Genomic DNA, 110,436 nt, shown 5'->3' on the forward strand with positions numbered 1-110,436 from the left:
AGTTGCAGATGGCGGATGCTCCTCTCAATGCAAGTCTAGAACAGGTGAATTATGGTCAGTTTCAGTATCGTAACTATAAACTGGAATAATTTTGATGGCCTGAAGGAAACCTATCGGAGCCTGGCCAGCCAGACTCACCGGAACTTTCGCTGGATCGTAATTGACGGTGCGTCAAAAGATGGCAGTGGTGAGTGGTTAAGAAGCCTGGATGACAGTCAGGCAGAAATAACGATAGAGCCGGACAAAGGCATCTACGATGCAATGGAAAAAGGGCGCCAAAGAGCCGTTGAGACCCCCGGCTATACCCTGTTTCTAAACAGTGGCGATTCCTTTGCTGATCCGAATGTACTTGAGCGGATCAATGAAGAATTAACGAATGCCACCGTCGCACCAAAATTCATTTACGGCGATTTTTATCGCAAAGAAGCTAGCGGCGAGTTGAAGCTTACCGCCGCTCGGCCCATTGAGCGCGCACCGCTCGGTTTGCCGGCTAGCCATCAAACGATGTACTTCGAGAACGAGCGGCTGCAGCGGTTCAAGTTCCGGTTGGATTACAAGTTGTCGGCCGATTACTGCTTGCTGCTCGAGTTTCTCCAAGGGCTGGACCTGCAGGCTGAAGTTCTTCAGTTGCCTTTCCCGCTGTGCATTTTCGATACAACCGGTGTTTCACATAAACGACGCTTCGAGGCGATTCGTGAAGACATGGATATCAGGCAGCGCTTTCTGAATTTTTCCAAACCTAATGCGTTAGCGCTCTATGCGCTGCATTACGTGCATACGCACTCCAAGCAATTGCGCGCCTCGTTGGGGCGCTGAGCAACAGGTAACCGACCTAAGAAAATGGACTGTCAAAAGAACAGGGTGCAGGAGAGAGTTCGATGAATTACCGAAGCCTGAATGATCTGTCGCGGCTGAGTACAGAATGTGCCGGCAAAATTCCCAACGATGTCGATCTGGTTGTCGGCATACCAAGAAGTGGGATGTTGGTCGCCAGCATCATTGCGCTGAAACAGAATCTTCCGTTGACGGATCTCTACTCATTCCTGCGCAACGACGACCTGAAGAAGGGCAGTACCCGCACCTACAAGCATGCTGAACTGGTCAAACCAAGGGAGGCGAAAAAGATTCTGCTGGTCGACGACAGTATTTCATCGGCTAAGTCCATGCGTGCCGCGGAAGAACAGGTTCGTGCGAGCTATGACGGCCATGTGGTGACCATGGCGGTATTTGCCGAGAAACATAATCGGCACCATGTCGACTTTCACCTCGAGCTCGTCGAACAGCCTCGGGTCTTCGAATGGAACGTCATGCACCATCCTTACCTGGCGCAAGCGTGCCTGGATATCGACGGTGTGCTCTGTATCGACCCGACCAACGAAGAGAACGATGACGGCCCGAACTATCGGGAATTTCTCAGCTGCACGCGCCCTTTATTCATTCCCTCGGTCAAGGTCGCGCACTTGGTGACCAGTCGGCTGGAGAAGTATCGCGCCGAAACGGAAGAATGGCTGGAACGCAACGGCGTGCAGTACGGAACGCTGCACATGCTGGATCTGCCCACCGCCGAAGAACGCCGGCGCTTGAACATCCATCACAAGTTCAAGGCGGAGGTGTATGCCAAGCAACCGCTGACACGATTGTTCGTCGAAAGCGAAGTTAGGCAGGCCGTCGAGATCATGAAGCTCAGCCGCAAGCCGGTCTACTGCATCGAGACCAATGAGATGTATGTGCCTGGGCAGGTCTACAACCTCAAGGCCAATACGCTGCGGAAAACTCACAGTCTCAAAGCGAAACTGATTGGGAAGGCCAAGTCGATATTGAGCAGGTGGGCGCCCGTAGCGCCATCATCGAAGAGTTGAAGGCGAGGTTGGTTGTGTATCCAAGGTTTGCAACCAACCTGCCGTCCGCATGAATACAGTCAGTGGTTAGGTCCGATGCGAGTGCATTCGCCCTGGCCGACGTATTTGCTGAGTACATCCCACTGAGGGCGGTCTCGGCCGTCCTTGGTGGGCTCGACGGATAGTTTGTATTTGCCCCAGGAAGAGCCCGCCGCCCAGTAGGTAATCGGGATGCAGTGCTCCTGCAGATAAGCCAACAAGTTATCCATGGCTTCGAGGTAGCGAGGTTCATCGGCGGGAATGCCGAACTCGCCAATATGGCCTTGTTTGTCGTGCTCGATCAGCCAGTCGATAAAGGGTTTGACGCGCTTGACGCCTAGCATGGTGTCGAAGTTTTTCTCCAGCGGCTCCTTGTAATGTCCGCTGCCATGTTTATCGATGTACAGGTGAGCTGAAAATATCAACTTGTCGGAGGGGTCATTCAGTTGCAACAACGGATCATTGAATTTCGGCCAGCGATAACTGCTGGACCAGAAGTTGCCCTCGATAAGCAGGGGCCGCTTCTGGTCATGTTTTCTGATGGCGTCGATACCGGCCTGAGCGGCAGCCGGCCAGTATTCATCGGCGCCATGTGGCTCGTTCATGATGTCGTAGGCATAAAGGCCTTTTTCATCTTTCCAACGCTTGGCCACACGTTCGAGCAGATCGGCATATGCCGATATCGGCACGGCCTCAGTGCCGATTATCTGCTTGCGATAACGGGCATAGTTATGAATATCGAGGATGACGCGCATGTCGTATTGAGCGGCCTGTTGCAGAGTCTGGTCGATCAGTTCCGCATAGTCCTCGTCAAGTTCGGCATTCAATGCTGGTTGCAGGCGCTCCCACATAATGGGGAAGCGGATGGTCTCGATACCCTTGGCTTTCCACTGGGCAAGGTAGCCGGGCGCAGGGAAGAAATAATTTGTTTTATATTTTCCGGGGATGACATTACCGGAAAATGCGGCTCCGCCAATATTCAATCCAACCAGATCGATATTTTCTGCGTAGCTAGCGGCACTCGAGAGGGCAAGCGTGAGTCCGAGGAGTATTCCTTTTGACCGGTCCGAAGCGCTGCGTGTCCTTAACATCTCACTACCTCATTCTGCTCTTTGGGACGATACCGCGGCTGCGGCTGCTTCGTTTGTCCGGTGACGGCAGGCATTGTTCATTTTTGACAGGCGAATCTTTCCGCCTGGCGGCGCACGACCACCAAGATTGCTGTCGGACGCCAACAACTTTTTTCACGGGTTACAAACAGAGAATCTATTTATGAAAAATCCCCTCACCAAAAGGATGGATCCTTTGATAGGGAAGCTGAAACTACTGGAAGAAGCCGATACAGGTCCTTTCATCTCTGAACTGAAAAAGCGTGACTCACCGACGATTCTTGGCTTTCTCAATCAGCACGGCTACAACATTGCGCAGCGTCAGCCGGCGGTGTTGGATAGCTTTCTGCAGGTCAACTACCTCCTGCGCGACGGGATAGGCATCAAGATGGCCTGCTCATTCAATGGGCGGGATCCCAAGGCCAACCTCAATGGGTCAGACTTCATTCCTGAGCTGATCGAGGATCTGGTAGGCGAGTCCAAAGACCGCTACGAGCTGTTTGCCATGGGCACCCGTGAACCCTGGCTCAGCGAGGGTGCGCGCAACCTGTTCGGAAACAGGCATTTCCATGCCATCGATGGCTTCAAGGCGCCCGAGGATTATCTGGCGTTCTACCAGAAGCAACACGTGCCTGGTCGCTATCCAATCATCGTGCTGGCCATGGGTATGCCCAAGCAGGAGCGCGTTGCGCTGCACCTGCAGAAGGCCATGGATACCCGTGCGCTGCTGATTTGCGGCGGCGCCATTCTGGACTTTTCGGCGCAACGTTTCCCCCGTGCACCCATTGTCTTTCGTCGCCTGGGGCTGGAGTGGGCATTCCGCATGCTCATCGAGCCGCGCCGGCTGTTCAAGCGTTATGCCATCGGTATTCCCGTCTTCTTCTATTACCTGTCGCGTAACGCACTCTCCAGTGCTCGCCGTGTAGGTGACTGGAACGCGCTAAAGCGCGAGCCCTGAGCCATCTCCGCTGTCTGTCGCATGGCCATGGAGGGTCACGGCAGAAAGGCGGTGATGACTATCGTGGAATCACGCGTAACGACATCAGCAGGCTGAACAGGTAATGCGCCGAGAGCGTGATGGCGTAAACCAGCAAAACCGAAGTAATCGGCAGCTCAAGCAGGTAACCGCTGGCGAAGCAGGCGAGGGTGAGCACAGCCCGTTGTATGTTCAATGCCAACAGCAGCCGCTGCCCCTGGAAGACCGAAAGCAGATGCGAAGCGGGCGCATGCATGAATTGGAACAACAGATAAATCGCCAATAACGACGCCATTTCGCCCGCCATCGTCCATTCAGTGCCAAACGCCAACGCAAATATTCGCTCACCGAAGAGCAGCAGTAGTAGCGTCGGCGCGAGCGCGAGGGCGAGCAACCGCTTGATCACCGAATAGGTCAGCGTACGAATTTCCGTGGGGCGCTTACGCCCAATAGTGGCGATTTCAGCGTAATAGGCCTTGCTGGTCGAATGCCCGAGCAGATTCATCGGTAAAGCCAGCGTCATCATGGCCAGCCCGAGTTGGCCCGTCGTCCGCGGGTCGTAGAGCGCGGCGGTTAGCAGCAAAGGCGCCTGGCTGGAGAATATCTGCAGCAACTGTGAAGGCAGGCGGTAGATAGGAAAGCTTCGGTAATGCCGCATTAGCCGCCAGGCCCGTAACAATGTGACGTGGCGCCAGTAGCGCTTCACATCAGCATCGAACAACCGCATCAGCCTGATTGTTCCCGTGCCAGCCCCCAACACCTGGCCAGCCAGTAGCCCGACCGGCTTTAGTCCCAGCAATCCCAGCGCCACCTTGGCAATCGAACCCACAACGCTCTGCTGCAGCTGGGTGCGTGCGATGGCCGGATAGGCGCGTCGGCGTACGGCCCAGATCAACAGCACCTCATAGATACCCGCGCTCGTCAATGCGACCCCTAGCATCCAGCGATACGGCATCAGCGCTTCCATTGAGACCAGGGTCAGCAAAGCGGGGCCGGCGAGCCACAACAGGACGCTCACCGTTACTGTTGCCACGGTTACGAAGATCGCGGACAGAACCATCAGCGTCATCGCAGTGCCGTCCCTGCTAGGCAGCGGAACCGCGAGCTCGTAGCGCAGCGTCATCATGGGGGTAAGAATCAGCAGCAGCGCGGTAAAGACCGACAGGACAGCGAAATGCTCGGGGCTGTAGATGCGAGTGAGGAGCGGGATAGATGCGAGGCCAACAATCCGGGCCAAGCCGTTGCCGACGGCCAGCGTCGCCATGCCCTTGAACACCTTGGCGGAGGCGTTTCCGGCCAGTTGTTGTCGGGCTGCGAGCAGTTTGCCCATAAGGAGGCTATTCACTCGAACTCCCTTCCCGGTGGGCGAGCCGCCTGTGCGACACGCGTGGTTCCCAGCGGAGCACCATTCTTAGAGTGGGTTATGCCGCACGATGCTTGAAGTACATCTGGCAATAAGAAGCTGCTCCCCTGAAAAAGTTTCTGCGGCGGGTAGGCAGTTTTGTCGCATGGACGGTATCGACGCCTTCTGATCAGCGCCGAAGGTCTTTTCGCATAGGGAGCTGACAGATGCGGTCGGAGCATCTGCAGGCACGCCACGACCTGGTTGCTCTTGCGATGGAATCGGCGCTAGCCAATGCCTGGTTCGGATGTCTTAAGCGGCTGCCCGATGCCCTCGTCATAAACCAACTCACCGTGGTTGAGTCTTGCTGGCGAGGTATAGGGGTGGCGTGTCAGGCGTTGTTCGTCCTGGATATGCAGCACTTCGACGCCGCGCAACTTCAGAACATCCGACACCATGGAGCGGTGGCATCGCCACCAGAGCACTTCGGCACACATGATCGCGGTGGGTTTCTCGGCTGCCAAGCGCAAGAGCTGTTGTATCCCGCAGGCGAACTCGTCGGTGTGCAGGTGTTCGGCGTAGCCACGAAAGGAGCTATTGCGCCATGCGCTCGCGCTCGCGCTCGGTCCCGGCGTGGCCCGCCGCCGGCCCCCAAGCGCTTCGATCCACTCATAGGCGATCCCATGCTCGGCGAGCGAGGCTTCGAGGGTTGCCGACATGAATTGCGGTAACCGCCTTGAGCCCGGAAAACGCCGCACATCGGCGATGGCCTGGATGCCGTAGTGCTCCAGTAAGGCGATGAAGGTCTCGGTTGTTCGGGTGGAATGGCCGACGGTCCAGATCTGCTGGGGCTGAACCGGGCTCATTTAATCCGGCTCAGCGCGCCGCCCTTGTGCATTGCAACGTGATCGGTCTTGTCGCTTTCGATCTCGTATTGAGGTTCTTCAGGGCTGGCGTGTCGCGTGTGGCCTTTGTAGTCGGTGTCTCGGGTATGCACTTTGACGATGCGCCCCGTGACGTGCCCGGCTTCAGAATTCCAGCGTACGTGGTCACCCTTTTCGAATCGTTCTTGCGACATAGATCGTTTCTCCATCTTCGATTTCGCCATAGCCACGCCTTCTTTCATGAGTGGAAGCGATGCTTCCTCCTCTATCAGCGACCGGAAATCAGGTTTCCTTACGTCTACCGTTTGTCGGGTTAATTAATAGGCCTGTGCTTAGCGACCGCTCTAGGGATTCAAAAAAATGACGCTGTAGCTGGTGTAACCGCAACGGGCTAAAGCGGATTAAACCCTATTTGCAGTGATGGCACTAAGCCACGTAATAATAGCGGATTAATGGCCGGTCAAAATTGTGACGTAGGATTGGCGATCTAAACCCGTCAAATAAATTTTGAATCGTTTTGGAAACCTATTATAAAGACGCCACGCAACGGATTGCCGGGTTTCACTACTGGTGATCCGGTGTCGTTGCAACGCGGTTCGTCCGGTTGCGCAAGTGATGCATCTGCCCCAAGCGCCTGTACGACTTAATTACAACTCCCGCTACTTTTTTAAAGGCTCCGGCCTTTAGAAGTATTAAGTTTCGGAGAGACTAAATGTCTACCAATGTATTTATGGGCGCCCCTAAGGCACTCGTTCGTTCTATCGCGCTCGCTGCAGTATTCAGTGCTGTTACCTTTACAGGCGAAGTGGCTGCTGCCGTCACAGCAAGTACCTCTTCCTCGACCGCTTTCACGTCTTCGATCAACAAGTTCACCAGTAACGATTTCCTTAACGGCGTATGGCGTCGCACCGCCGCGTTGTCCGTGCCGGCCACTTCGGCTTCGATCGCTGCATTCAAGCCGGGCGTTCAGATCAAGTTCGCTGACGGCCAGGTACGCAAGATTTCCAAGGTCTTCAAGGTTGGAAGCAATCTAAGCATCTACGTACATGGTGGTCTGTTGGATGGCGGAAAAGTCGGCGCCCCGCGCACCGTAAGCACCGTGGTTGCGACTGCAGCCCCTAGCGCGCCAGCTGCCCCGGCTCCGGTTGTAACCGCCCCCAGTGCACCTAGCAGCACTTACACCGCTTCGATGAACAGCTTCACCAACTCCGATTGGGAGAGCGGCATCTATCGCAAGTCCGCCGGCTTCTCGATCCCGGACACCGGTGCAAACAAGGCCGCGTTCGCAGTCGGTTCATCGGTCAAGTTGGCCGATGGCCAGGTGCGTACGGTCGCTGCGGTCTATGACGTAGGCGCGCATCTCTCTGTCATGCTTAAAGGCACTGCGCTGTCCGCCAGCGCTGTCGGCTATCCCAAGACCATCAGTGTTGTATCCAGCAGCACCGGCACGGCTACCCCGCCAGCGGCCGTTGCGCCTGCTCCAGCGCCAACCCCTGCTCCAGCGCCAACCCCTGCACCAGCCCCGACTCCAGCGCCTGCTCCGGCTCCGGTGGTCAGCGATGGCAGCGGTATCGATCTGGTTGGTGTGAACTTCGGTTCGGGCGTGTTCGATCCGGGCACTGTTCCGGGTATCTACAATAAGGGCTATACCTACGCGGACGAGTCCTACTACAAGCGTCACGCCGGGCTCGGCTTCAAGCTGGTTCGCCTGGGCTTCCTCTGGGAGCGTATCCAGCCCAAGCTGGGTACCGAACTGGACGCAGCCGAACTGGGCCGCATCAAGCAGTCGCTTGATTATGCGCAAAAGCACGGCATCAAGATCATCTTGGATATGCACAACTACTATCGCTACTACGGCAAGGTAATTAACTCGCCGGAAGTGCCGCGCGCCCAGTTCGCCGAGACCTGGCGCAAGATTGCGGTAGCGCTGTCCAAGCACCCTGCGCTGTATGGCTACGGGCTGATGAACGAGCCTTACAACACTGGCAACAACATGTGGCCGCAAACTGCACAGGCTGCTGGTCAGGCGATCCGCAAGATCGACCCGAGCACCTGGATCATGGTCGCTGGCGACCGTTACTCCAGCGCTTTCCATTGGCAGAAATACAACACCTCGCTGATCAATGATCCGTGGATGCGCGATCCGAAGAACAACCTGGTATACGAAGCGCACCAGTACCTGGACTTCGATTACTCCGGTACCTACACCAAGCGCGCTGAAACCTTCGCACCGATGCTGGGTGTTGAGCGGGTGAAGCCTTGGGTCGAGTGGCTGAAGAAAAACAAGCTGCGTGGTTACATCGGCGAGCATGGCATTCCGGACTTCTCTCCATCTGCTGTAGTCGCTACCGACAACCTGCTGGCTTACCTTGCTGAGAACTGCATCCCGAGCACCTACTGGGCTGCCGGTCCGCGCTGGGGAGAGAACATCATGTCTCTGGATGTTCGAAGCGGTAAGCATCGTCCACAGCTGGCTCCGCTGCAAAAGCATGCCGCTGCCAAGAAGACATGCTCCACCATCGGTCCGCTGTAACAGCGACTGATTTAAAGAACGGGCCTTCGGGCCCGTTTTTATTGTCTGGGGGATTCTTGTCTGCGAATAACAGTGCAGCTCGTCGGCTGCGGTTCCGCTCTGAAACTATCGCGAGATGAGTTTGGCAATCAGCGATACATACAACGAATGCACATGTTGCCGTTTCGCTTGCTATTTGCCGCTTCGCTTTAACGCAGTATTCATGCGGCATAGCGCGAAATGGTTGGCGAAGTGCCACTTGGCGAAGTGGCCGAAGTTCATTTCGTGTTTAGTTTTCATGAGCTTGTGAAGGGCACTTCTCATGGTCCCGAAAGAATGGAACTCAAAAATCTACCCCCGGTCACCATATATGTGCGCACCGAAAATACACAGTTCGCGGCTCACCGCTCCTACTGTGTCCCTACGGACCGTGGTCTTCCGGCCAAGCCATATAAAAGGTGAATCAAATGACTACACCCGACGAAGAAATTACTGGTTACGGTGGCCAACCTAAGACCGGCCCCAATTCCACAACCAGCTCCACTGGCTCTAACGCCACCAGCTCGACGAGTTCGAGCACGGGGTCGAGTGGAAGCCATACCTCAAATCAAAGCTCCAATACAGGCTCCAGCACAGCCGGACATGCCACTGAAGATGCCAAGGCGAAAGCTCGTCAAGCGGCCGATCAGGTAAAAACTCAGGGCAAATCTCAGTTGGAAGGCTATCGGGAAACCGCAGCTGATGAAATTGAGAAAGTCGCCCAAAGTGCTAAAGCTGCTGCTCAAGAGCTAGAAGGGCAAGACCGCTTTGGGCTGTCCAACTACGTCTCTGACATGGCGCAAAGCATGGTGCAGTTCTCCGATAGTCTGCGTGGCAAGAGCGTGGACGAGCTGTTCCAAGACGTGAATCGTCTTGCACGAAATAACCCCGCTCTGTTCCTCACCGGGAGTGTAGCTTTGGGCTTCGGCCTTACCCGTTTTGCCCGCGCTTCGAGCAAGCGTGCATCGCAAGAAGATTATGGCCATCAGAGCAGCCATGCGGTCGGTGGCTCCAGCAGCCATCACAGTTCCGACCAAGATGAGCTAAACGATCGTCTCAGCACAGGTGAGCCGGGCTCTATCGGTAGTGTTAGCAATGCAGGCGTTTCGTCTGCAACCAGCACTTCCAGGCCGACCACCGGAACCTCTGTAGGTACCGGCTCAGCTACCGGCGTTGGAACAGGCCTTGGCACAGGCTCCACTGGGACGGGCGCCCGTACTGGCGCCAATACCAGCAACGGGTTGGGTGTTGGCTCGAACGCTGGCTCCAGCAGCACGGGTTCCACTACCAGCCGCGACGGCAAGGGTACCGACGGAGGACTTTTCCCATGAGTGAAGCACGTAAGACAACGAACACGACCTCCACAGCCAATACGACCGCAGAGCCTGGCCACCGCGCCGAAAGCGACACTTCTGTAGGTGGACTGCTTCGTCAGCTAACGCACGAAGTGCCGTCCTTGATCACCAAGGAGCTGGCGCTGGCGAAGGCTGAAATGACCGAGTCGATCCGCGCGACCAAAGCGGGTGCTGGCAGCGTCGCTACCGGCGGTGCAGTGCTTCTCGGCGGATTCATCGTTCTACTGATGTCGGCCGTATACGGGCTGAGCAACGTGGTGGAGCCTTGGCTCGCCGCGCTGATCGTCGGCGCTGTCGTAGTGGTTATCGGGTTGATCATGGTGTCGTCCGGCAAGAAGAAGTTTCAGGCTTCTTCGTTCAAGCCGGAGCGCACCATTCATTCGGTCAATAAGGATAAAGAAGCTGTGAAGGGGCACACATCATGAGCACACGTAATCAGATTGATGCCGAAGCGCAAAAGGATCCGAACGAGCTAGAGCGAGAGATCGATCAGACCCGTACCGAGATCGGCAACATTGTTCATGCGCTTGAGAACAAGCTGTCTCCCGGTGAGTTGATCGATACCGCACTGGGCTACGTCAAAGGTGGCGGTGGCGAGTTCTTCAGTAACCTTAGCAATACGGTAAAGGCCAATCCGGTGCCGACCGTGCTCACCTCGATCGGCCTGATCTGGATGATGGCTGGGCAGAATCGCCAGCCTCACTCCAACGTCACCACAGCGGGTTACAACACTGGTTCGAATGGCCCGTCGATGGGTGACAAGCTGTCCGCCAAAACCGCTGGCATCAAGCAGCAAGGTGCCAGCATGAAAGAAAAGGCCAGCCATATGGGTCAGAGCGTTTCCGAGTCGTTGGGCAGTGCGCGCACTCGAGCAAGCGACTCCAGTCGTCAGGCATCTGCGCGGCTTCGCGGTGGTGCAGACCGGGCGCGTGGCGGATTCAACCAGCTGTTGCAGGAGCAGCCCTTGGCTCTTGGTGCGATCGGTATCGCTTTGGGCGCTTTGATTGCTGCATCGGTCCCACCATCCCGTCGTGAAGACGAAATGCTCGGTGAGGCCAGCGATCGCATGACCGATCAGCTTCGCCACAAAGCGGAAGAGGGCTATCAAAAAGCTTCCGCCAAAGGTGAAGAAGTGGCGAATCGCGTCAAGCAGGACGTCAGCAACAGCAGCGATAGCAACCGCTCGAACTCCGGCTCGACTGGTACTGCCGGTACGACGTCAGCCGGTATATAACGCAGCGCCACGCTGAGTCGACTTAGGTCGGTGATAGCGTTTGTTTCGCCGGTGCGGGCTTGAGTCCGCACCGGCGAAATTCGATAATGCGCCGCCCGGCGCCGGTGTAGCTCAGTAGGTAGAGCAGCGCATTCGTAATGCGAAGGTCTGGGGTTCGACTCCTCTCACCGGCACCAATGAAATCAAAGGGTTAGCTTCGGCTAGCCCTTTTTCGTTTGGGATGGTGTCTCACAAGTGTCCCGTTCTTGTCTCAGCAATGCGAACGGCGAATGGGTGAGGGCGGTCGCGAAGTGATCCGGCGCCAGGTGCGAGTAACGCATCGTCATCTTGATATCGCCGTGCCCCAGGATTCGTTGCAGCGTGAGGATGTTGCCGCCCTGCATCATGTAGTGACTGGCGAAGGTGTGCCGCAGGATGTGGGTCAGCTGGCCGGGGGTATGCAGACCGGTGCGTTCGTAGGCTTTGCGGAACGCCGATCGACAGGAGCTGAACAGCCGGCCCGATCCAGGGTAGCCACGCTCCAGCATTAGCTTCACCAAGTCATCAGGCACCGGGATCGAGCGGACGCGACCATTCTTCGTCCGAGAGAATCGTACCTGTCCATTGGCGAGCTGATTGCGGGTGATCGATTCAGCCTCGTCCCAGCGGGCGCCGGTAGCCAAGCAGAGTTTCGCGACGGGCAGGGTATGGCTGTTGGTCGAGCGGGCGCATTCATTCAGCACCAGTCGGCATTCGTCCAGGGTGAGAAAGGTCAGCTCGGTTTCGTCGATACGCAGTTGCCGCAGATTGGCGAGCGGATTGGCTTCATGCCAGACGCCCAGACGGATCAATTCGTTGAAGACGGCTTTCAGATACCGATGCTCGTGGTTCACCGTTGCCGGGGTGCAGCTCTTGAGCCGTTCGGCCCGATAGCGACTGAACTCCAGGGCGGTCAGCGATGAGGCAATCGGATTACCCAGGGCTTCGACAATCGCCAGGGTTCGCCCGTAGCGTCGCTGGTCCTTGAGCTGTACCCCGTGCAGCTCGTACCAGACTTGCACCAGATCGGCTAAGCGCTCACCGGGATCACGGCCACGACGGCTATAGTCTCGACGCAGGTCTGCCACCCAACGTTCGGCTTCGCTTCTGGTGCGAAAGGCGCGTTTACGCTTGCGGATGCCGGCGGTTCTATCCAGCCAGAAATCTACGTCCCAGCCGTTCGGTCCCTTGGTGATCAAACGGCACGCCCCCAGCGAACATGGCGTTCCTCAAGCAATGCCCTGATGTGCTTGTATAGATCCCGCTCGCTCATCTCCTTGGCGGCGTAGTGATCGCGGATGACCGGCCAGCAATCCCATTGCTGTAGGGTCTCGAATGCCTTCTTAGCGCCCACCCGCTCCCTTGCCAGCAGGCTTACGAAGTTTCCCAGGAACAGCTCCACGTTCTTGCCCGAGAAGCCTCGAGAGGTCTTGTAGTAGCGTTTGTACTCGGTGTCATCGATCAGCGAATCCACCGCCACATCAACCCGCACGTCATCGCGCATCAGTGTCCAGATCGGCTCGTAGTAACCCGGGCGGGCGATCAACTTGAACTGGCGCAGACCGTAGCGCCACAGACCGTCAAGGTGAGCGGAGAAGGTATCGAAGGAATCCGTCTCGATGGCTTTGCCGGTCTTCACGTCAATCGAGCCGCTGGCGAACTGCTGGATGACCGAATGGTGATAACGCAGCTCGACCCGCCACACATCCTGGGATGGATCGTAGTTGTCCGGGTCGCCAGCATCGAACGAATCACGACGCCGCCAGACGCTTTCCCAGAAGTCAAGCTTGTCGGTCGCGCGGGCCTGCTCGGTCTTGTTGTAGATGCACAGCTGCACACCACCGGCAGAACCGAACATTGAGGTTTCACCCCGCCCGTAGACGCTCGACTTGGTGGCCCACTCAATCTGGTTGATGCCCGAGATGTCGCGGTGCGTCCTGGCCCGGCAATGGAGGCGGGCGACCAGATCTACCGGAGGTGTCCAGCCTTGCAGATCCAGGGCAAGGTGGACGGCACACTGATTGCGTTTCCGATGAGTCATCACGGCGGCAGCGTAGTAGTCCATCCGCTCTTGCAGCCGTTCCGGTGACAGCGCGTCGATGGCGTGCGGCGACACTTCGATTTTCAGATGAGGCCGATGTGCTCCAGCTTGGCGTTGAAGTTCTTGATTAGCAGGATGAAGCCCAGGTCAGCGTTCTGCAGCTTGTACTGATATCCCGAGTCCCGGCCCACACGCCCGGCATGCCAAATCTGCCCGGCAAACTCGACCATTGCGCCCGGTTTCTCGAACAGCGCCATGATCTCCGGTCGGATCAATCCGCGGTACAGCTGGCGAACCGTATCGACGCCGCAGCCGAGCAGGCGAACGCCTAAGAGGTCTTTGAAGCCCGTATAGCCAATGTCCAGAAAAAGCCGGCCTTTGCTGCTTTCTTCTCCGGTGGTGCGATCAACGCGGATGAAATCTTTAACTTGCATCAGTTCTACCTTTATTGAGCGTTTGCCACTGAATCCACAACTGGTTATCTGACGTGTTACAGGGACGTCAGCGCGGCGGCGCGCGCTGGCTGCGCACGCTCACGCGCTTCGTGCCTCCGCGCGTGTGAGAGTGCTCGGCCAGCGCGCACCAAGGTTTCTCAATCCAGTTGGTTGGGTCAGAGAAATAATCGATCGGATCACTAGGGCAGGCGCGCTCATAGGGAGGGGCGAGCAGAGCGGGTTTGCCGTTGGGCGGCAGCGCGGCGACCCAGGCGCTCCAGGGAATGAGGCCGATCAGTAGTAGAAACAACAGATGGGGGCGCTCGGTCAGCTGCGCGGCGAAGGTATGAGGGAGGCGGGCGAAAGCAAAGCACACCAAGGGCGCTGCCCTTGTCATCCCGCTCTTGCCGCCGAGGGCTCGGGAGTGTGGGGTGGAGAAGCTACCCCACACTCCGAGCGATAGGCTGTTCATGATCGTGCAGGGTCAAGGGTGCGCTGCGCCCGTGCTTCCGTTCGACGGAACGGTGAAGCTGTTCCGACGAGCCGGGAGCGCGGCCCTTGACCTTGCAGAGTTGGGGAGGGCGATACGGCCCAGTACGTTGCCGGAACCATGCCGGTCGCGGTGCCGCATCACCCTGATCGTGCGAATGTCCGAGAAGAACACTTCGTTGGGGTGGCGCTCCTGCGCGTTGAGATCGAAGGTCAGGAAATACGCTTGGTCGTGAACGCCTTCCATCGGCAGCGCGACACCTACGATATGCAGGCAGTACCAGTAGGATTCCGGCTCATCGTCCCAGTGCAGCTCAACGAGAACGGTCTGGCCGATGTACTCCTGGGCAGTGGCGGCATCCACGACGGCGTGCTGGCTAGTCATGGCTGTAATCCCCTGCAGCGAAACTCTCCTTTCCACTCAGCAGGTCGGACCGCAGCTTGCCCACGTTCACCATGCGGAAGTCGGCAAAGGTGACGCTGGGTAGCGTGCCGTTCTCTACCCATTCAACGACTTCCTCCACCGGAATGCCGCTGGCCGAGGCGAAGGTCACGATGCTGCACAGGTTGCTGATGGCCGCGCCCAGGGGCACAACGTTGCTGCCGGTTTGGTCTGCGTTCGACTTACTCATCGGTGTAGTCCCCCTGGGCGAAGATGGTTTTGCCCTTTGCCAGATCGGCGCGGAGCTGTGCGAGGTTGACGAGGCGAGGGCGGCCCATCTTGATGCTGGGCACCGTGCCGCTCTGCATCCAGGCAATCACGGTGTCGACGGAAACACCGTTCATGGCAGCGAAGGTTTCCTTGCTGCAGGTGAGCGCGTTACGGCAGTCGAGATAGATCACTCGCTTGCCGTCCAGATCGAAGCTCACGTCGAAAGGTGGTTGTTCTAGATGCTGTGTACTCATCGCCTATCCCTGCCTTTGAAATGCTCATAAACTGTGATTAACGGGTGTTCTGGCAGACAAATATGTTGTCTGTCGAGGCTACTGTACAGACAACTATTTTGACAGACAAACTGTTTGTCTATTGAATATTAGAATTTTTCGGAATGAGAGAAGAGCGCATCAGGGCCTTAGTGAAATACCTCAGCCCAGCAGTCGTTGCTAAAAAGACAGGCCTTGACCGACGGCGCTGGGGAACTGTTGCGCACAACTTGAAGGTGAAGGTGCGCATCGAGGACATGGACGCATTGCTTGATGCGTTCCCCGAGTACGAGCTTTGGGTGTGGAAAGGGGAGGTCGATCCTGCGAAGGGGCAGGTCAGCCCAGCCTACGCCGAAGCGGACCTAAAGTTGGCGGAACAAAACGCGGGCAGCAAATAACAGCGTAACCAGCCCAGCAGTTTTTTCAGTCAAGGCGTAAATTTTTTATTCTTAAAGGGGCATGGGAATGGATGCCGATGTAATGGATCTCAAAAAAGCACTCTTCGATTATAACGATTGTTCAGCGTATAAGCCTGGCGTCAAGATTTCTGAAGATACCACAATAGTGCATGTGGCCTCGCAGGGTTCTAATTACGTAATCTATTATACCGAGGAGGACTTCTCTGTTCAGTGGACTTCTAACGGGGTTGCGGCTGATAAAATCGAGCGGTTAAGAGAAATCGACTCGGTCATGGCATTGGCACAAGAAAAGTTTCTTGGGGTGCATCATCCGGCAGTAGATGCGCACTATTCCATCGCGATTTCGAGTGTGCTTTCAGGGCAGGGCGAAGAAGGTATTCATAAGGCAGTTGAGGAGCTGAAGGAGCGCATAGCATCTACGCCGAAGACAAAGCGAGTCATAGCTTTGAGTCGGAAATTGCAGGTTTGGATAAATGGATCTTCCAATCTTGACTACAATTGTAACGCGATAACTAAAGAGGAGCGTCGTGCGTTACATGGCTTTAGAAAGTCGTTTGCTCATGCTCAGAGTGTCTTGTTGGGTGAGCTGGATGCGGATGCTAAAGAGAAGGCTTCATTGAAGATTGGTATCGCATTTACCGAAGCGTTTTCATGCGCAGAAGAAAGCGAGATTGATAATATATATGCTGACGTTCGGCATCAGATTAAAGAGATTGCGGAAAATATACTTAAGTCTAATTATTTGTGGTTGGCGACCTTTTTAACTTGCTTTTTTGTTTTGTTGTCCTTCGTGGCGTATTACTTTTACCTTTTGCCGGATAGTCTTCGACCTGCGTTGATTCCTGTTGCGGGCGGTTTTGTAGGTACATACTTATCTGTTCTTGCTAGATCTAATGAGCTTGTAATTAGTGATCTTAATTCAGATAAATTAGTTTTGCTACAGGGTATGCTTAGAGTGCTAATGGGAGGTATATTTGGACTGCTGGCATACGCGCTTGCTATGTCTGGACTGGCGTTTAGTCTTTTCAAAGAGGGCACATATTCTCTTCTGTTGTTAGGAGCTATATCCGGGTTTAGCGAAAGACTCGTTCCAGATCTGATTGATACCCTTTCTAGAGGTAGCGATAATCCTAGATAACAAAAAAGGGACAGATTTATTTTTCTGTTGGAGACGTGTCACGGGTAACTGCTCTGGAAATCTGCAACGGTAAATCCATTCAGTCGCTTGTTTTCTACCAATATGACGGGCACGCCATTGCCGCCCATCGCATCATAGGCTCTGCGGGCGTTCTGGTTTTTCTCTATATCGTGTTCAACAAAGCTGATGCCGTTGCGCTGGAGATACTGGCGGGCCTGCTTGCAGTGCCGCACCAGGCTGCTAAGTACATGATGACGCGTCGCGATGCTGTGCCCCTGGGCTGGCGGGAAGGATTCGTAGCTGACGCTTTCGTAGGAGTTGATCTTGAGCGAGAGTTGCTCGGCTTGGTCCTTATCCTTTGGCTTGTCGCCGGGCTTCCATGCAGGGGAGGGCGTGCTGGCCGACCCAGGAGCGCCACTGTTTAGGCGGAAGGGGTGCCCTTTCAGCCTCAAACACGATGCAACGGATACTAGCCAATGACCCTCATGTACGGAAGCCCCGTATTTACAGGCACACGGCTGGAGGCTGCTTACAAGCGGCTGACGGCGCTGCCATAAACCTTGCTGCGCTCTCGCTTGCCTACCGCGATCACCGTTACGACGAGTCGGCTATCGATCACTTCATAGACCAGCCGGTAGCCGATGGAGCGGAGCTTGATCTTGTAGCAGTTGGGCATGTCCCGAAGCTTGTCGGCCTCGACTCGAGGATTTTCGAGCCTTTCTTTCAGCTTCTTGGCGAACTGCAGCTGGATAGTGTTGCCCAGCTTGCCCCACTCCTTGAGCGCTTGAGTATTGAACTCCAGGGCGTACTTAGTCGGCTTCGCCGGCTTGCGCGATGAGGTCATCGATATCTACTCGTACAGTAGGTTCACCAGCGCGAGCGCGTACGATTTCAGCGAGCCGCAGGTCGTCAATCAGCTCCAGCATGGCTTCATAGCGTGCGGGCGGCACGGCATAGAAGGCTGGTTCGTTTCGATTGAGGATCACGACCGTTTCGCCGCCACCTTCGCGAATGGTGCCCATTGGGTCCTTTTTTAGTTCTGTCACCGACGCCGCAACGTCAGCCAGTACCGTGTAAGTCATCGCCATATCCACCTGTTCTCTGCTATCCGCGCTTCTAGGGTGCCTGAGTTCATATCTGTGGGCCGAACCGTCACGCTTCATTGAGCGAATATGGGTTCTCTACTGTGGGCCGAGCTATCTTGATTTAGGTCTTCGTAAGGTCATTTGTGCGAACGGGGTAAGCGCACATAGCGTAGCACTCTGAAAAGCACTCTGTAAGATGTTTTTTGATGTGCTTCGCGTTCTGGTCGGTGCACTGGTCGGGGTGTCCCAAAACAGACCGGAATCTACAGAGAGCGGCGCAGGGCGACGACGAAGGCAAGCCGGAGGCCCCTTTTTTACTGGCTTCCAGCTTTTGCGATGACAGGTGCCGATCTTTCGTAATGCGAAGGTCGGGGGTTCGACTCCTCTCACCGGCACCAATGAAATCAAAGGCTCGCAGCGATGCGGGCCTTTTCATTTTCCGGCGGTTAGGCAGCGTCGCCATGCATCGTAGCGACGTTTGAGCCGCCAGAAAGAGTGCCTGATAGCGAACTGCTTTCTCGCAAAAGAATAAGACATCTAGCCTGGAAGCCGGATAATAGCGATCAAATGTATCGTTCTGGTAATCCCGCATGGAAATCAAGGTTAATTTTCTCGACAACCTCAGGCTCGAAGCCAAGTTTGATGATTTCACGGTGGTCGCCGATCAACCGATTCGTTACAAGGGCGATGGTTCGGCACCGGGGCCTTTCGACTATTTCCTGGCTTCGTCGGCGCTATGTGCCGCGTACTTCGTAAAGTTGTATTGCCAGACGCGCAGTATCCCTACCGAAAACATTCGCCTATCGCAGAACAACATTGTCGATCCGGAGAATCGCTACAACCAGATATTCAAAATTCAGGTCGAGTTGCCTGCGGATATTTCCGATAAGGACCGCCAGGGCATCTTGCGTTCAATCGATCGCTGCACCGTCAAGAAGGTGGTGCAAACCGGGCCGGAGTTCGTCATTGAAGAGGTCGAGAACCTGGACGCCGATGCGCAGGCCTTGCTGCTGCCCGGCACAGAATCAGAGGCGCGCACCTATATAGCGGGTAAGGATCTGCCTTTGGAGCAGACGATCGCCAATATGTCCGGACTCCTGGCCGATCTTGGCATGAAGATCGAAATCGCCTCGTGGCGCAATATCGTGCCGAACGTCTGGTCGCTGCATATCCGCGATGCGCATTCGCCGATGTGTTTTACCAACGGGAAAGGCGCCACTAAGGAAAGTGCTTTAGCGTCGGCGCTAGGCGAATTTATCGAGCGGATCAACTGTAATTTCTTCTACAACGATCAGTTCTGGGGAGAAGATATTGCCAATGCTGCGTTCGTCCATTATCCGAACGAGCGTTGGTTCAAGCCTGGCCGTAAGGATGCGTTGCCGGCGGAAATACTCGATGAGTACTGCCTGGAAATATATAACCCCGACGGAGATTTGCGCGGCTCGCATTTGTACGACACCAACTCTGGCAATGTAAAGCGAGGCATCTGCGCCTTGCCTTATATCCGGCAATCGGACGGGGAGGAGGTGTATTTCCCATCCAACCTGATCGAAAATCTGTTTCTCAGCAATGGCATGAGCGCCGGCAATACGCTGGCCGAAGCTCAGGTGCAATGCCTGTCAGAAATTTTCGAGCGAGCCGTTAAACGGGAAATCCTTGAAGGAGAAATTGCGCTGCCGGATGTTCCCCAGAACGTGTTGGCAAAATTCCCCAGCATCGTAGCGGGCATCAAGGGGTTGGAAGAGCAAGGCTTCCCGGTGCTGGTCAAAGATGCCTCGCTGGGCGGGCAGTTCCCGGTGATGTGCGTCACCTTGATGAACCCTCGCACCGGTGGTGTATTTGCCTCGTTCGGCGCTCATCCGAGCTTCGAAGTTGCGCTGGAGCGCAGCCTCACGGAGTTGCTGCAAGGACGCAGTTTCGAAGGGCTCAACGATTTGCCTCAGCCAACCTTCGAAAGCAACGCGGTGACCGAGCCGAACAACTTCGTGGAACATTTCATCGATTCGAGCGGTGTGGTGTCGTGGCGCTTCTTCAGCTCCAAAGCAGACTTCGATTTCGTTGAATGGGATTTCACGGCCGATGGCGACGACGCCAATGCCCAGGAGGCCGCAACCTTGTTCGGCATCCTCGAAGAGATGGGGAAGGAAGCCTATATGGCGATCTACGAGGATCTGGGCGCAACGGCTTGCCGCATCCTTGTGCCCGGCTATTCCGAGATCTACCCGGTGGAGGATCTGATCTGGGATAACACCAACAAAGCGCTACTGTTCCGTGCGGATATCCTGAATCTGCACAGCCTGGGCGATGCCGGTTTGCAAGCACTTGTCGAGCGGCTGGAAGAAAGCGAACTGGATGACTACACCGACATCACGACATTGATCGGGATTGAGTTCGACGACAATACCGCCTGGGGTCAGCTGACCATTCTTGAGTTGAAGCTGTTGATCTATCTCGCCCTGCAGCGATTCGAAGAAGCCAAAGAGCTGGTTGAGGCCTTTCTGCAGTTCAACGACAACACCGTCGAGCGCGGCTTGTTCTACCAGGCGTTAAATGTAGTGTTGGAGGTGGAGCTGGACGAGGAGCTGCAACTTGATGATTACGAGGTCAACTTCCGCCGGATGTTTGGCGATGCTCGGATGGATGCGGTGATCGGGTCTTTGGACGGTAGCGTGCGCTTCTTCGGCTTGACGCCTACCAGCACCAAACTCGAAGGGCTTGATCGCCACCAGCGGCTCATTGACAGCTACCAGAAGCTCCACACGGCTCGAGCCAATGCGATGACTTCGGTTCGCTAGATTGTCGGCCGAGCGAAGGCTGATGGACAAAAATGCCCGCATAGTTGCGGGCTCTTTCGTGGTGCAGCGCGGCTGCTGATTCAGTTCGCGGCTACGGCTTCCGGCTTGTGCTGTTCGTTGCGGGTTTTTTCACCGCGCGCAGGGGCCGCGTCGTAGAGCTCGACCATATGGTCGAGGTTAGCCCGCACGCGGCCTTTCATGGCTTCGACCACCGCGCGCAGCTCGGCCCGCTGGCTGTCGCCGAATACGTTGATCAGGTTGGTGCCGATCTGGCTGATCTGCGGGACCTCTGCAAAGCCGCACGACTGCTTGGGAACCCAGGTTTCAAGAAAGCTCGAGAGCTTGATTACGCGCTGCGGGAGCAATGCTATTTGCGGAACGGCGTAGGCAAGCGCGGTAATCGCGCCGTGCAGGCTGGTACCGCAATAGAGCTTGCTGGTGGCGATGCAGCGAATGATGTCTTCGATGTTGCCACTGTCTACCCGGTAGGCGCGCTCGTCACCGAGCAGGCTGTGCAGCTTGTCGAGCGGTTCGTCATCCGAGTGCCCAGGCGCCTTGCCGATGGTGAGCAGCGCGATCTTCAGCCCGGTATTGACGTTGAGTTCGGTCAGTTGCTGAGCGATCGCCTCGATGCGGCGCTTGGCGTGGTGATCGGAGATATGGAAGACGATATGGCCGGGCTCGGCGGGATCGACCTGCTGCGGGAAGATATCGGATATCAGGATTGCGCTATCCGGCACCAGGTTGTGTTCGACTCCGAGCTTGTCCAGCTCAGCCGAAGTTTCCCGGTCACGTACCGACACATAGGTGCAGTCTTTGAGGTTGCGCTTGATGGCATCATGGATCAGCGGCTTCTTGCGGCTGATCTCGTTTCCACCGACGCTGTTGTACATCACCTTGTAGCCGGGCAGGTCGCGTTCGCCAAGGACGAGCGGGATGTCCGACGGAATCGAAGTGAACATTCGACTCAGGCGGATGAACGCCTTATGGCCGATCAGATAGGGGCTCGCCTTGATCGGGTAATAGATCGCCTGCGGTGCGAGGTAGCCGATGATGCTTTCCCACTGCGCCGTAAGGCACTCGCCGCCGGCCACGATGAGCATCGTTTTGGGCTGCTGACGGGTGGCATCCAGCGCTTTTTTCAACGGAACGGTGGGAAGCGCCCCGTACCGTGAAAGATTGGACTTCTTGGTCGCGGCGACTATCACGGAAAAGCGACCATCCGCTTCCAGGTAACGCTTGAGGACGATTGCAAAGAGCAGATCGCCATAGTTGTGCCGGTCATAGGCTCCGTAAGCGATTACGTTTACCCGGTCAGTCATGGCGTCGGACTCCTTTCGATGTTCTTGAACTGCACGTAGAGCAGGGTGTTTTTGATCGCCAGCGCTACGGCTGTGGCAAAGCAGGCGCCGTTGACGCCGTAGCGCGGAATGAGGATCAGGTTTAGCGCGACGTTGATCACGCAGGCCGCGATGTTGTTGTGCAAGTAACGACGGTGATTGCCAGTCATGGTCATGAAGATGCCCAGCGGGCCTGCGGCCAGGACAAAGAAATACCCGATGGCAAGGACCAGCAATGGATAGACGCCTTGCTCGCGGTACTCGGGGCCGAACACGGCAAGGATGTACTCGCGTAGCAGGCCGATGGCGAGCAGGATCATCAGCGCCAGCGCAAGCATGAAGCGCGAATACTTGCGGACAATAGCGAACGCACCAGCGCGGTCGTTCTGCGCCCAGCGTTTGGAGATGTCCGGGGCGATGGTGCCGTTGATGATGAACAGCAGCGTGGTCGAGAGCGCTGCGATCTTGGCGGCGATGTAATAGATGCTGACTTCGCTGGCCGAGCGCAGCACGCCGAGCAATAGCGTGTCGGACAGCTCGATGATGCTGTTCATCACCGCAATCAGCATCAGCGGTACACAGAGGATGAGCATCTCTCGCCAGCCCAGCACCGCTTCCGATCCTGAGCGGGGCAGGCTGCGGCGGGCGCGCCAGACTGAACCGAGGATCGCCAGTGCGAAGCTGAGCACAAAGCAGCCTACAACGGTTGTCAGATCGCTACCCGTGATAGCCACCAGCAGAAGCGTTAGCGCAGGCTGGAAGGCCGTTTGCCAGAACAGGCCTTCGCTGGTCTTGTGCTTGGCCTTCAAGGTTTCGCTGGCGATGCTCAGCAGCGACAGGCCGAGCGCGGTAACAGCGAAAAGAACCACCGCATGCGCGAAATAGGCTTGTGTGGTCTCGGAGAAATACACCACTGCCAGGCCGATCAGGAACGCGGGAATGTTCATCAGCGCGGCAAGCATCAGCGCACGGTCGAAGTAGCTTCGCTGTTGGCCTTCGTGCAGGGAAGAGATGTTCTTCAGGCAGGCGATGTCGAGGCCCAGCCGCGCCAGCAATGACAGGAATATGCCGAGGGCTACGCAAAAGAACACGGTCCCGGCAAGCTCTGGCACCAACAGGCGCGCCAATAGGACGTTCAGGCCGAGCGTAGCACCCGCGCCGCTGCCTTTGGTAACGATGAGCCTGGCGTATTTGACGAGGTCGGCTTTCATTCCTGGCTGGGGTGCGTCCGTGGCGTAGGCCGATTTCATTTACTGCTCCTGCTGTCACGAATTGCGACAAGCCATGTTGGCGTCCGGGTTGCTCTGCCGCTCAACGCGAATCCACTCAAGAGCGGTTCGCAGAACGACGATGATGCAGGCGTTCCCAGTCAGCGACCGCTAAATTGGCAACTCCATCAAGAGCGCTGTCGAGGCGGAAAGTTCCTCCATCGTCCTTACTGCCTGGCTTAATTCCTGGTTGTCGGGAGAGGGGCGGCAGGCGCTGGCGTTCTTTGGCGAACTCTTACAAAGCAGGGCCGTCCCATTTTTGACGGCTTTAGCTTTTTACGACGTGCGATAAGGGGAATGCGATGCTGGATTTGCGTGGTGTAGGTGGCTTCGAGCTGCTGAAACGCACCTTCAAGGAGTTCAGCAATGACGACATGACTACCTATGCGTCGGCCTTGGCCTACCGGGCCATCTTCTCGTTGTTTCCCTTTCTGCTGTTTCTGATTTCGCTGCTTGGTCTGCTAGATCTGCAAGAATTTTTCACCTGGCTCCGTGAGCAGGTTTCGCTGGTGTTGCCACCCGACGCCCTGAGCCTGGTCAATCCTGTCATTGACGAGATGCAGGAGAAAAAAGGTGGCTTCCTTTCCTTCGGTATTCTCGTGGCGTTGTGGTCGGCCTCGATCGGGGTGCGCTCGTTGATGAACGCGATGAACAGGGCCTACGACGTCGAAGAAGGGCGGCCAACCTGGAAGCTGATCCTCCTCTCGGTGGTATACACCATCGGCCTGGCGCTGATTCTGCTGGCTACCGCCGCACTGATGATTGTCGGCCCACAAGTCATCGAGTGGTTGGCCGATCAGGTTGGCCTGAAGGAGATCGTGGTCACCCTCTGGACTTGGCTGCGCTGGCCGGTCGTGGTGGCGCTGATGATGCTGGTGCTGGCAGTGATCTATTACGTCACGCCCGATGTCGAACAGGAGTTCCGCTTCATCACCCCAGGCTCGGTGCTTGCTGTGATCGTCTGGATTGCCGCCTCCATCGCCTTCGGCTTGTATGTACAGAACTTCGGTAACTACGACGCGACTTACGGAAGCATCGGGGCGGTCATCGTTCTTCTGCTGTACTTCTATATTTCGGCGGCAGTCCTGCTCTTCGGTGCCGAGATGAATGCCGTAATCGAACACGCCTCGGCAGAGGGTAAGGCTGAGGGCGACAAGCGAGTCAACGGCTAGCGCGCCGAAGTAACGCGGATGCGTCTGCGAACAACCGCTTAGGTCGGTGGTCCATTGATTTCATTGCAGAATCTTTCGGGCAAATGGCCCGGTTGTGGCCTCAACAACAGGCGGCTGATCACAGCTAGCTGGCCGGGCTCCGAAGGCTCTGCATCGAGACCTAACGGAGACGCTCCACTTTGCACATCGCCGACATGACCATGTTCTACGCACCCGCCAGTGGCGGGGTGCGTACTTATCTCGAGGCTAAACACCGCCGGCTGCAGCTCTATGCGGGCGTTCGCCATAGCATCCTGGTCCCAGGTGAGAGCTATAGCCACAACGCAGGCATCTATCAGATACCAGCGCCCGCACTCCCTTTCGGCAAAGGCTACCGATTTCCAGTAAGACGCGCGCCCTGGCGTAATCAGCTGCGTTCGCTGCGTCCCGACGTGATCGAGGTTGGGGATCCTTATATGACTGCCTGGGCGGCGCTGGATGCTGGCCGCAGGCTCGACGTGCCGGTAATCGGCTTTTATCACTCAGACCTTCCACTGTTGGTGAGCAACCGTATCGGTGGATGGTTGGGCACCAACATGAACGGCTATGTGTCGAGGCTTTACAGCAGCTTCGACCGGGTGCTGGCGCCAAGCCGAGTGATGGCGGAAAAGCTGGTTTCACTGGGCGTCGACAACGTCTATGTGCAGCCGTTGGGCGTTGATCTGGATACCTTTCGGCCAAGCCTGCGTGACCCGCAAGTTCGCCGGGAGCTGGGTCTCGCCGACGATGCACGACTGATGATTTTTGCCGGCCGAGGATCGCGCGAAAAGAACCTGGACGTACTGTTGGAAACCGCGCGGCGGTTGGGGGAGCCCTATCATCTGCTGCTGGTAGGGTCGGGCATGCCTCATCGGGTGCCATCCAACGTGTCGGTGATTGACCGGTTTTGCCCTGCCGCGGAGGTGGCGCGCTACATGGCCAGCAGCGACGTCCTGCTGCACGCCGGTAATCAGGAGACGTTCGGCCTGGTAGCGCTCGAAGCCATGGCCAGTGGGATACCCGTTATCGCGGCACGCGCCGGCGCATTGCCTGAACTGGTGCCGTTCCATACAGGTCGGCTATGCCGCCCGTTGGACGCCGCTGCGATGGCGCAGACCGTACGAGAGTTGTTCGAGGACGATCCGCGATTGCTCGGCATGCAAGCCCGTCAGCATGTCGAGGCGCACCATGCATGGGATGCGGTGGTCGCCGGCTTGTTGGCGCACTATCACGCGGTATTGGGCACGGCGGAATTGCCGGTCGCCGTGCATGGCTGAGCGCAGCCTGATGCTGGTGCTGCATGACGTGGCGCCAGAGACATGGCCGGACTACCGGCCTTTTGTCGAAGCGGTCGACGCACTGGGCCAAGTACCGATCTCATGGCTTGTGGTGCCGGATTTCCATCGACGCAACCGGCTCGAGGATCACGCCGATTTTCGACGTTTGCTGGATGGGCGGCTCGCTCGTGGCGATGAGTTGATCCTGCACGGTTGCTACCACGCAGATGAAGCGCCTTCGCCACGCACGCCACGTGACTGGTTCATGCGCCGCGTCTTTACCCACGAAGGCGAGTTCTACCCGCTGAGCCGCGAAGAGTCAGCCAGACGTCTACGGCGTGGTGTCGCGCTGTTCGAACGCAATCAGTGGCCGCTGCACGGTTTCGTGGCGCCTGCCTGGCTTTTGGGGCCAGGAGCTCGAGAAGCGTTGGCAGCGACTGGGCTGACTTATACCAGCGACCCGGGCCACATTTACTTACTGCCCGACTACCAAGCCATAGACGCGCCCGGCCTGGTCTGGAGTGCTCGAAGTGCATGGCGCCGCGGTATGTCACGGCTGCTCAGCGAGCGAATGCTCCAGCGGTACCAGCGGTCGCCGGTGTTGCGGCTCGGGTTGCACCCGGTGGACATGCGCCATGAGTTCTCGCGTCAGTACTGGCTGGATCTATTGACTCGGCTGTTGGCGGACGGGCGCGAACCGGTGACGAAGATAGATTGGCTTGATCGCCACGTATTGGCCTCGAGCGCCGCGGCATGAGTCGGCGTTGGTGGTTGCTGGCTGGCGCCTTGCTGATGGCCGCCCTGGTACCAATCCTGCTGGGCGGCAGCGACTTGCTCGAGCGATTACGGAGCTTTCCCCTGGGGTTGCTGCTGACGATGCTGGGCATGATCGTCGTCGGTTGGTATCTGAATGCGCTACGGCTGCGATTGCTTATAGGCCCCCGCCGGCTGGGGCAGCACCGTGCGGTGAGCATCGTGATCGCCACGGAATTCGCCATCTGTGCCACGCCCGGCGGTGCGGGTGGCCCTCTGACGATGATGGCGCTGCTGCTGCGCCATGGTGTGCCGCCTGCCAAGGGCACCGCAACCTATGCGGTCGAGCAGCTTACCGACCTGCTGTTTTTCGCCTGTGCGCTGGTGGGTGTGCTCATCTATGCGGTCACCCATTCGTTAAACACCTATATCGCCAGCCTGCTTGGCTTCAGTGCGGCACTGCTGATCGGCCTGATGGTGCTACTTGCCTTGCTTGGCCGCTTTCACCGCCAGGTATTTCTGATCAACGGCTGGCTGATCGGTCGCCTGGGTGTGAAGGGCACGCGCCAGCGTAGCTGGGCCAGAAAAGTGCTGAGTTTTCGCAACGCCTTGCTTGATTGTTTCAGGTTGCCGCGGACGGTCCTGCTGGGAGTGTTCGTCCTGACCACGCTGCATTGGATGCTGCGCTATAGCGTGCTGTACCTGACCTTGCTGGGCCTGGGCAAACCGCTTGCCTGGGCTTGGACCTTTATCCTGCAGATGCTGGCCTTGACGGCCGGTCAGCTGAGCCTGTTACCGGGCGGTGCGGGCAGTGCCGAACTGGCCTCCGCGGCCTTGCTTGCGCCGTTGGTGGGGAAATCCACGGCCGCGGCGGCCATCCTGATCTGGCGCTTCGTGACCTACTACTTCTATTTGATCGCTGGCGCGCCGCTGTTTCTGCATCTCGCCGGTCGGCCATTGTTCGATCGCCTGGCCAAAGCGCGCAATGTTTGAACGGCTTTGATGAACCGTTCCTCGGAGAAACGAAACTATTGCCGAAGCGGTTCTGTCAACTGAACGTACCCAAGCAGAGAGGAATGTGCCATGAGCAGTACTGGAGACAAAATGAAAGGCAACCTCAACGAAGCCGCGGGCAAGGCCAAACAGGGTCTGGGCGAGGCTACTGATAACGAGCGCATGAAAGGCGAAGGCCAGCGTCAGGAAGTCAAAGGCGACGCTCAGCAAGTCAAGGGCGAAGCCAAAGACACTGTGAAGAAGGGCGTTGATCGCGCCTGACTGCTGCGACATGAAAAAAGCCCGCATCACGCGGGCTTTTTTCGTTTCTGGCGCTTAGCGCTCCAGGTACTGCAGCTTGTCCTTTACGCCGTCCCACTCTTCAGCATCGGGCAGCGAGTCCTTTTTCTCTGTGATGTTCGGCCAGACTTCCGCCAGGTCGGCGTTCAGCTGGATGTACTCCTGCTGATCATCTGGCACTTCATCTTCGGAGAAGATCGCCTGGGCAGGGCACTCCGGCTCGCAGAGCGCGCAGTCAATGCACTCGTCCGGATGAATGACCAGGAAGTTCGGGCCTTCGTAGAAGCAGTCCACCGGACAGACTTCCACACAGTCGGTGTATTTGCACTTGATGCAGTTGTCGGTGACGACGAAGGTCATTTCTAGCTATCTCCTCGGGCGTGTCAGGTGGCGTTGCAATGACGCCCCCGTTCGGCAGGACTATGACGGCATCAGGCAAATGCCGCCTATATCCAAAAAATGCGCGCGATTCTAGCAGCTTTTTTGCAGCCGTCAGACACGCGCTTTCAGGTTGTATAGCAGGTCCAGCGCCTGGCGCGGGCTCATATCATCGGGATTGATCCGACTCAATTCTTCGACTACCGGGTGTGGCAGGCTTGCAAACAGGTCGCTCTGCTGAGGTGGCGCAGGCTGGCCGGGGGTTATCTTGGGCGTTTCGTGGGGCAGGCTGGTGGTTTCCAGCCGCGACAGATGGTCGCGTGCGCGCTGGATCACTTCGCCAGGCACACCGGCTAACTGTGCCACGGCCAAGCCATAACTCTGGCTCGCCGGTCCCGGCAAGACATGGTGAAGGAAGACGATGCGTTCGTTGTGCTCGGTGGCCGACAGGTGCACGTTGGCCACCACCGGCTGGCTTTCCGGCAGCACGGTGAGTTCGAAGTAGTGCGTCGCGAAAAGGGTATAGGCGCGCAGCTTGGCCAGGTGTTCGGCCGCTGCCCAGGCCAGTGACAAGCCATCGAAGGTACTGGTGCCGCGCCCGACTTCGTCCATCAGCACCAGGCTGCGGTCGCTGGCGTTATGCAGGATGTTGGCCGTCTCGCTCATTTCGACCATGAAGGTCGAGCGGCCGCCGGCCAGATCATCTGACGAGCCGATGCGGGTAAAGATGCGATCGACCAGAGACAGTTCGCAGGCTTTGGCTGGCACGAAACTGCCGATTTGCGCCAGCAGTACGATCAGCGCCGTTTGGCGCATGTAAGTTGACTTACCGCCCATGTTCGGGCCGGTGATCACCAGCATGCGGGTTTCGTCATCAAGGTTGAGGTCGTTGGCGACGAAGGGCGTCTGCAACACCTGTTCAACCACAGGATGACGGCCCTGTTCGATCTGCAGGCAGGGATGCTCGACGAAACGCGGACGGTTGAGGTCGAGCGTCAGGGCGCGTTCGGCCAGGTTGCTGAGCACGTCGAGTTCGGCCAGTGCCGCGGCGCTATCCTGCAGGGGTGCAAGATGACCGATGAGCAACTCCAGCAGTTCTTCATAGAGCAGCTTTTCGCGCGCCAGTGCTCGGCTCTTGGCAGACAGCGCCTTGTCTTCGAACTCTTTGAGCTCCGGCGTGATGAAACGCTCGGCGCCCTTTAGCGTTTGCCTGCGGATGTAGTCGGCCGGCGCAGATTCCGCCTGTTTGCTGGGCAGCTCGATGAAATAGCCATGCACCCGGTTGTAGCCGACCTTGAGGTTGGCCAGCCCGGTGCGGGCTTTCTCACGAGTTTCCAGATCCATTAGGTACTGGCCGGCGTTCTCCGACAGCGATTGCAGTTCGTCCAGTTCAGCGTCATAGCCAGTCTTCAACACGCCGCCTTCGCGGATCACTGCCGGCGGGTTATCGATGATGGCCTTTGCCAACAACGCAGCGAGCTCGGGGTAGGTCCGGATGGTGGTCGCCAGCTCGGTCAGATGAGGGGCGACCAGTTCCGTCATGCCCTCCTGAAGCTGCGGCAGAGCTGCGAGCGCGTCACGCAGGCGCGCAAGATCGCGCGGCCGAGCGTTGCGCAAGCCGATTCGCGCGAGGATGCGCTCGAGATCACCGATCTCTTTCAGCTGTGGCTGGATCTGTTCGAAGCGATAATGCTCGAGCAGGCAGGTGATTGAGTCCTGGCGGGCCTCGAGCGTGCTTCGATCACGCAACGGGCGATTGAGCCAGCGGCTGAGCAGGCGGCTACCCATGGCGGTCTGGCAGCGATCGACTACTGATTGCAAGGTATTCTCGCGCCCACCGCCGAGATTAATGTCCAGTTCCAGATTGCGCCGGGTCGCGCCGTCAAGGATGACCGTCTCGTCGAGACGCTCGTGTCGAAGGCTGCGCAGATGATGCAAAGCGGTACGCTGGGTTTCCTTGGCATAGGTCAGGAGGCAGCCGGCGGCGCCGATAGCGAGCGTCAACCGCTCGCACCCAAAGCCTTTCAGATCCTGAGTCCCAAACTGTTGGCAGAGGCCTTTGAAGCCACTGTCGCGGTCGAAATCCCAAGGCGCTCGCCGGCGTACGCCGCGGCGCTTCTCGACTGGCAACTGGGTAGGCCAGTCGTCCGGGATCATCAGTTCAGCTGGGTTCAGGCGTTCTACCTCAGCCAGTAGCGTTTCCCAGCCGCCAAACTCCTGCACGCTGAATCGGCCGCTGGTGATGTCCAGCACTGACAGGCCGAACAGCTTCTCGTCGCCCACCACCGCTGCCAGGAGATTATCTCGGTGCTCGTCGAGCAGAGCTTCATCACTCACCGTGCCGGGGGTGATGATTCGCACCACCTGTCGCTCCACCGGGCCCTTGCTGGTCGCAGGGTCGCCGATCTGTTCGCAGATCACTACAGACTCGCCAAGCTTCACCAGGCGGCTGAGATAGCCCTCGGCGGAGTGAAACGGGATGCCCGCCATGGGTATCGCGTTACCACCGGACTGACCGCGCGCGGTCAGGGTGATGTCCAGCAGCTTGGCGGCTTTCTTGGCGTCGTCGTAGAACAGCTCGTAAAAGTCGCCCATGCGGTAGAACATCAGCTGGTCAGGATGCTCGCGTTTGAGCTTCCAGTACTGCTGCATCATGGGCGTGTGATGGGACAGGTCTTGTGACATATAGCTCGACTTGGTGCGATGTGCAGGTAACAGAGCAGACACGGCTGGGTCCCGTTTAGGTAACGGCCGTTGCTGGCCCTGTGCGCAGGATGAAATAAACCGGGAAGGTTATCATGGCCCGTACCAGGTGCGATGGGGCAACCTGCCGAGCTGATACCTGAGATGCCACGCATCGGTTTGAATGTTTGGGATTGCTATGTCTGCATTAGAACAGGCGTCGAATGCATCGACGAATTTGCTCCTCGTTACGCTGGTCAACGTAATTGTCGTCGCGGTGGTCGTGGCGGTTCACTACGAGTTTCTGTCGCGGCTGTCTGCAAGCAGGCCGAGCCCACATTTCCATCATCGCGTAGGAATCGTGTTTGGCGTGTTCGGTGCGTTGACGGCACATGCGGTAGAGGTCTGGGTGTTTGCCGTTGCCTACTATCTCATGCATCACTCGCCCGGCTGGGGAACGCTGGCTGGTGAGTTCAGCGGCAGCCTGCTGGACTGTGCCTATTTCTCTTTCACGACATTTACGACCGTTGGCTTTGGCGACATCCATCCCGTCGGCGCCATTCGATTCCTGACGGGCATCGAGGCACTGACGGGATTGGTATTGATCACATGGACCGCCTCGTTTCTGTTTCTCGAAATGCAGCGCCACTGGACTGTCCGGTGAGTGCTTACAGCAGAGGGCGTTTGGCATCGCGTGGCTGACCGTCAGAACGTGCGCTGCTAAGGTAGCCTTTGATATCGGCATCAGGAGCTTTCATGTTCACTTTGACCGAACTCGCGGCCCAGCTGGGCCATGCGCTCCAGCAAAAGTCGGCGCAAGTGACCACAGCCGAGTCCTGCACCGGTGGAGGTATTGCCGAGGCCATTACCCGCGTTGCCGGCAGCTCGGCCTGGTTCGAGGCTGGCTTCGTCACCTATTCCAACCGTCAGAAAACCTCTCAGCTGCGCGTGCCGGAACATCTATTTTCCGAAGTGGGTGCAGTGAGCCGTGAAGTCGTCGAAGCGATGACCCGCGGGGCCCAGGCTGCCAGCGGGGCGCGCTACGCTGTGGCTGTCAGCGGCGTAGCGGGGCCGGGCGGCGGTTCGCCAGAAAAGCCGGTCGGTACGGTGTGGCTGGCCTGGGCCTGCGACGATGAACGGTACTCAAGGCGTTTTCTGTTCGACGGCGACCGGCAGGCCGTTCGTGAACAGAGTGTGAAGGCGGCGCTCGTCGGATTGATCCGCCTGGCGACTGGAGAAAATCCGATTGAGGGCTAGGCGCTCGTTTTTGCCTATGCTCTAATACTGTCTACTTATACAGTTGTTGTGGCCTCTGGCCCTCTTGATCAAGTGAGGATTGTAATGGACGAGAACAAGAAGCGCGCCTTGGCTGCTGCCTTGGGCCAGATCGAAAAGCAGTTCGGTAAAGGCGCGGTCATGCGGATGGGCGACCATGATCGCCAGGCTATTCCCTCTATTTCCACCGGTTCGCTGGGCCTGGACATCGCGCTTGGCATTGGCGGATTGCCTAGAGGGCGAATCGTTGAAATCTACGGCCCGGAATCTTCGGGTAAGACCACTCTGACCCTGTCCGTTATCGCGGAAGCACAAATGATGGGCGCCACTTGCGCCTTCGTCGACGCCGAACACGCGCTGGATCCCGATTACGCTGGCAAGCTCGGCGTCAATGTCGACGACCTGCTGGTTTCCCAGCCGGATACCGGTGAGCAAGCTCTGGAAATCACCGACATGCTGGTGCGCTCCAATGCGGTCGACGTAATCATCGTCGACTCCGTGGCCGCGCTGGTGCCCAAGGCCGAAATCGAAGGCGAGATGGGCGATACCCATGTCGGCCTGCAAGCACGTCTGATGTCTCAGGCGCTGCGCAAGATCACCGGTAACATCAAGAACGCCAATTGCCTGGTTATCTTCATCAACCAGATCCGCATGAAGATCGGCGTGATGTTCGGCAGCCCGGAAACCACCACCGGCGGTAACGCGCTGAAGTTCTACGCTTCGGTTCGTCTCGACATCCGTCGTACTGGCGCGGTGAAAGAAGGGGACGAAGTGGTTGGTAGCGAAACGCGGGTCAAGGTGGTCAAGAACAAGGTGGCGCCACCGTTCCGTCAGGCTGAGTTCCAGATCCTTTATGGCAAGGGCATCTACCGCAATGGCGAGGTCATTGACCTTGGCGTGCAGCAGGGTCTGGTCGAGAAGTCCGGCGCCTGGTATGCCTACAAGGGCAACAAGATCGGTCAAGGCAAGGCTAATGCGGCCAAGTTCCTTGAAGAGAACGTGGAGATCGGTCGCGAGATCGAACAGCAGATTCGCGACAAGTTGCTAGTGGTTGCGCCTGATACCAAGGCCAATCCGGTCGGCGAAAATCTGGTCGAAGCCGACGCCTAATCGGTATGCCGGTCGTGCTCGACAGCCCCGCCGCTGTGCGGCGGGCAGCCATGGATCTACTGGCCCGGCGTGAGCATGGGCGCATCGAGCTGAGTCGCAAATTGCGCTTACGCGGTGCGCCAGCTGAACTCATCGAGCCTGCGCTGGAAAGGTTGGCCGATGAGGGATTGCTTAGCGAAGCTCGTTATCTGGAGAGTTTCGTGCGCATGCGAGCCAACGCCGGGTACGGTCCATTGCGCATACGTGAAGAGCTGACCCAGCGAGGGCTGGCTCGAGAGGATATCGAGCAGGCATTACGCGACAGTGGCTTCGATTGGAATGCGCAACTGCATGAAGTGTGGTTGCGAAAGTTCGGTGAGTTGCCGGGCGATCAGCGGGAAAGGGCTCGTCAGGGCCGGTTTCTCAGCTACCGTGGCTATCCGCTGGACTTGATCGGGCGCCTCCTGCGAGGCGCTTCGCTCGACTGATCCGGACTCACATAGCGTTTCTCCCTTACTACGGCCTCGTCCGTTTGCAAATCTTGTTTTCGCACCGCTTCAATCTTCGGCACCCAATGGCGACGCCCAGTGTTCCCTCGCATTGATGAAGTCGGTCAGTTCCCGTAGCCGGCCGTGATCCCGGCCGTTGAAAACAAAGCTCAGCCTGGGTAAAGGCTGCAGTTCCGGCTCGTCCAGCTCCATTTCACAGCACGCTTGCTGCTCGAAGCGACCTTTGAGACAGAGGTCGGCGAAATGTTCATTCATGTAGGTCACCGCGGCATCGCTCAGCACATGATTCATGCGCATGACGAAGCGATCCTGCAACCATCGGCTCGAGTGGAAGTTGCTGTAGAAGTGATCAATTTCTTCGGCAGCGTCTTCGGCATTGTCCACGAGGCGCATTAAACGCATGTCGGTCGGCAGAATGTAACGATTGCCCTCAAGCTGGCGACGCATAAAGTCCAGCGCATCTTTCCAGAACGTGCCGCCGGGTTCATCCAGCAGGACGATTGGCACCAGCGGGCTCTTACCCGTCTGGACCAGAGTAAGCACTTCCAGGGTCTCGTCCAGCGTGCCGAAACCACCGGGACACAGTACCAACGCATCCGCCTCCTTGATAAAGAACAGCTTGCGCACGAAGAAGAAGTGAAAGGACAGCAGGTGGTCGGTGCCATCTACCGTCGGGTTGGCATGCTGCTCAAACGGCAGCGTGATGTTAAGGCCGAGGCTGTTATCCATGCCTGCGCCTTCATGGGCAGCCGCCATAATGCCGCCACCGGCCCCGGTAATAACCATCAACTCGTAGCGTGCAAGCGTCGCGCCGAGCTCCCGGGCAAGTGCGTACAGCGGGTGCTCGACGGGGGTGCGTGCAGAGCCGAAAACAGTCACCTTGCGGCGACGCTTGAACTGGTCGAGGCGGCTGAACGCATGCTCCATTTCGCGCATGGTCTGAAGCAGAATCTTTGCATCCCAACGGCTTCGATCGGCTTGTGCCATGCGCATGACGGTGACCAGCATTTCCCGATACAGCAGCAGGTTCTGGCTGCTGGATGGGACTACCAAGGCAACCAGTTCATCGATTTTCTTCGACAGTTCGGCGCCACTGGTTTTGAAATGCCGCGACAGGTAATCGTCCGATTCGAAAGGCATACGAGGTCTCCTTGAGAAAGCTTCGGCGCTGCTCAGCCGCCATGCAGGGGCGGCGCCTCCCATGTGCGCATGCGTGCAAAAGACCGCCAAAATTTGGCCTGGGTGACGCCTGACATCCGGCTTACTGGGGCCAATCGTTCTATGCCTAACAATAGCCCAGCGCGAAGGCGCTAATGCTGGTCCCTACGCTCAGTGAGCAAAAGACCATCATCATACGTGCAGCTTTTAGGTGAGCCGCAGGGTTGGGCTGCGGCTGTGCCGGTCATCAGAGGGCGATGCGGTCGCCTGGTTCCGGAATGTTGGCTTGCCAGTCGAGACGATCACGCAGTGCCTCCTGCAAGGCATGCATCTTGTCTAGCTCCCCATGCACGAGATAGAGCTCCGGACGCGTCTTGAATTGGCTCGCCCATTCAATCAGCTGTGATTGTCCGGCATGCGCTGAAAAACCGCCCAAGGTATGAACCTGAGCTTTCACCGCTATGCGCTGGTGCATCAGCTTGACGGTCTTGGCTCCATCGACGATGGCGCGACCGAGTGTGCCGCTCGCTTGGAAGCCTGGAATGATCAAGTGGCATTCTTCACGCCAGAGGTTGTGCTTGAAGTGATGAAGAATGCGCCCGCCATTACACATGCCGCTGCCCGCGATAATGATCGCGCCACTTTTGAAACGGTTGATGGCCATTGACTCTTCGGCTGTCGGCGTCGCCCTGAATATCGGCAGCCATGTTTCGATACGCTGCCGGCTGTCGTCGCCAGGTATGCCGGGCTGTATCTCCAGTTGCTCTTGGAACAGTGAGTAAATCGCGTTCGCGCCGATGGCCATTGGGCTGTCCAGAAAGACCACTTGCTGAGGTACACGGCCTTGGTGGTAGAGGAGGCCGAGGTAATAGATCAAGTCTTGCGTGCGGCCGACCGCGAAAGACGGCATGAGTACGTTTCCACCGTCGCGGTGGGCCTGCTGAAGGATCTCGGCCAGCTCCTCGATGGTGGCCTGGTGATCACGGTGGTCGCGATCACCATAGGTAGATTCCATCAGCAGTACGTCGGCTTCGCTCAATGGCGTCGGTGCGTGCATCAGTGGTGAACAGGCATTGCCCAGATCGCCAGAAAAGACCAGTCGGCGGGTGGAGCCGAAATCTTCAACGTCGACCTGAACGATGGCTGACCCAAGGATGTGCCCCGCATCGAAGAAGTTCACAGAAACCCCCGGTGCTGCTTCGAACGCTTCGCCATAGGCATGAGGCTGACGTTGCGTCAGCATGCGTTCGGTGTCGACCCGGGTGTAGAGGGGCTTGATGGCTGGCTTGCCCAAACGCGCCCGCCACCGGTTTTCCCACTCGGCGTCCTTTTCCTGAATGTTCGCAGAGTCGAGCAGCATCAGCTCGACCAGCTTGCCGGTCGCTTCGGTGACATGGATTGGCCCTTTGAATCCTGCTGCCACTAGCTTCGGTAGCAAGCCGCTATGATCGATGTGCGCGTGCGACAGCACCACGGCATCCAGGGTTTGAGGATCGAAGCTGAAACCCGCTCGGTTGCCTGCTTCCTCTTCGCGCCGCCCTTGGCGCATGCCGCAGTCGAGAAGCACGCGAACGCCTCCATGAGTTTCGATCAGGTAGCAGGATCCGGTGACCTGTTGGATGGCGCCGAGAAAGCTGAGCAAAGCCATGAGAAGCTCCTGTCTGTACGGTTGCGCCAAGCATGCCCGCTATACCGGCGGCTCATCTTGATGCATATCAGAGAGAGCGCCCCGGACGCTGACTAGACTATCGCCAACGCCCATTAACGGAGTGCTCCATGAATCAGCTACTGCCCAGTCTTGTCGAGCTGGATCATCATGCGGAGATCCAGCCAGAGTTCGGTTCCTGGCGAACCGGGTATGGACCTTTCGAGCATGCCTTGGAAACGCAGGCTGCGGTGTTTCGTCTGGCTCATCAACTGGTACAGGCGAAGATGCAGCCGGATCTGGCAAGTGTCTATCGGTTATTGCAGGCCATCGACCGAATCGGCTCGGCAGGACTCTGGCTGGTCGTGCACATGACCTATGCGCGTCGCGTTCGGCTCGACGGTGCGCCACTCTGCGCCGAGGACTTCAAGGCTGCGCCAGAAGGGCATACCGGCGGCTCGCTGAACATGGTGCCTGCCTACGCCGGTTATCTTGGACTGAACGCTCTGACAGGCCGTACGCGTGCATGGTTGATGGGGCAGGGCCATTGCGTCGCAGCGATCGATGCGCTGAATCTGCTCACCGACAATATGCATCCCGAGCAAAAGGAAGCTTATGGCGATGGCGAAGCAGGCCTCAACCGACTGCTCGAGGATTTCTATGGCTACCATCAGGCGGCGGATGGCAGCCCGTCGGCGCCTTTGGGCAGCCATGTCAACGCGCACACCGGCGGCGGTATTGCTGAAGGCGGGTACCTTGGTTTCGCCGAGCTGCAATATGCCCATATGCCACTGCCTGGCGAGACGCTTGTCGCCTTCCTTTCTGATGGTGCGGCAGAGGAGCAGCGCGGCAGCGACTGGATGCCACGTTGGTGGCGTGCTGAGGATTGTGGCGTGGCGCTGCCGATTATGATCGCCAACGGTCGGCGAATCGAACAGCGGACCCAGCTTGGTACCCACGAGGGGCTTGAAGGGTTCCGCCAGCACCTGAGCCGTTGTGGCTTCGACCCGATTCCCTTCGATGGTCGTGACCCGGCAGCCTTCGTCTGCGCATTATGGGAGATGGAGCAGCGCCTGGCCCGGCGGGTCGAGGAAAAGGCTCGCGGCCTGCTGCGCTATCCGCTGCCGATCCCCTACGGAATTGCCGAGACGATCAAAGGGTTCGGCTTTTATGGCGCCGGCAGCAATGCGGCGCATAACCTGCCGCTGCCGGGTAACCCGCACGTCGATGACGCCTCGCGCGAGTTGTTCAATACGCATGCCGCCCCGCTTTTCGTGCCTTGGGATGAGCTTGAGCACGCTCGCCATCTGGTTGCACAGTCCCGTCACGCGCGCCCCGCCGAGCGCGACAGTGTTCTGGCCATGAGGCGTCCCGCTGCGCCGACCATGCCCTCCCTCAGATACCACGATCACGCTTGTTCACCGATGGCAGCGGTAGATGATTTTTTTGTCGAGCTCACCCGCGCCAATCCGTCGTTGCGCCCTCGTGTAGGTAACCCCGATGAACTCGCCAGCAATCGTCTGGGTGGGGTACTCAAAGCGTTGAAACACCGTGTGGTCGATCCTGAAGGGGAGTTCGAGGCGGTGGACGGCAAGATCATCACGGCACTGAACGAAGAGGCCGTGGTTTCCGCCTGTCTCGCCAACCAGGGTGGGCTGAACCTGGTTGCCAGTTATGAGGCCTTCTGCGTGAAGATGCTCGGTGCGGTACGCCAAGGCCTGATTTTCGCCCGGCAGCAGAAGGAAGTGGGACGGCCCGCTGGTTGGCTTGGCTGGCCGATCATCGCCACATCGCATACCTGGGAAAACGGCAAGAATCAGCAGTCGCACCAGGACACCACGTTCTGCGAGGCCTTGCTGGGCGAGATGAGCGATATGGCGAGGGTTCTGTTTCCTGCGGACCACAACAGTGCCTTGGCGCTGCTGCCTTCCATTTTTCAGGCCCGCGGTGCGCTGGCTTGCTTGGTCATGCCTAAGCGTGAGCGGCCTGCCATTTTCAATCAGGCCCAGGCCGAGCAGCTTGCGCGTGATGGCGCGATCATCGTCGACGAGCAGAAGGGCACTAATCCCCTCCTTCTGATTGCGAACGGCAGCTACCAGTTGACCGAAATGCAGCGGGCCACCGAGAGGCTCAAAGAGGCGGGTGTCAGCTATCGTCTGGTTTATCTTCAGGAGCCGGGGCGCTTCCGCGCGCCGCGTGATCGTTGGGAAATCGAGGCGCTCGCAGCGGACGGGGTGACCGAGCGTCTGTTTCCTGAACAGATCGAGATGCGGGTATTGCTGACCCACATGCGCCCTGAGGTAGCGCGTGGTCATCTCTGGCCAATCCTGCCGGACGTGCGGCGCAATTCAGTGCTGGGCTATCGCAATCGTGGCGGCACCCTGGACGAGGGTGGCATGCAGTTCGCCAACCGGGCGTCCTGGGCAAATGTGCTGGCCGCCTGCGCACGGTTGCTCGACGTACCGCGAACTGCGTTGCTTAAGCCTGATGAGGCCGCTGCGGTGGCTGGCAAAGGCGATCCGCGCGTGCTGCGTTAGGCAGGCCCCGGCCGTGGGCAGCACTGGTGCTGCCCACGGCGCGCGGGTTGCCTTAGCAATCGCTGGAGCGATAGCGCTCGGTGGTGATCGGCTTCTTGCTCTGGTATTCCTTGAACTCAAAGCGCAAGACCGCGCCCTGACTCATCAGCTGACGCAGGCCCTCGTTGTTGCACACACTGGCTGCCAGCTGGGTGCGGACCTGCTTGGGGTTGTCTTGCATCTGAGCGGCATGGCGTGGCTGAACGCTCAGATGGTTGACCAGTTCATTTCCTTCTACGCTGTATCCCTCGTCGAGCAGGTCGGAGTTGATCGCGCGCGGCGTGCCTACACTGCTTTCGCGGGCGACTTTTTCAAGTAACTGGCCGAGTGCTGGGTCCTGTGCATATGCGGCATGGGCGAAGGGCAGGGCGAGGCAGAGCGTTAATAGTGGGGTCAGACGGCGCATGGTGATCTCCTGATGACTGCTGTCGTTCGACCGGTGCCCGCCCCCACGGTTCAGATCTGCCATGGTTTCGGGGCGGGCTGGTAAACTGCCGCTCCGCCCTGATTGATCGAATCCCATGTCTCATGCCGTAGTCCGTCTTCGCGACGCGCGCTTAGCGCGTAGCGCCAAGCCGTTCATCGCTCGTGGCTCACGTACGCCCCGGTGTGCTCGCTGCCGTTTGGCGGCTAGTCATTGTTTGTGCGACTGGCTGCCAGCCGTAACGACCAACAGCGCGGTGTGCCTGATCATGCACGATATCGAGCCGCTAAAGCCGAGCAATACCGGCTGGCTGATTGCAGATATCGTAGCCGATACCTATGCCTTCACGTGGCAGCGGACCACTGTGGAGCCTGGCTTGCTGGAACTGCTCGCCGATTCCCGGTATCAGCCGGTGGTGGTCTTTCCGGGTGAATATGCGGTACCTGATCGGGTGGTCTCGGAGGTGAAGGCCGCGCCAGGAAAGCGTCCGCTGTTCATTCTGCTTGATGCAACCTGGACCGAGGCGCGCAAGATGTTTCGCAAAAGCCCTTACCTGAATCATCTGCCGGTGCTGAGCCTGCAAGCCGAGGTGCTGTCACGCTACCGCCTGCGCCGTTCGACGCGCAGTGAACATCTATGCACCGCAGAAGTTGCTGCGTTGTGCCTTGGCTTAGCTGGAGATGAGCAGGGCGCGGCGGCTCTGGATACTTGGCTCGATGCATTCACCGACCATTATCTGGGGGCCAAGCACCACCGTACGCCAGACCCCGATGATGAAACCCATAAAGCGTTGGCCGCCATGGGCCAGCGCTGAACAGGACAAGGCACTCAGTGCCGCGCCACCTGTGGAATCTCGCTAGCCGCCACCACCGGTAGGTCCTTGCGCGGCCAGAGTTGTGCGGCGAGCATGCCGACAAACATCAACGCACAGCCGAAATAGCCTCGCGGGCTGAGGCTTTCATCAAGCAGCAAGGCGCCAGCAAGCGCGGCGAACACTGCTTCGAGCGACAGGATGATGGCTGCGTGCGAGGCAATTGCGTGTTTCTGTGCCACGACTTGCAAGGTATAGCCCACGCCGACTGCAAACATTCCGCCGTAGATCAGCGCGGGTGCGGCGAGCCAGATGCTGTCCAGGCTGGCTTGCTCGAAGATTGCCGCCAAAACAAGGCTGACGACCGCACAGGTCACGAACTGCAGAAAGGCCAGGCGGATGGCATCGTGGCGACCGACGAAAAAGCTCACCAGCAATACATGAACGCCCCAGACGAAGGCGCCGGCCAGCTGTATCCAGTCGCCGGAAGCGATCTGGAAGTTCTCGTCGATGCTGAGCAAAGCCATGCCAACCACCGCGAGCACCGCGCCCAGCCAGGTCCCGGTACCGGTTTTCTGGCCAATCAACAGCCCTAGCAGAGGCACGACGATAACGTACAGCCCGGTAATGAAACCGGAATTGGTCACGCTCGTGAAAAGCAGGCCAACCTGTTGCAGGTTGATGCCTATAGTCAGCGCGAGTCCCATGCTGAGGCCACCCAGCAGCAAACCACGCTGCAAAAACGGTTCGTGGCGAGCGGCGCCTCGACCCTGCTGCAATAACAAGGGAAGCAACACGATTGCGCCCAATGCGAAGCGCAACCCAGTGAACAGGAACGGCCCGATGTTATCCATGCCGACCCGCTGTGCGACAAATCCGCTCCCCCAGATCATGGCCGTGATGAGCATTAGAAAGTCGGCGCGAAGGGCTTGTTTGCGCATGTTTGGACTCGTGCGGGAAAATCGCAAACTTTGCATTAAACCGATGCGCTTGGCCACTGCTTCGCCGTCCAGCGTGGCGGGTAGCTGATTAAATGCGGAACGATGATCGAATTTCCCGTGGTGGCGCGATATCATCACCGCGGTCACCCTCGAGCATATTGCGGGTTCTTGCCGTCCTGATTGTCAGCAACCGGCTCAGGTTGGTGTAGCGCCAATAAAAACTATAGGTCCGCCATGGCTGCTTACGAAATCCTTATCGCCGATGATCACCCCCTGTTTCGCAGTGCGCTGCAGCAAGCGCTAACGCTTGGCCTGGGCGATGACGTTCGGCTTTCCGAGGCGGCTAGCATTGCCGAACTCGAAGCCCAACTGACCCGCACCTCGGACTGGGATCTGGTCTTGCTGGATTTAAACATGCCGGGCGCTTATGGATTTTCCGGGCTCGTGCTGCTGCGAGGTCAGTATCCGCAGCTGCCCGTGGTAATGATCTCCGCGCAGGAAGACGCTGCGGTTGTCGCTCGTTCGCGCGAGTTTGGTGCCAGTGGTTTCATCCCCAAGTCCAGTTCACTCGAGACCATCCAGCAGGCTGTGCGGGTCGTGCTTGACGGTGATGTCTGGTGGCCTAGCAACATTGATGATGTGGCGCATGTCAGCGCCGAAGCCAAGGCTGCCAGCGAAGGGCTCGCGAGCCTCACGCCGCAGCAGTTTCGCGTGTTGACGATGGTGTGCGACGGTTTGTTAAACAAACAGATCGCCTATGAGCTCAGCGTTTCCGAAGCGACCATCAAGGCGCACGTGACCGCAATCTTCCGCAAGCTGGGCGTTCGCACGCGGACCCAGGCAGCTCTGCTCCTGCAGCAGATGGGTTCAATTCCCAGCAGCTGACATCCGTTTCGGCCTTCCGATGCCTCGCTAATCTCGGTTCTCCACTTTACGCAATCGCCGGCAGTACGATCTCGTCACTTCGGCGGACGCCGGCCGTCAGTGCGCGGCATTGCTCGATGAATTCGCGCATCGCGGCGGTCTGGTATTTCAACGAGTGCCAAATGAAATAGAACTGCCGGGCAAGATCCAGTTCGGGTGTTTCCAGGGCGACCAGACTGCCGCGGCGGAATGCATCGCGTAGCGCCAGCCTGGAAATGCAGCCAATCCCGAGCCCAGATTCAACGGCTCGTTTGATCGCCTCGGTATGCTCCAGCTCAAGCCGAATGTTCAGCTTGGCGGGATGATGGCGCATGGCATGGTCGAATGTCAGGCGCGTACCGGAGCCCTGTTCGCGGAGAATCCAGGCTTCCCGCGAGAGCTGTTCCAGACTTACCGCAGTGTGCTCAGCCAGCGCGTGCTGGGGTGCACAAAACACCACCAGTTCATCCTCGACCCAGGGCAGTACCTCGATCTCCGGGTGCTGACAGTCGCCTTCGATCAGACCTAAATCAAGTTCATGTTGCGCAACCTGTTGGACAATATGAGCGGTGTTCTGAACGTGCAGCTTCACGCGGCACTCAGGGTGACGTTGCATGAAACTGCCGATCAGCAAGGTGGCGAGGTAGTTGCCGATCGTCAGGGTGGCGCCCACGCTGAGCGAGCCGAAGCCGGTCTTGCCAGCCAGTAGATCCTCGATGGCTTTAGCCTGATCGAGCAAGCCTACTGCCTGCGGTAAGAGCTGGTGGCCCAATGCATTCAGCCACAATCGTTTACCTGCACGGTCGAACAGCTGGCACCCCGACTGGCGTTCCAGTTCAGCCAACGAAGTGCTGGTCGCAGACTGTGATAGGGCGAGGCTTTCGGCCGCACGCGAGACACTTTCGTGCCGCGCGAATGCAACGAATACTTGAAGCTGACGGAGCGTGAAATGCATATCTATATAACCGATAACATATATCGTTAATATTCGTTTAGCGGATATTAGTCGGGCCAGTAAACTAGTGGCAAATATTGACGCGCCATCGCGCGCTAGAAGGGGAGCACTACATGAGCAACCTGAACGTTGAGCGAGTCCTCAGTGTGCATCACTGGAACGACACGCTGTTCAGTTTCAAAACCACCCGCAATCCGGGTCTGCGCTTTGAAAACGGCCAGTTCGTGATGATTGGTCTCGAAGTGGAAGGGCGACCCCTGATGCGCGCTTACAGCATTGCCAGCCCCAACTATGAAGAACATCTCGAGTTCTTCAGCATCAAGGTTCCAGATGGTCCGCTGACGTCTCGACTGCAGCACCTTAAGGAAGGTGACTCACTGATGGTCAGTCGCAAGCCGACCGGAACGCTGGTATTGGACGACCTGTTGCCTGCCAAGCATCTCTACTTGTTGAGCACCGGGACTGGTCTGGCGCCCTTTATGAGCGTGATCCAGGATCCGGAAACCTATGAGCGCTTCGAGAAGGTCATCCTGGTGCACGGCGTTCGTTACGTTAATGAAGTCGCCTATCGTGAATTCATCACCGAGCATTTGCCACAAAACGAGTTCTTCGGCGAAGCACTGAAAGAAAAGCTGATCTACTACCCCACCGTCACTCGCGAGCCGTTCGAAAATCAGGGCCGCCTGACTGACCTGATGCGCAGCGGCAAGTTGTTTGCGGATATTGGGCTACCTCCGATCAACCCTGAAGATGACCGCGCGATGATCTGTGGCAGCCCGAGCATGTTGGCTGAAACCAGCGAAGTGCTGGACAGCTTCGGCCTGAAGGCGTCGCCGCGTATGGGTGACCCGGGCCACTACCTGATCGAGCGAGCATTCGTCGAGAAGTGATCGGTCGTTAAGATGCAACGGACCGGCTACGCATTGCGTCAGCCGGTTTTTTTCTGCGTGTTCAGAGGTAGGTGGCACAGCACTTCTTGAACTTCTGACCGCTGCCGCACGGGCAGGGGTCGTTGCGGCCGGCCTTCAGCGGTGTGGTGGAGTCGATGAAATACCAGCATCCGTCGTGCTGAACAAAAGCCGAACGCTCATGTTGAGCATGTTCGCCTGCCCCGTCGTGCCAGCGGGCTGTAAAGCTGACCAGCGCATGTTCCGGCTGGCCGCCGAACACCTGACTTTCCTCGACCTCGAGACCCAGCCAAGTGCTGTTGGCGCTCCACTCCTTCATCGCCTGCAGGTCCAAGGCTTGCTGTTGCGCCGGCAGAGTGGTTGACCGAAGGTAATCGATGGCTCCGACAACATAGGCGCTGTATCGCGAACGCATCAATCGTTCTGCGCTAGGTGCCGACAGACCTTGATGATACCGACCGCAACATTTGCCGTAAGGATCGCCGCTGCCACAGGGACAATTCGCAGCTGCCCGTTGATCATCAGTCATCGTCGGTTACCACCAATATTTGCCGAACATTTGCGGATTGGCCCAGAACTTCGCGTTGAGCCAATCTGGAACCTGCTTGTAATCAAGCAGGTCGTAGGTGAAGAGGGTCACCGTTTGGCCGCCTCGTTCGAAACGTGCGCTGACTTGTAGTGCCAGGGAGAAGAAGTCAGTTGCCTGCCAGTCGCACGCGTTCAGATCGACCAAAACCGCCATGCGGTTGGTATTAAGATTGCGAATGCCACCGAGCAACTGCAGGCCGTCGCGCTTTGAAAGATGTTCCAGGCAGTCGGCGACCAATGCCAGATCGTAGCGGTGGGCGGCGAGGTCTGCAGGAAGTGGGCCGGTTGATGCGCGGTCAATTTGGCTATCGTCGTGACTGCGGCTGAATGCTTCGATGGCGGGCAATTCGCTACGGCCGACATAAAGCAATCGCGCCGGGCGGTGTTGCTCCAACAAGGCGGCCAGAGCTTGCTGTGGCGTCTGCGATGAGCGGGATGCTGTCAAACCGGGATTCCTCGTTATCAGGCGTGGCGGAACGCAAAAATTGCAGTCCGCTCAGTCTGCCAAAGTATAAAGACTAGCGCGCAGGCGCCTGCCGTCCTAGTCTCGATATAACTGGAGCTGCTTATGCTAATGCGCATAACGCTCTGGCCGATCCCACATTAGGAGGCTTTAACGATGAGTAGCTTACGGACAGCGGTACCCGTGATTGTGATGACCACCTTTCTGGCCGGCTGCGCAGGGGTGCAGAAGCAGGATTGGCCCAGTTGTGCGGCGGTTGGCGGCGTAACCGGTGCTGCGCTGGGTGCGATAGAAAGCAGTACCTATACAGGCTATGGCGCCTTGATTGGCGGCGGCATGGCTGCAGCCTACTGCTGGGCCAATGGAACCGAGCAGGAGACGGTCGCCGTTGTAGAGACAGTTGAACCTGCCCCAGTGACAGAGCCGGAACCGGAGCCAGTGCTGGAAGCCGTACGGGTTGAGCTGGACGTAAAATTCGACTTCGACAAAGCAACTATCCGTCAGGACGCCTACGATGACATCGAAGTGCTTGCTGACTTCATGAAGCAGTACGACCAGACCTCGACGACGGTCGAGGGCCACACTGATGCCATCGGTACTGACGCTTATAACCAGCGTCTGTCCATGCAGCGTGCCGAGTCCGTTCGCGATGCACTGGTCAATCGCTACGGTGTTGAAGCCAACCGTCTTGAAGCGGTGGGCTATGGTGAGTCGCGCCCGGTTGCTGATAACTCGACTGAGCTGGGCCGTGCCATTAACCGTCGCGTTGAGGCTTCGGTCGAAGCGCGTCCGTAACGCTGGCACTGCAAAAAACCGGGTTGTATACCCGGTTTTTTGTTCTTACCAATTGGCGGACTCAGAACAATGGTCGCGCGCTCGCCAGCGCCACCACAGCCAGGCCCAACAGTAGGTTGATACCGACCAGCTTGCGGATTCTGCCCAATGCAGCGCCACCTTCCGGCCAGTTCTGCTCGGCGATAGCGCGCTTGAGTTCAGGCAGCTGCAGCAGTTGTATGCGCAGAAACAGCGCAAGCATCACCAAGAACACTCCAGTCATGATGTGGACGTAGCGGGGGGCAGCCTCTAGCCCGTCAAAGCGCATGTGCCACATGCCGATACCACTGATCGGCAGAACCACTACCGAAACCCACACCCACCGAAAGAAGCGGCGAAATACTTCAGCCCACAGCTTCAGCCGTTCCGGCGCCTGCAGTTCGGAAACAGCAGCAGGGCGAAGCACCATCCAGGCGAAAAACATGCCCCCGACCCATATCACTGCAGCCAGTACGTGAAGTGAATAGGGCGCAGCAAATGCAGTCATGGGAATTCTCCGGTGGCGGTTGAGGAAACGCGCGTTATCATAGCCACCCTTCCGAAGTACTGAAAATATATACAGCCTCCGCGCCCATGCTTAGCACCGAACTCAAGTCCCAGATCCAGGGCGCCTATACCCAGTTCCTTGACGCCAAAGGCCTCAAGCCCCGCTACGGTCAGCGGCTGATGATTGCCGAGGTGGCGAAAGTCCTGGGCGCAATCAAAGCCGACGACGATGGGCGGCGAGATGGGGAGCCGGCAATCGTTGCGGTCGAGGCCGGCACCGGCACGGGCAAGACGGTCGCTTACAGCCTGGCTGCGATTCCGACGGCCAAAGCGGCAGGCAAGCGTCTGGTAATCGCGACGGCTACGGTCGCCTTGCAAGAACAGATCGTGCACAAAGATTTGCCGGACCTGATGCGCAACAGCGGCTTGAGCTTTTCCTTTGCTTTGGCCAAGGGGCGCGGTCGATATCTTTGCCTGTCCAAACTAGACGCGCTACTGCAGGAAGGCCAGGCACAGAGCGCTACCGCTCAGTTGTTCGAAGAAGAAGGCTTTCGCATTGATGTCGATGAGCGCAGCGAGAAGCTGTTCGGCAGCATGATCGAGAAGCTCGCGGGCAATCGTTGGGATGGTGATCGCGACAGCTGGCCGGAAGAGCTGGCAGACCCCGACTGGGCGCGTCTAACCACGGATCACAGCCAATGCACCGGACGCCACTGTCCCAACTTCCAGCAGTGTGCGTTCTACAAAGCGCGCGAAGGCATGACCAAGGTCGACGTCATTGTCACCAATCACGACATGGTGCTTGCCGACCTGGCGTTGGGCGGCGGGGCGGTGCTGCCGGATCCGCGCGACACGCTCTATGTCTTTGATGAAGGCCATCATCTGCCAGACAAGGCGATCGGGCATTTCGCTCACTTCACCCGCCTGCGTTCCACTGCCGAGTGGCTTGCTCAGGTCGAAAAAAACCTGACCAAGCTGCTCGCCCAGCATCCGTTGCCGGGCGATCTCGGCCGACTGATCGAAGCCGTGCCGGAGATCGCCCGGGATTTGCGCAGCCAGCAGCAGTTCATGTTCAGTGCCTGTGAACAGCTGGCTGACTTTCGACCCGGCGAGGACATGGAGGGGCGTGAGAGGCCACGACACCGTTTTGTCGGCGGTGTGGTGCCGGAGCATCTGATCGAGCTGGGTATCGAGCTGAAAAAGGGTTTCGCCAAGCTCAACGATCTGTTCACACGTCTTACCGAATTGCTCAAGGAGGCGATGGATGGCGAAGCGGGTGTCGGCATCGCCAGCCATCAGGCCGAAGAGTGGTACCCGCTATTCGGCAGTCTGCTAACTCGCGCACAGGGCAACTGGGAGCTATGGACGGCCTTCACCGTCGACGATCCGGAGGACAGTCCGCCGATGGCGCGCTGGCTGACTCTGGCCGAAGGCGGCGCGCTGTTCGATATCGAGGTCAACGCCAGCCCGATCCTCGCGGCTGAAACGTTGCGCCGCAATCTGTGGAACGTCTGCTACGGCGCGCTGGTGACCTCCGCGACGCTCACCGCATTGAACAGTTTCGATCGCTATCGCATGCGTGCCGGGCTGCCACGCTGTGCCGTCACTGCGGTGGTGCCGAGCCCGTTTCATCATGCAGACGCCGGCGTGCTGAGGGTGCCCGATCTCAAAGCTGACCCGCGTGATGCAGCTGCGCATACAGCAGCCATTGTGCGGGATCTGCCGGAGCTGGTGGAGGCTTCGCGCGGCACGCTGGTGCTTTTCTCCTCACGCAAACAGATGCAGGACGTATTCGACGGGCTGGAGCGTGACTGGCGCAGACGGGTGCTCATTCAGGGCAATCTGTCCAAGCAGGAGACACTCAACAAGCACAAGGCGCGCGTGGATGATGGGGAGAAGAGCGTACTGTTCGGGCTCGCCAGTTTCGCTGAGGGTGTCGATCTCCCAGGGGCTTATTGCGAGCATGTGGTCATCGCCAAGATCCCATTCGCGGTACCTGATGACCCGGTCGAAGCGGCGCTGGCCGAGTGGATCGAAGCACGAGGCGGTAATCCATTCATGGAAATCGCCGTTCCTGATGCCTCGTTGCGTCTCGTCCAGGCCTGCGGCAGGTTGCTGCGTACCGAAGAGGACCGCGGCACCATCACACTGCTGGATCGACGGGTCGTCACGCAGCGCTACGGGAAAGCCATTCTTAACGCGCTGCCGCCGTTCCGGCGAGAGATCGGCTGACCGCCTCGGCGGCCATCATGAGCCGTCATTCAACGGGCTGATAGGACAATCATTCTCGACGGGGCTGTTTCTTTGAGGCGATGTGGCTGAAACAATACTCGCCAGTCATACCAACCCAGAGGGGCGCAAGCGTGCAGATCCAGGGATATTTCGACCTCCGTTTCGAGGCGGTCAGAGACGCGTTCAGCCAGCTGTTCGAGCAGACCCAGCAGCGTGGCGCCGCAGTCTGCGTGAAGGTCGGTGGCGAAACGGTGGTCGACCTCTGGGCCGGTGTTGCGGACAATGCTGGTGAGCAGGCCTGGCAGAGCGACACCCTGGTCAATCTGTTTTCCTGCACCAAGACATTCGCTGCGGTGGCTGCGTTACAGCTAGTAGGGGAGGGCAAGCTGCAGTTGGATGGGCCGGTCGCCAGTGTTTGGCCGGAATTCGCCGCCAATGGCAAACAGGACATTACCCTACGGCAGCTGCTCAGCCATCAGGCAGGGCTGCCGGCTATTCGCCAGCCATTACCGCCCGAGGCGTTGTACGACTGGGAGGCGATGACTGCAGCACTCGTGGCCGAAACGCCCTGGTGGACGCCTGGTGACGGGCACGGGTATGCCGCGATTACCTATGGTTGGCTGGTTGGCGAATTGATCCGTCGCGGCGACGGGCGTGAGCCGGGCGAAGCCATAGTCGCGCGCACTGCTCGTCCTCTAGACCTGGATTTTCATATCGGCCTGGCCGATAGCGAGTTCGACCGGGTCGGCTATCTGACCCGGCAGAAAAACAATCTTGGCGATGCGGCAGCCCAACGGGTAATCAAAGCCTTGATGAGTGACCCACAATCACTCACGGCTCGAGCCTTTACCAACCCTCCGTCGATTATGAACAGTGCAAACAAGCCGGAGTGGCGCCGAATGGCTCAGCCGGCCGCCAACGGGCATGGCAATGCACGGTCATTGGCGGGCTTCTATGATGGCCTGTTGCGAGGGGAGTTGCTCGATTACCAGCTGTTGGACGAGATGACCCGCGAGAACTGCGTTGGAGAGGATCGCACGCTGCTCACCCGTACTCGTTTTGCGCTGGGCTGCTGGCTGGACCAACCGGACGTTGAGAACGCCACCTTCGGCATGGGGCCGGGGGCTTTTGGTCACCCAGGCGCTGGCGGTTGTATCGGTTTTGCCGATCCCCAGCGTGATGTAGCTTTTGGCTATGTCACCAATACGCTAGGTCCCTATGTTCTGATGGACCCTCGAGCGCAGACGCTCGCTCGTGTAGTTAAGGCATGCGTAGGTTGAACCACTCGTCTGGTTGGCCGGTCGAGACTTTGCAGAACAAGGACCTGCGTCCACAATTTGAGACAAATCCTTGCTTAAGCTGCGTGTTGAACGCGCGCGGTTTGTTTTCGCAACTCACTTTCACGGAAATTGGCTCATGAACCTGCTGAAAAGCACCTCCCTGATACTCTGTATGGTCATCGCCGGCTGCAGCTCCAACGATGAAAAGCCGGTCGAGGTGGTTGCTGCGCCGAGTCCCGTGATTGATGCGGCCTGGTTGGATGGATACGAGCCGCGGCTTCGCGATGCGTTGAAAGACAGTCACTTCGAACTTGAGCGCCGCGAAGGCGTGTTGGTGGTTACGGCCCCAGTCGATGGCTCCTTCAATCCCGACCGCCCAGGCATGCTGTTGCCGGTGACGCTTGGTCCCCTCAGTCGAGTGGCGAAACTGGTGGAAGGCGACGAGAAGACTGCTGTGGTCGTGCTTGGCCATGCTGACAGCACCGGGCCAATCGATGCCAACCGTGACATCAGCCGCCAGCGTGCGGGTGCCGTCGCGGCAATTTTTCGGCTCAGTGGTTTGAAGCACGACCGGCTGCGTATTCGCGGGCTCGGTTCGGACATGCCGCGGGCTTCCAATGAGAAGGAAGAAGGACGCGCCTTGAACCGGCGTGTCGAAATGGTCTTGGCTCCGCAGCCCACCTTGCTCGCGCTGATTGCCAAGTACAGCGACGCGCCAGGCAAACCGACTCAGGTTGCTGCGGCGGAAGTCAGCAAAACCAAATAAAGGGGGGGCGCCTGACAGGCCAGGTGTTCGGCCCACTTTTGCGTTGAATCAAGCGGGGCGAAGCACAGAGCCGGTAAGCTTTGGCTTCAACTGTTTTCCAGGAAACACAGCGATGACCCAATCCTTGGCCGATATGCGCCGCGATTACACGCGTGACGGACTCAGTGAAGCGAACGCGCCGGAAGAGCCCTTCGGGCTATTTCGTCAGTGGTTCCAGGAGGCGGTGGAGACCGAGCAGCTTCCCGTGGAGCCAAATGCTATGACCTTGGCTACGGTAGACGCCGAGGGTCGCCCGCATTGCCGAGTGCTCCTGCTCAAAGCGCTGGACGATCGCGGCTTCACCTTTTTCAGCAACTACGACAGCGCAAAGGCCGAGCAGCTGGAAGCATGCCCCTTCGCTGCGATGACCTTCTTCTGGCCAAGCCTGGAGCGTCAGGTACGTATCGAGGGGCGGGTGGAGAAAGTCAGTGCTGCCGAGTCGGACGCCTATTATCAGGTGCGACCGCTGGGCAGCCGCCTCGGTGCTTGGGCTTCACCGCAGAGCCACGTGATCCGCGATCGCGCCGAACTGGAACGGCTCCTTGCCGAGACAGAGCAGCGCTTTCTGGACAAGGCCCCGCATTGCCCCCCTCATTGGGGCGGCTACCGTTTGCTGCCGGAACGGATGGAGTTCTGGCAGGGGCGTTCCAGCCGGCTGCATGACCGGCTGAATTATCGACGCCTCGCCAGCAACTGGCAGCGGGAACGTCTGGCGCCCTGACTCGCCGACACAGTTTTGATGAGAGGCCGGCTCCGGCCTCTTTTTTTGTCAGGTCTCGTTGTAGCGCGCCAACTCGCTTTCCAGCCAGGCTTGTAAGTCCTTCCGTTTGACCCGCGCATCTTTCGCCGCTGAAAGGCGTTGCAACAGCCACGCTCGCTTCTGCGGATCGTCTCCTGCCAACGACAACGCGAGGTCCCGGTCCGCCCAACGCCTGAAGCGGATGAACAGCCAGGCATGGAAAACCAGCCCGGCCAGCGTGACGATGGTGATGATGAAGTAGTCCATGGGTAGTCTCTGGCAACAGCTTGAGCGAGCGCTCTACATGCGGGGCGGGATCGCCTCGGGTAAAGTACGGTCCTAGTTGAATGAATGCTGAGTCAGATCGAGGCGGTTGCCAAGTGCTTCATCGCCGCATACGACTGACCATGCGGTCGGGACCAATCTCGTTTCCCAGGAGAGTACCAATGCGCAACTCCATTTTTGTTGCTTCGTTCACGGCCGTGGCGCTTGCCGTCGGCGGTTGTACTTCCAACCTTACCGGGGATAGCTATTCCCGCGACGAGGCGCGAACTGTCCAAACGGTACGTTATGGCACGATCGAGTCATTGCGCCCGGTCAAGCTCGAAGGCACCAAAACCCCGATCGGTACCGGTGCGGGCGCAGTCGTCGGTGGTATTGCCGGAAGCGGGGTGGGCGGAGGCCGGGGCAGTGCCGTTGCGGCAGTAATCGGTGCGCTGGCGGGCGGTATGCTCGGTTCGGCAGCGGAAGAGGGCATCACCCGTGCGCAAGGCGTTGAAATCACGGTACGTGAGGATGACGGCAACATGCGCGCCTATGTGCAGGAAGTCGAGCCTAACCAGGTTTTTCGCGTCGGTCAGCGTGTACGCATCATGACGGTTAATGGCACTAGCCGTATCGCACCCTGATTGCGCTGGGTTCGGCAGGGCCTATCAACAGGTTGTTGCGACGCCAGTGAGACTCGATGAGCGGGAGCGCGTGGGTTGTTTGCGCATTGCCTAGGAGACAGGGCGCAGGCTGAAGGCCGGCTGGTACGGTGTTCAGGCTGCGCCTTTTGTTTTTCGAAATACTTGAATCCATGACGTTGCTGCGATCGGTATGGATAATCGGCGCTCACCGCCATGCCCCTTCGGGGCGAGAATGGGTCGACCAAGGGATATAACTGCCGTGCGCATGCACGGCTCAAGGGGTTTTACTCATGGCGCTTGCGCTGATCATCGCTTTGCCATTCCTGGGAATCTGCCTGCCGTTGCTGTTTGAACGGTTCGGCCGATCCGCCTGTGCGTTCGGTGCCGGCCTGGCCCCGTTGCTGGCGTTGGCATTGCTGCTGTCCAAGCGCGCTGATGTATTTGGCGGCGAGACGGAAGTGCAGACATTGACCTGGCTTCCCAGTCTGGGGTTGAACCTCAGCTTGAGGCTAGACGGTTTAGGGTTTCTCTTCGCGCTGCTGATTCTGGGGATCGGCCTGCTCGTTATCCTGTATGCGCGCTATTACCTGTCGAAAAGCGAGCCGATGGGTCGCTTTTTCAGCTTCTTTCTCCTGTTCATGGGCGCCATGCTCGGTGTGGTGCTGGCCGAAAACCTTCTTCTGATGCTGATGTTTTGGGAGTTGACCAGCCTTTCGTCGTTCCTGTTGATAGGCTTCTGGAATCACCGTTCCGATGCTCGCCAAGGTGCCCGGATGGCACTCGCGGTGACCGGTGGCGGCGGGCTGGCTCTGCTGGCGGGTATTTTGCTGATCGGGCATATCGTCGGCAGTTACGAGCTAAGTACCGTTCTAGCGTCAGGTGATCTGATCCGCGCCAGTGCTTTGTACCCGTTGACCCTGATTCTGATTCTGCTTGGCGTGTTTACCAAGTCGGCGCAGTTTCCGTTTCACTTCTGGTTGCCACAGGCGATGGCGGCGCCCACCCCGGTATCGGCTTTTCTGCACTCTGCGACGATGGTCAAGGCCGGTGTGTTCCTGCTGGCGCGGCTGTATCCAGCGCTGTCGGACTCGGAATGGTGGTTCTATCTGGTCAGCCTGACAGGCTTGGCGACCTTGCTGATCGGCGCGGTAATGGCGCTGTTCCAGCATGATCTGAAGGGGTTGCTGGCCTATTCGACCATTAGCCATCTCGGTTTGATTACCCTGCTGTTCGGCCTCGACTCGCGCCTCGGGCCTGTGGCCGCGATCTTCCATATCATTAATCACGCCACCTTCAAGGCTTCGCTGTTCATGGCTGCGGGGATCATTGATCACGAGACCGGAACGCGCGACATGCGTCGCATCAATGGCATGCTGAAGTACATGCCGCACACTGCGGCGCTGGCAATGGTGGCGTCGTTGGCAATGGCTGGGGTGCCGCTGCTCAACGGCTTCCTCAGCAAGGAAATGTTCTTTGCCGAGACCCTCGATCAGCATCTGTTGGGCAGCTTCTACTGGACGATCCCGGCCCTGGCGACGCTGGCGAGTGCTTTCTCTGTCGCCTACTCGCTGCGCTTCGTTCACGACGTGTTTTTCAACGGCGAACCCATCGACTTACCTAAATACCCGCCACATGAGCCGGCGCGGTACATGAAGATTCCGGTCGAAATCCTGGTTTTGCTGTGTCTGCTGGTGGGCACCTTGCCTGCCTACACAGTCGCACCCTTGCTGGCTGCAGCCGTAGCCGGCAGCTTGGGTGGTGACGTGCCTGAATACAGCCTGGCGATATGGCACGGCTTCAATCTGCCCTTGGCGATGAGTTTCGTTGCGTTGGGCGGAGGTTTGCTGATCTATTCGATGCGCAAATGGGCGTTTCGCTGGTATGAGGGGCTGCCGCGTGTCGATTCGCTGCAGGTGTTCGCTCGGGTGGTCAGCGGGATTGCTGCCACGGCGCGCTGGGTAACCGAACGTATGGAGAACGGGTCGTTGCAACGCTATCTGGCGCTGATGCTGGTCAGCTCGTTGCTTGTTGTGATCTACGCATTGACCCCGCTGCAGACGCTGCGGGGCTCTGTGCCACTGACGCCCCTGGACGGTATCACCGTCGCCGGAATGCTGCTTCTCGGACTGGCGTCGGTAATGACGGTAGTCTTCCACCGCAGACGCCTCATGGCGCTGATGGTGCTCAGTGTGGTTGGGTTGTTGGTAGCGCTGGTGTTCGCCCGCTATTCCGCACCTGATCTGGCGCTGACGCAGATATCCGTCGAGGTGGTGACCATCATTCTGCTGATCCTGGCATTGTTCTTCATGCCTGACCGCACACCGGTTGAGTCGAGCAGCCTGCGCAGTTTCCGCGACCTGATTATTGCGTCGTCCTTTGGCACCATGGTCGCCTTGTTGGCCTACGCGGTACTGAGTCGGCCGTATGACAGCATCGCCTCGTTCTTTCTTGAGAACAGTGTGTCCGGGGGCGGTGGCACCAATGTGGTCAACGTGATTCTGGTCGATTTTCGGGGTTTCGATACCCTGGGTGAGATTGCCGTGCTGGCAATCGCTGCGGTTGGTATCTACGGGCTGCTCCATGGACTGCGCCTGCCACACCCGATCCGCGACTACGGCGGTAGGCTGTGGTCAACCGATAGGCATCCAATGGTGCTGGACACGCTGTCTCGTGTGCTGTTGCCGATGGCGCTGTTGGTGTCGGTATTCATCTTCCTGCGCGGCCACAATTTACCAGGGGGCGGCTTCATCGCGGGCCTGATCACTGCGGTTGCTCTGATCCTCCAGTACATCTCGCATGGCGTGGTCTGGGCGCAGCAGCGACAGCCGTTCAGCTATCACGGCGTGGCGGGGCTCGGTGTGTTGATTGCGGGTCTGACCGGCCTGGGTAGTTGGCTGTTCGGTCGGCCTTTCCTGACCTCGGCTTTCGGCCATTTTCACCTGCCATTGATTGGCGACTTCGAGTTGGCAACCGCGATGCTGTTCGATCTTGGTGTCTATCTGGCCGTGGTAGGAGCAACCCTGCTGATTCTCTCCAATATGGGTCATGTCAGTCAGGACGAGTCGTGCAAGGAGGTGCTTTGATGGAAATCGTGTTCGCGGTCACGTTGGGCGTGATGATGACCAGTGGCGTGTATCTGTTGCTCCGCGCGCGGATATTTCCTGTAGTCATGGGGCTGACGTTGATTTCCTATGCAGTGAATCTGTTCATTTTCGCAATGGGGCGTCTCTCCACCGGTGTTCCGGCAATTATCGGAGCCAGCGCCGAGTACGGTGATCCGTTGCCGCAGGCCCTGGTGCTGACTGCGATCGTCATTGGTTTCGCCATGACCGCGTTCGTTGTGGTGCTGGCGCTTCGCGGACTGGGCGAGTTGCGTACCGATCATGTTGATGGTCGGGAGCCGCGCAAATGAATCATGCGTTGATCATGCCGATCCTGCTGCCCCTGTTGGTCGGATGCAGCCTGCTGTTGCTTCATCGCCACAGTGCATCGCTTAAACGCCTGCTATCGGTGGCGGCTACCTGGTTGTTGGTGCCGCTGGCCTTGGGGCTGTTATGGCAGGCCGATGCTGGCCAGCTGTCCGTGTACCGTCTTGGCGGCTGGCAGCCACCGTTCGGCATCATGTTGCTGCTTGACCGGTTGAGTGCCTTGATGCTGCTAGTGACCGCCATACTGGCGGGATTCTCGGTGTTGTATGCCGTGCGTGGCGATGACGAGCGTGGGCCGAATTTTCATGCGCTGTTTCAGTTCCAGCTGGCGGGCATCAACGGTGCCTTTCTGACCGGTGATTTATTCAACCTTTTCGTGTTCTTCGAGATTCTGCTGATCTCGTCTTACGCGCTGCTGCTTCATGGCCAAGGCGCGAAGCGCGTGCAGTCGGGCATTCATTATGTCGTGCTGAACCTGTTGGGCTCATCGCTGTTTCTGATCGGTGTCAGCATGCTCTATGGTCTGACCGGAACCTTGAACATGGCCGATCTGGCAGGACGGGTTGGTGCAGCTGATCCAGCCGACGCTCCGCTTCTCGCTGCCGCGGGCTACCTGTTGCTAGTGGTATTTGCGTTGAAGGGAGCGATCCTGCCGCTGTATTTCTGGCTGCCGCGTGCTTATGCCGCGGCGACCGCTCCGGTGGCTGCGCTTTTCGCGATCATGACCAAGCTCGGGCTCTACGCGATTGTGCGTGTGTTCACGCTGATCTTCGGTAGCGAAGCGGGTGTGTTGAGCAACATGGTGCTGGATTGGTTGTGGCCGCTTTCCATGCTTACGCTCGTTGGTGGCGTACTGGGCGCACTGGCCGCCCGCAACCTGCAGATACTGCTGTCCTATCTGGTGGTGGTTTCGGTGGGCACGTTGCTGGCTGGGATCGCGCTGGGAACAGAGGTGGGCCTTAGCGCTGCGCTGTACTACCTAGTGCACAGCACGCTGGTGTCCGGAGGCTTGTTTCTGCTGGCTGACCTCATCGCCCGCCAGCGCGGCGATATGGCCGCCGAGTTGCTATCGGCTCCCGCACTCAAGCAGCCTTTGTTGCTGGGCGCGTTGTTTTTCGCCGGCGCGATTTCGATTGCCGGGCTCCCGCCTTTCTCTGGTTTCATTGGCAAGGTGATGCTACTGCAGGCCGTTGCTCCCGGAGTCGACGCCCTGCTGCTGTGGCCAGTGGTTCTGGTGGGTGGATTGGGGATGGTGATCGCACTGAGCCGAGCCGGCAGCATGGTGTTCTGGCGGCCTAGTGAAGCGGTCAGTGTTGGAAGGCCCGCGGATCGCGTGCGTGTGGTGGCAACTTTTGGTCTGCTGTTTGGCAGCGTGTTGTTGGTTGCAGTGGCGCAGCCGATCCAGGCCTATATGCAGGCGACCGCAGCCCAGCTGTTCGAGCTACAGCCGTATCTGCAGATTATCCGGGGAGGTGAGGCATGAAATCACGTCTGCTGCCCAACCCTGCGCTCACCTTGCTTCTTACGCTGCTCTGGCTACTGCTCAATAACGCACTGAGCGTGGGGCAACTGGTGCTTGGACTGTTTTTAGGTTGGGCGATCCCATTGCTGGTGCAGGGATTTCTGGTTGACCTACCGAAAGTGCGTAGGCCCTTGAAGCTCTGTCTGTTTCTGCTGAAAGTGTTTTACGACATCGTCGTGGCCAACGTCAGTGTGGCCAAGCTGGTGCTCAGTTCTCGGGATCGACTGCGGCCTGCCTTCGTCGAGATACCGATGGCCATTGAACACCCGTTCGTGCTCGCCGTATTGACCAGCATCATTTCGTTAACCCCTGGAACCGTATCGGCGTCTTTGCGACCCGGACACAAGATGTTGCTGATTCACGCTCTGGATGCCCCCGACACGGAGGCGCTGGTAGCCGAGGTGAAGAGCCGTTACGAAACGCCGCTGCTGGAGATTTTCGAATGCTCGCGTATGTAATTCCCTTGTGCATGGCGGTTATCGGAATCGCAGCGATCCTAAACGTGGTGCGGCTCGTTCAGGGGCCCGACATGCCTGATCGAGTATTGGCGCTCGACACCTTGTATATCAATGCGCTGGCCTTGATCGTCCTGTTTGGTATCTGGCTCGCGTCCGATCTGTTCTTCGAGGCGGCTCTGCTCATTGCGGTGATGGGCTTCGTCAGTACCGTGGCGGTGGGCAAGCACTTGTTGCACGGCGAAATCATTGACTGAGGAGGCTGCATGCCATTCTGGATAGAATTGCTGGTGAGCGTGTTTCTAATAGTGGGGAGCGCGTTCGCCTTGGTTGGGGCGATCGGTTTGTACCGTCTTCCCGATTTCTTTACACGGCTGCACGGTCCGACCAAGGCAACCACGCTTGGGGTCGGAGGAATCGTCATCGCTTCGATGATCTTCTTCAGCAATCAGGGCAACGGCCTCAGCCTCCATGAAGTGCTGATCACCTTGTTTCTGTTTTTGACCGCGCCGGTCAGCGCACATGTCCTGGCGAAGGCAGCCATGCAACAAAGGCTGCCATACACTGCCAAAACCCGCGGCAAGCCCTGGGATTGATTGCCGGCGCAGATGATGTCCACTACCGCCTCGTTGCCGAGGCGGCGATGCCGTTGCAGATTAGATGACGATGCTGCTAGGTGAGGGCTGATGCTCGTTGTCCTGACTCAGCTGCTTGATCATCGCCTGCTGCAGTCGGGTGCATAGCTGCGGGTCAGACAAGGGCTGATTGTCTGCATTGGTTACGAAGAACACATCCTCTACACGCTCGCCCAACGTGGCGATCTTGGCGTTCTGTACCGAGAGATCGAAGTCCAGAAACAGCTGGCCAATGCGCGCCAGTAGCCCAGGGCGGTCCGGTGCAACGACCTCGATGATCGTTTGCGGGCGCTGCATGTCGTTGTGAATGGTGACCTGCGGTGGGAATGCGAAATGCTTCAATTGCCGGGGCACACGTTTCTGAATGATGGTCAGGTAGTCATCCGGATTACGCAGCGCGTTGATCAATCCTTGCCGAATCTCCTCTGTGCGCTCGCGGTCGTTGCCAATGGGAGAACCGTCGGCGTCCAGCACGATATAGGTGTCCAGCGTGAACTGGCTGCTCGAAGTGATAATGCGGGCATCGTGAATGTTCAGGTTCAGTTGGTCCATGGCCGCAACGGTAACGGCGAAGAAGTCATGCTGATCGGGTGCGTAGATGAAGATCTGCGTGCCACCCTCAAATTCACGCTGGGTGGTTTCTTTGATCAGGACCAGCGGACCGCCGTCGCTTGGGTGCTCGATGATGGCTTCTGTGTGCCAGGCGACATCAATCGAGCTGTGGCGCATGAAATAGTCGTCACCTAGCTGCGACCATAGTTGTTCGGCGTCGTCCGGATCGGTCCCGTTGCGCACCAGGTTGTCGAGTGCGGCGCGCTGGGTCTGGCGAATCTGCTCCTCGCGCCCCAGCGGGTTTTCCAGGCCGCGCTTGAGCGCGCGTTTGGTTTCGGTATACAGCTGGCGTAGCAGGCTCGCCCGCCAGGAATTCCAGAGGGTCGGGTTGGTTGCGTTGATGTCTGCAACGGTCAGCACATACAGGTAATCAAGGTGGGTTTCGTCACCCACCTGTTGGGCAAAGTCGTTGATCACCTGTGGGTCAGACAGGTCCTTGCGCTGCGCAGTCGTTGACATCACCAGATGGTTCTCAACCAGCCATACCACCAGCCGCGTGTCCCACGCGGGCAGCTTGTGACGCGCGCAGAACTCCTGCGCATCCACCGCGCCCAGCTCCGAATGGTCGCCGCCACGGCCCTTGGCGATATCGTGATAGAGCCCTGCGATATAGATGAGCTCCGGCTTGGGTAGCCGTTCCACGAGTTTGCTGGCCAGTGGATACTTTTCGGCAACGCCGGGTTTGCTCAGTTTGCGCAGGTACTTGATGACATTGAGCGTATGGGCGTCAACCGTGTAGATATGAAAGAGGTCATGCTGCATCTGCCCCACGATATGACCGAACTCGGGCAGGTAGCGTCCGAGAATGCCGTAGCGATTCATACGTCGCAGATTGCGGTGGATGCCTTCCTTGCATTTGAACAGCTCGATGAACAGGCTGGTGTTGCGGATGTCGCTACGAAAATCGTCGTCAATGAGGTGTCGGTGGTCCCGAAGGAGGCGAATGGTCTCCGCTCGTACACCCTGGATGTCAGGGTGTTGAGCCAGCAATACGAAGATTTCCAGAATCGCGAAGGGCCTGCGCTTGAACACCAAATCATCGGTTACTTCCAGATAGCCATCGCGCACCAAGAAGCGGCTGTTGAGCGGCACCGCATCGCCGCTGTCGCCCTCCCAGAGGATGACTTCGGCAAAGTGCTGCCCTACCAGATCGCTTAGTTCTGAAATGCTCATCACGACGCGGTAGTACTTCTGCATGAAGCGCTCGATCGCCAGCTTGGCGTCGCTGTCTTCATAGCCGAGGAGAGCGGCGAGGCTGCGCTGGTGGTCGAATAGCAGTCGATCCTCCGCACGCCCGGCCAGCATGTGTAATCCGTAACGGACCCGCCAGATGAATTCTTGTCCAGCCACCAGTAACGAGTACTCGCCTTCGGTCAGAAATCCCTGATCGAGGATAGCGCTAAGATTCAAGCTGCCGAACTGGCGCCGCGCTATCCACAGGATCGTCTGGATGTCGCGCAGCCCGCCAGGCGAGCCTTTGACGTTTGGCTCCAGGTTGTACTCGGTATTGTTGTATTTCGAGTGGCGCGTGGCCTGCTCGTTACGTTTGGCGAGGAAGAATTCTTTGCTCGGCCACATTTCCGAAGGGCTGGTGACCTTCAGCATGTTCTGACGCAAGCGCTCGGGGCCAGCAATCGTACGGCTTTCCATGAGGTTGGTGATGACGGTCAGGTCCGCCCGTGCCTCCTCGGCGCATTCCTGTACCGAACGAACGCTCTGGCCAACTTCCAAGCCAATGTCCCATAGCAGGGTCAGAAACCGCTCGATGGCGTCGCGGAATATTTCCTGGTCATTGTTATCGAGCAGTATCAGCAGGTCGATATCGGAATAGGGGTGCAGCTCGCCGCGCCCATAGCCACCGACGGCTACCAGCGCTATTTCTGCCTCGCTGTTCCAGTCGAAGCGACCCCAGGCGGCTCGCAAGATCTGGTCTACGAACCAGGCGCGGCCTTCGATCAGACCTCGGATATCCTGGCCGGCGAGGAAGCGTGCATCGAGGACCTCCCGCGCCTTGCGTATGACTTTCTTGAAGGCGGCGATAGGGCTGGCCTTAAGTGCCAGTTCAGCCTGGAACTGGCTGCGGTCGAACAATTCGGAATCAACCTGAGGCATACCGTCGCCCTCCATCAAAGCATCAAAATTAGGGCGATGTGCGGGCTATGGTGTCATCGCTGCGCAGGGTGAAGATTTCATAGCCATCGGCGGTCACCACAAGGGTGTGTTCCCATTGGGCGGATAGCTTGCGGTCCTTGGTAATGGCTGTCCAGCCGTCACCAAGCAGGCGAGTTTCCGACCGGCCCTGGTTAATCATTGGCTCTATGGTGAAGGTCATTCCTTCCTTTAGCTCCAGCCCGGTCCCAGCGCGGCCGTAGTGAAGCACTTGCGGCTCTTCGTGGAAAACCTTGCCGATGCCATGTCCACAGTACTCGCGGACGACGGAGAAGCCGTTCTTCTCGGCATGCTTCTGTATCACCTCGCCGATGTCCCCTAGGCGCGCTCCGGGGCGGACAACCTCGATACCTTTATAAAGGCATTCCTGCGTTACCTTGCAGAGCCGCTCGGCCCACTCAGGCGCTTTGCCGACGAGGAACATTCGGCTGGTATCGCCGTGGTAACCATCCTTGATGACTGTGATATCGATATTGAGGATGTCACCGTCTTTGAGAGGCTTGTCGTTGGGAATGCCATGACAGACGACATGATTGATTGATGTGCAAATCGATTTGGGATAACCCTTGTAATTGAGCGGGGCGGGTATGGCTTGTTGTACGTTTACGATGTGCTCGTGGCAGATGCGGTCCAGCTCTTCGGTGGTGACGCCCGGCTTGACGTGATCACCGATCATTTCGAGCACCTCGGCGGCCAGGCGGCCGGCAATGCGCATTTTCTCGATGTCTTCAGGCGTCTTGATGGAAACAGTCATGCAACCCTCTTGGCGCCAAGAGGCGCAGGCAAATAGATATTAAGAGACAAATGATAAACCAAAGAAGGCTTTACCTGCAGGCGGCCCTGATGGCTCGGGCAAACCAGGGTTAGCGAGGTTCCATGTCAGTCCGCGCTAGCCTCTGATGCTGGCTTGTGCTATAAAACGCGCCGCTCTGCGGGACTACCTGCCGAGCCTGACCCCACACACGTGTCGACACGGTATCCTGGGTGCTCGCAAGAGTTGGATATCGGGACGCGTGGAGGCCTAACCCGACTTATCTGAGGAACTCTCATGTCTCAAGTCACCATGCGCGATATGCTGAAGGCCGGTGTGCACTTCGGCCACCAGACCCGTTACTGGAACCCGAAGATGAATAAGTACATCTTTGGCGCGCGTAACAAGATTCATATCATCAACCTTGAGAAAACCCTGCCGATGTTCAACGACGCGCTGCGTTTCGTTGAAAAGCTGGCTGCAGGCAAAAACAAGATTCTGTTCGTCGGCACCAAGCGTTCCGCTGGCAAGATCGTTCGCGAAGAGGCTGCTCGTTGTGGTTCGCCGTACGTCGATCATCGCTGGTTGGGCGGCATGCTGACCAACTACAAGACCATTCGTGCCTCGATCAAGCGTCTGCGTGAACTGGAAGTCCAGGCTCAGGACGGCACCTTCGAGAAGCTGACCAAGAAAGAGGCGCTGATGCGTACTCGCGATCTTGAGAAGCTGGATCGTAGCCTGGGCGGTATCAAGGACATGGGCGGTCTGCCGGACGCCATGTTCGTTGTTGACGTCGACCACGAGCGTATTGCGATCTCCGAAGCCAACAAGCTGGGTATTCCGGTTATCGGCATCGTTGATACCAACAGCAGCCCGGAAGGCGTCGACTACATCATTCCTGGTAACGATGATGCCATTCGTGCCGTGCAACTCTATCTGGGCTCCATGGCAGACGCTGTGCTGCGTGGTCGTCAGAACAACGCTGGCGGTGCTGACGAGTTCGTCGAAGAGACAGCCGCTGAGGCTGCTCAAGGCTGAGCGCATCTGTCGCCTAGCTGATACCCGTTGAACAGAAAGGGGGCTATGCCCCCTTTTTGCCAATTCCGAATTGATCGCCCGAGATGAGGGTATGATCGACAATCGAATCGAGAGGATTTGCGAACATGGCAGAGATCACTGCAGCCCTGGTTAAAGAACTGCGCGAGCGCACTGGCCAAGGCATGATGGATTGCAAAAAGGCGCTCACCGCCGCTGGTGGCGACATCGAGAAAGCAATTGATGACATGCGTGCTGCGGGTGCCATCAAGGCAGCCAAGAAGGCTGGCAACATTGCTGCTGAAGGCGCCATCGCGGTTAAAGTCGCGGATGACAACAAGCGTGCCGTGATTATCGAAGTCAACTCGCAGACCGACTTCCTGGCCCTGCAGGACGACTTCAAGAATTTCGTCAGCAACAGCGTCGAGAAAGCGTTCGCCGAGAAGATGACCGATGCTGCTCCGCTGGTCGCCGCTCAGGAAGCTGATCGTGAGGCGCTGGTCGCGAAGTGCGGCGAGAACGTCAATATCCGCCGTCTGACCACTGTCGAAGCCGATCTGGTGGGCTCTTATCTGCACGGTCACCGGATTGGTGTCCTGGTGGCGCTGAAAGGTGGTAGCGTCGAGCTGGCGAAGGAAATCGCCATGCACGTCGCCGCTAGCAATCCTCAGTTCCTGGATCCATCGCAGGTTTCTGAGGAAGCTGTTGCGAAGGAAAAAGAGATCTTCCTGGCACTGAACGAAGATAAGATCAAAGGCAAGCCTGCCGAAATCGTCGAGAAGATGGTTGCAGGCCGTATCAGCAAGTTTCTCGCTGAAGCCAGTCTGGTCGAGCAGGCCTTCGTCAAGGATCCGGACGTCAAGGTCGGTGAGCTGGCGAAAAAAGCCGGTGCCGAAATCGTTTCCTTCGTTCGTTACGAGGTAGGTGAGGGCATCGAGCGCGCTGAGGTCGATTTCGCTGCTGAAGTTGCCGCTCAGGTGGCAGCCACCAAGCAATAAGACGTTTCTGCCGTCCTCGAAGAGGCTGCCCGCTCACGCGCGCGGCCTCTTTGTCGGATTGGGGGATGGAAACGTTTTTGCCAATGCGGCAGTCACCGCTTGGCACCAATGCGAGACTGCGCTGTCATAGCGCAGACATTTTTCCCGGCTGCAGGCCAGCCTAGTCATACAAATGCCGCAGGAGAGACAACGCCAATGGCTCAGCAGATGAGTGCACGCAATCCTCGCTATAAACGCATTCTGCTCAAACTAAGCGGCGAGGCCCTTATGGGGTCGGAGGACTTTGGCATTGATCCCAAGGTGCTTGATCGCATGGCCTTGGAGGTTGGGCAGTTAGTCGGCATAGGCGTAGAAGTTGGTCTGGTCATTGGCGGCGGCAATCTTTTCCGCGGTGCTGCTCTTTCCGCCGCAGGCATGGATCGTGTGACTGGCGACCATATGGGTATGCTCGCTACGGTCATGAACTCCTTGGCCATGCGTGACGCCTTGGAGCGCTCGAACATACCCGCATTGGTCATGTCGGCGATTTCGATGGTTGGCGTCACTGATCATTACGACCGTCGCAAGGCGATGCGTCATCTGAAAGGTGGCGAGGTAGTGATCTTCTCCGCCGGCACCGGCAATCCGTTCTTTACCACTGATTCGGCCGCCTGCCTGCGTGCCATCGAGATTCATGCCGATGTGGTGCTCAAGGCTACCAAGGTTGACGGCGTTTATACGGCCGACCCCTTCAAGGATCCGAATGCCGAGAAGTTCGAGCAGCTTACCTATGATGATGTGCTTGACCGCAAGCTGGGCGTCATGGACCTGACTGCCATTTGCCTATGCCGCGACCACAACATGCCGCTGCGGGTGTTCAATATGAACAAGCCCGGTGCCCTGCTCAATATTGTGCTTGGCGGCGCTGAAGGAACCCTGATCGAGGAGCAGTACCAATGATCAATGAGATTAAGCAAGACGCTCAAGAGCGCATGAAGAAAACCCTGGAATCGCTGGGGCATGCATTCGCCAAGATTCGTACCGGTCGCGCTCATCCGAGCATTCTCGATGGCGTTATGGTGTCGTATTACGGCAGCGATACACCTCTGCGCCAGATTGCGAATGTCACGGCAGAAGACTCGCGCACTTTGGCCCTTACTGTCTTTGATAGAGGCATGATCCAGGCGGTTGAAAAAGCGATCATGACGTCTGATCTGGGCCTAAACCCCGCCACTGCCGGTACTACGATTCGCGTACCGATGCCTGCGCTTACTGAAGAGACCCGTAAGGGGTACACCAAGCAGGCACGCTCAGAGGCTGAAAACGCTCGTGTCGCCGTGCGCAACATTCGGCGCGATGCTATTGCCCAGCTCAAGGATCTGGTGAAGGAAAAGGAAATCAGTGAAGACGAGGAACGACGCGGTCAAGACGACGTTCAAAAGCTGACCGACAAGTACGTTGCGGAGATCGACAAGGCGCTTGAAGGTAAGGAAAACGATCTGATGGCTGTTTGATGTCGCTGTACCGGACTTCGTCCGTACTGCACACGTCGGAGTGCGCCGAGGCCGAAAGGTTCGTGGCGCGAGGGGCTAACCAGTCGTATCCCCGGAAATTGCCATTGGCGGTTTCTCCCATTGTTCGCAGCGTGATTGAGCGCAGGTAGAGTCGTTTCATGGATAAGGTCAGGCAGATTGCCGGACGGAATGTACCCCGTCATGTCGCAGTCATCATGGATGGTAACAATCGCTGGGCGAAGCGGCGTCTCTTGCCCGGCGTGGCCGGGCACAAGGCGGGCGTCGATGCGGTGCGAGCCGTTATCGAGGTATGCGCCGAGGCGGGTGTCGAGGTGCTGACGCTGTTCGCCTTTTCCAGTGAGAACTGGCAGAGGCCGGCCGAGGAGGTTGGTGCACTCATGGAGCTTTTCCTGAGCGCTCTACGCCGAGAAGCGCGCAAGCTCAACGATAATGGCATCAGCTTGCGAATCATTGGCGATCGTTCACGCTTTCACCCGGAGCTGCAGGCGGCGATGCTCGACGCCGAGGAAATGACCGCGGGCTCCGGCCGTTTCGTGCTTCAGGTCGCTGCCAATTACGGCGGACAGTGGGACATTCTCCAGGCCGCACAACGGTTGGCCCGCGAAGCGCAGGAAGGTCGACTCAATCCAGATGAAGTGACTCCCGCCCTTTTTCAGCGCTATCTGGCAACGGGCGACATGCCTCTGCCGGATCTCTGTATTCGCACCGGTGGTGAGCGACGCATCAGCAATTTCCTGTTATGGCAGTTGGCTTATGCCGAACTGTATTTCTCGGACCTGTTCTGGCCCGATTTCAAGCACGATGCAATGCGTACAGCATTGGCCGATTTCGCCAAGCGCCAGCGACGTTTCGGCAAGACCGGTGACCAAGTAGAAATAGAGGTTCGAGCTGAATGCTGAAGCATCGCATCATCACGGCGGCCATCCTTCTTCCGATCGCACTGATTGGTTTTTTCCTTCTCGAAGGTCTCGCTTTTGCGCTGTTCATAGGCGTAGTCGTTGTGCTTGGGGGATGGGAATGGGCGCGTCTGGCGGGCTTTGAGGCTCAGTCGGTTCGGGTTCTTTATGCGATAGCGGTCGGTCTGCTGCTTGTGGGGCTCTATTTAGCACCAGCCTTGGCGTCCTGGTTGCTTACGCTCAGCGTGATCTGGTGGCTGGTTGCCACGGCGCTCGTGGTCAGTTATCCCCGAAGTCAGCGGCACTGGGGTGGATCTGTCGGCAGTCTGGTTATCGGATTGTTGATCCTATTGCCCGCCTGGCAGGGCCTGGTTTTGCTCAAGCAGTGGCCACAGGGCAATTGGCTTATCGTTGCAGTGATGGTCCTGGTGTGGGGAGCTGACATTGGTGCCTATGCGGCTGGCAAGACCTTTGGCCGTCGCAAGCTTGCTCCGCAGGTCAGCCCAGGCAAGAGTTGGGAGGGGATGATTGGCGGCTTGGTTACCAGCCTGCTAATCACATTGTTTGTTGGGCTTTATCAGTCTTGGTCTGCGCGTGAGCTGGCGCTGGCTCTGTTAGGTGCAGCTCTTGTGGTGGTCATTTCCGTTATTGGTGATTTGACCGAAAGCATGTTCAAACGCAGCTCGGGTATTAAGGACAGCAGCCAGCTACTTCCGGGGCACGGTGGTGTGCTGGATCGTATCGACAGCTTGACCGCTGCGGTACCCGTGTTCACGGTCCTGCTGTGGCTGGCCGGCTGGGGTGCATGGTGAGTGGGCCGCTGCAGATAACGATTCTTGGTGCGACCGGCTCCATCGGCCTCAGCACGCTGGATGTGATTGCGCGTCATCCCGAGCGCTACCAAGCCTTTGCGCTCACTGCATTCAGTCGCATTGCCGAATTGCGCGAGCTGTGCCGACTGCATCGGCCGCGTTATGCGGTGGTTGCCAATAGTGACCGGGCTCGTGTGTTGCAGGAGCAGCTCGACAGTGACGGCGTCAAGACACGCGTGCTCGTGGGTGAGGGTGGCCTGAGCGAAGTTGCAGCGCATCCCGAGGTCGACGTGGTCATGGCGGCGATAGTTGGTGCTGCGGGCTTACGGCCGACGCTCTCCGCCGTTCAGGCCAGCAAGCGGGTCCTGTTGGCGAACAAGGAGGCTCTGGTAATGTCTGGCGCGTTGTTCATGCAGGCGCTGCGTGACAGCGAGGCGGTGCTGCTGCCCATCGATAGCGAGCACAACGCCATCTTCCAGTGTTTGCCTGGCAACTACGCGCAGGGGTTGGGGCATGTCGGCGTCAGGCGAATTCTGCTTACCGCGTCCGGTGGTCCGTTCCGGCAACTACCCCTGGATCAGTTGTCTGCCGTATCTGCAGACCAGGCCTGTGCGCACCCCAACTGGTCCATGGGTCGCAAGATCTCCGTTGATTCAGCAAGCATGATGAACAAGGGGCTTGAGCTCATTGAAGCGTGCTGGCTGTTCGATGCGCGGCCGGAACAGGTAGAAGTTGTTATTCACCCGCAGAGCGTCATTCACTCGATGGTCGACTACGTCGACGGCTCGGTCCTGGCGCAACTGGGTAATCCCGATATGCGGACACCGATTGCACACGCACTGGCGTGGCCGGAAAGAATCGACTCAGGCGTATCGGCGCTGGACCTGTTGCAGGTAGGTCGTCTGGATTTCGAGGCTCCCGACCAGGACAGGTTTCCTTGTCTTCGGATTGCCAGGCAGGCCGCGCAGAACGGCGGAACGGCGCCGGCGATGCTCAATGCCGCGAACGAGGTAGCCGTGGACGCTTTCCTCAATGGTCGCATTCGCTTCACGGAAATCGCGAGTATTATCGAGCATGTTCTCGATCTGGAAGCTTCGGTTCCGGCTCGTTGCCTGGCAGATGTGCTGACTGCCGATGCCCAGGCACGCAGGCTCGCCTCGCACTGGTTGCAAAGTCGCGATCGGTAGCGATCAAAAGTCCCAACTTGGCTGTAGCGCTCCGGTATGGACCGGGCTCGCAGGCTTCTAAAAGACCTTTCGAGGCAGAGGATATATGGGCGCGCTGTACATGATCATCGGCACCCTGGTGGCGCTGGGTGTACTGGTAACCTTCCACGAATTCGGGCATTTCTGGGTAGCCCGGCGTTGCGGCGTAAAAGTTCTGCGTTTTTCGGTAGGCTTCGGGCGGCCCCTGTTGCGTTGGCATGACCGCCAGGGTACCGAGTTCGTTCTCGCTGCGATCCCCCTCGGCGGCTATGTCAAAATGCTCGACGAACGCGAGGGCGACGTGCCGCCCACTCTGCTGGGGCAGGCCTTCAACCGCAAAACCGTTAGGCAGCGCTTCGCCATTGTGTCGGCCGGGCCTTTGGCCAACTTTCTGCTTGCCCTGGTGTTCTTCTGGATCTTGGCGATGCTGGGTACCGAGCAAGTACGCCCGGTCGTAGGTGCAGTAGAGGCTGGCAGCCTTGCTGAGCGAGCCGGGTTGATGGCCGGGCAGGAAATCGTCGAGATTAACGGCAAGCCAACTGCAGGATGGGCAGACGTCAATTTGCAATTGATCAGGCGCCTTGGTGAGAGCGGTTCGCTCGAAATGTTGGTGAGCGAGGTTGATGGTGGTCGGTCGCAGCGGTTACAGCTTGAGCTGAACGACTGGCTTAAGGGTGCTGAGGAGCCGGACCCGATCGGCTCACTGGGTATTCGTCCCTGGCGTCCGGAAATCGCCCCGGTTGTGGCTCAGCTGGATCCCGAAGGGCCGGCGCAGGCGGCTGGCGTGCGGATTGGGGATCGCTTGGTCAGCCTTAACGCCGAGGCGCTAACCGAATGGCAAGAAGTGATTGACCGTGTTAGGCCGCTGGGCGGGCAAGCTGTTTTGCTGGAGGTTGAGCGTAACGGCGAGCAGATCGAGCTCCCCCTGACACTGGCTGAACGTGGCGAAGGAGATGAGCGTCGGGGCTATCTTGGCGCCGGCGTCGCGGGTGGAGAATGGCCGCCTGAAATGCTGCGGCAGGTCAGCCGTGGTCCTGTCGAAGCTGTCGGGGAAGGGCTTCGTCGCACATGGACGATGAGTGTTCTGACTCTGGATTCGCTTAAGAAAATGCTCTTCGGGGAGCTCTCGGTAAAAAACTTGAGCGGCCCGATAACCATTGCTAAAGTGGCGGGCGCTTCTGCACAGTCGGGCGTGGGCGACTTCTTGAATTTCCTCGCCTACCTGAGCATAAGTCTTGGGGTACTCAATCTATTGCCTATCCCCGTCCTGGATGGAGGCCATCTGCTCTTCTACCTGGTCGAGTGGGTCCGTGGACGTCCCTTATCGGACAGGGTCCAGGGCTGGGGAGTACAGATCGGTATCAGCCTGGTTGTTGGGGTGATGCTGCTTGCGCTGGTCAACGACCTTGGCCGCCTTTAATCGCCATATACCTTGATGTCGCCGCGCCACGCGCAGGTTCAATTATCAGGTTTGAAAAGAAAGGACTTCATGAAACGTCTGCTGCTACCTGCGGTAATTTCCGCACTGATGATTGCCGAAGTTCACGCCGAGTCCTTCACTATTTCCGATATACGCGTCAACGGCCTGCAGCGTGTCTCAGCTGGCAGCGTCTTTGGTGCGTTGCCGCTAAACGTCGGCCAGGCAGCTGACGACAGCCGCCTGGTCGATGCTACCCGCGCGCTGTTTCGTACCGGTTTTTTTGAAGACATCCAGCTCGGCCGTGAGGGCGACGTACTGGTAATTAACGTGGTCGAGCGCCCTTCAATCTCCGGCATCGAGATCGACGGCAACAAGGCAATCAAGACCGAAGATTTGCTTTCCGGCCTGGAGCAGTCGGGCCTGGCAGAAGGTGAAATCTTCCAGCGAGCCACGCTCGAGGGCGTGCGCAACGAGCTGCAGCGTCAATATGTTGCTCAGGGGCGCTACTCGGCTACGATCGAAACTGAGGTCGTCCCGCAGCCTCGCAACCGCGTCGCGCTGAAAATAGATATTAACGAAGGCTCCGTTGCGGCGATTAAGCACATCAACGTTGTCGGCAATTCCGTATTCCCCGACGAAGATCTCACCGATCTGTTCGAGCTGAAGACCAGCAACTGGTTGTCGTTCTTTCGCAACGACGACAAGTATGCCCGGGAGAAGCTTTCCGGTGACCTTGAACGTCTGCGCTCTTATTACTTGGATCGCGGCTATATCAACATGGACATCACCTCTACTCAGGTGTCCATTACGCCGGACAAGAAAGACGTCTACATCACGGTAGATATCGCTGAAGGTGATCGTTACACCGTCAGCGACGTCAAGCTGAGCGGCGATTTGAAAGTGCCGCAGGAAGAGCTGCAATCTTTGCTGTTGGCGAAGGAGGGTCAGGTTTTCTCGCGCAAAGTCATGACCACTACCTCAGAGCTGATTACGCGTCGCTTGGGCAATGAGGGCTACACCTTCGCCAACGTCAATGGTGTGCCGGAAACCAACGACGAGAACAATACTGTCTCGATCACCTTCGTGGTCGATCCAGGCAAGCGCGCCTATGTCAATCGCATCAATTTCCGCGGCAATACCAAGACCGAAGACGAAGTGCTGCGCCGTGAGATGCGCCAGATGGAAGGCGGCTGGGCGTCGACTTATTTGATCGATCAATCCAAAACCCGTCTCGAAAGGTTGGGTTTCTTCAAGGAAGTGAACGTCGAAACGCCCCAGGTCCCGGGTACCGACGACCAGATCGACGTGAACTACAGTGTCGAAGAGCAGCCGTCTGGCTCGATCATGGCGAGCATTGGATTTGCGCAGAATGCGGGTCTGATTCTCGGCGGTTCAATCAGCCAGAACAACTTCCTGGGCACCGGTAACCGTGTCAGCCTCGGGTTGACCCGCAGCGAATACCAGTCGCGTTACAACTTCGGGTTCGTCGATCCCTACTGGACCGAAGACGGTGTCAGCCTCGGTTATAACGCCTTCTATCGAACCACCGATTACGACGAGCTGGACTACGACGTGTCTAGCTACTCGGTCGACAGCCTGGGCGGCGGTGTGAATATTGGCTATCCGATCAGCGAGACTTCGCGGTTGTCGTTTGGTCTATCCGCGCAACAGGACACGATTGATAGCGGGCGGTACACGGTCGATGAAATTTTCGATTTTATCGAGCAAGAAGGCGACAGCTACCTCAACTTCAAGGCCTCAGTCGGTTGGTCTGAGTCGACGTTGAACCGCGGGGTTCTGGCAACTCGCGGACATTCGCAAAGCCTTTCTCTGGAAACCACCATTCCAGGCAGTGACCTGTCGTTCTACAAGCTCGATTACAACGCTCAGCTGTTCGTGCCGGTTACCAAGACCTACACCATGAGGCTGCATACGCAGTTGGGTTATGGGGATGCCTATGGCTCGACCTCACGGCTGCCGTTCTACGAGCACTACTATGCTGGTGGTTTCAACTCTGTTCGTGGCTTCGAAGACAGCAGTCTCGGTCCGCGCAGCACACCGAGCCTTGGCGAGCCTGTAACCGGGAATGAGGGCACCATTGCCGATCCTGATCAGGATGCGCTGCCATACGGTGGTAACGTGCTGATCCAGGGCGGAATGGAGCTGCTGTTTCCGATGCCGTTCGTCAAGGATCAGCGCTCGCTGCGCACCTCAGTGTTCTGGGACGTGGGTAACGTCTACGATACAAATTGCCCGTCGGGTTCGGCTAAGTGCAGCGACATCGATATCGGGGACATGGCCAGTTCGGTCGGTGTCGGTCTGACCTGGATCACTGCCATGGGGCCCTTGAGTTTCAGTCTGGCGATGCCCGTAATGAAGCCGGACGAAGCAGATACCCAGGTCTTCCAGTTCTCGCTGGGCCAAACCTTTTAACCATCTGGAGCCCTGCTCCAGCGCATTCCTGAAGAGTGGTATATACCGTGCGTAAGTTGACCCAATTGCTTGTTATTGCCGCTGCTCTAGTGGCGACCCCCGCATTCGCCGAGATGAAAATAGCGGTGATGAATTATCAGATGGCTCTGCTCGAATCGGACGCAGCCAAGCGTTACTCGGTCGACGCAGAGAAGAAGTTCGGCCCGCAGCTGGAGAAGCTCAAAGGACTGGAGAGCGACGCCAAACGCATTCAGGATCGCCTGGGTAAAGACGGCGATAAGATGCAGCAGGCTGAGCGTGAGCGGCTTGAGCTTGAATTCAAGCAGAAGGCTCGTGACTTCCAGTTTCTTTCGAAGGAGCTGAACGAGTCTAAGGCCTCCGCCGATCGTGACATGCTCAAGCAGCTCAAGCCAAAGCTAGACAAGGCTGTCGAAGAAGTTATCAAGAAGGGCGATTTCGACTTGGTGTTGGAGCGCGGCGCGGTCGTGGATGTCAAACCACAGTACGACATCACCCGCCAGGTCATTGAGCGCATGAATCAGCTGCGCTGATGAGCGGAGTAGCCTATTCACTAGGTGATCTAGTCGCAAGGCTAGGGGCCGAGCTGCGCGGCGACGGCTCGCTGCAAGTGTCAGGCCTGGCGACTTTGCAGGACGCCGGCCCTGAGCATTTGAGTTTCCTTGCCAACGCGCAATACCGGAAATTTCTGCCCACGACGAGGGCTGGAGGCGTGCTGCTTACCGCCGAGGATGCCGACGGCTATGCGGGTACCGCTTTGGTTGTCGCCAATCCCTATCTCGCCTATGCACGTATCTCGCATTTGTTTGAGAGCCGGCCTCGAGCGTCCGCCGGTATTCATCCAACCGCAGTAGTGGATCCCAGCGCTGTGGTTGATCCCTCGGCGCGCATCGGTGCTCAAGTGGTAATTGAAGCAGGGGCCTGGGTTGGCCCCGATGTGGAGATCGGCGCCCAGTCCGTGATCGGCGCGCGAAGCCGCATCGGCGCGGGGGGGCGACTCGCGGCTCGAGTCACCCTTTGCCACGACGTGATCATTGGTGATCGCGTGGTCATTCAGCCCGGTGCGGTGATCGGTGGTGAAGGGTTCGGCTTCGCCAATGAACAAGGGAGTTGGGAGAAGATTGCTCAGCTAGGTGGTGTGCGTATTGGTAATGATGTCGAGATTGGCGCCAATACCACCATCGACCGTGGTGCCATATCGGATACGGTTATAGGAAATGGCGTCAAGCTGGACAACCAGATCATGATCGCGCACAACGTACAGATCGGCGATAACACTGCCATGGCAGGGTGTTCCGGCATTTCCGGGAGCACCAAGATCGGTCGCAACTGTATGATCGCTGGCGGCGCCGGGCTGGTTGGGCATATCGAAGTCTGCGATAACGTGTTCATAACCGGCATGACCATGGTCACCCGCTCGATCACCGAACCGGGAAGCTATTCTTCGGGAACGGCCATGCAGACCGCCGCGGAGTGGCGTAAGAGCGCTGCCCGGATTCGTCATCTCGACGACATGGCGCGCCGCCTGCAGCAAGTAGAAAAACGCCTGGCCTCCGTGACCCCGCGCGGGGATGCGTCTTCTGATGGCTGACCCCACCGTCTGATCGCTCCTGTCAGAAGGCATTTGCCAGCGGGTCGCGCAGCCATATGGCTGCGCAGACTCCCTTTCTCCTTACGGGCTTTTTCTTCATATGATGGATATCAACGAGATACGCGAATACCTTCCCCACCGATACCCCTTTCTACTGGTTGACCGGGTGGTGGAGCTCGACACGGACGCCAAGCGTATTCGTGGCTACAAGAACGTCACCATCAACGAACCCTTCTTCAATGGTCACTTCCCGCAACATCCAATCATGCCGGGTGTATTGATCATTGAAGCGATGGCGCAAGCGGCAGGACTGCTTGGTTTCAAGATGATGGGTGCGAAGCCAGCCGATGGCACGCTTTACTTCTTCGTGGGCTCGGACAAGCTGCGCTTCCGTCAACCAGTCGTGCCGGGCGATCAGTTGACCCTCGAGGCGTCATTCATCAGCGCCAAGCGCGGAATCTGGAAGTTCGATTGCCGCGCCAGTGTTGATGGTAAGCCGGTATGCTCGGCCGAAATCATTTGTGCGGAACAGAAGATATGAGTTTGGTCGACCCTCGTGCCATCGTCGACCCGGCGGCCCGGCTGGGGGATAACGTTCAGGTCGGCCCATGGTCGATCATCGGTCCGGATGTCGAAATAGGCGAGGGAACAGTGATCGCGTCTCACGTGGTCATTAAAGGGCCGACCCGTATTGGCCGGCACAATCGAATCTTCCAGTTTTCTTCGGTGGGTGAAGACACGCCCGACCTCAAATACAAGGGCGAGCCTACGCGCCTTGTGATCGGTGACCACAACGTGATCCGGGAGGGGGTAACCATTCACCGCGGCACTGTTCAGGATCGAGGCGAGACCACGCTCGGCAACCACAACCTGATCATGGCCTATGCCCACATCGGTCATGACAGTGTGATCGCCAATCATTGCATCCTGGTCAACAACACGGCGCTGGCCGGTCATGTGCATGTGGGTGACTGGGCGATTCTGTCCGGATACACGCTGGTGCACCAGTATTGCCACATCGGTGCGTACAGCTTTTCCGGCATGGGGACCGCAATAGGCAAGGACGTTCCTGCGTTCGTGACGGTATTCGGCAACCCGGCCGAGGCGCGCAGTATGAACTTCGAAGGCATGCGTCGCCGTGGTTTTACCGAAGAAACCATTCTAGCGCTGCGCAACGCCTACAAAGTCGTCTATCGCAAGGGGCTGACAGTCGAGGCTGCGCTCGCTGTGCTCGCCGCCGATGCCCAGGCCTTCCCAGAAGTAGCGCTCTTCCGAGACTCCATACAAGCCTCTAACCGCGGCATCACACGCTGATATGTCCAGGCCGTTGACCGTTGCACTCGTGGCTGGCGAAGCGTCCGGCGACATCCTTGGTGCAGGTTTGATGCAGGCGCTCAAGGCGCAGCACGCGAACGTCGAATTCATCGGTGTAGGCGGGCCCCGAATGGAGGCGCAGGGCCTCGAGTCCTATTTCCCGCAAGAGCGCCTGGCTGTAATGGGGCTGGTGGAGGTGCTCGGTCGCCTACCGGAGCTGCTGAGACGCCGCAAGCGTCTGCTCCAGACGTTGCTGGGTGTGCGCCCCGATGTGTTCATTGGCATCGATGCGCCGGATTTTAATCTGGACTTGGCGCTTAAGCTGCGGCGTGCGGGGATCAAGACTGTGCATTACGTCAGTCCGTCGGTCTGGGCATGGCGACAGAAGCGCGTGCTGAAAATCCGAGACGCCTGCGATCTGATGCTTACGCTGTTTCCCTTCGAGGCGAAGTTTTACGACGCACACCAGGTGGCGGTGCGTTTTGTGGGCCACCCTCTGGCTGACACCATCCCGTTAGTCTCTGATCGAGCCGCTGCGCGGACAACATTGGGCCTGCCGCAGGAAGGGTTGATTGTGGCCCTGATGCCCGGCAGTCGGGGCGGCGAGGTCGGGCGTCTTGGTGAACTCTTCCTGGCCGCAGCTGACAGGCTACGCTCGATGCGGCCGGGGATCCGTTTCGTGGTGCCCTGTGCCAGTCCCGAGCGGCGTGCTCAACTGGAGCAGATGCTAATAGGGCGGGACCTTCCGTTGACACTGCTCGATGGCCATTCCCACGAGGCGTTGGCCGCCTGCAATGCGGTACTGATTGCTTCCGGCACCGCGACGCTCGAAGCCTTGCTGTACAAACGTCCCATGGTGGTGGCCTACAGCGTTTCGCCGCTGACGTTTCGAGTTCTGAAGCGCCTAGTGAAGAGCCCCTACGTAGCCTTACCCAATTTGCTGGCTCAGCGTCTTCTTGTTCCGGAGTTGCTTCAGGATGCCGCGACTCCCGATGCAATGGCGCAGCTGTTGTCGCCATTGCTGGATAACGGTGACAGCCAGACCGAGGGCTTTGACGCCATTCACCGTACGCTGCGCTGCGATGCCTCGAGCCAGGCAGCCGATGCGGTGCTCGAACTGTTAGGCAGGCGCTAATGCAGATCGGGTTGGATTTCAATCTGGTAGAAGAGCTCGTTGCAGGCGTCGACGAGGTTGGCCGTGGGCCGCTGTGCGGGCCAGTGGTGACCGCGGCAGTGATTCTTGACCCATTGCGACCGATCAGGGGCCTGAACGACTCGAAGAAGCTCACTGAAGCACGCCGCGAGGCGCTGTTCGACGAGATCTGCCAGAAAGCGATCGCCTGGTGTATTGCCCGCGCCGAGGTGCATGAAATCGATCAGCTGAACATCCTGCACGCCACTATGCTGGCGATGCAGAGGGCAGTTGAAGGGCTGAGCGTGACTCCTCGACTGGCCTTGATCGACGGCAATCGATGCCCTCAGCTTGCGGTGCCGAGCGCACCCGTCATACAGGGTGATGCTCAGGTGCCCGCCATTGCCGCTGCGTCGATTCTGGCCAAGGTCAGCCGAGATCGCGAAATGCGTGCGCTGGACTTGTGTTATCCAGGCTATGGGCTTTCCGCACACAAGGGCTACCCGACGCCGAACCATCTCGAAGCCTTGCAACGGCTCGGTCCGACCATCATCCATCGCCGATCCTTCGCGCCAGTGCGCAACCTGCTGGAGCAACGTGGCGCGCTGGGCGGAAGCGTGATCATCGAAACGATCGGCGCGCCTGCCAGCCTGCTGGGCTGAATTTCCGCCCGGAGCATCTCGCAGCCTATCGAGACCTACGTTCCGCTGATCCATAACCGGCCAAACACCGTCTTAATCGGCTTCGGCTTTCCGGTACAATTCGCGGCTTGTCGTTTCGCCAGTCCAAGGTTGGTTCATGTCCGTCTCCTTCGTCCATCTTCGTCTGCACACTGAATATTCTCTGGTTGACGGGCTGGTGCGCGTTAAGCCGCTGGTGAAGTCGGTGGCAGGCGCTGGCATGCCGGCGGTGGCCGTCACGGATCAGAGCAACATGTGCTCGCTGGTCAAGTTCTACAAGGCGGCGCAGGGCGCCGGAATCAAACCGATCTGTGGCGCCGATATCTGGCTGGCCAGTCGCGAGGAGGACGGTCCGCTCAGTCGATTGACATTGCTGGCGATGAACAGCCGGGGGTATCGCAACCTGACCGAACTGGTCTCGCGCGGCTGGACGGAAGGTCAGCGCAACGATCAGATAATCATCGAGCGCGACTGGGTCAAAGCTGCCGCAGAAGGCCTGATCGCGTTGTCCGGCGCCAAAGAAGGAGAAATTGGCCATGCGCTGCTCGACGGCGAAGAAGCCTCAGCCGCGGCGTTGCTCGACGAGTGGCAGGCTGTCTTCCCCCAGCGGTTCTACCTGGAAGTCCAGCGCACCAGCCGGGTGAACGATGAAGAGCACTTGCATGCTTCGGTCGCGTTGGCGCAGCGCTGTAACGTACCGCTAGTGGCTACCAATGATGTTCGTTTTCTCAAGCAAGAAGATTTCGAGGCACACGAAACCCGCGTCTGCATTGGTGAGAGCCGTACGCTCGATGACTCGCGGCGGCCGCGTAACTATTCTGATCAGCAGTACCTGAAGACGCCCGAGGAGATGTGGGAGCTGTTCAGCGACCTGCCTGAGGCGTTGGAGAATACCGTCGAAATTGCTCGGCGCTGCAATATCGAAGTGCAGTTGGGGACCTACTTCCTGCCTGACTTCCCGGTACCTGCGGGCATGACCATGGACGAGTACTTCCGCAAGGTCTCGTTCGACGGCCTCGATGAGCGTCTCGAGGTGTTGCTACCGAAGGACACGCCTGACTACGAGGCGAAGAAGCAGGTCTATGTCGACCGGCTGAATTTCGAGCTCGACATCATCATCCAAATGGGCTTCCCAGGCTACTTCCTGATCGTTATGGACTTCATCCAGTGGGCGAAGAACAACGGCGTTCCGGTAGGGCCGGGACGGGGATCGGGTGCGGGATCACTGGTCGCCTATGTGCAGAAAATCACTGACCTCGACCCGCTGGCCTATGATCTGCTGTTCGAGCGCTTCCTCAACCCTGAGCGGGTCTCCATGCCCGACTTCGACGTCGACTTCTGTATGGATGGCCGCGATCGGGTCATCGATTACGTGGCGGAGAAATACGGCCGTAACGCCGTCAGCCAGATCATTACCTTTGGCACCATGGCCGCGAAGGCGGTGGTGCGTGATGTGGCGCGGGTGCAGGGCAAGTCCTATGGGCTCGCTGATCGGCTGTCGAAGATGATTCCCTTCGAAGTCGGCATGACCCTCGAAAAAGCCTACGAGATGGAGGAGCCGCTGCGGGACTTTCTCGCCGTCGACGAAGACGCCCGGGAAATCTGGGACATGGCGCTCAAGCTCGAAGGCATTACCCGTGGCACCGGCAAGCACGCCGGGGGCGTGGTCATTGCGCCAACCAAACTCACCGACTTCGCGCCCATCGCCTGCGATGATGAAGGTGGCAGTCTGGTGACCCAGTTCGACAAGGATGACGTCGAATCCGCCGGCCTGGTCAAGTTCGACTTCCTCGGCCTGCGGACCCTGACCATCATCAAATGGGCGATGGAGACGATCAACCGGGAGCAAGCCAAGAAGGGCCTGGATCCGCTGAACATCGACTTCATTCCGCTGAATGACAAGCCGACGTTCTCGTTGCTGCAAAAAGCTGAAACGACGGCGGTTTTCCAGCTTGAATCGCGCGGCATGAAAGAGCTGATCAAGAAGCTCAAGCCCGACTGCCTGGAAGACCTGATTGCTCTGGTGGCGCTGTTCCGTCCTGGCCCGCTGCAGTCGGGCATGGTGGACGACTTCATCAACCGTAAGCATGGTCGCGCGGAGATTTCTTACCCGCACTCTGATTACCAGTACGAAGGCCTGAAGCCGGTATTGGCGCCTACCTACGGCATCATCCTGTACCAGGAACAGGTGATGCAGATCGCTCAGGTCATGGGTGGCTACACCCTCGGCCAGGCGGACATGCTGCGCCGTGCCATGGGCAAGAAGAAGCCTGAGGAAATGGCCAAGCAACGCGGCGGGTTCATCGAGGGTTGCGCCAACAACGGCATCGACGCGGACCTGGCGGGCAACATCTTCGATCTGGTGGAAAAATTCGCCGGCTACGGTTTCAACAAATCCCACTCGGCTGCCTATGGGCTTGTTTCCTACCAGACCGCCTGGCTAAAGGCGCATCATCCATCGCCCTTCATGGCTGCGGTGCTGTCTGCGGACATGCACAACACCGACAAGGTGGTCACGCTGATCGAGGAATGCCGCAGCATGAAGCTGCGCATCGATGCCCCGGACGTGAACAATTCGGAGTTCAAGTTCACGGTCAGTGACGATGGACGAATCATTTACGGCCTGGGTGCGATCAAAGGCGTCGGTGAGGGACCGGTGGAAGCTATCTGCGAATGCCGCAAAGAAGGCGGGCCGTTCAAGGAACTGTTCGATTTCTGCAGTCGTGTCGATCTCAAGCGAATCAACAAACGCACCCTCGAAGCGTTGATCCGCGGGGGGGCATTGGATCGTCTGGGGCCGTACTTTTCGGACGAACCAAAAGCCTACCAAGCCAATATCGATCGCAACCGGGCGGTGCTGCTCTCGGCGATGGAAGAGGCTATCCAGGCCGCGGAGCAGACGGCACGCAGCCTCGACAGCGGCCATGCGGACCTGTTTGGTGGACTCTTCGCTGAGCCCGAAGCCGATGTTTATGCCAACCATCGCAAAGCCCGCGAGCTGTCCTTGAAGGAGCGTCTGAAAGGCGAGAAGGACACGCTGGGGCTATACCTCACAGGCCATCCGATCGATGAATATGAGGGTGAGGTCCGCCGCTTCGCCCGTCAGCGCATCATTGATTTGCGCCCCGCGCGGGGCGAGCAGACCATTGCCGGCTTGATCGTCAACTTGCGGGTCATGAAGAACAAGAAAGGCGACAAAATGGGCTTCATCACCCTGGATGACCGTTCGGGACGGATTGAAGCCTCGCTGTTTGCCGAAGCCTTCAACAGTGCTCAGGCGCTGTTGCAGACCGATGCCCTGGTAGTGGTCGAAGGTGAAGTCAGTAACGACGATTTTTCAGGAGGCTTGCGCTTGCGAGCCAAGCGAGTCATGAGCTTGGAAGAAGCCCGAACTGGGCTGGCCGAGAGCCTGCGAGTCAAAGTCGCCGGCGAGGCACTCAAGGGTGATCGAGTGCGCTGGCTGGCGGATGTCTGTGGCCGTCATCGCGGCGCCTGTCCGATCACGCTTGAGTACACCAGTGCCGATGCCCGGGCCCTGCTGCAGTTCGGTGAAGGCTGGCGAATCGACCCGGCCGACAACTTGATTCAGGCATTGCGTGACCAGTTCGGGCGCGACAACGTCTTTCTGCAATACCGATAGTAGGACGAGCCGAGTGGTGCACCATTGCCGGTGCGAGACCCATTCGACGTCCTGAACCGGCCCGGTCCTGGATCGGGTCATGTTTGCGAACATTTTGTTCGACCTGAATGCGTCCGTCCCGTAAGGTAGGGCGCAAAAAACGGAACAGCTCCCGGCCGCCTGGCCGTCGACGCATGACGGATGCCTATGAACCCGAATTTTCTCGATTTCGAACAGCCGATCGCCGACCTGCAAGCCAAGATCGAAGAATTGCGCCTGGTTGGTAACGACAACTCGCTGAACATTGGCGATGAGATTGCCCGCCTGCAGGACAAGAGCGAGTCGCTCACCGAGAGCATCTTCGGCAATCTCACCAGTTGGCAGATCGCTCGCCTGGCTCGACACCCACAGCGCCCCTACACGCTGGATTACATCAACCATCTGTTTACGGAATTCGAAGAGCTGCATGGCGACCGCCATTTCTCCGATGACGCTGCGATCGTTGGCGGGACGGCTCGACTGAACGGCGAACCGGTGATGATCATCGGCCACCAGAAGGGCCGTGAAGTCCGTGAAAAGGTCCGCCGTAACTTTGGTATGCCGCGTCCAGAAGGCTATCGCAAGGCGTGCCGCCTGATGGAAATGGCCGAACGCTTCAAGATGCCGATCCTGACCTTCATTGATACGCCGGGCGCCTATCCTGGTATCGACGCTGAAGAGCGCAACCAGAGCGAAGCGATCGCCTGGAACCTGCGGGTGATGGCGCGGCTGAAAACACCCATCATTGCTACCGTGATCGGCGAAGGTGGTTCGGGCGGTGCGCTGGCCATCGGCGTCTGCGATCAGCTGAACATGCTGCAGTACTCGACCTATGCGGTCATCTCGCCAGAAGGTTGCGCCTCAATCCTGTGGCGCACCGCTGACAAGGCGCCGGAAGCTGCCGAGGCCATGGGTGTCACCGCCGACCGCCTGAAAAATCTTGGCATCGTCGACAAAGTCATAGCTGAGCCGCTGGGTGGTGCACATCGCAATCCGGCCGTCACTGCCGCGTCGCTGCGCGAAGAGCTCACCACCCAGCTCGAAATGCTCAAGGGGTTCGACACCGAAGCCTTGCTGAAGCGGCGTTACGAGCGCCTGATGAGCTACGGCATCGCCTGATAGCGGACGATGGCGCTGCACCGCGCGTCGGTCATGCAGTGCCTTTCTCTACCGGCCGTGTGAAACGGGCCGGTATCGGCAGCAGGCAAAGCAAACGCCCCGAATGAAGTTCGGGGCGTTTGCTTTTGTGCCGTATGAAAACCATGGGGTGCGCCGGCTGCCGCACAAAAAAGCGGATATTTCGGCTTCATCGCAGGCTTCGGAGCGGGCGCCTTGGGAGCACCCGCATACTATGCGCAGGCGAGCACAGCGGCTCGACCTTTCAGGTTGCCCCTAGCTCCTGGGAGATCAAATCGGCGCTGAGCAGCACCTGCTGGCGAAAGCGCTCCTGGGCCTGCGGGTCGTCCATGACCGCTTCCTGCCCGGACAGGTTGATGGCCGCGACCACCTCGCCAAGGTGATTGCGAATGCCGCAGGCGATCGCCGTGGAATAGTCGGAGCGGTGCAGCACCCAGCCACGCTCGCGGTCCTCGTGGATCAGTTGCTGCAGCTCCGGTAGCGTCTTCGGTGCCGGCGGCGGGTAGTCGTCCAGGCGAGCGTGCCGGTACAAGTTTTCGAGCGCCTCCTCTGGCAGCGCGGTCAGCAGGATGCGGGCCATGGCGCTGCAATGGCATGGAATCCGGGTGCCGATCGGGATGTTCACTGACAGCCGCTGAGCGGCGAAGGCTCGATAGATGTAGAGGCTGTCGGTGTGCTCGCGAATAGTCAGATGGCAGGACAGCGAGGTCCGGTCGCGCAGGCCGTTGAGGTGCGGCAGGGCGATGTCCACCAGGTCGCGGCTGGCCAGGTAGCTGAAGCCGTCGGAAACCACCTGTGGGCCCAGCTCGTAGGTGTTCTTGGCGACATTGCGAAGATAGCCCATCTCAATCAGCGTATGGACGATTCGGTAGATCGCCGAAACGCTCAAACCCAGGCGCTCGGCTATTTCCGCCATCGCCAGGGTGCGCTGGCTGGCACCGAACATCTGCAGGATGCATAGCCCCCGTTGCAGGGCGGGAACGCGGTAATCGTTCTCCCGCTCTGCCGGCTCGCTGGTGTTCATGGTTTGAGCAGTGAATCGATGCCCACCGGCTGACCACCGAATTCGGCCATCGCATCGAGCAGGGCGTCCCAGAAATAGCTCGCCGAGGCGCGGTCGCAGAGAATATGCAGGGCCGGCAGTTCGGCTATCGGCGCATTGATAACGATCACGCTGATCCGTGCCGCCGAGGTTTGTGCCACCGAGCCTGGTGCGAACGCCTGCGGCCGCAGATCCACGCCACAGAGTTTGGCCATCACCTCGCTGACATGGGCGCCGGTGAGCAGCAGCCAGGCATGACTATCCTGGCGCGGCAGCAGGTAGTTGGCCTGGTCGCTGAGCTGCCAGTCGGTTTCTTCCTGCGCGACCCGCACCCCGGCATCACCCAGGCTGCCCAGCAAGAGGTATTCAGTCTTTGAAAGGCGCGCGACCAGGCCGCCGTCCGGCTGCGCTATGGCCTGGTTCGGCCGCTCGGGCAGCTGGTAGCCACGGGCGCGGAGGTAAGCGGCGGCATCGCTGCCACGAAAGCCCGCGCGCGCCAGGTTGCACAGGTCGATCAGGCCGCAGCGTCGCCGCTGAGCCCGTTCGTCGTTGCCGCTGTAGCACGCGACCACGGTGGTTTCGCAGAGCTGGCGCAGCTGGGCGCCGGCGTGCTTGCGATACAGTGGGCTGCGCTCGCTGAACGGCTCTGCTTGCAGGTTGACCATGATCAAAGCTCCTGACGCTGGGTATCGGGATCGAAGAAGGGCAGCGTGACTACCGTGGCGTGAACGACTTCGCCACCTTCCACACGGATCGGAATCTGCGATCCCGGCGTGCTCTTGTCGGCGCCAGCATAGGCGAGCCCGATGATCTGTCCGAGGGTCTGCGAATACTCGCAAGAGGTGACGTTGCCGCCGATGTCCGCACCGCGCAGCACCAGATGGCCCTCCAGCGGCTTGCTGGCGACCGCCGGCAGGGTGAAGCCCACCAGCTTGCGCTTGGGCGGCTGCGCCTCAAGGATCTCCAGTGAACGCTTGCCGACAAAGAACGGCTTGCTGCGGGCGATTGCCCACCCCATGTCGATCTCGGCCGGATGCGTCATGCCGTCGGTGTCCTGGCTGATGATCACGGCCTGATTGATGTATCCACCCTCGGTGGCCTCGACGTGCGCGGCGCGGATGCCGCCGAATTTCTCAACCGACTCTACACCTTCGCCTTCTTCAAGCAGCCGGTGGGGCGCTCGCGTTACGCTCTGATGACCGATGAGCAAGGCGTGGTAATCGACGACGGCGTCTGTGCGCGCTTTGCAGACAACCACTTCTATGTCACCGCTACCACCAGCGGCGTCGACCGTATCTAGGCCGGCCTCGGTGTGCTGGACCTGCAGTTTCGTCCGGAATACCACGACAAGGCCTTCCTCTTTGTCGATGTCGCTGTGATCGGAGCCGGCGAGATAGAGCAGGACTACGCCGCCGCACTGGCCTGGCATGACCTGGAACTGGCTGCCTGGCAGGCGGAGCGAGACGCCCACGAGAAGGAGCGCGCCGAGGTCGACAAGGCCTTTCGACTTGCCGCCAAAGGCTATAGCGCGCACATGGAAGCCGCGCTGGATCTTGTGTTGAGCGGCATCGCCTGGCCCAAGCCGGCGCAGGTGGTCTACCTCTTCAGCCATGACAACAGCGCATCGCCGTGGACGCCGACCTGCCGGACGAAGACGAGACGCCGCGCATCTCGGCCGAGGTTCGCACGACGGGCAAACTTGCGATGAAGAAACGCTCGGACGCCCAATGCCGCCGCGACTTCGTCGCCCTGGCGTTTGCCAGTCTGTTTCGGGTTGCCGGGGAAGTGTTTGCGGCGCTGCCGGCCATCGAACGGGTGCTGGTTTCCGGATACATCCAGCGCATCGACCAGGCAACCGGTCATCCATACGACGAGTATGTGATATCGGCCATCATCGACCGCGCGCAGTGGCAGCGCATCGACTTCGAGCGCCTGCATGCCGTTGATCCGGCGGCAACCTTCGCGACTTTCGATGCCCGTTTCGGCCTCGACCGCTCCTCGCGTTTCAAGCCGATCCAGCCCTACGACATCGAAGATCTGGGTTTGCTGCACAAAACCGGGCGGCGCTTCGCTTCAGCCCGCCGAAACCATCGTGATGCCCGCATCGCCTGCCCGAGCCTGATCGTCGCCAGCATGGTCAGTTTGAAGTTGTTTTCAACGGCGGTGGGACAGCGCTGAAAAAGTCTTTCTGATTTGGGCGAAATCGGATTTAGGACCGGGACGGCGAGGGCTGTTCCGGTTTTCTTTTCGACTGTGCTTCAATGTCTCCCGCTCTGACGTGCCTGCGCCGCTAGCACGTGCGGACGAGACTCACTCTTGAAGGTCCATCCTTGAACGCTATCAAACTCGTTGCAGTCGCTCTTATTGTCGTTGGTGCGCTTGGCCTCGCTTACGGCGGCTTCAGCTACACCAAAGACACAACGGCTGTGAAACTTGGCCCGATCGAACTCTCCGTCCGGGAGAAGGAGACGGTCAATATCCCACTCTGGGCAGGCATCGGAGCCATCCTCGCTGGTGGGCTTCTTCTGGTAGTCGGCGGCAGAGGCCGCCGCTAAAGCTGACACCCCCACGCATATGAACGCGCCCCCGAATCCTGCCGCCACCCTGCGCGGCAGAGCACCGAGCAGATCATCGCCAAGCGTGGCGTATATCCTCGCCGACCAGCAATGCTCTGGGCCGGGTGGAAGATCCTCAGGTGGCCGGCGAGTGCCATCAATCCGTCATTGATCGCCAGTAAAAATTTCCGCTACCAACTGCCGGAAATCGACGGCCGCGCCGTCGCCGTGCCCAATGTGAAGAACACCTTTACCTATCGCATCGAATAAACCACGCCGCCAGCCAACCGATAAGCAGCGAGAGCCACCGATGAGGCACGACCACAGCCAATTCGGCGCCAGCCTTGAGGCCCACGACGACCAGTCGATCAACCCCAGCGCCAACCCGGCCCTTGAGCAACTGGTCGACCCGGCGCGGCGTAACGTGCTCAAGGGCGGCCTGAGCCTGGCGGCGCTGAGCTTTTTCACAGGCGTCATGGGCCTGAGCCTGCGCGCCCACGCCAGCAGCCCGCTGCCCAACTTCAAGGGCGTGCCGGTGCAGATCGATCCTAGGTTCGACCACGTGCTGGTCGCCGAAGGGCGACTTTCTACACCCTGCAGAGCGGGAGACCTGGGCGTTGGCGATGCAGCGAATGCGCGGCATGGCGCCGCTAAATACCGAGGTGCTGCTGCTGCGCTGGGCGAGTCGCGCCGGGTCGAAGCACGTCTGCGGCGGCTCGCGGATGGCTTCATCGTCAGTCTTGCCGATGTCAGCGGACAGATGCAGTGGCGCCACTATATGCAGGCCAGTCACCGAAGCCTGAGCAACTTGCTCGATGGACTACCGATGATGGTCTACCGCTGCCGCAACAATCGACACTGGAGCATGGAGTACGTCAGCGCCGGCTGCCTCGAACTAACCGGTTACCCGGCAGAGCGCCTCGTCAACAGCCGCAGCCTCACCTTTGACAGCCTGATTCATGTCGAAGACCGTGACCGCGTCTGGGCCGAAGTGCAGGCCGGGCTCGTCGAGCGAGGGCCTTTCGCTTTCAAGTACCGGCTGCTGTGTGCCGACGGCCGACACAAGCCCGTGCTTGAACGTGGCAGCGGCATCTATTCGGAAAACGGTGGCGTGCTCGGGCTGGAAGGCGTGGTGCTCGAACTACCTCGCTAGCGCGCCGCACGTGGCTGTAGTCCAGCGTCACTCTGGCTTATGCTTGCCAGCCGTTCTGGAGAAACCATCTATTTATGCCACTCGAATCCCGTCTGCTCGATGCACTGCGCCCGTGGCTTGCCGCGCGACGCTGGTTGGTCGGCTTTTCAGGCGGTCTGGATTCGACCGTACTGTTGCATGCGCTCGTGCAACTGGCGCAGCGTCATGCAGTGCCGCCAATCAGCGCGATTCATGTTCATCACGGTCTGCAGGCGGCGGCGGACAACTGGCCGGCGCATTGCCGTGAGGTGTGCGCGGCCAATGGCGTGCCTCTCGAAGTGGTGCGGGTGCAGGTCGAGGCTGGTCCGAGCCTAGAAAGCGCCGCCCGAGCTGCGCGCTATGCGGCCTTCAGTGAGTACCTTAATACTGCCGACGTGCTATTCACTGGCCAGCACCGGGACGATCAGGCTGAGACGCTGCTGTTTCGTTTGCTACGCGGTGCGGGAGTGCGTGGGCTTGCCAGCATGCCTGCGGTGCGCGCGCTGGGTGAAGGTTGGCTGGTTCGGCCCTTGCTGAATGTCGGGCGCTACGAATTGGAAGCCTATGCCCGCGAGCAGGGGCTCACTTGGGTTGAGGACCCAAGCAACGCGTGCACCAACCATGCGCGAAATTACCTTCGTCACCGGGTTATACCGGTGCTTCAGCAGCGCTGGCCGCGAGCTGCTGACAACATCGCGCGCACCGCAGCCCATCTAGGCGAGGCGCAACATTTGCTGGATGAGCTGGCCGAGCTTGATCTGCGCGAAGCCCGCACTCAGTCTCGGTATCAGTGGTTACCGATGCCGAGGCTCTCCTTGTCGTCACTGGAGTCGCTCAGTCCCGCCCGGCAGCGCAATGCGCTGCGCCACTGGCTGGCTGATTTAACAGCGCTTCCTGACAGCGATCATTGGGCTGGCTGGGATGCGTTGCGCAATGCTGCCCCGGATGCCGCGCCTGTATGGCGCTTGGCCTCTGGCGAACTACACAAAGGCGATGGTTGCGTTTGGTGGCTTTCGGGACCCTGGCTGGTCACGGCGGAAGGGGCGGTCGACTGGCTGCAGCCGAACATCGATCTGCAGTTGCCGGGAAACGGCCTGCTGCGCTTGACCGGCCATGATGGACGGGGCGGGCTGCAAATACGCTATCGTCAGGGCGGCGAGTCGCTGAATATTCCCGGCCGTGGTCGCCGTGATCTCAAACGGCTGCTCAACGAGGCCGGCGTGCCAGGTTTCGTGCGCTCACGTCTACCGTTGCTCTTTCGAGAAGGTGAGCTTGTTGCGGTAGCCAATCTGCCGCAGTTCGATACGCAAGCCCTGTCGCTTCAATGGACGCCGCCGGCAGACGCCAGGTTTGAGCTGATAGGGTCTTTCAAGTAGACTACGCTCCCGTCCCAATACAGCTTCTGCGGCTTTCTTCGAAAACCGTGGCAGTTCCGCTATTGCCGCCTTTGGCGCGATGGCACCTTCGCTTTTCCCCGGCGGCGCTGACCGCTTAACGCAGACTTCTAGGGTTTTTCATGACGCGCTACATCTTCGTCACGGGTGGTGTTGTTTCTTCATTGGGGAAAGGCATCGCCTCGGCTTCATTGGCGGCCATCCTGGAGGCGCGGGGCCTGAAGGTCACGATGCTCAAGCTGGACCCTTACATCAACGTGGATCCGGGCACCATGAGCCCGTTCCAGCACGGTGAGGTGTTCGTCACCCATGACGGCGCCGAGACCGACCTCGACCTTGGGCATTACGAGCGGTTCATCCGCACCACAATGACCAAGAGCAACAACTTCACCACCGGCCGCGTCTATGAAGACGTACTGCGTCGCGAACGCCGTGGTGATTACCTGGGCGCGACCATTCAGGTCATTCCGCACATCACTGACGAGATCAAGCGCCGCATCATCAAGGGCGCAGGCGATGCCGACGTCGCGCTGGTAGAGGTTGGCGGCACCGTTGGTGACATCGAGTCGCAACCCTTCCTTGAAGCGATCCGCCAGCTGCGTGTCGAAGTGGGCGCCAAGCGCGCAATGCTCATGCACTTGACGCTGGTGCCTTATATCGCCACGGCTGGTGAAACCAAGACCAAGCCGACCCAGCATTCGGTCAAGGAGCTGCGCTCGATCGGTCTGCAACCGGATGTGCTGGTTTGCCGCTCCGATCACCCGATTGACATCTCTTCACGCCGCAAGATTGCGCTGTTCACCAACGTTGAAGAGCGTGCGGTCATCAGCCTGGAAGACGTTGACACCATCTACAAGATTCCCGGTGTGCTACACGCGCAGGGCCTGGATGACTTCGTAGTCGAACGTTTCGGCCTGGAATGTGGCGGTGCCGATCTCTCCGAATGGGACCGGGTTGTTGATGCCAAGCTGAACCCGGAGAAGGAAGTCACCATCGCCATGGTCGGCAAATACATGGAACTTCTGGATGCGTACAAATCTCTGATCGAGGCAATGAGCCACGCTGGCATCCAGAGCCGTACCAAAGTGAACCTCCGCTACATTGATTCCGAAGACATCGAGAACCAGGGCACCAGCCTGTTGGAAGGCATGGATGCGATTCTGGTTCCGGGTGGTTTCGGTCTGCGTGGCGTGGAAGGCAAGATTGCCACCGTCAAATATGCCCGCGAGAACAAGATTCCCTACCTGGGTATCTGCCTCGGCATGCAGGTCGCAGTGATCGAGTTCGCCCGTGATGTGCTGGGCTGGTCCGACGCCAACTCCACCGAATTCGACAAGGACAGCACCCATCCGGTCGTTGGTCTTATCACCGAGTGGGAAGACGCCACTGGTGCAGTGGAAACCCGCAGCGACGCTTCCGATCTGGGCGGCACCATGCGTTTGGGCGCGCAGGAATGCGGCCTTGAGCCGGGCTCCAATGTGTTCGCCTGCTACGGCAAGGAGCGCATCATCGAGCGCCATCGTCATCGCTACGAAGTGAACAACAAGCTGTTGCCGCAGTTGCAGGCCGCGGGGCTGAAGATTACCGGTCGCTCCGGTGACGGGGCGCTGGTCGAAGTGGTCGAGGCGCCGGATCATCCCTGGTTCGTAGCCTGCCAGTTCCACCCTGAATTCACCTCCACCCCTCGCGACGGGCATCCGCTATTCAGCGGCTTCGTCAAGGCGGCGCTGGACTACAAGGCGGGCAAGGCATGAGCCAGAAGACCATTCGCGTCGGCAGTATCGAGATCGCCAACGACAAACCGTTCGTGCTGTTCGGCGGGATGAACGTGCTGGAGTCCCGGGATCTCGCACTGCAAATCTGCGAAACCTATGTGAAGGTCACCGAAAAGCTCGGTATTCCCTATATCTTCAAGGCCAGTTTCGACAAGGCTAATCGCTCTTCGATCAATTCCTTCCGGGGCCCCGGCCTGGAAGAGGGGATGCGGATCTTTGAAGAAGTGAAGAAGACGTTCGGCGTCCCTGTGATCACTGATGTGCATGAGCCGCACCAGGCGCAGCCGGTGGCTGAAGTGTGCGACATCATTCAGCTGCCGGCTTTTCTTTCCCGGCAGACGGATCTGGTCGTCGCCATGGCTAAGACCGGGGCGGTGATCAATATCAAGAAAGCGCAGTTCCTTGCCCCGCAAGAAATGAAGCACATCCTCACCAAGTGTGAAGAAGCCGGGAACGATCAGCTGATTCTCTGCGAGCGCGGCTCGTCGTTCGGCTACAACAACCTGGTGGTCGACATGCTCGGCTTCGACATCATGAAGCGGATGCAATATCCGGTGATCTTCGATGTCACACATGCGCTGCAGATGCCGGGTGGCCGCGCCGACTCGGCTGGTGGTCGTCGTGCCCAGGTCACGGATCTTGCCAAGGCCGGCCTCAGCCAGGGCCTAGCCGGATTGTTCCTTGAGGCCCATCCGGATCCGGAAAACGCCAAGTGCGACGGACCCTGTGCGCTGCGTCTGGACAAGCTCGAACCCTTCCTCACCCAGCTCAAGCAGCTGGATGATCTGATCAAGAATTTTGCGCCAATCGAAACAGCTTGAAGCCTTGAAGCTATCTACGGAGTGTTAATAAAAATGGCAAAGATCGTCGACATCAAAGGGCGTGAGGTTCTCGACTCCCGTGGCAATCCCACTGTTGAAGCGGACGTTATCCTGGATAACGGCATTACCGGCAGCGCCTGTGCGCCGTCCGGTGCTTCCACTGGGTCCCGCGAGGCGCTGGAACTGCGCGATGGCGACAAGAGCCGTTACATGGGCAAGGGTGTGCTGAAGGCTGTCAGCAATATCAATGGCCCGATCCGGGATTTGCTACTGGGCAAGGATCCGCTCGATCAAAAGGCGCTGGACCGCGCCATGATCGAGCTGGACGGAACCGAGAACAAAGCGTCACTGGGTGCCAACGCGATTCTTGCGGTATCTCTCGCTGCCGCCAAAGCTGCCGCGCAAGATCAGGATCTGCCGCTCTACGCTCACATTGCCAACCTCAATGGCACGCCTGGCCAGTACTCCATGCCGGTGCCGATGATGAACATCATCAACGGCGGCGAGCATGCCGACAACAACGTCGATATCCAGGAATTCATGGTGCAGCCGGTCGGTGCCAAGACGTTCGCTGATGCCCTGCGCATGGGTGCCGAAATTTTCCATCACCTCAAAGCCGTGCTGAAGGCTCGTGGTCTGAGCACTTCTGTCGGTGATGAAGGTGGTTTTGCACCGAACCTGGCATCCAACGAAGACGCGCTGGCCGCTATCGCCGAGGCAGTGGCTAACGCCGGTTACAAGCTTGGTGACGACGTGACCCTGGCGCTCGATTGCGCCTCCAGCGAATTCTTCGAGAATGGCAAGTACGATCTGGCCGGCGAAGGCAAGGTCTTCGACGCCGCTGGTTTTGCCGACTACTTGGCTGGCCTGGCCGAGCGCTACCCGATCATCTCCATCGAAGACGGTATGGACGAGTCCGACTGGGCTGGCTGGAAGGTGCTGACTGACAAACTCGGCGACAAGGTTCAGTTGGTTGGCGACGACCTGTTCGTAACCAACACCAAGATCCTTAAGGAAGGCATTGAGAAGGGCATCGGTAACTCGATCCTGATCAAGTTCAACCAGATTGGCTCGCTGACCGAAACCCTGGAAGCCATTCAGATGGCCAAGGCCGCTGGTTACACGGCGGTGATCTCGCACCGCTCCGGCGAAACCGAAGACAGCACCATCGCCGACCTCGCTGTGGGAACGGCTGCCGGTCAGATCAAGACAGGTTCGCTGTGCCGTTCGGACCGCGTGTCCAAGTACAATCAACTGCTTCGTATTGAAGAGCAGCTCGGCGGAAAAGCAGCTTACAAGGGCCGTGCCGAGTTCCGCGGCTAAACCCAAGCATGCTAGAAAGGGGCGGCGTTAGTCGCCCTTTTTTTGTGGATAACGGTCAGCGCTGTTAAGGTCGCCGCACGGCGATGCGCTAGCCAGCAAAGGAAAGCCGGACCATGTTGCTGACCGCCGCTTATACAGTGCCACTGGAACCCAATCGAATTCGATCCATGCCTTCCATACGCAGTCCCTACTGGTTGTTTGTTGTCCTGATTTTGCTGCTGGGTGGCTTGCAGTATCGCCTGTGGGTGGGCGAGGGCAGCCTCGCCCAGGTGAGTGGATTGAACAAGCAGATCGCCGAGCAGCAGGGCGAGAACCAGCGATTGCTTGAGCGAAACCGGATTCTCGAAGCCGAGGTCAAGGAGCTCAAGCAAGGCATGGAAACTGTAGAAGAGCGTGCGCGGCATGAGTTGGGCATGGTCAAAGAGGGCGAGACTCTCTTTCAGCTCACCGAATGAATGCAGCCCATCTTCCGCTGTTCTGGGTCGTGATTCCGGCTGCCGGCATTGGCAGTCGCATGCGAGCCGATCGGCCCAAGCAATACCTTCAGTTGGCAGGAAAGACCATCCTTGAGCACACCCTGGATTGCTTTCTAGGCCATCCTCAGCTCAAGGGGCTGGTTGTGTGCGTAGCGGGCGATGACGCCTATTGGCCCGATCTCGCTTGCTCGACAGATCCACGTGTTCACCGTGCCGATGGCGGCAGTGAGCGAGCCGACTCGGTCCTGGGTGGGCTGCGAGAGCTGACCCGGTTAGGCGCCGCAGACGGCGACTGGGTGCTGGTGCACGACGCAGCTAGGCCCAACCTGGCAGTCACAGATCTAAATCATCTGTTGGAGACGCTCGCGGACGATCCTGTCGGTGGGCTGCTCGCTGTTCCAGCTCGCGATACGCTCAAGCGTGCTGATGCGGATGGGCGCGTTCAGGAGACGGTGGATCGTAGCGTCATCTGGCAAGCGTTCACGCCACAGATGTTCCGGCTTGGATCGCTGCGTGAGTCGTTAGCGGATGCCCTTGGCAGTGGAGTTGCCGTAACTGACGAAGCGTCCGCGCTTGAATGGGCGGGGCACCACCCGCGTCTAGTCGAAGGGCGTGCTGACAACCTCAAAATTACCCGGCCCGAAGATCTTCAGTGGCTGGAACAGCGCTGGAAATCTTGAGTCCAGCGCTGTTCAGGCGCTACGCGGCGCGCCGACTCATCCCGTATAGCGGAGGCAAGGCGGTTGCGATCAATAGCGGTAGATCGCGGCAGCGCCGCTTTCGGTCGGCATGCGTTCGGTAGGCACAGCAATCACCTCCCCGCCTTGTTCCAACGTCCATATGGTCAATTCATCGAGCAGATCGGGTGTCGTGGCTGAGTCATCTTCCACCGCAACTGCCTTGCCTTGCTCCTTGTCGACCACCCCGGGAATTCGACGCTCCGCCTCGACCAGCAGGGTCGCTACACGACCTTCAAGTGTGGCCTGGCCGATCTGCTCGAGCTGATCGGTCGCGAGTCCCTGGCCTCGCGACTCGCCGTACTGGTTGATAAAGCCTTCCAGTCGCTTGATGTAGCGCGGCTGCATGACCATCCAGCTCTTCTGGCGGAGTTCGTCATGACTCAGTAACGACGCATCGTTCTCGATGCCTTCCGGCAGTAGAAATTCGTTGTGGCTGAGTTTGCGGAAGTGGAACTGGTGCTCCGGAAGTGCTGCGAGGATCAGCGGCAGTCGCGACTTGCGGCTGTGATGCTCAAGAATCGCGCGATCCACTTCACGGAAGAAGCGCTCGCGGTCTCGATCGATTTCCTCCTGGCGCCCGGCACCTCCGCTCTCCACCTGCATCGGATCGCCACGCTCGCTGGCGCGGCTGTAGCCTTGCGGAAAGCCCGTCTGACCTTTCTCGGTCAACTCCCGGCCCAGCGCTTCTTCAACGGTTTTCGGAACGCTTTCACCCAAGCGGACTTCGTCAACGCCGTCGCGGTTGCCTTCGAACAGACGAACCGAGTCCAACGTGATCGCCAATATCTGATAGCGGTCGGCCGACTGCGCGATACGCAGCAGCGGTTTGAGGTGCATACGGTCATTGGCGACCGCGAGCTCTGGAACGCTGCGCTGCAGGCGGAAGACCTCGAAGTAATCCGTGGCAGCAAATACAGCAAGCCCATCGCGGTTGGAATTCCAGAAATCGGGATCGTCGATCAGATCGTGGAAGGGCTTCAGCAGCGCTTTGGCCTGGTCGCCACGGCCTTGTTGCTTGAGCGAGTCTTCAAGCTCGCGGACAAGGTGCTTGAAGCGAATCGGGTCTTGCTGACGCTCGGGAAAGCTGCGGTGGGTGGGCTGATAAAGCGAAAGGCAAGGCGCTTCGCGTTTTGCCAGCAACTGGGACATGGTTTCGCGATCGAGCAATCTGTTCATGTACGGCCTCACTCGTGGTCAGATGATTCGGTTCCTCATGGTCTCTATCGGCCCGCTTCAGCGGGTCGCATCAGGCGGCATTCAGTGGTGGTTGAGTTTCTTGTCTAGCGCATGGGCAAGGGCATGGCTGAGCTTTTCGGCACAGCCGTCAATGGCAAGATTCAGCGAGTCCGCTTTGTGGCTGGTCGAAATAGGTTCGTGTCCCTTGACCCGCGCTTCCATCTGGCAGCGCTTATCCTGCGGGCCGCTTTTGCCGCTATTTTCGTCGTTGAGATGAACTTCGACTCGGGTCAGCTGATCGTCGAAGCGCTCCAGTTCGCTCTCGACCGTCGCTTTTACGTGCTCCTCAAGGCTGCTGGTCACGTCGACGCTATGATTGCTGTTCACCAGAATCTGCATGATGTCCTCCTGATTGATTGGCCGGCTCGCTCAAGCAGAGGGCCGGAGGCACCGGCTTCAGAATTTCGACGTGGTGGGTTAAGTCGGGTTCCGCCTCAAGTCAGCAGTCGGACGCGCGGCGCAGTCGCAACTCAATCGCGTTCGTTCCGATACTCGGGACGAGTTGCGAGGCCGTCCTTCAATGCTTGAATCAGCAGGCGGACCTTCGGTAGCGGATAACGCCGTTGTGGATAGACGGCCCACACGGCCGTGTTCGGTGGCTGATGCGTCTCCAGCAGGGACACCAGCTCGCCGCGGCGTAGTGGCTCCTGGACGTAATAGTCCGGTAGCTGGCAAAGACCGAAGCCCCGAAGCGCAGCATCCAGTACCGCCTGACCGCTGTTGCAGCGCCAGTTGCCCGAGGGCTTGAACGGCTGCTCGCGGCCGTCGACCTGCAACTTCCAGGTATCGCCAGTGCCAACCAGGCAATTGTGTCGCGATAGCTCGGACAGGGTATGCGGGCGGCCGTAGCGCTCGAGATAGCTTGGCGCCGCGCATAGATACATGGCGCGTGGGGCAAGGCGTGTGGCGACCAGCCGCGATTCGCTCAGCCGGCCCAGGCGTACGGCCAGGTCGTAGCCTTCCTGCACCAGATCTAGGGTGCGATTGGACAGTTCGATGTCAACCCTCAGCTGCGGATGCTGCGCCATGAATTCGTTTACCAGCGGCACGATGAAGCGTTCACCGTACGCGACTGCTGCAGTCATACGTAGCAGGCCAGTGGGCGCAGCATGCAAGTCGCTGATTGCATGAAAGGCTTCATCACGCTCCTCGATCAGGCGCTGGCAGCGCGAGAGAAAGGTATGACCGGCTTCGGTCAGGGAAACCCTGCGGGTCGTGCGATAGAGCAGCCGTGCCTGAAGGCGTTCCTCGAGGCGTGCCACTTGGCGGCTGACGTGAGATGACGACACGCGCAGTTGCCCTGCGGCCTGCATGAAGCTTCCGCACTCAGCGACGGCGACGAATTCATCCAGTCCTTCCCATCGATTCATAGGCGATCCTTTTGCGAGTCGCCCAAAGCGGCGCGTCGCGATTATCCCTGGGCAGCAATAATGTTTCCACGCCCAGCTTATTAACCCTATCGAACGATGAAACTACACTGCGTATTACTTTCCATCCACGAGTACCGCCAGCCATGACCATCAAGTCCCGCGCCGCCGTCGCGTTTGCCCCGAACCAACCTCTGCAAATTGTCGAAGTGGACGTCGAGCCGCCCAAGGCTGGCGAAGTGCTGGTGCGCATCGTCGCGACGGGTGTCTGCCATACCGACGCTTACACGCTCTCCGGCGAGGATTCGGAAGGTGTATTCCCTTGCATCCTCGGCCATGAAGGTGGCGGGATCGTCGAGGCGGTAGGCGAGGGCGTCACTTCGGTTGCCGTGGGCGATCACGTGATCCCGCTCTACACGGCCGAATGCCGGCAGTGCAAATTCTGCAAATCTGGCAAGACCAACCTCTGCAGCTCGGTGCGCGCCACGCAAGGCAAGGGGCTGATGCCTGACGGCACCACACGCTTCTCCTACAACGGCGAGCCGATTTATCACTACATGGGCACCTCAACGTTTTCCGAATACACGGTGCTACCTGAAGTGTCCGTGGCGAAGATCCCCAAGGAAGCGCCCTTGGATAAGGTCTGCCTGCTCGGCTGCGGCGTCACCACCGGGATCGGCGCGGTACTCAATACCGCCAAGGTGGAAGAGGGCGCGACCGTGGCCATCTTCGGGCTCGGTGGCATCGGCCTGGCTGCGATCATCGGGGCGAAGATGGCCAAGGCGAGCCGGATCATCGCGATCGACATCAACCCGTCCAAGTTCGCCATTGCCGAAGAGCTGGGTGCGACAGACTTCGTCAACCCCAAGGATCATGACAAGCCGATCCAGGAGGTCATCGTGGAGATGACAGACGGCGGCGTGGACTATTCCTTCGAATGCGTCGGCAATGTCCAGCTGATGCGCGCCGCGCTGGAATGTGCACACAAGGGGTGGGGCGAGTCCGTGATCATTGGTGTGGCTGGAGCCGGTCAGGAAATCAGCACCCGTCCGTTCCAGTTGGTAACCGGCCGCGTCTGGCGTGGCAGCGCCTTCGGTGGCGTCAAAGGGCGTACCGAGCTGCCCGGCTATGTGGAGAAGGCTCAGACCGGCGAGATCCCGCTGGATACCTTCATCACTCACAATATGGGGCTGGATGAAATCAATCAGGCATTCGACCTGATGCACGAAGGCAAGAGCATCCGAACCGTCATTCACTACTGATTCAGCACGTCGGGCCGCAGCGCTCCGCCTGCGATGGTGCGAGTGCTACGGGCCGGCTCAGGAGGGCCCATGAGCCTCGAGAACATTTCTTGCCAGAAGAGCTTCGGTGGCTGGCACAAGCGCTATCGTCACCGCTCAAGTAGCTTGAACTGCGACATGGTATTTGCGGTTTATCTGCCGCCTCAGGCAGAACAAGGCGAAAAGCTTCCGGTGCTGTACTGGTTGTCCGGTCTGACCTGTACCGACGAGAACTTCATGCAGAAGGCGGGGGCGCATCGGCTTGCTGCGGAGCTCGGCTTAATTATCGTCGCCCCTGATACCAGCCCGCGCGGCTCCGAAGTTCCGGACGATCCGGAGGCTGCCTATGACTTGGGTCTTGGCGCGGGCTTCTACCTGAACGCGACCCAGGAACCCTGGGCTCAGCACTACCGCATGCACGATTACGTGGTCGATGAGCTGCCGGCGCTGATCGAGGCGAACTTTCCCGTATCCGACAAGCGCGGCATCAGTGGGCATTCGATGGGCGGTCACGGTGCGCTGGTGTGCGCGTTGAAGAACCCTGGTCGCTATCAGTCGCTGTCGGCGTTCGCGCCGATCGCCAATCCGGCTGATTGCCCATGGGGCGAGAAGGCCTTCTCCAATTACCTCGGAGAAGATCGCTCACGCTGGCGTGAATGGGACGCCTGTGCCCTGATATCCAAGGCGCAGGAGAAATTGCCGATACTCGTCGATCAGGGCGATCGGGATGATTTCATGGCCAATCAGTTGAAGCCCGAAGCGCTTGAGTCAGCTGCAAACGCGGCGGATCATCCGCTGACGTTGCGTATTCAGCCGGGCTACGATCACAGCTATTACTTCATCAGCACCTTTATCGATGACCATCTTCGCCATCATGCCCAGGCACTGAAAGCGTAGGGTGGCTGACGGCGAAGCCTCATCCACGCGTTTGGTCGAGTCCGTTTGTTGATGGGGCGTGTATGGGAAACGCTCGTATGCCACTGGAATGTTGCATAAATAGCTGTGAGGAAAGAAAAAAAGGCCCGCCCGGAATCCCGGGCGGGCCTTCCATCGCAAGGAGCTAGAGCGATGGATAATCGGTGTAACCTTCGGCGCCTTTTGCGTAGAACAGCTCAGGCCGCGGCTCGTTGAGCGGCGCGTCCTGGCGCAGGCGCTGGACCAGGTCGGGGTTGGCGATATAGGGAATGCCAAAGGCCACGGCGTCTGCCTTACCCTCGGCCAGCCAAGCGTTGGCCTGGTCCTTGGTGAAGCGTTCGTTGGCGATATAAACGCCACCGAAGATCTCCTTCAGCTGTGGGCCGAGGCTGTCCTCGCCGGCTTTCTCCCGAGTGCAGATGAAGGCGATGCCGCGCTTGCCCAGTTCACGAGCGACGTAGGCGAAGGTATCGGCACGATTCGAGTCGCCCATGTCGTGAGCGTCGGCTCGTGGTGCCAGGTGAACGCCTACGCGGCCAGCGCCCCAGATCCCTACGGCCGCATCGGTGACTTCCAACAGCAAACGTGCTCGGTTTTCCAGCGAGCCGCCGTACTGATCGGTGCGCTGGTTTGTGCTGTCTTGCAGGAACTGGTCGAGCAGGTAACCGTTGGCGCCATGTATTTCGACGCCGTCGAACCCTGCTTCCCGAGCATTCTCGGCACCCTTACGGAAGGCCTCGACGATGCCTGCGATCTCTTCGGTTTCCAGCGCTCGAGGCGTTTCAAAATCCTTCATCGGCCGGACCAGGCTGACGTGTCCGGCGGGTTGGATAGCGCTCGGCGCGACCGGAAGTTGACCGTCGAGGTAGATCGGATCGGAGATCCGACCCACGTGCCAGAGCTGCAGCACGATCTTGCCGCCTTTCGCATGGACCGCATCGGTTACCTTTTTCCAGCCCTGTACCTGCTCAGCGGACCAGATGCCGGGCGTGTCTGGATAGCCGACGCCCATCGGCGTGACCGATGTGGCTTCGCTGATGATCAGTCCAGCCTCGGCCCGCTGGGTGTAGTACTCGGCAATCAAGTCACCCGGTATGCGGCCCGGCTCAGCACGGCAGCGGGTCAGCGGGGCCATGATGATGCGGTTGGCCAGTTCCAGTTCGCCAATCTTGATCGGGTCGAAAAGTGTAGGCATAGCGATGCTGCTCCTTTACACGGTAAGGGTTGGTGGGCTCAGAGGTCCTGGCCGAGGCGGGCCACGAAAGCGGCGATGGCCGGTTCATTGCGTTTGAAAAAATGCCACTGGCCAACCTTGCGGTTGGTGATCAGGCCGGCCCGTTGCAAGGTCGCCAGATGAGCCGATACGGTTGATTGCGATAGCCCGGCGCGCTGGTCGATCTGTCCGGCACACACCCCGTTTTCCAACGAGTGATGCTGCTCGGAGAAATAGCGTTGTGGTTCTTTCAGCCAACCCAGAATCTCCCGCCGCAAAGGGTGGGCGATTGCTTTGAGGATGTCGTCCAGTTCGTCGGGCATGGTGTCGTCCGGTTCGGTATATCGCGATGGAGCGAACTATATATCGGCAAAAAGCGATACATGATCGATTCGGTTAATGGTGCTTATCGGCTGCGTTGATCTGCAGGGGTTCTTACCGCTGCGGCTTCAACGTCTGCTGCTGTCCTGTAGAATCGCCGGCTGATCTTTTCGAGGTGCAAATGACTATGCGTATCGGCCATGGCTATGACGTGCATCGTTTCGGTGAGGGCGATTTCGTCACCCTCGGTGGGGTGCGGATTGCTCACAAGTTCGGTCTGCTCGCGCATTCGGATGGCGACGTGGTGCTGCATGCTTTGAGCGACGCATTGCTCGGCGCCGCGGCGCTTGGCGATATCGGTAAGCACTTCCCGGACACCGATCCGGCCTTCAAGGGCGCCGACAGTCGGGTATTGCTGCGGCACGTGCTCAAGCAGGTGCAGAGCAAGGGCTGGAGGGTCGGTAACGTTGACGCCACCATTGTTGCGCAAGCACCCAAGATGGCTCCGCACATCGAGTCCATGCGAACCCTGATCGCTGAGGACCTGCAGGTCGATCTGGATCAGGTCAACGTCAAGGCCACCACCACCGAAAAGCTCGGCTTTACCGGGCGTGAAGAAGGCATAGCCGTTCACGCTGTTGCGCTGCTGGTCAGCGCATGACCGAAGACCAGTTACTCGGCCCAAGGGCGCACGGAGGGGCCTGTGGCTCCGCGGTGCTCAAAGCTGTGGCGGAGGATTTCCAGGTCGACGAGGTGCTCGATATCCCCTTGTCTGGCGCGGGCGAACATCTTTGGCTCTGGGTGGAAAAGCGCAACCTCAATACCGAAGAAGCCGCGCGACGCCTGGCGCGTGCTGCTGGCGTTCCGGTGCGCAACATCAGTTATGCCGGCTTGAAAGATCGTCAGGCTCTGACCCGTCAATGGTTCAGCCTGCATCTGCCAGGCAAAGCTGATCCCGCACTGGCTAGGGCCGAAGACGAAACCCTAAAGATTCTCCAGAGCAGCCGCCATCAGCGAAAACTGCAACGCGGCGCCCATTCGGCCAATGGGTTTACCCTGCGTCTGACGGAACTGCAGGCTGACCATGCCCAACTCGATGCGCGTCTCGAGCGGATCAAGATCGACGGTGTGCCCAACTATTTTGGCCTGCAGCGCTTCGGTTATGAGGGCGGGAATGTCCACGGCGCCCGCGAGTACGCGGACAGGCAAGAGCTGCCCGTGCAGCGCAATCTCCGCTCACGCCTGCTATCGGCGGGGCGCAGTTACCTATTCAATCGCGTATTAGCTGAGCGAGTCGCCGCGGGTAGCTGGAACCAGGCCCAAGTCGGTGACCTGCTGGCCTTCACCGATAGCCGCAGCTTTTTCCCGGCAGGTGAAGCCGAATGCAGCGACCCACGGCTGGCCGTGCTGGATCTGCATCCGACCGGTCCGCTGTGGGGCGCAGGCGAATCGCCTGCTGCAGGCGTCGTACAAGCACTGGAGATGCAGGCAGCTGCAGCGGAGCCGTCAATCGCCAAATGGCTCGCAGAAGCCGGAATGAAGCATGAACGGCGCATTCTTCGCCTCCCAATAGGCGGCTTGTCGTGGCATTATCCCGAGTCTGACATTCTGCAACTTGAATTCGTCCTGCCGACCGGATGCTTTGCCACTGCTGTGGTGCGCGAACTGGTCAGCCTGGCAGGGCAGACGGACATCTGATGCGTATTCTGATCGCCAACGACGACGGGGTGTATGCACCTGGGCTCGCCGCGCTTTATGACGCGCTGGCGGATTTTGCCGAGTGCAGGGTAGTTGCCCCAATTCAGGACATGAGCGGCGCCAGCAGTGCGCTGACCCTGGATCGCCCGCTTCATCCCACAACCATGCCGAATGGTTTCATCGGCGTGAACGGCACTCCTACGGATTGCGTCCACCTAGGCATTAACGGCTTGCTTGAAGACGCGCCTGACATGGTGGTTTCCGGTATTAATCTGGGCGCCAATCTCGGCGACGACGTGTTGTACTCCGGTACCGTCGCCGCAGCTATCGAGGGACGGTTTACCGGCAAGCCGGCCTTCGCTTTTTCCCTCGTGTCGCGGCTGACCGATAACCTGCCGACTGCGGCCTATGTCGCGCGCAAGCTGGTTGAGCATCAGGCGTCGCTTGAGCTTCCTCCGCGTACTGTATTGAGCGTCAATGTTCCAAACCTGCCGCTGGACCACATTCGCGGCATCCAGCTGACCCGCCTGGGCCATCGCAGCAGGGCCAAGCCTCCAGTGAAGCAGGCGAATCCGCGTGGCAAGGACGGTTACTGGATCTCGGTGGCCGGCGACGTTGAAGATGGCGGGCCAGGCACCGATTTTCATGCTGTCATGCAGGGCTACGTCTCGATTACACCATTGCAGCTGGACCGAACCTTTCATGAGGCCTTCGAGGGCCTCGACAGTTGGCTGGAGGGCGTGTTGTGAACCGCGGATCCGATGACCTGCTGCGCCATGGTACCGGGATGACCTCACAACGCACCCGGGACCGGCTGATTCAGCGGCTGTACGAAGAAGGGCTTTCAGATCCTCGCGTGCTCGAGGTCATTCGTCGCACGCCCCGCCACCTGTTCGTCGATGAGGCATTGTCTCATCGCGCCTATGAAGACACCGCACTGCCCATCGGCCACAACCAGACGATCTCGCAACCCTTCATGGTGGCGCGTATGAGCGAGCTGCTGCTCGCTGACGGCCCGCTTGACAAGGTCTTGGAGATTGGCACCGGTTCCGGCTATCAAACAGCTGTGCTGGCACAGCTGGTCGAGCGGGTGTTCTCGGTAGAGCGAATCCAGGCGCTGCAAGACCGCGCAAAAGAACGCTTGGTCGAACTCAAGTTGCGTAACGTGGTCTTTCGCTGGGGTGATGGCTGGGAGGGCTGGCCTGCGCTGGCCCCTTACAATGGCATCATCGTTACCGCGGCGGCAGCCGACGTGCCCCAGGCTCTGCTCGATCAACTGGCTCCCGGCGGGCGGTTAGTGATCCCGGTCGGGGTTGGCGAAGTCCAGCAATTGATGCTGATCATTCGAGAGGAAGACGGTTTTTCCCGCCATCTGCTGGATACCGTGCGCTTCGTGCCGCTGCTCAATGGACCTGTAGTTTGATCACAGCGGATGGAAGCATGAAAAACGCGTTGCTGTTGTACGCCAAGGGGATGGCGATGGGGGCTGCGGATGTGGTGCCTGGCGTCTCGGGTGGTACCGTCGCATTCATAACCGGAATCTACGATGAATTGCTGCGCTCCATAGGCGCAGTGCCGAACGCCATTCCCGTACTGCTGAAGGGGCGCATCGCCGAAGCATGGCGCACCGCCAACGGAACCTTTCTCTTGGTGTTGTTCGCTGGGATTCTGACCAGCGTGCTCAGCCTGGCAAAACTGATCACCTACCTCCTCGAGCAGCATCCGATTCCGGTGTGGTCGTTCTTCTTTGGGTTGATCTTGGTCTCCGTGCATTTGGTCAGCAAGGAAATCCAGCGTCGCAACCTGTCACGATTGATCAGTCTGTGCCTGGGTATCGGCTTTGCCTACTGGATTACGGTGGCGTCGCCCATGCAGTGGAGCACCAGCAGCGTCAGTTTGTTCTTCGCTGGCGCCATCGCGATCTGCGCCATGATCCTGCCGGGGATATCCGGCAGCTTCATTCTGGTTCTTCTCGGCCTGTACCCCGTAATTCTGGGCGCGGTTAAAGCCTTGGATTTAGGCATCATGCTGACCTTTGCCGCCGGTTGTCTGGTCGGCTTGTTGAGTTTCGCGCGTGTGTTGAGTTGGGTTCTGCGGCGTTGGCGCGACCTTACCCTGGCTTTTCTAACCGGGCTGATGCTCGGCTCGCTGAACAAGGTATGGCCCTGGAAAGAGACGCTGACCTGGCGCACCAACTCGCACGGTGAGCCCGTGCCGCTACTAGAGCAAAACCTGCTGCCGGGCGCTTATGGCGATCTGACCGGGCAGGATCCGCAGCTGCTGCTGGCGATCCTCCTGGCGGGCGCCGGCATCGCGCTGGTGCTTGGGCTGGAGTGGTTTGCCGGGCGTCACCAGCCAGTCGCACAAAGCGTCTGAACCGACTTGTCGATCATAGGGAGCGGGTATTGAAGCTCACAGCCAGCACGCGGTGGATACGCTGTTCATCAGTCCGTTGCGCGCTTGTCGCCTTGTTGGCGGGTTCGTTACTGGTCGGGTGCGCCACCTCGCCGTCAGGCGGCGTGAGTGTCGTCGATCGTAACAACCGGGACCGTGTAACCAGCGGGCACTACACCGTTCAGCGCGGAGACACGCTCTGGTCGATCGCTTTCCGCTTTGGCTGGGACTGGCGCGATCTGGCACGGGTCAACAATATCCGACCACCGCATGTGATCTACCCAGGCCAGACGATTCGCTTCAGTGGCCAGGCACCCCGTGCCGTTGCCACTCGTCCGGAAACCGCTCCCCCCGCGTCTGCGCCCAGCACGCCGCCCATCGTGACGAACCCGGTACCGACGCCGCCGCCTTTGACGCGACCCACCGTAGCGGCGCCCAAGCCTGCTGCGCCGAACACCCCGATCAAGCCGGTTACCCGCTCCGCAAGCGGCTGGGCCTGGCCTGCAGGCGGCACGGTTATTGGCCGTTTCTCCTCAAACGGAAGTTTGAATAAAGGCATTGATATCGCCGGGGAATTAGGACAGCCTGTTTTAGCTGCTTCTGATGGGGCTGTTGTGTACGCCGGCAGTGGTTTACGGGGTTACGGCGAACTTGTGATCATCAAGCACAGCGATACCTATGTAAGTGCCTACGGCCACAACCGCAGGCTGCTGGTTCAGGAGGGTCAACAAGTCAAAGCTGGGCAAACTATTGCCGAGATGGGATCGACTGGAACCGACCGGGTGAAGCTGCACTTTGAGATTCGCCGCCAAGGCAAACCTGTAGATCCGCTGCAATATCTGCCAAAGCGATGATTTGATGCTGCCTGTTCTGGCACTAGGAGGGGCTTGAGCGATGCCAGGGAACGCGTGCCGCCCAAGCCTGTTGTCGAACTCAGAACAGGAAAACAATAATGGCTCTCAAAAAAGAAGTGCCGGAGTTTGACGTAGACGATGCAGTTCTACTCATGGAACCGTCCGCGGACACAGATCCGATTACCGAGATCTCCCGCGTCGGCTCGGTCGGCACCAAGTCCAAGACCGCAACGGTCAAGCAACACAAGTTCATCGATTACACCCGCGCGCTCGACGCCACCCAGCTCTACCTCAACGAAATCGGTTTTTCCCCCCTGCTGACACCCGAACAGGAAGTGCACTTCGCGCGTCTCGCGCAGAAGGGCGATCCGGCGGGGCGCAAGCGCATGATAGAAAGCAATCTGCGGCTGGTCGTGAAAATCGCTCGACGCTATGTCAATCGAGGTTTGTCACTGCTGGATCTGGTGGAAGAGGGAAATCTTGGGCTGATCCGTGCGGTCGAGAAATTCGACCCTGAGCGTGGTTTCCGTTTCTCGACCTATGCAACCTGGTGGATCAGGCAGACCATCGAGCGGGCGATCATGAATCAAACTCGGACCATTCGTCTGCCGATTCATGTGGTCAAGGAGCTGAACGTTTACCTGCGGGCAGCGCGCGAGCTGACGCAGAAGCTCGATCATGAGCCTAGCCCCGAGGAAATCGCTAACCTGCTTGAAAAACCTGTTGCTGAGGTCAAACGGATGCTCGGGCTGAATGAGCGCGTGACCTCGGTTGACGTCTCCCTAGGACCGGACACCGACAAGACCTTGCTCGATACCCTGACCGATGACCGGCCAAGCGACCCCTGCGAGCTTTTGCTCGACGACGATCTGTCCGAGAGCATCGATCAGTGGCTGTCCGACCTAACTGAAAAACAGCGGGAAGTGGTTATCCGACGCTTTGGTCTGCGCGGCCATGAAAGCTGCACTTTAGAAGAGGTCGGCCAGGAGATTGGCTTGACCCGAGAGCGGGTTCGGCAGATTCAGGTCGAAGCACTCAAACGGCTCCGTGAAATTCTGGAGCGTAACGGTCTTTCCAGTGAATCGCTGTTCCGCTAGGCCCCGTTGCCCCTTACCTGCGCGGTAAGGGGCAAGATTTCTATCCGCTATGTCGGCTGCACTGCAGCTTAGCGGCGGTCGATTGAATAAGAGGGCTTAACTCTCGATTCTCACGACTTCTGCTTAGACGATTCCTCACGTAAGCATTTGCTTACAGAGTGTGTAAGCAAAGCTAGTAGCGTTGACCGGGCGGATCGCCATTCCAAGAAAAATAGATGTCTAAGTCCTTGATTTAGCTGAGTAATAGTTTTTATTAAGATGGTGGCTCCGTTGCCATCATGCATTTTTCAGAGTTGCCGTTGTCGCTCAAATCCTTAATATCGCAACCGTGCTCAGGGACAAGCACAGCCGGCAAGGATGTCGGGCAGGATCAGCCGCTGGATGCGGTTTCATCAGGATGATGAGTAGGAAAAAAGGGAAGTAGGGAAGGAGGCGGGCGGGGGTTAACCCCCGCCCCTTTTTTTGTGTGGAGTTTTTGTATAGGTGGGTGCGCGAACGACTGCGCGGGTGAACGGACTAATAGCCGTAACCTAACCAGAGGTGCTCACCATGAACGGCAACGAACCGAATCAACCTGCCCAGCCTGGGCGAGATGAAGAAGACCCGGTCAAACGTGATCCAGATGAGGCTAATGAAGACCAGCTGGATGAGGCCTTGGAAGAGACCTTCCCGGCAAGTGATCCCATTTCTCCGTAGCTGCTGATTGGTGCCCTACCTTTAGTCTGTAAGCAGCCTTCGGCGCAGTGCGGGAAGTACCTGCTCTCGTAGCAGGGGCGCCAGATGTCCCTGCCGCTCTGCATGTACTTCCAGCCAGTCCAGCGCGTCGATTTCCGCCTGTACCTTTACCGAGGCTTCTAGGCGCGCAACGAACACGTCCGCTTCCACCCAATGGTCCGGTTCGTTTGCCGCCCGCGACTGAAAATGGCCGAGCGACTCCAGCTTCGACGGCTCGATCAGCAGATCCAGTTCCTCATGCAGTTCCCTCTCCAGCGCTTGCCGAGGTGTCTCCTCACCCTCGATCTTGCCGCCAGGCAACATGAACGCCTGGGTGCCGCGCTTGCGTACGATCAATACGCGTCCCGCCTCATCAAGCAGGCAGGCAGTGGCGATTTTCAGAACGGTTAATGTCATGCCGCTTGCTCCTTATCGTGACATAGCGCCACAAGCGTCTTGTGTTGGTTATAGCGTTGCAGGCGAAGGGCGAGTGACTCTGGCAAAGCAGTGGTCTCACCGAAACTCAGTTGCTTGTAGAAAGACGCTAACCCCGGCTCACAAAATAACCATACAGGCCCTTCGCAGGCGGCCAGCGCTTGGGCCACCAGGCGTGTCGCGAAACCCTGGTTACGGTGGCTTGGCGCGACCAGCAAACCGGTTAGCCAATGGCCGCCATCGACGCCTGTGAGACATAGCCCCGCAACAATCTCCACATGCTGTGCGACCCAGTAGCGGGCACCGGCTGGCGCCCGCATATGGCTGCGGTGGGCTCGGTAGAATTTGTTAAGCAAAGGTCGGCTTTGGTCTGGCAGTTGACGCAACTGAGGTGCTTCCATGAGCAGTTCTCCATCAATGCTGTCGGATATTAACCGATGCTCTTCGGACCAGCGGGCCATGAGTCCGAGCTGGATTCGATGTTCGCTCCGTTCATCCGGCGCCTGCAATTTTCCACCATAGCTCGCGCTCTCAGAAGAACAGCCTCCAGCTAGGACATAACAAAATGTTGGACCTACTGATCGTCATGGCCTTCGTTCTCTACGGTCTGGGTTCCGGCCTGCGCGCACGGGGTAAGGCGTCCCAAAGCCTCGACGAATACTTTCTTGCAGGCAGGACTATCAAAGGGTGGAAGGCAGGCTTTTCCATGGGGGCGACCCAGTTCGCGGCCGATACGCCGCTGTTGGTGACCGGTCTGGTCGCGACGGCGGGCGTCTTTGCGCTATGGCGTCTGTGGATCTACGGCCTCGCGTTCCTGCTGATGGCATTCATCTTTGCGGTGGGCTGGCGCCGCGCCGGAGTGCTGACCGACGCAGAGCTGACCTGTGTGCGCTATAGCGGCAAAGGTGTCACGCCGCTGCGTCTGCTCAAGGCTATCTATTACGGCACAGTGATCAACTGTGTGGTGTTGGCAATGGTCCTGGTAGCTGCCATTCGTATCGCTGAGGTATTCCTACCGTGGCATCTGTGGTTACCGGCTGGCCTCTATGAGCCTATCGTCGCGTTGATCGCCAATCTGGGCATCCAGCTTGGCGAGAGCATTACTGGACTCGATCCGGCGATGATGAGTGCCAACAACTTGATTTCGATCCTGCTGATCCTCGCATTTACCGCGATGTACTCGATCACGGGCGGTTTACGTGCTGTGGTACAGACTGACGTTATGCAGTTCAGCTTGGCGATGATCGGCACACTGCTCTACGCCTGGTTCGTGATCGACGCAGCGGGCGGTTTGAGCGGGCTGACCGACCGCATCGTCGAACTCTACGGCAGCGAGCAGGCGAGCAGAATGTTGTCTTTCGCCCCGCCTGCAGATGCGGGCGAGGCGTTGATGCCGTTTCTGGTGATCGTTGGTCTGCAGTGGTTCTTCCAGATGAACGCTGACGGTACCGGCTACTTGGCGCAGCGAAGCATGGCATGCCCCACCGACCGTGACGCCCGGATTGCCGGCTTGGTGTTCACCTGGCTGCAGATATTCCTGCGCAGCCTGTTCTGGATGGCGATTGCCGTTGGATTACTGGTGTTGTATCCCTTCACCCCCGGTGACATGGCCGGTGACGGTTTCACTGCTGGGCGAGAGGCCTTGTTCGTAGAGGGTATCGAGGACCTGCTGCCACCAGGCGTAAGGGGCTTGATGCTCGTCGGCTTGCTGGCTGCGCTGGCTTCAACCGTCGATACGCACCTCAATTGGGGGGCTTCCTATTGGAGTAATGATGTCTATGGAGGCGTGTTCGCGCCACACGTGCTAAAGCGCAAGCCAAAGGATCGCGAGCTAGTGCTGGTCGCACGGTTGTCGAATGTACTGATCCTGGTGATCGCGATGATCATCATGGCCAATCTTGGATCGATCCAGACCGCCTGGTTCATTTCACTGCTATTCGGCGCGGGTATGGGCTCGGTACTGGTGCTGCGCTGGCTATGGGAGAGGATAAACCTCTATTCAGAGTTAACGGCGATGGCGGTGTCGCTGATAACGGCACCACTGCTGCTCTATTACCTTGGCACCGACCCTGATCGTGAGTGGATGCGACTTGGAATCATGGCACTGACGACCACCTCCGCCGCAATCCTGGTGACCTTCATTACCCCCGCTACCGACGACGCCACACTTAAGCGCTTCTACAGTCGTGTACGTCCGTTTGGCTTCTGGCGGCGTGCGGCGATGCTCAATGGGGTCGCAGGCGCCGTTTCGGTCAAGGCTCTTGGTACACGTCTTTTTGCTGTTGCGGTGACTGCCGTTTCGCTGTTCTCCCTGCTGGTCGGTGTAGGGCGCTTGATGTTTCCGCCACCGGATGGTTCTTCAGTGATCAGCTGGGTATGCATAGCGGTGGGCCTGTTGCTGGTACCGGTCTGGTTGCGGATCGCCATCGGACATGAGTTCGATAGCGACCCCGAAGACGAACAGCTGCCGGATGAAATGGCGACACCAGAAAACAGCACTTACTGATCACCGTGCCGAGTGAATTGCCGTTTCGCTAGTTTCCCGTTTCGTTTGTTTTATATGGCTGAGAAAGTATCTACTGCAATAGGTTTTGCTAATAAAAAAGTTCTTGATAAACAAGTGTTTGCATTATATACCTAAAATAAAATGAACAGTCATGACGTGTTCCTGTCATTAACAGTGCGCACCGAATAAGTTGCGCATTCCGCCATAGTTAGCAAGAACAAGAGGTGTTGTCATGAACAGACTTTTCAAAACTTCCCTCCTGGTCGCCGCCATGCTTCCCGCCATCGCAGTTGCCGCTCCGGTGGCAGGTGATCGTGAAGTTACGCTGGGTGGCGCGGGCAGCAGCGATAAGGACTTCGACGATACAGTGTTTTCCGTACAAGGTAGTTGGGGCACATATCTGGACGAGGCTTCCATGTGGGGTGTTCGGCAAACCGTAAATGCCCGTGACTCGGAAGGGGAGAGCGTGCAGTTCGACGGTTCGACCCGTGTGTTCTACGACTATCACTTCGGTAGTGGCAATACTCGTCCGTTCGTCGGGGTGAGTGTTGGTGGGATCTATGGCGAGGAGGTTGATGAAACCTTTATGGGGGGGCCGGAAGTCGGTATTAAGTACTGGGTTCAGGACAAAACCTTCATCACTGCAATGGCCGAGTATCAATTCCTCTTCAAAAGTGGAAGCGATGCGCGGGATCGTTACGATGACGGCGCGTTCTTCTACAGCGTCGGTATTGGCTACAACTACTGAAGCCAACAAGTGCGATGTTTAACGGCATCGCACTTGCTATTTTCGCTGCGCTGGGCGGGATTCAAGCTGCGCGCAACCTCCCTCAGCCCTCCACCAATTCTTTCAGAAAATTCTGCAATGCCAGCCCTGGTTCGTCATCTTCAGAGGTGATCATCCGGATGCCCCACTGACTAAGGATTTCTTCCTGCACGGGGTTGGGTTTATGCGAAAAAACATATGAGATCGGCCGAACGCCTAGCGTTTCGTGTTGGTTCCAGATCTTTGAAAGCTTGTAAAACAGCAATCTGATATTGGTATCGGAAAGGCTGTAGCCGATAAACAGAACGGCCTTGCTCAAGGTGTCCGCGCGCAGTTTGATATCCAACGGTGTTTCGAACTGCAGCCTTTCGTAGTAGCTAGTCTCGTCCAGCACGATGGAGTTATCGTCGTCGAAGTCGCCATGGAACTTGACGATTTGTCGCACGCCGTCTCGCGCCTTGACCAGATCGCTTGCATTGGCAATTTTCAGATAGCTGACGCCGTGAGCGTCGTGCGCGTTCTCTAGCCAGCGATCATAGTTGGTGGT

General features: G+C 58.6%; 112 protein-coding genes, 1 tRNA gene and 4 pseudogenes (2 of these 117 only partly in view). 78 read left to right on the top strand and 39 right to left on the bottom strand.

All coding sequences use genetic code 11. The features are described 5' to 3' along the window. The 3 genes from ACQKEK_RS01610 to ACQKEK_RS01620 form a co-directional block, all read left to right on the top strand. Positions 1-89: the end of a hypothetical protein gene (locus tag ACQKEK_RS01610; RefSeq protein WP_499140863.1), read on the top strand. Its footprint begins 1,195 nt before the window's first position; 89 of the gene's 1,284 nt are visible here — the last part of the coding sequence; its start codon lies off the left edge, out of view; it ends in the stop codon at positions 87-89. Beyond that, positions 52-816 (top strand): glycosyltransferase, encoded by a 765-nt coding sequence (locus ACQKEK_RS01615; protein WP_499140864.1) that lies wholly within the window; start codon positions 52-54, stop codon positions 814-816. The genes ACQKEK_RS01610 and ACQKEK_RS01615 overlap by 38 nt, the downstream gene beginning before the upstream one ends. Before the next feature lie 62 nt (positions 817-878). After that, a complete protein-coding gene (locus tag ACQKEK_RS01620; protein ID WP_499140865.1) occupies positions 879-1,859 on the top strand; it encodes a phosphoribosyltransferase family protein in 981 nt (326 codons plus the stop codon). A 59-nt stretch (positions 1,860-1,918) separates the two neighbouring features. Here the strand turns inward: ACQKEK_RS01620 and ACQKEK_RS01625 are convergent, their stop codons facing one another. Beyond that, positions 1,919-2,968 carry a glycoside hydrolase family 5 protein gene (locus ACQKEK_RS01625; protein ID WP_499140866.1) on the bottom strand — a complete coding sequence of 350 codons (1,050 nt, stop codon included), beginning with the start codon at positions 2,966-2,968 and terminating at the stop codon, positions 1,919-1,921. Positions 2,969-3,149: 181 nt separating this feature from the next. Here ACQKEK_RS01625 and ACQKEK_RS01630 point away from each other — a divergent pair, with 181 nt between their 5' ends. After that, a complete protein-coding gene (locus ACQKEK_RS01630) occupies positions 3,150-3,944 on the top strand; it encodes a WecB/TagA/CpsF family glycosyltransferase (protein WP_499140867.1) in 795 nt (264 codons plus the stop codon). Positions 3,945-4,002: 58 nt separating this feature from the next. Here ACQKEK_RS01630 and ACQKEK_RS01635 read toward each other — a convergent pair whose 3' ends face one another. From ACQKEK_RS01635 to ACQKEK_RS01645, 3 genes are all read right to left on the bottom strand, one after another. Further along, on the bottom strand, positions 4,003-5,307 hold the full coding sequence (locus ACQKEK_RS01635) for a lipopolysaccharide biosynthesis protein (protein ID WP_499140868.1): 1,305 nt from the start codon (positions 5,305-5,307) through the stop codon (positions 4,003-4,005). Between the two features lie 284 nt (positions 5,308-5,591). Beyond that, complete coding sequence (locus ACQKEK_RS01640) at positions 5,592-6,170, bottom strand: DUF488 domain-containing protein (RefSeq protein WP_499140869.1); 579 nt, start codon at positions 6,168-6,170, stop codon at positions 5,592-5,594. Continuing rightward, a complete protein-coding gene (locus ACQKEK_RS01645; protein ID WP_128119510.1) occupies positions 6,167-6,382 on the bottom strand; it encodes a hypervirulence associated TUDOR domain-containing protein in 216 nt (71 codons plus the stop codon). Before ACQKEK_RS01645 ends, ACQKEK_RS01640 begins: the two co-directional genes overlap by 4 nt. A gap of 518 nt (positions 6,383-6,900) precedes the next feature. Between ACQKEK_RS01645 and ACQKEK_RS01650 the strand changes: the two genes are divergently transcribed. The 5 genes from ACQKEK_RS01650 (at position 6,901) to ACQKEK_RS01670 (ending at position 11,504) form a co-directional block, all read left to right on the top strand. Then, positions 6,901-8,721 carry a glycoside hydrolase family 5 protein gene (locus ACQKEK_RS01650; RefSeq protein WP_499140870.1) on the top strand — a complete coding sequence of 607 codons (1,821 nt, stop codon included), beginning with the start codon at positions 6,901-6,903 and terminating at the stop codon, positions 8,719-8,721. Between the two features lie 446 nt (positions 8,722-9,167). Continuing rightward, entirely contained in the window at positions 9,168-10,070 is a 903-nt protein-coding gene (locus tag ACQKEK_RS01655) for a hypothetical protein (protein WP_499140871.1), read from the top strand. Next, positions 10,067-10,519, top strand: coding sequence for a phage holin family protein (locus ACQKEK_RS01660; protein ID WP_128119507.1), 453 nt, complete (start codon positions 10,067-10,069; stop codon positions 10,517-10,519). Before ACQKEK_RS01655 ends, ACQKEK_RS01660 begins: the two co-directional genes overlap by 4 nt. Then, positions 10,516-11,328, top strand: a complete 813-nt coding sequence (locus ACQKEK_RS01665; protein ID WP_499140872.1) for a DUF3618 domain-containing protein — start codon at positions 10,516-10,518, stop codon at positions 11,326-11,328. The genes ACQKEK_RS01660 and ACQKEK_RS01665 overlap by 4 nt, the downstream gene beginning before the upstream one ends. A gap of 100 nt (positions 11,329-11,428) precedes the next feature. Further along, positions 11,429-11,504, top strand: a tRNA-Thr gene (locus tag ACQKEK_RS01670). Between the two features lie 24 nt (positions 11,505-11,528). Here ACQKEK_RS01670 and ACQKEK_RS01675 read toward each other — a convergent pair. The 6 genes and pseudogenes from ACQKEK_RS01675 to ACQKEK_RS01700 all read right to left on the bottom strand — a co-directional run bounded on the left by ACQKEK_RS01675 (position 11,529) and on the right by ACQKEK_RS01700 (position 15,216). After that, positions 11,529-12,545, bottom strand: a complete 1,017-nt coding sequence (locus ACQKEK_RS01675; protein ID WP_499140873.1) for a phage integrase — start codon at positions 12,543-12,545, stop codon at positions 11,529-11,531. After that, positions 12,542-13,821 (bottom strand): annotated as a pseudogene (locus ACQKEK_RS01680) (phage replication initiation factor). The gene ACQKEK_RS01675 and the pseudogene ACQKEK_RS01680 overlap by 4 nt, the downstream one beginning before the upstream one ends. A 67-nt stretch (positions 13,822-13,888) precedes the next feature. After that, positions 13,889-14,218: a hypothetical protein gene (locus ACQKEK_RS01685; RefSeq protein ID WP_499140874.1), complete on the bottom strand. Its 330-nt coding sequence runs from the start codon at positions 14,216-14,218 to the stop codon at positions 13,889-13,891. Positions 14,219-14,305: 87 nt separating this feature from the next. Next, entirely contained in the window at positions 14,306-14,695 is a 390-nt protein-coding gene (locus tag ACQKEK_RS01690) for a hypothetical protein (protein WP_499140875.1), read from the bottom strand. Further along, a complete protein-coding gene (locus tag ACQKEK_RS01695) occupies positions 14,688-14,942 on the bottom strand; it encodes a hypothetical protein (protein WP_499140876.1) in 255 nt (84 codons plus the stop codon). Before ACQKEK_RS01695 ends, ACQKEK_RS01690 begins: the two co-directional genes overlap by 8 nt. After that, on the bottom strand, positions 14,935-15,216 hold the full coding sequence (locus ACQKEK_RS01700) for a MerR family transcriptional regulator (protein WP_255829905.1): 282 nt from the start codon (positions 15,214-15,216) through the stop codon (positions 14,935-14,937). Before ACQKEK_RS01700 ends, ACQKEK_RS01695 begins: the two co-directional genes overlap by 8 nt. Positions 15,217-15,359: 143 nt before the next feature. Here ACQKEK_RS01700 and ACQKEK_RS01705 point away from each other — a divergent pair, with 143 nt between their 5' ends. Then, positions 15,360-15,632: a DNA-binding protein gene (locus tag ACQKEK_RS01705; RefSeq protein WP_499140877.1), complete on the top strand. Its 273-nt coding sequence runs from the start codon at positions 15,360-15,362 to the stop codon at positions 15,630-15,632. 67 nt (positions 15,633-15,699) lie between these two features. Next, on the top strand, positions 15,700-16,791 hold the full coding sequence (locus ACQKEK_RS01710) for a hypothetical protein (protein ID WP_499140878.1): 1,092 nt from the start codon (positions 15,700-15,702) through the stop codon (positions 16,789-16,791). A gap of 38 nt (positions 16,792-16,829) precedes the next feature. Here ACQKEK_RS01710 and ACQKEK_RS01715 read toward each other — a convergent pair whose 3' ends face one another. The 3 genes from ACQKEK_RS01715 to ACQKEK_RS01725 form a co-directional block, all read right to left on the bottom strand. Further along, complete coding sequence (locus ACQKEK_RS01715) at positions 16,830-17,243, bottom strand: glutaredoxin family protein (RefSeq protein WP_499140879.1); 414 nt, start codon at positions 17,241-17,243, stop codon at positions 16,830-16,832. A 77-nt stretch (positions 17,244-17,320) separates the two neighbouring features. Continuing rightward, positions 17,321-17,635: a type II toxin-antitoxin system RelE family toxin gene (locus tag ACQKEK_RS01720; RefSeq protein WP_499140880.1), complete on the bottom strand. Its 315-nt coding sequence runs from the start codon at positions 17,633-17,635 to the stop codon at positions 17,321-17,323. Further along, positions 17,601-17,873, bottom strand: a complete 273-nt coding sequence (locus ACQKEK_RS01725) for a type II toxin-antitoxin system Phd/YefM family antitoxin (RefSeq protein ID WP_499140881.1) — start codon at positions 17,871-17,873, stop codon at positions 17,601-17,603. The genes ACQKEK_RS01720 and ACQKEK_RS01725 overlap by 35 nt, the downstream gene beginning before the upstream one ends. A 593-nt stretch (positions 17,874-18,466) precedes the next feature. Here ACQKEK_RS01725 and ACQKEK_RS01730 point away from each other — a divergent pair. Next, on the top strand, positions 18,467-20,671 hold the full coding sequence (locus tag ACQKEK_RS01730; RefSeq protein ID WP_499140882.1) for an OsmC domain/YcaO domain-containing protein: 2,205 nt from the start codon (positions 18,467-18,469) through the stop codon (positions 20,669-20,671). An 80-nt stretch (positions 20,672-20,751) separates the two neighbouring features. Here the strand turns inward: ACQKEK_RS01730 and ACQKEK_RS01735 are convergent, their stop codons facing one another. Together ACQKEK_RS01735 and ACQKEK_RS01740 are read right to left on the bottom strand one after the other, a co-directional pair. Beyond that, positions 20,752-21,993: a polysaccharide pyruvyl transferase family protein gene (locus ACQKEK_RS01735; RefSeq protein WP_128119504.1), complete on the bottom strand. Its 1,242-nt coding sequence runs from the start codon at positions 21,991-21,993 to the stop codon at positions 20,752-20,754. Continuing rightward, a complete protein-coding gene (locus tag ACQKEK_RS01740; RefSeq protein ID WP_128119503.1) occupies positions 21,990-23,261 on the bottom strand; it encodes an oligosaccharide flippase family protein in 1,272 nt (423 codons plus the stop codon). The genes ACQKEK_RS01735 and ACQKEK_RS01740 overlap by 4 nt, the downstream gene beginning before the upstream one ends. A gap of 320 nt (positions 23,262-23,581) precedes the next feature. Between ACQKEK_RS01740 and ACQKEK_RS01745 the strand changes: the two genes are divergently transcribed. The 5 genes from ACQKEK_RS01745 to ACQKEK_RS01765 all read left to right on the top strand — a co-directional run bounded on the left by ACQKEK_RS01745 (position 23,582) and on the right by ACQKEK_RS01765 (position 27,774). Continuing rightward, complete coding sequence (locus tag ACQKEK_RS01745; protein WP_499140883.1) at positions 23,582-24,451, top strand: YihY/virulence factor BrkB family protein; 870 nt, start codon at positions 23,582-23,584, stop codon at positions 24,449-24,451. Between the two features lie 179 nt (positions 24,452-24,630). Further along, positions 24,631-25,746 (top strand): N-acetylglucosaminyl phosphatidylglycerol synthase, encoded by a 1,116-nt coding sequence (gpgS, locus tag ACQKEK_RS01750; RefSeq protein ID WP_128119501.1) that lies wholly within the window; start codon positions 24,631-24,633, stop codon positions 25,744-25,746. Continuing rightward, positions 25,739-26,503: an N-acetylglucosaminyl phosphatidylglycerol deacetylase gene (gpgD, locus tag ACQKEK_RS01755; protein WP_499140884.1), complete on the top strand. Its 765-nt coding sequence runs from the start codon at positions 25,739-25,741 to the stop codon at positions 26,501-26,503. Before gpgS ends, gpgD begins: the two co-directional genes overlap by 8 nt. After that, on the top strand, positions 26,500-27,492 hold the full coding sequence (gene gpgF, locus ACQKEK_RS01760; protein ID WP_499140885.1) for a glucosaminyl phosphatidylglycerol flippase: 993 nt from the start codon (positions 26,500-26,502) through the stop codon (positions 27,490-27,492). The genes gpgD and gpgF overlap by 4 nt, the downstream gene beginning before the upstream one ends. Positions 27,493-27,582: 90 nt before the next feature. Continuing rightward, positions 27,583-27,774 (top strand): CsbD family protein, encoded by a 192-nt coding sequence (locus ACQKEK_RS01765; protein WP_045429079.1) that lies wholly within the window; start codon positions 27,583-27,585, stop codon positions 27,772-27,774. Between the two features lie 54 nt (positions 27,775-27,828). Here ACQKEK_RS01765 and fdxA read toward each other — a convergent pair whose 3' ends face one another. Together fdxA and mutS are read right to left on the bottom strand one after the other, a co-directional pair. Beyond that, entirely contained in the window at positions 27,829-28,152 is a 324-nt protein-coding gene (fdxA, locus tag ACQKEK_RS01770; protein ID WP_342405241.1) for a ferredoxin FdxA, read from the bottom strand. A gap of 132 nt (positions 28,153-28,284) precedes the next feature. Further along, a complete protein-coding gene (gene mutS, locus ACQKEK_RS01775; protein ID WP_499141331.1) occupies positions 28,285-30,855 on the bottom strand; it encodes a DNA mismatch repair protein MutS in 2,571 nt (856 codons plus the stop codon). A gap of 235 nt (positions 30,856-31,090) precedes the next feature. Here mutS and ACQKEK_RS01780 point away from each other — a divergent pair, with 235 nt between their 5' ends. The 4 genes from ACQKEK_RS01780 (at position 31,091) to recX (ending at position 33,704) form a co-directional block, all read left to right on the top strand. Then, entirely contained in the window at positions 31,091-31,516 is a 426-nt protein-coding gene (locus tag ACQKEK_RS01780; RefSeq protein ID WP_181689969.1) for a potassium channel family protein, read from the top strand. Positions 31,517-31,608: 92 nt separating this feature from the next. Continuing rightward, on the top strand, positions 31,609-32,109 hold the full coding sequence (locus ACQKEK_RS01785; protein ID WP_128119498.1) for a CinA family protein: 501 nt from the start codon (positions 31,609-31,611) through the stop codon (positions 32,107-32,109). 84 nt (positions 32,110-32,193) lie between these two features. Continuing rightward, positions 32,194-33,237 (top strand): recombinase RecA, encoded by a 1,044-nt coding sequence (gene recA / locus ACQKEK_RS01790; protein WP_499140886.1) that lies wholly within the window; start codon positions 32,194-32,196, stop codon positions 33,235-33,237. A gap of 5 nt (positions 33,238-33,242) precedes the next feature. Beyond that, the gene (gene recX, locus ACQKEK_RS01795) at positions 33,243-33,704 is read left to right on the top strand and encodes a recombination regulator RecX (protein WP_127838732.1); all 462 of its coding nucleotides are present in this window, start codon (positions 33,243-33,245) and stop codon (positions 33,702-33,704) included. A 69-nt stretch (positions 33,705-33,773) separates the two neighbouring features. On the opposite strand, the gene ACQKEK_RS01800 is transcribed toward recX, so the two are convergent. Then, entirely contained in the window at positions 33,774-34,865 is a 1,092-nt protein-coding gene (locus ACQKEK_RS01800; RefSeq protein WP_128119497.1) for an LOG family protein, read from the bottom strand. Positions 34,866-35,130: 265 nt separating this feature from the next. Continuing rightward, positions 35,131-36,531, bottom strand: coding sequence for an MBL fold metallo-hydrolase RNA specificity domain-containing protein (locus ACQKEK_RS01805; RefSeq protein ID WP_499140887.1), 1,401 nt, complete (start codon positions 36,529-36,531; stop codon positions 35,131-35,133). A 128-nt stretch (positions 36,532-36,659) separates the two neighbouring features. Here ACQKEK_RS01805 and ACQKEK_RS01810 point away from each other — a divergent pair, with 128 nt between their 5' ends. Then, entirely contained in the window at positions 36,660-39,065 is a 2,406-nt protein-coding gene (locus ACQKEK_RS01810) for a phosphoketolase family protein (RefSeq protein ID WP_499140888.1), read from the top strand. Between the two features lie 52 nt (positions 39,066-39,117). Here the strand turns inward: ACQKEK_RS01810 and ACQKEK_RS01815 are convergent, their stop codons facing one another. After that, entirely contained in the window at positions 39,118-39,510 is a 393-nt protein-coding gene (locus tag ACQKEK_RS01815) for a PA3611 family quorum-sensing-regulated virulence factor (RefSeq protein WP_128119494.1), read from the bottom strand. 115 nt (positions 39,511-39,625) lie between these two features. Between ACQKEK_RS01815 and ACQKEK_RS01820 the strand changes: the two genes are divergently transcribed. Beyond that, positions 39,626-40,342, top strand: coding sequence for a tRNA-uridine aminocarboxypropyltransferase (locus ACQKEK_RS01820; protein ID WP_499140889.1), 717 nt, complete (start codon positions 39,626-39,628; stop codon positions 40,340-40,342). Between the two features lie 14 nt (positions 40,343-40,356). Here ACQKEK_RS01820 and ACQKEK_RS01825 read toward each other — a convergent pair whose 3' ends face one another. Continuing rightward, a complete protein-coding gene (locus tag ACQKEK_RS01825) occupies positions 40,357-41,280 on the bottom strand; it encodes a DMT family transporter (RefSeq protein WP_499140890.1) in 924 nt (307 codons plus the stop codon). A gap of 234 nt (positions 41,281-41,514) precedes the next feature. Here ACQKEK_RS01825 and erdR point away from each other — a divergent pair, with 234 nt between their 5' ends. Continuing rightward, positions 41,515-42,165, top strand: coding sequence for a response regulator transcription factor ErdR (gene erdR, locus ACQKEK_RS01830; protein WP_019342358.1), 651 nt, complete (start codon positions 41,515-41,517; stop codon positions 42,163-42,165). Positions 42,166-42,211: 46 nt separating this feature from the next. Here the strand turns inward: erdR and ACQKEK_RS01835 are convergent, their stop codons facing one another. Then, positions 42,212-43,138, bottom strand: coding sequence for a LysR family transcriptional regulator (locus ACQKEK_RS01835; RefSeq protein ID WP_499140891.1), 927 nt, complete (start codon positions 43,136-43,138; stop codon positions 42,212-42,214). 113 nt (positions 43,139-43,251) lie between these two features. Between ACQKEK_RS01835 and fpr the strand changes: the two genes are divergently transcribed. Then, on the top strand, positions 43,252-44,028 hold the full coding sequence (gene fpr / locus ACQKEK_RS01840) for a ferredoxin-NADP reductase (protein ID WP_045429054.1): 777 nt from the start codon (positions 43,252-43,254) through the stop codon (positions 44,026-44,028). Between the two features lie 61 nt (positions 44,029-44,089). On the opposite strand, the gene ACQKEK_RS01845 is transcribed toward fpr, so the two are convergent. Both ACQKEK_RS01845 and ACQKEK_RS01850 read right to left on the bottom strand, forming a co-directional pair. Next, positions 44,090-44,575, bottom strand: coding sequence for a YchJ family protein (locus tag ACQKEK_RS01845; protein ID WP_064481863.1), 486 nt, complete (start codon positions 44,573-44,575; stop codon positions 44,090-44,092). Between the two features lie 6 nt (positions 44,576-44,581). Beyond that, positions 44,582-45,079, bottom strand: a complete 498-nt coding sequence (locus ACQKEK_RS01850) for a DUF6231 family protein (protein WP_499140892.1) — start codon at positions 45,077-45,079, stop codon at positions 44,582-44,584. 174 nt (positions 45,080-45,253) lie between these two features. Between ACQKEK_RS01850 and ACQKEK_RS01855 the strand changes: the two genes are divergently transcribed. Beyond that, the gene (locus ACQKEK_RS01855) at positions 45,254-45,892 is read left to right on the top strand and encodes an OmpA family protein (protein ID WP_499140893.1); all 639 of its coding nucleotides are present in this window, start codon (positions 45,254-45,256) and stop codon (positions 45,890-45,892) included. A gap of 61 nt (positions 45,893-45,953) precedes the next feature. Here the strand turns inward: ACQKEK_RS01855 and ACQKEK_RS01860 are convergent, their stop codons facing one another. After that, the gene (locus ACQKEK_RS01860) at positions 45,954-46,418 is read right to left on the bottom strand and encodes a CopD family protein (protein WP_499140894.1); all 465 of its coding nucleotides are present in this window, start codon (positions 46,416-46,418) and stop codon (positions 45,954-45,956) included. An 86-nt stretch (positions 46,419-46,504) separates the two neighbouring features. On the opposite strand from ACQKEK_RS01860, the gene dinG reads away from it, so the two are divergent. The 4 genes from dinG to pdxH all read left to right on the top strand — a co-directional run bounded on the left by dinG (position 46,505) and on the right by pdxH (position 51,455). Next, entirely contained in the window at positions 46,505-48,649 is a 2,145-nt protein-coding gene (dinG, locus tag ACQKEK_RS01865) for an ATP-dependent DNA helicase DinG (RefSeq protein ID WP_499140895.1), read from the top strand. Between the two features lie 131 nt (positions 48,650-48,780). Further along, positions 48,781-49,929: a serine hydrolase domain-containing protein gene (locus ACQKEK_RS01870; protein WP_499140896.1), complete on the top strand. Its 1,149-nt coding sequence runs from the start codon at positions 48,781-48,783 to the stop codon at positions 49,927-49,929. A gap of 136 nt (positions 49,930-50,065) precedes the next feature. After that, entirely contained in the window at positions 50,066-50,695 is a 630-nt protein-coding gene (locus tag ACQKEK_RS01875) for an OmpA family protein (RefSeq protein ID WP_499140897.1), read from the top strand. 112 nt (positions 50,696-50,807) lie between these two features. Further along, positions 50,808-51,455, top strand: a complete 648-nt coding sequence (gene pdxH / locus ACQKEK_RS01880; RefSeq protein WP_064481868.1) for a pyridoxamine 5'-phosphate oxidase — start codon at positions 50,808-50,810, stop codon at positions 51,453-51,455. Positions 51,456-51,503: 48 nt separating this feature from the next. Here pdxH and ACQKEK_RS01885 read toward each other — a convergent pair whose 3' ends face one another. Then, positions 51,504-51,740 (bottom strand): hypothetical protein, encoded by a 237-nt coding sequence (locus tag ACQKEK_RS01885; protein ID WP_064481869.1) that lies wholly within the window; start codon positions 51,738-51,740, stop codon positions 51,504-51,506. A gap of 179 nt (positions 51,741-51,919) precedes the next feature. Between ACQKEK_RS01885 and ACQKEK_RS01890 the strand changes: the two genes are divergently transcribed. The 7 genes from ACQKEK_RS01890 (at position 51,920) to ACQKEK_RS01920 (ending at position 58,382) form a co-directional block, all read left to right on the top strand. Then, complete coding sequence (locus tag ACQKEK_RS01890) at positions 51,920-52,381, top strand: outer membrane lipoprotein (protein WP_045429038.1); 462 nt, start codon at positions 51,920-51,922, stop codon at positions 52,379-52,381. Positions 52,382-52,671: 290 nt separating this feature from the next. After that, a complete protein-coding gene (locus tag ACQKEK_RS01895; RefSeq protein WP_499140898.1) occupies positions 52,672-55,464 on the top strand; it encodes a monovalent cation/H+ antiporter subunit A in 2,793 nt (930 codons plus the stop codon). Then, positions 55,464-55,793, top strand: a complete 330-nt coding sequence (locus ACQKEK_RS01900; protein WP_045429034.1) for a Na+/H+ antiporter subunit C — start codon at positions 55,464-55,466, stop codon at positions 55,791-55,793. Before ACQKEK_RS01895 ends, ACQKEK_RS01900 begins: the two co-directional genes overlap by 1 nt. After that, entirely contained in the window at positions 55,790-57,292 is a 1,503-nt protein-coding gene (locus ACQKEK_RS01905; protein WP_499140899.1) for a monovalent cation/H+ antiporter subunit D, read from the top strand. Before ACQKEK_RS01900 ends, ACQKEK_RS01905 begins: the two co-directional genes overlap by 4 nt. Continuing rightward, complete coding sequence (locus ACQKEK_RS01910) at positions 57,289-57,789, top strand: Na+/H+ antiporter subunit E (protein ID WP_128119482.1); 501 nt, start codon at positions 57,289-57,291, stop codon at positions 57,787-57,789. Before ACQKEK_RS01905 ends, ACQKEK_RS01910 begins: the two co-directional genes overlap by 4 nt. Beyond that, positions 57,774-58,043, top strand: a complete 270-nt coding sequence (locus tag ACQKEK_RS01915; protein WP_045429028.1) for a K+/H+ antiporter subunit F — start codon at positions 57,774-57,776, stop codon at positions 58,041-58,043. The genes ACQKEK_RS01910 and ACQKEK_RS01915 overlap by 16 nt, the downstream gene beginning before the upstream one ends. 9 nt (positions 58,044-58,052) lie before the next feature. Beyond that, a complete protein-coding gene (locus ACQKEK_RS01920) occupies positions 58,053-58,382 on the top strand; it encodes a Na+/H+ antiporter subunit G (protein ID WP_128119481.1) in 330 nt (109 codons plus the stop codon). Between the two features lie 60 nt (positions 58,383-58,442). Here ACQKEK_RS01920 and ACQKEK_RS01925 read toward each other — a convergent pair whose 3' ends face one another. Together ACQKEK_RS01925 and map are read right to left on the bottom strand one after the other, a co-directional pair. Further along, positions 58,443-61,145, bottom strand: coding sequence for a [protein-PII] uridylyltransferase (locus ACQKEK_RS01925; protein ID WP_499140900.1), 2,703 nt, complete (start codon positions 61,143-61,145; stop codon positions 58,443-58,445). Between the two features lie 28 nt (positions 61,146-61,173). After that, positions 61,174-61,956 (bottom strand): type I methionyl aminopeptidase, encoded by a 783-nt coding sequence (gene map, locus ACQKEK_RS01930; RefSeq protein ID WP_046162042.1) that lies wholly within the window; start codon positions 61,954-61,956, stop codon positions 61,174-61,176. A gap of 294 nt (positions 61,957-62,250) precedes the next feature. Here map and rpsB point away from each other — a divergent pair, with 294 nt between their 5' ends. The 17 genes from rpsB to ACQKEK_RS02015 all read left to right on the top strand — a co-directional run bounded on the left by rpsB (position 62,251) and on the right by ACQKEK_RS02015 (position 81,778). Continuing rightward, positions 62,251-62,991: a 30S ribosomal protein S2 gene (rpsB, locus tag ACQKEK_RS01935; protein WP_128119479.1), complete on the top strand. Its 741-nt coding sequence runs from the start codon at positions 62,251-62,253 to the stop codon at positions 62,989-62,991. A gap of 125 nt (positions 62,992-63,116) precedes the next feature. Next, complete coding sequence (tsf, locus tag ACQKEK_RS01940) at positions 63,117-63,986, top strand: translation elongation factor Ts (RefSeq protein ID WP_128119478.1); 870 nt, start codon at positions 63,117-63,119, stop codon at positions 63,984-63,986. 195 nt (positions 63,987-64,181) lie between these two features. Then, complete coding sequence (pyrH, locus tag ACQKEK_RS01945) at positions 64,182-64,925, top strand: UMP kinase (RefSeq protein ID WP_128119477.1); 744 nt, start codon at positions 64,182-64,184, stop codon at positions 64,923-64,925. Continuing rightward, positions 64,922-65,479 carry a ribosome recycling factor gene (gene frr / locus ACQKEK_RS01950; protein ID WP_025240920.1) on the top strand — a complete coding sequence of 186 codons (558 nt, stop codon included), beginning with the start codon at positions 64,922-64,924 and terminating at the stop codon, positions 65,477-65,479. The genes pyrH and frr overlap by 4 nt, the downstream gene beginning before the upstream one ends. A 158-nt stretch (positions 65,480-65,637) precedes the next feature. Then, positions 65,638-66,399, top strand: a complete 762-nt coding sequence (gene uppS / locus ACQKEK_RS01955; RefSeq protein WP_128119476.1) for a polyprenyl diphosphate synthase — start codon at positions 65,638-65,640, stop codon at positions 66,397-66,399. Then, positions 66,393-67,208 carry a phosphatidate cytidylyltransferase gene (locus ACQKEK_RS01960; protein ID WP_499140901.1) on the top strand — a complete coding sequence of 272 codons (816 nt, stop codon included), beginning with the start codon at positions 66,393-66,395 and terminating at the stop codon, positions 67,206-67,208. The genes uppS and ACQKEK_RS01960 overlap by 7 nt, the downstream gene beginning before the upstream one ends. Then, positions 67,202-68,395: a 1-deoxy-D-xylulose-5-phosphate reductoisomerase gene (gene ispC / locus ACQKEK_RS01965; protein ID WP_499140902.1), complete on the top strand. Its 1,194-nt coding sequence runs from the start codon at positions 67,202-67,204 to the stop codon at positions 68,393-68,395. Before ACQKEK_RS01960 ends, ispC begins: the two co-directional genes overlap by 7 nt. An 85-nt stretch (positions 68,396-68,480) precedes the next feature. Next, positions 68,481-69,833, top strand: coding sequence for an RIP metalloprotease RseP (rseP, locus tag ACQKEK_RS01970; RefSeq protein WP_499140903.1), 1,353 nt, complete (start codon positions 68,481-68,483; stop codon positions 69,831-69,833). A 69-nt stretch (positions 69,834-69,902) separates the two neighbouring features. Next, complete coding sequence (bamA, locus tag ACQKEK_RS01975; protein WP_499140904.1) at positions 69,903-72,266, top strand: outer membrane protein assembly factor BamA; 2,364 nt, start codon at positions 69,903-69,905, stop codon at positions 72,264-72,266. Positions 72,267-72,313: 47 nt separating this feature from the next. Continuing rightward, complete coding sequence (locus ACQKEK_RS01980; protein ID WP_128119472.1) at positions 72,314-72,817, top strand: OmpH/Skp family outer membrane protein; 504 nt, start codon at positions 72,314-72,316, stop codon at positions 72,815-72,817. Next, the gene (gene lpxD / locus ACQKEK_RS01985) at positions 72,814-73,875 is read left to right on the top strand and encodes a UDP-3-O-(3-hydroxymyristoyl)glucosamine N-acyltransferase (RefSeq protein ID WP_499141333.1); all 1,062 of its coding nucleotides are present in this window, start codon (positions 72,814-72,816) and stop codon (positions 73,873-73,875) included. The genes ACQKEK_RS01980 and lpxD overlap by 4 nt, the downstream gene beginning before the upstream one ends. A 100-nt stretch (positions 73,876-73,975) precedes the next feature. After that, positions 73,976-74,416, top strand: coding sequence for a 3-hydroxyacyl-ACP dehydratase FabZ (gene fabZ / locus ACQKEK_RS01990; protein WP_019342391.1), 441 nt, complete (start codon positions 73,976-73,978; stop codon positions 74,414-74,416). Further along, complete coding sequence (lpxA, locus tag ACQKEK_RS01995) at positions 74,413-75,189, top strand: acyl-ACP--UDP-N-acetylglucosamine O-acyltransferase (protein WP_499140905.1); 777 nt, start codon at positions 74,413-74,415, stop codon at positions 75,187-75,189. Before fabZ ends, lpxA begins: the two co-directional genes overlap by 4 nt. A gap of 1 nt (position 75,190) precedes the next feature. Then, the gene (lpxB, locus tag ACQKEK_RS02000; RefSeq protein ID WP_499140906.1) at positions 75,191-76,324 is read left to right on the top strand and encodes a lipid-A-disaccharide synthase; all 1,134 of its coding nucleotides are present in this window, start codon (positions 75,191-75,193) and stop codon (positions 76,322-76,324) included. After that, complete coding sequence (gene rnhB / locus ACQKEK_RS02005) at positions 76,324-76,983, top strand: ribonuclease HII (protein ID WP_499140907.1); 660 nt, start codon at positions 76,324-76,326, stop codon at positions 76,981-76,983. Before lpxB ends, rnhB begins: the two co-directional genes overlap by 1 nt. A 136-nt stretch (positions 76,984-77,119) precedes the next feature. Further along, positions 77,120-80,641 (top strand): DNA polymerase III subunit alpha, encoded by a 3,522-nt coding sequence (dnaE, locus tag ACQKEK_RS02010; RefSeq protein WP_499140908.1) that lies wholly within the window; start codon positions 77,120-77,122, stop codon positions 80,639-80,641. A 186-nt stretch (positions 80,642-80,827) separates the two neighbouring features. Next, a complete protein-coding gene (locus tag ACQKEK_RS02015; RefSeq protein WP_499140909.1) occupies positions 80,828-81,778 on the top strand; it encodes an acetyl-CoA carboxylase carboxyltransferase subunit alpha in 951 nt (316 codons plus the stop codon). A 262-nt stretch (positions 81,779-82,040) separates the two neighbouring features. On the opposite strand, the gene ACQKEK_RS02020 is transcribed toward ACQKEK_RS02015, so the two are convergent. The 3 genes and pseudogenes from ACQKEK_RS02020 to ACQKEK_RS02030 all read right to left on the bottom strand — a co-directional run. Then, positions 82,041-82,820: an IclR family transcriptional regulator gene (locus ACQKEK_RS02020; RefSeq protein ID WP_499140910.1), complete on the bottom strand. Its 780-nt coding sequence runs from the start codon at positions 82,818-82,820 to the stop codon at positions 82,041-82,043. Then, on the bottom strand, positions 82,817-83,503 hold the full coding sequence (locus tag ACQKEK_RS02025; RefSeq protein ID WP_499140911.1) for a sarcosine oxidase subunit gamma: 687 nt from the start codon (positions 83,501-83,503) through the stop codon (positions 82,817-82,819). The genes ACQKEK_RS02020 and ACQKEK_RS02025 overlap by 4 nt, the downstream gene beginning before the upstream one ends. A 2-nt stretch (positions 83,504-83,505) precedes the next feature. Continuing rightward, positions 83,506-83,907, bottom strand: a pseudogene (locus tag ACQKEK_RS02030) (glycine cleavage T C-terminal barrel domain-containing protein); the annotation flags it as partial. Between ACQKEK_RS02030 and ACQKEK_RS02035 the strand changes: the two are divergent. The 12 genes and pseudogenes from ACQKEK_RS02035 to ispD form a co-directional block, all read left to right on the top strand. Continuing rightward, positions 83,908-84,135: pseudogene (locus ACQKEK_RS02035) on the top strand (hypothetical protein); the annotation flags it as partial. A gap of 15 nt (positions 84,136-84,150) precedes the next feature. Beyond that, positions 84,151-84,546 (top strand): hypothetical protein, encoded by a 396-nt coding sequence (locus tag ACQKEK_RS02040; RefSeq protein WP_499140912.1) that lies wholly within the window; start codon positions 84,151-84,153, stop codon positions 84,544-84,546. Next, entirely contained in the window at positions 84,468-85,016 is a 549-nt protein-coding gene (locus ACQKEK_RS02045; protein ID WP_499140913.1) for a hypothetical protein, read from the top strand. The genes ACQKEK_RS02040 and ACQKEK_RS02045 overlap by 79 nt, the downstream gene beginning before the upstream one ends. 152 nt (positions 85,017-85,168) lie before the next feature. Next, the gene (locus ACQKEK_RS02050; RefSeq protein ID WP_499140914.1) at positions 85,169-85,393 is read left to right on the top strand and encodes a hypothetical protein; all 225 of its coding nucleotides are present in this window, start codon (positions 85,169-85,171) and stop codon (positions 85,391-85,393) included. A gap of 111 nt (positions 85,394-85,504) precedes the next feature. Then, positions 85,505-85,663 carry a hypothetical protein gene (locus ACQKEK_RS02055; RefSeq protein WP_177327065.1) on the top strand — a complete coding sequence of 53 codons (159 nt, stop codon included), beginning with the start codon at positions 85,505-85,507 and terminating at the stop codon, positions 85,661-85,663. A gap of 40 nt (positions 85,664-85,703) precedes the next feature. Continuing rightward, complete coding sequence (locus tag ACQKEK_RS02060; protein ID WP_499140915.1) at positions 85,704-86,546, top strand: PAS domain-containing protein; 843 nt, start codon at positions 85,704-85,706, stop codon at positions 86,544-86,546. A gap of 74 nt (positions 86,547-86,620) precedes the next feature. Then, the gene (gene tilS / locus ACQKEK_RS02065; protein WP_216706885.1) at positions 86,621-87,940 is read left to right on the top strand and encodes a tRNA lysidine(34) synthetase TilS; all 1,320 of its coding nucleotides are present in this window, start codon (positions 86,621-86,623) and stop codon (positions 87,938-87,940) included. A gap of 140 nt (positions 87,941-88,080) precedes the next feature. Beyond that, the gene (gene pyrG / locus ACQKEK_RS02070) at positions 88,081-89,712 is read left to right on the top strand and encodes a CTP synthase (protein WP_499140916.1); all 1,632 of its coding nucleotides are present in this window, start codon (positions 88,081-88,083) and stop codon (positions 89,710-89,712) included. After that, complete coding sequence (gene kdsA, locus ACQKEK_RS02075) at positions 89,709-90,554, top strand: 3-deoxy-8-phosphooctulonate synthase (protein WP_102834878.1); 846 nt, start codon at positions 89,709-89,711, stop codon at positions 90,552-90,554. The genes pyrG and kdsA overlap by 4 nt, the downstream gene beginning before the upstream one ends. 33 nt (positions 90,555-90,587) lie before the next feature. Continuing rightward, positions 90,588-91,877: a phosphopyruvate hydratase gene (gene eno, locus ACQKEK_RS02080; RefSeq protein WP_046162024.1), complete on the top strand. Its 1,290-nt coding sequence runs from the start codon at positions 90,588-90,590 to the stop codon at positions 91,875-91,877. A 167-nt stretch (positions 91,878-92,044) separates the two neighbouring features. Then, positions 92,045-92,332: a cell division protein FtsB gene (gene ftsB / locus ACQKEK_RS02085; RefSeq protein ID WP_177327070.1), complete on the top strand. Its 288-nt coding sequence runs from the start codon at positions 92,045-92,047 to the stop codon at positions 92,330-92,332. Continuing rightward, positions 92,329-93,033, top strand: coding sequence for a 2-C-methyl-D-erythritol 4-phosphate cytidylyltransferase (gene ispD / locus ACQKEK_RS02090; protein ID WP_499140917.1), 705 nt, complete (start codon positions 92,329-92,331; stop codon positions 93,031-93,033). Before ftsB ends, ispD begins: the two co-directional genes overlap by 4 nt. A gap of 69 nt (positions 93,034-93,102) precedes the next feature. Here ispD and ACQKEK_RS02095 read toward each other — a convergent pair whose 3' ends face one another. The 3 genes and pseudogenes from ACQKEK_RS02095 to ACQKEK_RS02105 form a co-directional block, all read right to left on the bottom strand. Then, a complete protein-coding gene (locus ACQKEK_RS02095; RefSeq protein ID WP_499140918.1) occupies positions 93,103-94,269 on the bottom strand; it encodes a baeRF3 domain-containing protein in 1,167 nt (388 codons plus the stop codon). 99 nt (positions 94,270-94,368) lie between these two features. Continuing rightward, positions 94,369-94,668: pseudogene (gene hpf, locus ACQKEK_RS02100) on the bottom strand (ribosome hibernation-promoting factor, HPF/YfiA family); the annotation flags it as partial. Positions 94,669-94,799: 131 nt separating this feature from the next. Further along, the gene (locus ACQKEK_RS02105) at positions 94,800-95,699 is read right to left on the bottom strand and encodes a LysR family transcriptional regulator (protein ID WP_499140919.1); all 900 of its coding nucleotides are present in this window, start codon (positions 95,697-95,699) and stop codon (positions 94,800-94,802) included. Positions 95,700-95,842: 143 nt separating this feature from the next. Here ACQKEK_RS02105 and ACQKEK_RS02110 point away from each other — a divergent pair, with 143 nt between their 5' ends. Together ACQKEK_RS02110 and fghA are read left to right on the top strand one after the other, a co-directional pair. Then, positions 95,843-96,958 (top strand): S-(hydroxymethyl)glutathione dehydrogenase/class III alcohol dehydrogenase, encoded by a 1,116-nt coding sequence (locus tag ACQKEK_RS02110; RefSeq protein WP_128119458.1) that lies wholly within the window; start codon positions 95,843-95,845, stop codon positions 96,956-96,958. A gap of 69 nt (positions 96,959-97,027) precedes the next feature. Further along, complete coding sequence (fghA, locus tag ACQKEK_RS02115) at positions 97,028-97,873, top strand: S-formylglutathione hydrolase (RefSeq protein ID WP_499140920.1); 846 nt, start codon at positions 97,028-97,030, stop codon at positions 97,871-97,873. A 163-nt stretch (positions 97,874-98,036) separates the two neighbouring features. Here the strand turns inward: fghA and ACQKEK_RS02120 are convergent, their stop codons facing one another. Both ACQKEK_RS02120 and ACQKEK_RS02125 read right to left on the bottom strand, forming a co-directional pair. Beyond that, positions 98,037-99,086, bottom strand: coding sequence for an alkene reductase (locus tag ACQKEK_RS02120; protein ID WP_499140921.1), 1,050 nt, complete (start codon positions 99,084-99,086; stop codon positions 98,037-98,039). Between the two features lie 38 nt (positions 99,087-99,124). Beyond that, positions 99,125-99,427, bottom strand: coding sequence for an ArsR/SmtB family transcription factor (locus ACQKEK_RS02125; protein WP_046162018.1), 303 nt, complete (start codon positions 99,425-99,427; stop codon positions 99,125-99,127). A gap of 185 nt (positions 99,428-99,612) precedes the next feature. Here ACQKEK_RS02125 and ispF point away from each other — a divergent pair, with 185 nt between their 5' ends. The 8 genes from ispF to ACQKEK_RS02165 all read left to right on the top strand — a co-directional run bounded on the left by ispF (position 99,613) and on the right by ACQKEK_RS02165 (position 106,164). Further along, complete coding sequence (gene ispF / locus ACQKEK_RS02130; protein ID WP_127840618.1) at positions 99,613-100,086, top strand: 2-C-methyl-D-erythritol 2,4-cyclodiphosphate synthase; 474 nt, start codon at positions 99,613-99,615, stop codon at positions 100,084-100,086. Further along, the gene (gene truD, locus ACQKEK_RS02135) at positions 100,083-101,123 is read left to right on the top strand and encodes a tRNA pseudouridine(13) synthase TruD (protein ID WP_499140922.1); all 1,041 of its coding nucleotides are present in this window, start codon (positions 100,083-100,085) and stop codon (positions 101,121-101,123) included. The genes ispF and truD overlap by 4 nt, the downstream gene beginning before the upstream one ends. Beyond that, a complete protein-coding gene (surE, locus tag ACQKEK_RS02140; protein ID WP_046162016.1) occupies positions 101,123-101,872 on the top strand; it encodes a 5'/3'-nucleotidase SurE in 750 nt (249 codons plus the stop codon). The genes truD and surE overlap by 1 nt, the downstream gene beginning before the upstream one ends. Positions 101,873-101,910: 38 nt before the next feature. Continuing rightward, positions 101,911-102,546, top strand: coding sequence for a protein-L-isoaspartate(D-aspartate) O-methyltransferase (locus ACQKEK_RS02145; RefSeq protein ID WP_029404859.1), 636 nt, complete (start codon positions 101,911-101,913; stop codon positions 102,544-102,546). A 17-nt stretch (positions 102,547-102,563) separates the two neighbouring features. Then, positions 102,564-103,499 (top strand): polyprenyl-phosphate transporter, encoded by a 936-nt coding sequence (locus ACQKEK_RS02150; RefSeq protein WP_499140923.1) that lies wholly within the window; start codon positions 102,564-102,566, stop codon positions 103,497-103,499. 29 nt (positions 103,500-103,528) lie between these two features. Then, positions 103,529-104,371, top strand: coding sequence for a peptidoglycan DD-metalloendopeptidase family protein (locus ACQKEK_RS02155; protein ID WP_499140924.1), 843 nt, complete (start codon positions 103,529-103,531; stop codon positions 104,369-104,371). A 98-nt stretch (positions 104,372-104,469) separates the two neighbouring features. Beyond that, positions 104,470-105,468: an RNA polymerase sigma factor RpoS gene (gene rpoS / locus ACQKEK_RS02160; RefSeq protein WP_499140925.1), complete on the top strand. Its 999-nt coding sequence runs from the start codon at positions 104,470-104,472 to the stop codon at positions 105,466-105,468. Between the two features lie 549 nt (positions 105,469-106,017). Then, a complete protein-coding gene (locus ACQKEK_RS02165) occupies positions 106,018-106,164 on the top strand; it encodes a hypothetical protein (protein WP_164863192.1) in 147 nt (48 codons plus the stop codon). 21 nt (positions 106,165-106,185) lie between these two features. Here the strand turns inward: ACQKEK_RS02165 and ACQKEK_RS02170 are convergent, their stop codons facing one another. Further along, a complete protein-coding gene (locus tag ACQKEK_RS02170; protein WP_181689961.1) occupies positions 106,186-106,599 on the bottom strand; it encodes an NUDIX hydrolase in 414 nt (137 codons plus the stop codon). After that, a complete protein-coding gene (locus tag ACQKEK_RS02175; protein ID WP_499140926.1) occupies positions 106,596-107,018 on the bottom strand; it encodes a GNAT family N-acetyltransferase in 423 nt (140 codons plus the stop codon). The genes ACQKEK_RS02170 and ACQKEK_RS02175 overlap by 4 nt, the downstream gene beginning before the upstream one ends. Positions 107,019-107,182: 164 nt before the next feature. Here ACQKEK_RS02175 and ACQKEK_RS02180 point away from each other — a divergent pair, with 164 nt between their 5' ends. Then, positions 107,183-109,123, top strand: coding sequence for a sodium:solute symporter family protein (locus tag ACQKEK_RS02180; protein ID WP_499140927.1), 1,941 nt, complete (start codon positions 107,183-107,185; stop codon positions 109,121-109,123). Between the two features lie 232 nt (positions 109,124-109,355). Then, positions 109,356-109,871, top strand: coding sequence for a hypothetical protein (locus ACQKEK_RS02185; RefSeq protein WP_045428956.1), 516 nt, complete (start codon positions 109,356-109,358; stop codon positions 109,869-109,871). A gap of 82 nt (positions 109,872-109,953) precedes the next feature. Here the strand turns inward: ACQKEK_RS02185 and ACQKEK_RS02190 are convergent, their stop codons facing one another. After that, positions 109,954-110,436 carry the 3' portion of an SIR2 family protein gene (locus tag ACQKEK_RS02190; protein WP_064481891.1) on the bottom strand. The gene runs 309 nt beyond the window's last position, so the window shows 483 of its 792 coding nt (coding positions 310-792); the start codon falls outside the window, past its right edge — the gene reads right to left on this strand; it ends in the stop codon at positions 109,954-109,956.

This window comes from Pseudomonas sp. NPDC077408 (assembly GCF_050269105.1).
GTDB lineage: Bacteria > Pseudomonadota > Gammaproteobacteria > Pseudomonadales > Pseudomonadaceae > Stutzerimonas.

Coding starts and splice junctions, on each gene's coding strand:
- ACQKEK_RS01615 (WP_499140864.1), top strand. CDS start 52: ATGGTCAGTTTCAGTATCGTAACTATAAACTGGAATAATTTTGATGGC.
- ACQKEK_RS01620 (WP_499140865.1), top strand. CDS start 879: ATGAATTACCGAAGCCTGAATGATCTGTCGCGGCTGAGTACAGAATGT.
- ACQKEK_RS01625 (WP_499140866.1), bottom strand. CDS start 2,968: ATGTTAAGGACACGCAGCGCTTCGGACCGGTCAAAAGGAATACTCCTC.
- ACQKEK_RS01630 (WP_499140867.1), top strand. CDS start 3,150: ATGAAAAATCCCCTCACCAAAAGGATGGATCCTTTGATAGGGAAGCTG.
- ACQKEK_RS01640 (WP_499140869.1), bottom strand. CDS start 6,170: ATGAGCCCGGTTCAGCCCCAGCAGATCTGGACCGTCGGCCATTCCACC.
- ACQKEK_RS01645 (WP_128119510.1), bottom strand. CDS start 6,382: ATGTCGCAAGAACGATTCGAAAAGGGTGACCACGTACGCTGGAATTCT.
- ACQKEK_RS01650 (WP_499140870.1), top strand. CDS start 6,901: ATGTCTACCAATGTATTTATGGGCGCCCCTAAGGCACTCGTTCGTTCT.
- ACQKEK_RS01655 (WP_499140871.1), top strand. CDS start 9,168: ATGACTACACCCGACGAAGAAATTACTGGTTACGGTGGCCAACCTAAG.
- ACQKEK_RS01660 (WP_128119507.1), top strand. CDS start 10,067: ATGAGTGAAGCACGTAAGACAACGAACACGACCTCCACAGCCAATACG.
- ACQKEK_RS01665 (WP_499140872.1), top strand. CDS start 10,516: ATGAGCACACGTAATCAGATTGATGCCGAAGCGCAAAAGGATCCGAAC.
- ACQKEK_RS01685 (WP_499140874.1), bottom strand. CDS start 14,218: ATGACAAGGGCAGCGCCCTTGGTGTGCTTTGCTTTCGCCCGCCTCCCT.
- ACQKEK_RS01690 (WP_499140875.1), bottom strand. CDS start 14,695: ATGACTAGCCAGCACGCCGTCGTGGATGCCGCCACTGCCCAGGAGTAC.
- ACQKEK_RS01695 (WP_499140876.1), bottom strand. CDS start 14,942: ATGAGTAAGTCGAACGCAGACCAAACCGGCAGCAACGTTGTGCCCCTG.
- ACQKEK_RS01700 (WP_255829905.1), bottom strand. CDS start 15,216: ATGAGTACACAGCATCTAGAACAACCACCTTTCGACGTGAGCTTCGAT.
- ACQKEK_RS01705 (WP_499140877.1), top strand. CDS start 15,360: ATGAGAGAAGAGCGCATCAGGGCCTTAGTGAAATACCTCAGCCCAGCA.
- ACQKEK_RS01710 (WP_499140878.1), top strand. CDS start 15,700: ATGGATGCCGATGTAATGGATCTCAAAAAAGCACTCTTCGATTATAAC.
- ACQKEK_RS01720 (WP_499140880.1), bottom strand. CDS start 17,635: ATGACCTCATCGCGCAAGCCGGCGAAGCCGACTAAGTACGCCCTGGAG.
- ACQKEK_RS01725 (WP_499140881.1), bottom strand. CDS start 17,873: ATGACTTACACGGTACTGGCTGACGTTGCGGCGTCGGTGACAGAACTA.
- ACQKEK_RS01730 (WP_499140882.1), top strand. CDS start 18,467: ATGGAAATCAAGGTTAATTTTCTCGACAACCTCAGGCTCGAAGCCAAG.
- ACQKEK_RS01735 (WP_128119504.1), bottom strand. CDS start 21,993: ATGACTGACCGGGTAAACGTAATCGCTTACGGAGCCTATGACCGGCAC.
- ACQKEK_RS01740 (WP_128119503.1), bottom strand. CDS start 23,261: ATGAAATCGGCCTACGCCACGGACGCACCCCAGCCAGGAATGAAAGCC.
- ACQKEK_RS01745 (WP_499140883.1), top strand. CDS start 23,582: ATGCTGGATTTGCGTGGTGTAGGTGGCTTCGAGCTGCTGAAACGCACC.
- gpgD (WP_499140884.1), top strand. CDS start 25,739: ATGGCTGAGCGCAGCCTGATGCTGGTGCTGCATGACGTGGCGCCAGAG.
- gpgF (WP_499140885.1), top strand. CDS start 26,500: ATGAGTCGGCGTTGGTGGTTGCTGGCTGGCGCCTTGCTGATGGCCGCC.
- ACQKEK_RS01765 (WP_045429079.1), top strand. CDS start 27,583: ATGAGCAGTACTGGAGACAAAATGAAAGGCAACCTCAACGAAGCCGCG.
- fdxA (WP_342405241.1), bottom strand. CDS start 28,152: ATGACCTTCGTCGTCACCGACAACTGCATCAAGTGCAAATACACCGAC.
- mutS (WP_499141331.1), bottom strand. CDS start 30,855: ATGTCACAAGACCTGTCCCATCACACGCCCATGATGCAGCAGTACTGG.
- ACQKEK_RS01785 (WP_128119498.1), top strand. CDS start 31,609: ATGTTCACTTTGACCGAACTCGCGGCCCAGCTGGGCCATGCGCTCCAG.
- recA (WP_499140886.1), top strand. CDS start 32,194: ATGGACGAGAACAAGAAGCGCGCCTTGGCTGCTGCCTTGGGCCAGATC.
- recX (WP_127838732.1), top strand. CDS start 33,243: ATGCCGGTCGTGCTCGACAGCCCCGCCGCTGTGCGGCGGGCAGCCATG.
- ACQKEK_RS01800 (WP_128119497.1), bottom strand. CDS start 34,865: ATGCCTTTCGAATCGGACGATTACCTGTCGCGGCATTTCAAAACCAGT.
- ACQKEK_RS01805 (WP_499140887.1), bottom strand. CDS start 36,531: ATGGCTTTGCTCAGCTTTCTCGGCGCCATCCAACAGGTCACCGGATCC.
- ACQKEK_RS01810 (WP_499140888.1), top strand. CDS start 36,660: ATGAATCAGCTACTGCCCAGTCTTGTCGAGCTGGATCATCATGCGGAG.
- ACQKEK_RS01815 (WP_128119494.1), bottom strand. CDS start 39,510: ATGCGCCGTCTGACCCCACTATTAACGCTCTGCCTCGCCCTGCCCTTC.
- ACQKEK_RS01820 (WP_499140889.1), top strand. CDS start 39,626: ATGTCTCATGCCGTAGTCCGTCTTCGCGACGCGCGCTTAGCGCGTAGC.
- ACQKEK_RS01825 (WP_499140890.1), bottom strand. CDS start 41,280: ATGCGCAAACAAGCCCTTCGCGCCGACTTTCTAATGCTCATCACGGCC.
- erdR (WP_019342358.1), top strand. CDS start 41,515: ATGGCTGCTTACGAAATCCTTATCGCCGATGATCACCCCCTGTTTCGC.
- ACQKEK_RS01835 (WP_499140891.1), bottom strand. CDS start 43,138: ATGCATTTCACGCTCCGTCAGCTTCAAGTATTCGTTGCATTCGCGCGG.
- fpr (WP_045429054.1), top strand. CDS start 43,252: ATGAGCAACCTGAACGTTGAGCGAGTCCTCAGTGTGCATCACTGGAAC.
- ACQKEK_RS01845 (WP_064481863.1), bottom strand. CDS start 44,575: ATGACTGATGATCAACGGGCAGCTGCGAATTGTCCCTGTGGCAGCGGC.
- ACQKEK_RS01855 (WP_499140893.1), top strand. CDS start 45,254: ATGAGTAGCTTACGGACAGCGGTACCCGTGATTGTGATGACCACCTTT.
- ACQKEK_RS01860 (WP_499140894.1), bottom strand. CDS start 46,418: ATGACTGCATTTGCTGCGCCCTATTCACTTCACGTACTGGCTGCAGTG.
- dinG (WP_499140895.1), top strand. CDS start 46,505: ATGCTTAGCACCGAACTCAAGTCCCAGATCCAGGGCGCCTATACCCAG.
- ACQKEK_RS01875 (WP_499140897.1), top strand. CDS start 50,066: ATGAACCTGCTGAAAAGCACCTCCCTGATACTCTGTATGGTCATCGCC.
- pdxH (WP_064481868.1), top strand. CDS start 50,808: ATGACCCAATCCTTGGCCGATATGCGCCGCGATTACACGCGTGACGGA.
- ACQKEK_RS01885 (WP_064481869.1), bottom strand. CDS start 51,740: ATGGACTACTTCATCATCACCATCGTCACGCTGGCCGGGCTGGTTTTC.
- ACQKEK_RS01890 (WP_045429038.1), top strand. CDS start 51,920: ATGCGCAACTCCATTTTTGTTGCTTCGTTCACGGCCGTGGCGCTTGCC.
- ACQKEK_RS01895 (WP_499140898.1), top strand. CDS start 52,672: ATGGCGCTTGCGCTGATCATCGCTTTGCCATTCCTGGGAATCTGCCTG.
- ACQKEK_RS01900 (WP_045429034.1), top strand. CDS start 55,464: ATGGAAATCGTGTTCGCGGTCACGTTGGGCGTGATGATGACCAGTGGC.
- ACQKEK_RS01905 (WP_499140899.1), top strand. CDS start 55,790: ATGAATCATGCGTTGATCATGCCGATCCTGCTGCCCCTGTTGGTCGGA.
- ACQKEK_RS01910 (WP_128119482.1), top strand. CDS start 57,289: ATGAAATCACGTCTGCTGCCCAACCCTGCGCTCACCTTGCTTCTTACG.
- ACQKEK_RS01915 (WP_045429028.1), top strand. CDS start 57,774: ATGCTCGCGTATGTAATTCCCTTGTGCATGGCGGTTATCGGAATCGCA.
- ACQKEK_RS01920 (WP_128119481.1), top strand. CDS start 58,053: ATGCCATTCTGGATAGAATTGCTGGTGAGCGTGTTTCTAATAGTGGGG.
- ACQKEK_RS01925 (WP_499140900.1), bottom strand. CDS start 61,145: ATGCCTCAGGTTGATTCCGAATTGTTCGACCGCAGCCAGTTCCAGGCT.
- map (WP_046162042.1), bottom strand. CDS start 61,956: ATGACTGTTTCCATCAAGACGCCTGAAGACATCGAGAAAATGCGCATT.
- rpsB (WP_128119479.1), top strand. CDS start 62,251: ATGTCTCAAGTCACCATGCGCGATATGCTGAAGGCCGGTGTGCACTTC.
- tsf (WP_128119478.1), top strand. CDS start 63,117: ATGGCAGAGATCACTGCAGCCCTGGTTAAAGAACTGCGCGAGCGCACT.
- pyrH (WP_128119477.1), top strand. CDS start 64,182: ATGGCTCAGCAGATGAGTGCACGCAATCCTCGCTATAAACGCATTCTG.
- frr (WP_025240920.1), top strand. CDS start 64,922: ATGATCAATGAGATTAAGCAAGACGCTCAAGAGCGCATGAAGAAAACC.
- uppS (WP_128119476.1), top strand. CDS start 65,638: ATGGATAAGGTCAGGCAGATTGCCGGACGGAATGTACCCCGTCATGTC.
- ACQKEK_RS01960 (WP_499140901.1), top strand. CDS start 66,393: ATGCTGAAGCATCGCATCATCACGGCGGCCATCCTTCTTCCGATCGCA.
- ispC (WP_499140902.1), top strand. CDS start 67,202: ATGGTGAGTGGGCCGCTGCAGATAACGATTCTTGGTGCGACCGGCTCC.
- rseP (WP_499140903.1), top strand. CDS start 68,481: ATGGGCGCGCTGTACATGATCATCGGCACCCTGGTGGCGCTGGGTGTA.
- bamA (WP_499140904.1), top strand. CDS start 69,903: ATGAAACGTCTGCTGCTACCTGCGGTAATTTCCGCACTGATGATTGCC.
- fabZ (WP_019342391.1), top strand. CDS start 73,976: ATGATGGATATCAACGAGATACGCGAATACCTTCCCCACCGATACCCC.
- lpxA (WP_499140905.1), top strand. CDS start 74,413: ATGAGTTTGGTCGACCCTCGTGCCATCGTCGACCCGGCGGCCCGGCTG.
- lpxB (WP_499140906.1), top strand. CDS start 75,191: ATGTCCAGGCCGTTGACCGTTGCACTCGTGGCTGGCGAAGCGTCCGGC.
- rnhB (WP_499140907.1), top strand. CDS start 76,324: ATGCAGATCGGGTTGGATTTCAATCTGGTAGAAGAGCTCGTTGCAGGC.
- dnaE (WP_499140908.1), top strand. CDS start 77,120: ATGTCCGTCTCCTTCGTCCATCTTCGTCTGCACACTGAATATTCTCTG.
- ACQKEK_RS02015 (WP_499140909.1), top strand. CDS start 80,828: ATGAACCCGAATTTTCTCGATTTCGAACAGCCGATCGCCGACCTGCAA.
- ACQKEK_RS02020 (WP_499140910.1), bottom strand. CDS start 82,820: ATGAACACCAGCGAGCCGGCAGAGCGGGAGAACGATTACCGCGTTCCC.
- ACQKEK_RS02025 (WP_499140911.1), bottom strand. CDS start 83,503: ATGGTCAACCTGCAAGCAGAGCCGTTCAGCGAGCGCAGCCCACTGTAT.
- ACQKEK_RS02055 (WP_177327065.1), top strand. CDS start 85,505: ATGCTCTGGGCCGGGTGGAAGATCCTCAGGTGGCCGGCGAGTGCCATC.
- ACQKEK_RS02060 (WP_499140915.1), top strand. CDS start 85,704: ATGAGGCACGACCACAGCCAATTCGGCGCCAGCCTTGAGGCCCACGAC.
- tilS (WP_216706885.1), top strand. CDS start 86,621: ATGCCACTCGAATCCCGTCTGCTCGATGCACTGCGCCCGTGGCTTGCC.
- pyrG (WP_499140916.1), top strand. CDS start 88,081: ATGACGCGCTACATCTTCGTCACGGGTGGTGTTGTTTCTTCATTGGGG.
- kdsA (WP_102834878.1), top strand. CDS start 89,709: ATGAGCCAGAAGACCATTCGCGTCGGCAGTATCGAGATCGCCAACGAC.
- eno (WP_046162024.1), top strand. CDS start 90,588: ATGGCAAAGATCGTCGACATCAAAGGGCGTGAGGTTCTCGACTCCCGT.
- ftsB (WP_177327070.1), top strand. CDS start 92,045: ATGCCTTCCATACGCAGTCCCTACTGGTTGTTTGTTGTCCTGATTTTG.
- ispD (WP_499140917.1), top strand. CDS start 92,329: ATGAATGCAGCCCATCTTCCGCTGTTCTGGGTCGTGATTCCGGCTGCC.
- ACQKEK_RS02095 (WP_499140918.1), bottom strand. CDS start 94,269: ATGAACAGATTGCTCGATCGCGAAACCATGTCCCAGTTGCTGGCAAAA.
- ACQKEK_RS02105 (WP_499140919.1), bottom strand. CDS start 95,699: ATGAATCGATGGGAAGGACTGGATGAATTCGTCGCCGTCGCTGAGTGC.
- ACQKEK_RS02110 (WP_128119458.1), top strand. CDS start 95,843: ATGACCATCAAGTCCCGCGCCGCCGTCGCGTTTGCCCCGAACCAACCT.
- fghA (WP_499140920.1), top strand. CDS start 97,028: ATGAGCCTCGAGAACATTTCTTGCCAGAAGAGCTTCGGTGGCTGGCAC.
- ACQKEK_RS02120 (WP_499140921.1), bottom strand. CDS start 99,086: ATGCCTACACTTTTCGACCCGATCAAGATTGGCGAACTGGAACTGGCC.
- ACQKEK_RS02125 (WP_046162018.1), bottom strand. CDS start 99,427: ATGCCCGACGAACTGGACGACATCCTCAAAGCAATCGCCCACCCTTTG.
- ispF (WP_127840618.1), top strand. CDS start 99,613: ATGCGTATCGGCCATGGCTATGACGTGCATCGTTTCGGTGAGGGCGAT.
- truD (WP_499140922.1), top strand. CDS start 100,083: ATGACCGAAGACCAGTTACTCGGCCCAAGGGCGCACGGAGGGGCCTGT.
- surE (WP_046162016.1), top strand. CDS start 101,123: ATGCGTATTCTGATCGCCAACGACGACGGGGTGTATGCACCTGGGCTC.
- ACQKEK_RS02145 (WP_029404859.1), top strand. CDS start 101,911: ATGACCTCACAACGCACCCGGGACCGGCTGATTCAGCGGCTGTACGAA.
- ACQKEK_RS02150 (WP_499140923.1), top strand. CDS start 102,564: ATGAAAAACGCGTTGCTGTTGTACGCCAAGGGGATGGCGATGGGGGCT.
- rpoS (WP_499140925.1), top strand. CDS start 104,470: ATGGCTCTCAAAAAAGAAGTGCCGGAGTTTGACGTAGACGATGCAGTT.
- ACQKEK_RS02165 (WP_164863192.1), top strand. CDS start 106,018: ATGAACGGCAACGAACCGAATCAACCTGCCCAGCCTGGGCGAGATGAA.
- ACQKEK_RS02170 (WP_181689961.1), bottom strand. CDS start 106,599: ATGACATTAACCGTTCTGAAAATCGCCACTGCCTGCCTGCTTGATGAG.
- ACQKEK_RS02175 (WP_499140926.1), bottom strand. CDS start 107,018: ATGGAAGCACCTCAGTTGCGTCAACTGCCAGACCAAAGCCGACCTTTG.
- ACQKEK_RS02180 (WP_499140927.1), top strand. CDS start 107,183: ATGTTGGACCTACTGATCGTCATGGCCTTCGTTCTCTACGGTCTGGGT.
- ACQKEK_RS02185 (WP_045428956.1), top strand. CDS start 109,356: ATGAACAGACTTTTCAAAACTTCCCTCCTGGTCGCCGCCATGCTTCCC.